Raw genomic sequence first — 113,711 nt, forward strand, 5'->3', positions numbered from 1 at the left:
CTACCGCCCGCCGGCTCCTGAAGCCATCGTCCAAATGGACCAAGGGCCAATTAGCCACTAACAATCAAATTGGACCACATAGGTGGGGCTGATCAACTCGACCCATTGTCCGAGAGCAGGCGTGGCTTGTGCAGCACCGTCGCCTGATCGCAGCCCGAAGCCTGCAGCGCCAGGTCAAGCGTGTCGGTCACATCGCCTGACTTCATCGTCGTGCAAAGCTTCCAGGCAATGATGTAACGGCTGTAATCGTCGAGTATCGTCGAGAGATAGAACCAGCCCCAGCCGATGACCTTCAGGTAAGTGAAGTCGGTCTGCCACAACTGGTTCGGCCGCGTCGTCTTGTCCCGGAACTCGTTGGCCGCCGACACCACCACATAGGCTGGGCTGTTGATCAGGTCATAAGACTTGAGGATGCGATAGACGGAAGCCTCTGACACAAAATACTTTTCCGTGTCGGTGAACCGCACCGCCAACTCACGAGGCGACAGATCGCTTTCCTTCAGGGCCAAGTCCTTGATCTTCTCGCGCACCGGCCCCGGAATCCGGTTCCAGACCCGTGATGGCCTGGGGCTGCGATCCTCAAGCGCCTCGGGACCACCCGACAGATATCGGTCATACCAGCGATAGAAGGTGGTTCTGGGGATGCCCAGCTTGTCCAGCGTTCGTTTGGTCGGCAGGTGGGACTGCTCAACCAAGCGGATGATCCCCAGTTTCTCGGATGCGGGATATCTCATTCGTCGTCGCCCCCATCCGCGGTCATGCTTTTTTGAGAAGACGCAGCTCTAGCGCCTGCTCGGCCACGACCTCCTTCAGGTCACGGGCCTCACGACGCAGATCCTTGACGTCGGTCGACGTCGCAGCACGCGCCGTGTCGCCCGCCAGGCGCTTCTTCCCAGCCTCGAGGAACTCCTTGGACCAGCTGTAATACAGGCTCTGGGCAATGCCCTCGCGCCGACACAGTTCGGCAATGCTGTCTTCGCCCTTCAGGCCGTCCAGCACGATCCTGATCTTCTCTTCCGCCGAATACTGTTTGCGGGTGGCTCGGCGGATGTCCTTAACGATCTTCTCGCCGTAGCTCTGTTTGGTTCCGGGTTTCTGTCTCATCTTCACTCCTTGGTGGTTACGATGAGCCAGAAACCCTCTCCTATCAATTCAGCCTAATCTGTCCCATTGGCGCTGACGTCAGACAGTTGAAGGAACTTTCAACTTCCTCGTGCCTGTCCATTAGTTCAACACAATACTTATTGCTAGCCAACCGGCTGGAGCAATGGCAAAATGCGACAATCTGCAGATCCAATAACCGTAAACACAACTTCGCCGCTATCGTCATTTGGCAGACAAAAAATGGAAAGAACATCCGTAATTATGCGATTTGAACGAGCGCTCTTGCAGGGTTACTCGATTTGATTGTATCAGATCCAGTCAAAATATCGGTGGTCACCGCCGTATATAATCGAGCCGCCACGGTCGGCGACACTCTGTCTACAGTATCCTTTCAGGACTATCCATTGGTTGAACATATCGTTCAAGATGGAGGTTCCAACGACGGCACGCTTGATACCATCGCAGGACATCCAAACACATCAGCACTCCTGATGAGTGAACATGATCGTGGTATCTACGATGCGATAAACAAGGGCATGTCTCGTGCGACTGGTGATGTTGTCGGCTTGCTACATTCCGACGACGTATTTGCCGACGAAGGTGTCTTGTCGAGAGTAGCCGAAGCCTTTGCCGACCCTGACATCGACTGTATCTATGGCGATCTGCAGTATGTCTCTGCAAGCGACACAACCCGCGTTATTCGACACTGGACCTCTGGCCCCTTCAACCGAAGCAATCTCAAGCGCGGATGGATGCCACCGCACCCTACTTTCTATATTCGTCGCCAACTGCTCGAGAGGCACGGTGGCTACGATACGTCGTTTGAAATTGCGGCAGACTATGATGCCATGTTGCGCTGGCTCTGGTGCCACAGGCTTCGCCCTGCTTACCTCCCCGGCGTCATGGTCAAGATGCGCATGGGCGGCGAGAGCAACCGTTCTCTCGGACGCATCCTGTGCAAGAGCAGGGAAGACTACCGCGCCCTACGGCGCAACGGCGTGGGCGGCATCGGCACCCTCGCCCTTAAGAATTTGAGCAAGATCAATCAATTCAAACCAAGTAAGACCCAAGGACAATGAGCACGACGGACTTGACCTGCCCCGTAGGCCCCTAATTGATAATGAGAGTGTGCGGGTTTGGATTTCATATTCTTGGTCGCCGTTTGGGCTAGCGCGTCATGCGCGGAGCCGACAAATTGCAGAAGCGCTCGGCACACTTGGAGCTGCACAAAAGGGTTACAGGCCCATGTTTGCCTTTGATGACCGACGCCCAAGAATGACACCAAACGAAACCGCAAAAAGAAGCAACGGGAATGTTCGCGCATACGGCCCTGAAACCATGCTGTACACCAATAAGGTCGTCACCACACAAAATAGTGCGGAAATATATTGATCATTCGCCTTCCGAAAAAAATCAAAAGCCCTTGCCCAAAGCATGACCCCGAACAGTATGACAATTGTCCCAATAATCAGACCGAACCCGAGCCAGAGATCCATTATAATGTTATGCGCACTACCAAAGGCTAGGCCTTCCAAACTTTTATGAGGCAAATACCCATACCCCAAAAATGGTCGCTCTAGTATGTATAGGAAGACATTTTGCCAGATTTCGGCACGGCCCGTGCTCGCAGCTGCAATACTTTTAGCCTCAAGAGTTTGACCAATTCTCACAAATATGCCGTATGAATCGCCAGGTAGGTATAAAAAGTGAGAAAAAGTGCCGCCCACCAGAATTAACACCACAATAAGCAAGATACCCTTCATATTCTTCGTTTTGGAGAAAAATAGAACAAAGAGAATACCTGTTGAGAAAGTAATTATGCCCCCCCTAGAACCACTCCAAAACAAAGTCATTGAAGCAATCACAATCAAGAGTAAAAAAATCGGGCGGACACCTTCATTGGGCTTTGTCATGACATAAGCAGTCAACAATGAAAGTGAAATTGTAGAGACCCAGCCCACCGGACGCGGGTTTTCATAGCCGTAGAGTATTGTATTCGCCCCAAATTCTGCGGACAGCTCGGCGAAGTGTTGGGGATCGGTCTGTACAAGCAGCATCGGCACGACAACAAGAGCGGCAGCAACGACAAAAAATTGAAATACTTCTTTTGCACTAACGATGCCGCCCCTGGCAGAGACATAAAACAGCACTGCAACAAGTGTCGTCCCCAAGAGTGATACCAATCCGTACATCGGGTAAAAAAGATCCTGCGCCGAATACATCGTAAATAAAAATGCGTAAATGAAAAACACCAGTATGGACCGGAGGATGAGTTTTTCATTGCGCGATCTCATAAATAATACTGGCACAATGAGAAAAGGCATAGCCGTCAGGATGAAAGCATAGGCCGTCATTGTTACTGTCCAGCTCGAACCTCTATTTTCGTTCGTAAAAAAATCAAAAATAGGTGAAAACAACATGTTGAGCGGTATAAACACGAGGACCAATAAACACAGCGGCTTAAGCAGTCTTTGCGGTGTAAAAGTTGTTAAGTTCTTCATAGATGGTGCCCAGACCTTGGTGACAGCCTGTCTCCAGCTGTGGTTTGCATGTTGCTTAGTCCCGTCTTTCAACTCAACCCCTTGTAATGCCTCGGGCGAAATAAACGTATCGCCAATTTGCGCGATCGCTTCTCGAAAGTGTTTGATCTCATCCGATCAGGATTGTCGCGTGACAACGCAAGTAAAGAAAGCTCTGGGTCTCAGTATCAAGCGTAGGGTGGTGGAGGCTGGCACACTGAACAACAACATAGTCCCGAGACCCTGAGTCACGCACCTGACGTGTAAAGCTGCAGCATGCATTTACGCAGAACTATAAGCCCTGTGACCAAGCCCCCGAGGAGCGCTCTTTGGATTGGAGTCATTGAGGATCGCGTCCGATAGGTTCACGCAAGCATTCTCTAGCGCCTTTTTTGTGGCGAAGACTACCCAGGGATGGGTCTTTGCAAAACGGGTTACCGCCATCACAGCGGCGGCGATGCGACCTACCCACACCAGCGACAAAACAAAAGAGTGCAGCTTACCGAGAGAGTGGATACGCAACTCTCTTCCCAGCAGCGTTTCAATATCAAGAATTTCACTCGGAAATAGCTTTGTGGTGGCCGAGAACGGCCAGACAACTCAATTGCGCGCGTCTGCTATCTTACCAACATCCATCCGCAAACGGTAGTTGCTTGCTGCGGAGAGTAAAAAAGCGAAGGACCCAAAAAACAGCGCCAAAAAGAGCAGCACGGCAAGGAACACAGCAAGATTATTATCCCAAAGCAACACCGCTACGATCTGCGGCGTGACTACGAACGGCGCGAGGACCAGTGTGGTGAGTGGATTGGTAATATTGCGATGGCCACGGCCGATGAAGCAAATCTCGATGGTGCGCATGACGAGCTGGTGGGCATGGAGGCGATCAGGCATCATCGGGTCCTTGTGGCCGCGGCGTCTACGGTACATCGCCAATAGCGTATCAGCCAAAGGCCAAAACAGCGTCAAAAGGATGGCCCATGGTGAGACGCCCGGCACGTTCAGAATGACGGCGATACCAAACCAGCACAGCACAAACCCAAGCGTATAGGCCCCGGCGTCGCCCAAAAAGATCAACCCGAAAGGGAAGTTGACAATGAAGAAACCAAAGGTGACAGCGGCGAGCATCATGCTCAGGGTAACCATCGCTGTGTAACCTCCCTGATGCGCAATCAGCGCAATTGCGACGGAAGCGGTGATGGCTGTCATCGACGCAAGGCCATTCACTCCGTCTATCAGGTTAAAGCCGTTAGAAACGCCCGCCGTGATCAGCAACGTGAAGGGAACCCCGATGAACCAGTACTGCAACAGATGGTCGACAAAAGGGGCGCCTATTCGTGGCAACCAGACTTCCAGTAAGACAACAACAATCAGGCTGGTCGCAACGACTGCAACCAAGCGCAGCCTTGGCGAGACATGGAAACCAACGTCCTCTCTCAAACCAACCATGAACAAGAGTGATGTCGCCACAAGAAACTGAAAGTAACTCTGCGAAGCGATGTCAGGTGCAAAGAGCATACTGCATGCCAAAGCCCCAAAAATTGCGATGCCGCCCACGCGTGGTATTAGACCGTCATGCATTGCCTGCACTGCATTCATGTCGTCATGTCGACCACCCAGCCTTGGGATAAACCGAGCCAGTACGATCAGCGCGCCGCAAATCAGCATGCTCAGTATCGCAAGATAAGCAAGATGAGGTTGGAGGAACTGCTCCAGATCCAATTTCATGCAACTGTTCCATTATTCGTGTGAATCATACTACAGCTTTGCGTTGTGTTGGATTTATTGAACTAGTCAATTTGGCACAAGTTCACGCGTGATTTTTTCGGGTTTTCTGGTTTGAAGTTGCTCGAATGACGCTATTGGCGCCAGGGTATCTTGCTTGCGAGCCCACTACCCTTTTCATCACAACGCACCAAGGCCGGCGCAGCTCATTGTTTCACCGCTTATGGTGGCTTCCTTTCCAACCCAATCTGCCCCAATGTTCACCTGCACCAAACACGGGGCCAATAAAATGATCCTGATATAGATTGTATTTGGCGACAAGACGGGCCACTGCATCGACGTCAAGGAGCAGTTCTTCGCAGGCTATGGCCAATCGCGGCAAATGGGTAATGCCGTCAAAACCCGCAGTCAAACAACGCTGGATTCCAGTTGCAATGCATAGACCTTTGGGTCGCAGCGTTTGTGACGGGTGAACCGAGGCGGCGGCGATAAGCCGACACCCCAAACCCGTTGTCAATCGCCCGATTTATAGCTGTAGCGAGCATTGTAGGCGTAGGCATAACCGCCGCGTGCCCGCGCACTCTTGGGATCGAAATCATTGAGGATCGCGCCAGAAAGCTTTACGCCCGCATTCTCAAGCGTCTTTTTCATAGCCATGACTTCTCCGGGATGCGTCTGACCGAAACGGGTAACAGCAATCACTGCACCAACGGCGCGGCCAAGCACGACAGGGTCGGTGACAGCCAAAACTGGTGGCGCATCAATGATAATCAGGTCGAAGTCTCCGTCGAGGGTCTTGATCAGATTGGAGAGGTCTTCCCGCATCAACAGTTCGGAAGGGTTAGGCGGGAATGGTCCACTGGAAAGAACGGTGAGGTTTTTCACCTCTGTTGTGATCAGCGCGGAGCTGAGATCAACCTCACCCGAGAGCACCTCGGCGAGACCGGGATGAGTTCTAGGGATGTCAAAATACTTGCGCTGCTGACCGCGTCGCATGTCCGCGTCAACAAGGCAAACCTTCTGCCCCGACTGTGCCGCGACCACGGCGAGGTTTGCGGAGATGAAGCTCTTTCCAACACCGGGTGCTGGACCGGTGAAGACGACAGAACGCGTTTGGGCATCAAGCATGCCAAAGTGCAGTCCCGTGCGCAGTGATCGCAATCCCTCAACGAAAAGATCTTGTGGCGTATCCAGTGCTACGAGAGGGAGAGATTTTCTTCCTTTTGCAGATTTCAACCCCGATGATTGCCGGTTGAGTGTTGCAAAGACAGGAAGCCCCATCGCCTCAAGATCCTGGCTACCGTCGACAGTTTTGCGCAGATAACTCCTCGCCAATACAGTCCCAGCGCCGACAAGCAGACCTAAGAGGCTGGAAAGCGCAAGAATGATGGCCTTGCGTGGCGCTACAGGTTCTTGAGGTGCGCGCGCAGTGTCAACGATGCGGACATTTCCGATATTGCTTGCTCTGAGCACCCTCAGCTCTTGGGCGCGGTTGCGCAGCTGGACGAAGACTTCTCGCGCGAGTTCGAGGTCCTGCGTCAGGGTCAGCACTTCGCGCTGTGTGGCTGGTAGCGCTCGCACCTCCTCGCGCAGCGCAACGAGTCGCTCTTCGATCCGCGCCCTATTGGCCAGCAATCTGCGATATTCTGGGTGGTTAGGCGTATAGCGCTCTGCGACCTCTTCTTCGAGCCCCGCGAGATCGATGAGCTCGGCCTCAAGCGCCCGTATTTGCGTCAGAAGCGCTTCACCTTCAGCCCCAAGAGAGATTGTCTCCTGAGCCTCACGGAAACTGGTGAGTGCAACTTCCGCCTCCTGAACGGCCTCGCGCGCGGCTGGCATCTGGCTTTCCACAAACGCGAGACTACTCTCGGCTTCTGCGGCACTACGGTCAGCATTTTGCGACAGATAGGCTTGTGCAATTGCATCAAGGGTTCGGCGCGCTGTCTCCGGCGAACCCGACTCGAACGTCATTCTTAAAATGCCAGAATTGCGACCCTGCTCGGATATGCTGAGATTGTCTGTCACACGTTCGATCGCTTCCAGCTCTGGAAGTTGCTCCAGGACAAATATGCGTCCAGCCTCTCCTTCAAGGGTGCCAACCCGGACCGTAAAGCCTATTTCTTCGGCGAAGACAGGTTCGCCGACCTGCCCCCGCAGTTCCTGTCCGTTCGGGAGTGTCAGAACAAAGCGGCCCTGCCCCTCCGACGTGAGGTAAATCTCCTCCCCCAGCCAAGCGGGAGGAACGTCAAGAAGGTCAAGACGAATGGCGTCGCCTGGACGCGCAAAACGCGTCAGGAAGTCCCACTGAGGAAGTGGAATATCTTGCGTCGCAAGCAAGTGACCGATCAATGGCGCCGGGAGTGGCTTGGCGTCCCAATCAAGATTGAGACGCGAAATGGCACGTCCGACCACCATACGAGACCTGATGATCTCGATCTCGGTGACGGCGCGTGGGCTGTCCCCTGAGAGGTCTGCCAGGCCCTCTGGCAGACCCAGTTGACCAGCTTTCTCTTCAAGTTGGAGGAGCCCGTCGGCCTGATATATAGGGGGTGTGTTGAAAATGTAAAAAAGACCGACCAGAGCGCCGAAGAAAACGAATGCCATGATCCTGATTTTGCCCGCCCAGAGTCGCGCAAAGAGGTCAACGAGATCAATTTCGTCGTCACGGTTCGCGTCACTCTGGGTTTGCAGCTGTTCGGTCATCGGTCACTCCGCATTCTTGGGCGACAGGCGTAACACCCAGGCCATCGTGGCTTCTTGAATGAGTGCAAAGACGTATTCGTGAAACTCCCGGCTCTGACGGTACGGATCAGGGATATCCGCGTCGCCCGTCCAGCGGCTTAGGCGCATGACGCGTCCAGATAGCTCCGGTGCAATCCGCTCAATCTCACGCTTATGACCGGCCTCAAGTACCAAAATGAGATCATACTGCTCGCCTATTTCACGGGTAAATTGTCGCGCCACGTGGTCTCCGACAGTAACGCCGGCGGCCTCCGCGACTGTGCGCGCCGTCGGGTCAACGTCACTTCCGACCACCGCTCCAATGCCGGCAGAGGCGACAGTGTGATCTGGAAGATGCGCGCTTAAAATCGCCCCGGCGATCGGAGAGCGACATATGTTGCCCACGCAAACAGTCAGGATACTCTTCATCTCACATCAGAGCCCTTCAACAGTCGTATTCGTCGTATTGACTGCACCCACTGTCGGCAGCAAACCCAGTATGGTGTCGTTCCAGCGCTGACGCGGTGAGCGGGTCACGTATACGACGTCACCGGGCTCCAAGCTGAAACGGGTGCCCAGCAGGAAGCCTGCGGGCGATTCCACAGAAAGCTGGAAAACGGTCATCTTGTCACTGCCGCCACGGAATACAAAGATACCCCTCGCATCGGCGCGCAACTCGTCGAGCCCGCCCTGGCGCGCAAGCGCTTGGGTCAGTGACAGCGCTTCGCCCGCGAGGTCGATGCCGGAAGGACGTCCTACCTCACCTAAGACAAAGATCTCTTGGGGGGCTCTTGTCGGCACAAAAACCACATCTCCAGAGCCAAGCATCGGATTGTTCGACACCATCCCGCGCTCAAGAAAGCCCTCGAGGTCAACACGGTATGAACGTCCGTTACGCTGAAGTGTGACCCCCGCAGGGTCAGCCTCTGGGTCAAGGCCACCCGCAGCATTCACAGCATCGATCAGGGTCAAGGGAACAGTCGTGAGGGGGAGCCTCTGCGGTGCGGCAACGGCACCGGTGATGTTGATCGCTTGCGAATTGAATGCCGCTACGCGGACCTCAAGCTGCGGATCAGCAATGTATTCTGCCAAGCCGACCATGAGGTTGGCACGTATTTGCTCGGGCGCAAGTCCCGCAGCCTGCACCTGCCCCACGAACGGGTAAAAGAAGGTCCCGTCTGACTGTACACGGAAACCGGTCTCCGCAGCGCTCCGCTGTGGACCGGCCGGCATGGTAAGCTCAGGATGGTTAAAGACCAAAACGCTCAATATATCGCCTGGACCTACCCTGTAGTTCCAATTCGCCGGACCGGGCAGACTAGTCCTTTGCGGTGGCGACACGTCTCGATTGAAGGTTGCAATATTCCCCTCGTCGAGCCGAACGAGTGATACGCTTTCACCTATTTCAGCCTGCTTCGCAGATGTAACTGGGAAGCTGCTTGAACCGTCAGCACAGGCCGACAGCCCGAGACCACAGATGAAAGCAATCAGGAAACGCATTTGAACTCCAGGCACCTCAATTAATGATCGCAATCGACCATGATCATTTAGATCGACGCTGTAACGTCGCCACCTAAAGCGAAGGAAAGCGCACCCCCTGAGAGCGCGCTTTCTTCATTTCAGAAGCTTCCAATCATAGCAAGAATACAAAAATTTGTATCATTTATGTGTGTCGCAAAGCGGCCAAAAATCTGGGCTTCTTAGCTTATCTTGCTCTGTAACTGATCGAGAAACTCTATTAGCTACCGCCACCTGAATCGCCAGCGGCTACAGCGATCAGAACAGCAAGGATAGCCACTGGGATCCAAATGGATCCCGAACCGGCAGGTTCTTCCATGACGACTGGCGCTGGCACTTCGGCTTCAACGATCTCATCCATAAGACCACCGGCGCTTGCGGTAGATGCGGCAGTTGCCATAATCACGGCTGCTGACAAACCTTTAATATTCATAATTCTAGTGTCCCTTCTGGTTGCGTTATGTATTCTTAGACATGGGTAAGGCAAAAGCCATGCGTTTGCAATTACTACATTAAACTTCAAAGTATTTGTATATCCACTGCCCCCACCCTTGGAGAAACCCACTGGCGCGACTGCCAGATCATTCCCGCCGCGTCGATCCAGTAAAGGTTCCTGAAACCACCAGCATCCCCGGTGCAGGTCTCGCTGATCACACGGGTTTGGTGTTTGCGCTGAAAAATTTCGATCGTTTCACTGCGAAGAACCGCAATGTTGCAGGCGTATTCACTGCGGATGATCTGGTCTTCGCCATTCAGATAGTCATGGACCCGCACCGTGCGGCCCCTACCGCTAACGACCGATCGATAGACCAGCCCGACATCTGCGCCCATCAGGTCATTGCCCAAACCACGGGTTGCTACGAGGATCCCGTCATACAACGTCAGGCTGACATCTTCATCCGAGACCCACGCGATCAAGTCACCATTCCTTGACGTGCGTGCAAAAACCGATGCCAGTTCTTCACTCACAGGCGCAAAGAGCAACAAATCATTTGGGGCCGTGTCGATCATTTCCCTCGTTAATACCTCTCTTGGGTCCGTCTTCTCCTCCCAGAAATCAGACCCCGCGTTCGCAAGCCCCTCCAGAACACGCACACTGGGTTGGTTCTGCGCCAGCGGGCCGCAAGCAGTGACGCCCAAGAGCGCCATGATCAGGACTAACGTTCTCATCTCCAAAACCGCCCCCAGCTTTCCTGCAAGGCGACAACATGGCCGCCGCGCACCGTTTCGTACAAACGGCCATCAACGTTCAGGCGCGCGCCACCATCACGGCTCAGAGATGACAAGCGGACATCCACCTGGTCACGCGTGGCATTGCCGAGGGCCCAGTCCAGCGGAATCGTCAACTGAATACCCTTATCAAAGGACCCCTCACCGAAATCGTCAAAGGGGACATCGGTCAACGTGGCATAGGCCCCGACGCGCCACCCATTCGCAAACTCGCGATCAAGCGCAAAGGTCGCACCCCAATCACCGGCAAGGTAGCGGCCGACATCGATCCTGCCGTGGAAATCGTTTTCAAAATCATAGTAGACTGAGCCATGTCCCGTCACGACATCGTAGACACCGTCCAGTTCGGGGAAATCCTGTGCTCCGAAACCAAGGTCATAGTCACGTTGCACGACGTAGTTGAGCTCAGCACCAAGCGCCACGCGGCTGTCGACAGGTTTCCAAAGCAACTCGGTCGACGCCCCCGCGAACATCTTTTCAAGATAGCCAAGTGAGACGCGGCTATAGAGCGCGCGGCCGGGCCGTTCGTACCAATGCAGCGCCAGGTCTTCGATCCCGATTTCGCCTGCCTCTCCGTAGAGCGCCACATTCCGCCGGACCGGTTGGAGTGTTGAATCCGAGACACGTGCATCCGAACGGTTTTCGGAAATCCGGTAGCGCGCGGTCCCTTCAAGGGTGAGATTGGGCAGCAAAGCGTAGCGCAGATCAGCCTGCAGCCCGTATTCGCCACGCAACGGGTCTGACCCGTCAAACAACTGGACCGCGTAGTAAGGGGAAAGGCCCCATTCAAACGCACTGGCCTGCATATTCAATGGAGCCTGTCCAACTTCCGCTGGCGCCTCCGCAAAGGCCACCTGTGCGAGGCTTCGTGCTGCCGCATTGGGGCGGTTTTCCAGCGCCTCCATATCGGATCGCCGGATCGAAACGGTCGATAGGGGCAAACCTGCACCGGTCGGCTCAAGCACGAACATCTCAACAGACGGTGGCATGGTTGCGGTAAGCACCCGCGCGACACGGCCCAGCGCCTGCGCTTCGGCGCGGTATGTTTCGTTTTTAAAACGCACACGAACAGTGCTGCCGGAAAAGACAAGGCTCTGCAAAACCACGCCCTCTGCCAAGAGCGCAGCAGCGGTCGCGTCTTCCAGCGCAGGCGCCACTGGCACCACCACACTGTCAGACCCGATACCAGACGCAGTGCGCGTTCGCACTGACACAGGTACCGGTGCGGCCTCAAATCCACTGCGCGCGACACGGTCCTTTGGATCAATGACAAGCGTTGCGGAAAAACCGATATCACTGCCTCCTAAGGCGTAGGCGCTGAGAATATAATCTGCATTCGGCGCATAGCTGAGACCAAAATTGAAAGGTGTCTCACGCTCCACCACCCCCAGGCTTGTCTCGCGCGCATATCCGTCGCTGGAATATTCCGCAGTCGCGATCCAATTGTCACTAAACCGCCACTCAGCACCGCCAAAGAAAGCTGCGTCCCCTCGGAAAAACTGATCAAACGACGGCTTGCCACCAAAGCCAAAGTCTAGCGCTGGACGCTCGATAAATGCATCGCTTACAACACCAAGCGGGTTCTCAAAGCCACCCTCGGTTGCCAGACGACCCCAACCGAGTCCGACCGTTGCCCTCAGCTGCGGCGAAAGCGTCTTGCTCGCCACAAGGTATTCACCGCTATAGACACCTGTTCCCATAAAATCGCGCAAACCAATGGCAACCGCAGAACGCAAGCTGCCCTCGGTCAGGAGCTGATAGTGCAGATCAAAACTGCGATCATAGAGATCATCTGTCCCCGGACCACCCCATTCCGCGAGCCGTGAATAGCGAAACGTACCACTAAACCGTGGAGTCACTTGAAAATTGAACGACACCCTTTGCTGGTTCTCAAAACCGCCGAGCGTCATGCCTATCTCTGCATCTGGTCGCACAAACGCCGAGGGCATTTCGATAAGACCTGGGGTGCCGTAAAGTGAATAGCCGCTGCGCCACTCCTCTGCGGCTCCATCACTCGCAGCGAAGGCACAAAAGGCCAGAGTAGTTAGTTGAATGGATCTCTTCATCGCCTCGTTTCGCTGCCCCGCAAGTTCAGACATAGCCCAATGTCGCATCTGTTCTTTTTTCTTGCGTCCGTTTTTACGCAACGTTCCATTCAATAGCCAATCTTAAACCAAAGCCTTAGTCCAGTTATGTTCCAGGTGCGACACGCGCGGCACGGTATCCTTTCAAAGCTCATTTCCGGTGAGCAGTTTTTCAGCCTTGCCAGCGCCACTCACGTCTCTCGAAATGCTCGGACGAAATAGTCGGCAAGCGGCTTAATCAGGAACTGAAGCGGGCTGCGATCCAGTGTGCGTGCAAACGCCTGCACCGGCATGCCGGGGATCAGTGTCATTTCCTCAGGCAGGCGGTCCATCTCGCCTGCCGCAAGCTCGATCTCGGCGCGGTAATACGAAAGCCCGGAATTTTCATTCTGGAACGCATCGGCGGACACCAGCGTGACCGTGCCATTCAGTTCAGGCGTGCGGCGCTGATCAAAAGCCGAAAACCGCAAAGTGACCTCTTGGCCGACATAAATCTGGTCGATGTCTGTCACCTGTACCTGCGTGGCGATCACAAGCGGGCGGTCCTGCGGGATCAGGAACAGCACTGGATCCGCGGCGCGGATCACCGATTGCGGCGCAAAGACCTGCAAACCATACACAATGCCCGAGACCGGCGCGCGTATATCCAGCCGGTCAAGCTGGCGACGCAGCGTGCGGCGACGCTCGGACAGTTCCAGCTCGTTGAACTCCAAATCACGCAACCGCGTGATAGCCTCCTCGCGGCGCGTCGATGACAGGCCAAGCACTTGCAACTCGATCTCTGTTATCCGTTCGGCAGCCTGAGCAGATTGTGCCGTCAATTCGCCGACCCGCCCGAGCAGGCTCGCTTCTTCACGTTGTAGCGCAAGCACCCGACTTGCTTGGGCAAGGCCACGGTCAAAAAGGCTTTGTTGATCTTCTAGTTCTTTGGCGATCAGATCACGCTGGGTAGACAGCGCCTCTTGCTGCGCACTGATCCCTACTAGCTGGCTGGCAACTTGCGCGCGTTGCTGGCTGAGCTGCTCGATCGCACTTTGGTTGGTTTCCAGGCGCGCGCGGAACAAACGTTCCTGCCCTTCCATGAGTTTTTGCACTTCCGGCGTCGCAACCTCGGTCAGGATCGGGCTGAATATCAGTTCCGACGCATCATCCCTTTCGGCCTCCAGACGCGCACGGCGTGCCAGAATCTCAAAAAGCTGGCCCTCGACAATGGCAAGTTCCGATTGCAGGATCGTCGGATCCAGCCGCAGCAGCAGATCTCCGGCCTGCACCGCATCACCTTCATCAACGATGATCTCGTCGACAACGCCACCATCAGGGTGCTGCACGACTTGCCTATTGCGGTCTACCTCAATTTGACCGGTCGTAATCACCGCACCTGAAATTTGCGCCATGACCGACCAGGTCCCGAAACCACCAACAAGGATCAGTAACGCAAGACCACCAATCATAAGATGCTTGTTTGCTGACCAGCGCTTGGCGACATTCTCAATCATGACACGCCCCCGCCTTTGCCAGTGCTACGTTGAATTTCGCCATGGTTCTTGACCATCTCGGCAAGAACCGCGTCTTTCGGACCGAAGGCCCGTCTTGTGCCATTCTCGAGCACCAGCAAGAGATCACATTCCTGAATAGCAGACGGCCGATGTGCCATGATGAAGACCACTTTACCGTCGGCTTTCAGCGCCTTGATCGCCTTGTTCAGTGCAAGAGACCCGTCATTGTCGAGGTTCGAGTTGGGTTCGTCCAAGACAACCATCACCGGATCGCCATAAAGCGCCCGCGCCAGACCGATCCTTTGAATCTGACCGCCCGACAACCGCCCGCTACTCGATGACACACGGGTATCATAACCGTCCGGCAATTTGAGGATCATCTCATGGGCGTCAGCGGTTTTGGCAGCAATAATGACCTTGGCATCATCAGGTGCCATCGACATCCGTGCAATGTTTTCCTTGATTGTACCGTCAAAAAGATGAACGCGTTGCGGCAGATAGCCGACATGCTGGCCAAGAACATCCGGTTCGTATTGGTCAAGTGCCGCACCATCGAGCCGGATCTTTCCAACCGCCGGTGTCCAGACACCTGTCAGAATACGCGCAAGCGTCGATTTGCCTGCACCCGACTGACCAATCACCCCAACGGCCTGCCCCGGCGAGACCGCAAAGCTGACCCCGCGCAACGATGCCTGCTGTTCGCCCGGTGGAACAGCAGTGACCTGATCGGCGACAATCTTAGCCAAAGGTTTCGGTAGTTCAGTACGCTGCTCGTCTTCTGGCACTTGCCCGAGAAGCTCGGACAAGTTGCGCCAGCTTTCGCGCCCCCGCTGGAACACGGCCCATTGTCCCACGAGCTGTTCAATCGGTGCCAGCGCGCGTCCAAGCAGGATGGACCCCGCGATCATGGCACCGGGTGACAATTCATTGATCAACACAAGGTATGCACCGAGACCGAGCATCGCAGATTGTAGAAACAGCCTAAATGACTTGGTGATCGCCGTGAATGTACCCGACGTATCTGCGGCATCAATGGCTGTATCCAAAGACTTGCCACGCGCGAGTTGCCAACGATCAAATGCAGCGCCCCGCATGCCGAGGGAATGCACCATTTCACTCTCACTGCGAATTTGAGTGCCCAATTGGTTTGAAGCGAAACTCGCTGCGTTTGCGGCTTCCATAGGTTTGCGCGACCTGAATTGGTTGAGCAAAGCGACAATCAGAAGGACCACCGCCCCGACGATCGCCAACAGACCCATCAAAGGGTGGAAGATAAAAATGCCAAAGAAGAAGAGCGGCACCCATGGCAAATCAAACAGCGCCATCAGTGCAGGTGATGTAATCAGGCGCTGAACAGCTTCGAGATCACGCAAGCCCGTTGCCGCCTCACGCGGCGCCCTGTTCAGCGTCGTCGCCTTGAGTACAGCGCCAAAGACCCGCCGGTCCAAATCGGCCTGAAAGCGGGCGCCCACACGCCCCATGACACGGCCGCGCACAAAATCAAGAATACCCATCATCGCGTAAAGGAACGCCACCAAAACGGACAAAGCGAGCAATGTTTCAAAGGACCGCGAGCTGAGCACACGGTCATAGACATTGAGCATGTAGAGTGGCCCAGTCAGCATGAGCAGGTTCACAAAGAAGCTGAAAACTGCGACTGCCCAATACAATGAACGGCTTTTCTTGCGCGATTCAGCAAGCTCCGCTCTGCCGCGAACTGAGGTTTCAGTAGACATTTGTTATTGATTACCTCGATGGCCCCTGCCCGCAGATACCATAAGGCCTAATCAAATAGACACAATTGCATTGTGAACGTCTTATTCAGTTAGCGCATGCCTAGACATAAGGTCAGATCTTATAGCCAAATTTGGCGGTTGTGGCGAAAGAGACGACCGATAGGAAGACCTTGGGGCAACGATCATAGCGGTTTGGGACACGTCACAAGCCCTTGGGAGCGGGCAGCAAACACGCCGTCAGAACCTTCGTGACAAAGCGTAAATCCGCCGCGCATCATGCCCCGCCAAAACAATAGGACTGTCAGCATTGCGATCCTCATGACCGCATTCATAGAAACCATCCGCCTAATTGAAGCCATCCAGATCAGGTTCGCAGATTCAAGTTTAGGACGATCAGGCAGATGTATGATTTATCACCCATTGATGTATGAAATTCATACCAGTGATGTTATAGACTTAGATAATTGTCTAAAAGTTGCAGAAGTTAATAAAAACTACACATCGAACATGTGTAGTTTGTGTTCGGTGCGTAGTGAGTGGGTGTAGTGAGTAGTCGCATCCAATCGATGTGTTTAACGAGTGTCTGTTTGTGCCTTCGGGCATATGTTTGATTTGATGGTGCCTTTTGGTGTGTGAGACCAATGGCGCCGTCGAACACAAAAAAACAGTAGTGCGTATCTGGTTTCCGATTGGTTCACCGACGATCGCTTATCTAATGTTACAGGACAGTGCTTTGTGAGAGCACTGTCCTTTATTTTGGCTGACTGTCATACGATAGAAGTGTTTCAAGGTGTTGAGTCCCGGCATCACGCAGCTACACGGACTTAAGTTGATCCGCGCTCACTCTGACGCGTGTTTGCCCGCCCATAATGTCCATCAAAACCCAAATGCGCCGGTCGGGCTCAATGGACTGAACCTCTGCGGCGAAACTGGCGAAGGCGCCTTGCGTGAGCACGACACTATCCCCTGGTTTCGGCACTGTCAGTGGTAGGAGCGTTCCATTATCACTGCAGCGCTCCATAAGATGAGCAACAATGTCATGCGGTACCGCAGCCGGCGCGTTGCCAAAGCTTACAAGTTTGGTGATGCCCGTTGTCGCATTAATCTTGCGCCATTCACCATCCGCAGTGGCGATCGCCACGAAGATATAGCCAGGAAACAGCGGCCGCTTGGTTGTGACGAAACGCCCTCTTTTTTGAAGCGTGACGTCTTCCAATGGCAGGAACGTCCGAAAACCCTGCCGCTGGAGGTTCTTCTGCGCGATATGACTGCAGTTCGGCTTCAACTGTGCGAGAAACCAAGCCGTGTTTCCGTCGTGAGACGTCATAGTGATCTCCCGTTGGTGTCGCATCTGTTATCGCTGAACTTCGCGCAAAGGCAAGGCGGCTACCAAGCGTCATGCCCGTCAACCGACATGCAAATGTGATTTGGTAGGCATCTCGTTTCCTGTAGGTGGACGGATCCGGGCACATCAGACCGGTGATCAAGACGATGCAAAAGCCCAAAACACGTGGTTTCTGCCATGACTTATGTACGCTCAATATCTCGCAGCGTAATTGGGTTTCAGTTTAAAATGACAGACCGGTTCGCGATGGCCCAAGCGAAATGGGAGGCATGGAAACGCTGGACAGCACCATGACCAGTGTTCAGCGACACTTGCGCCTGCCCCCTCACTCCCAGACATTATGCTCGGCATGTTCGAGGTAGCGCACAAGCACGTTTACAGATTTCCATCCACCTGCGCGCATAATCGCTGCGGTATCAAATCCATTTTTGAGGAGGTCCTGTGCTGCCCCAACACGCATCGAGTGACCACTGAACGCTGCAACGTCTGACGCATCGAAGCCAGCGCGCTGCGCAGCAGTCTTGATCACTCTTTTAACCGTCGTCGTGCTGAGGTCGCGGTTTATTGGCTGTGACTGGTAGATGGGACAGAAAAGCCATTCGATATCTGTCCCTTTTAAGGCCACCCACCTGCGCAAGAGCCGCGCAGTTGTGAGGGACGTGAAAGCAATTCGCCCTGCTCCAAATTGATCAGCCTTGCTCCTCCGGATAAGCACCCGCAGCGTCCCATCGGGCCGATCTTCAATGTCGTCGTTCTTGAGTGCGACAAGTTCCGACCGCCGCGTTAGCAACTCGTAGCCAAGTGATAGCATCGCACGGTTACGTAGGCCCAAAACCGTATCAGGCTCACTTTCGATGAACCGCGTGAGGTGATCATGTGTGAGCCCCTTCGCTTGCTTTGGCCGCACCGGTTTGGCACGCTTCACACGGCGCATAGCAAGGTTGATGTCTTCGTCATAGGTGGGGTCCGGCAGGCGGAGCAACCTGTGGACTTTTCTGATCGCGTAGAGACGGCGGCGCACCGTTGACGGCATCAATTCCCTGCCCTGATCTTCGAGAAAGCGACACACTGTTTCAACCTCAGCAGGGAACGGATTCACACCTTGCGTGTGGCACCAACCCTCAAATGCCTCGACATCGGCATGATAGCTACGCATAGTCGCTGGTGCATATGCGCCGTCAAGACGGTTGAATTCTACGCGCCAGTCGGGGACAGTAGAACTTAAAGGGCATTTGTTGTACATAATTGTCCACATTAGGGACATTATTGGTGTTGTCAATGATTACAGGTCAGCAAATAAGAGCTGCAAGGCATGCGCTTAGGTGGTCGGCAGATGTTCTGGCCCAAGCGGCAGGAGTAAATCCGAAAACGATACGACGTATTGAAGCCACTGACGGCCTCCCTGACTCGACAGTTACAACGTTATTCAAACTGAAAACCGCACTTGAAGCTGCCGGTATCGAATTCATCGGCACACCTGACGATGGCCCAGGCATCCGGATCCACGCGAAGCCAGATCGCAGCGTATAGGAACCTCTTTTGATCACCGCCTCATCTTTACGACCCGGAACGCGGAAAGCGCTTGCCTACGGACTTACCGCAGTCCTTGCGTTCGTGATTGCGGCGCTCACCCTACTCCCACTTCCCGCGCCGCCTCTTGCGATTGACGGTGGCGACAAAGTCTATCATTTCATAGCCTTTGCAGGCCTGATGCTGCCGGTTGCAACGCTGCGACCGAAAGCGCTTGTCTGGATGATCCCGGCGGCTTTGCTCTTTGGCGCCAGCATCGAGGTCTTACAGCCTTTCGTGAATCGCAGTCGGGATCTGGCGGATTTCTTTGCAGATGCCGCTGGCGTTCTTGCTGGCTCTGCACTTGGTGCAGCCCTGAATCGGTTCTCTTAGGAACCACTGTGACACTTGATCAGATGGTGTCCGCTACACTGTTTGTGGGCTGGTGGATTGACGCAGATAGTCCAGCAACGGTGACTCGCGCAACAATCGAAAGACAATTTTCAGTATCGTATCCAAAAGAGCACCAAATCATTGGTAAAATTTGATTTTAATACGTAATTCTATTTAATGGACTGCAATATCTTGGTTCGAGATATTGTTTGTTGCGACGCGGTTGAGTGAGTACCGCGCGCGGCAGTGTGCCTTAGCCCGCCGTTTTGTGGCGGGCTGTTGTAGTTGGTAGTGTGTTATGATCCAGAACTCAGACTTTTCTGATTCCTGTTTGCTGCAAAAAGTTGCGGCCCAATGTGGCCAAGCGGCAGCCAATCCAAAAGCGCCAGCGAATGCGGCCGAGGGGTCATGGTACCTGCCGGGTTTTGGTACTGGCGCGCGTGTCGCGACTGCATTCGGCTATGTGCCGGTTGAAGCATTGCGCCGCCGCGATCCAATCAAGACACGGGATGGCCGCTTCCTGCGGGTTGCCCATGTTGACACAGTCCGGCTTGATCGGCGCTACCTTCTGACGCATCCAGAGGCGCAGCCCATCGCGATCCGAAAGAACGGGTTGGCGCCATCAATGCCTAGCCAAGACATCCTGATGTCCGGGGCTCAGAAGATTTCACCTCTGGGGCGCTTTGATCAGGTGACTTGCAAAGTCGCGGCAGATTACATCGCACTCGGCAGGGCGGAACGGAGACTTCACGGGCATTTCACGTACTATGTGTTTCACTGTGGCGAGCCGTGTACCGTGAATATCAATGGTATCTGGATCGATCTGGACCCCAGTAGCCTTAGAACACCTCAAGACTAATGCCGTCACCAGTGTGGTGTGATTTTAATCCCTGGCAACTAGAGAGCCTTTGCATACCTGACCTGCCACTGAACCTTCATCCACCCGGAACCACAGCCCTTTGGGTTGATACGCCGATTGGCGCAGTTTGAGCAATCGACATCCGCGCGTAGCTTTCAGTAGGCGTAGCGCGGCTGTCGGTTGCGATCATGAAGTGTTTGGCGAATGCCTTGGGTGTCTGAAAACCAAGCGCCGAATGCGGTCGTGTTTTATTGAAGTTAGTTGCCTAGGCCCGGATCACGGCACGGGCATGCGCCATGTTCCGGAACATGGTCTCGTTCAAAAGCTTATCGCGCGTGCGCCCGTTGAAACTCTCGACAAAACCGTTCTGCATTGGCTTGCCGGGGCGGACTCTCATTCCAAATGGAGGAAAAATCCTGTGGCAGGTCAGAGGCCCAGACCCCTTTGGACTAGGTCCTCTAGAAAGCGAATGACCGCTCCGAACATGAGTTCGGAGCGGTCATAAGAGGAGGGTGTGTGTGAGTAGTGGTTGTCGGTGTGAGTAGTGGTTGTCAGTGTGAGTAGTGGGTGTGTGAGAGATGGAAGAAGAGTGTCTTTGTTTGATATGATGTAAACAGCTTTGACAGTCATTTATGAGAAGATTGAGGCGCTGACGTCTAAATTTGTTCGAAAAAATATGAACTTGTTGAGGGCCTGACCTGATGTTCGCAAAATACCCCAAGCCTGACGCTGTGACCAATGTGTTGAGGTATATCAGTCGTAGGCACCTACATTGATTGCCTGCGGAGCGCGCTTAGCGGCTCCAGACCAATCGTTTCCAGCCTTGATGCGTGACCGTTTCTTACTCCAGATGTTCCTTGCCACGTCTCAGGGTCTCGCGCACATGGGCTGTGAAGGCCCTGCTCTCGGCTGTGTAGAGCCCGTGTTTTAGCGCATTCTGATTACCCATTGGCGCGCCGGATCCTGCGGCACCTCCGTGCATACGGCAGCGGGTCTTGCCCTGAACGGCCGGCGACATGCAGAGCGTGCCTTTGCGGGTCTTCGCCCCACACCGAAGGCTTTGTCGCATGGCGTGCGTATTTCGCTCGTGTGTCATGGATCAGATTGACCTCGCCGCACCTTTTTCTTTTTCGCCGGCTCAATGTCTGGCAAGGGTTCGGTCGGCACCTGCGTCACGCTCGTGGATGTCGACACCTTTGATCGAGACGTGCTTTTGTCGGTCTCGACATTCCCCACAATCGCCTGCCCGCCCGACTCGACATTGACATACTCGACAGTCACTTTCTGCTGTCCCTTGCCCCGATGCTTGTCCAGAGTTGCTAACTGCTTGGTGTAAAGCGCCATGAGCTTTTCAGCATGCTTGAGATTGATATCACGCCCCTCAAACGTCTGGCCTTGCACAGCAGCTCTTCTGAGACACTCTAGCGCGGCTGTATGCGTTCCAACCATTTGCGCCGCGAGCATAGTTTCTGCTGCATCTTGTGGTTGTAGTTCTTCAAATAATTCGACAGCGCGCAATATCCGAACACGCCTATCGTCGTCCTCGAGACCTTCCGGCAGCCATAGCAACTCTTCCAGCTCCATGAGCTTTCGGGCCTCAACCGCGATCCGGGGTGCCTTTATAAAGGTTTCAACCGGCAGAAGCTGATTAACAGGCATGCGTCTGTGCTCGATCTCACTCACAAGCGCCTGCCACTCTTTATTTGGATCTTTGACCATAGGAATAGAATGACCGTTCCGCGCAGCAGCAGCAACAACCGAGTCGTACTGTGTTTGGGGTTGATATCAAAAATATTAAACACACCCTCCCCACCCCCTTTTTAAACGCCCAATAACGCGCATCGCTGTTGCCCGGCTGTCAGGGAGGTTGGTCGGTCTTGGCAGCGAAAACGCAGGACGGCTCTCGCAAAGCCAGGCCTTACTATGAGCTCATGCCCTAAACCCGCCGTGCAGCCTCGGTCCGTCACAGACCCTCCAGAACGCAGCGCATAACACCAGACATGCAAGCCGTCGGCGGCATTTATGTTGCATAGAACTGTTGGCATTTCAGCGCATGCATGGGACAACCTGCGTGGACGAATTCATTCTTGGACAAGCACGCATTACAAATGACAAAAACTGCACTCATCACAGGCATCACCGGGCAAGACGGTTCCTACCTCGCTGAATTCTTGCTCGAAAAAGGGTATGAGGTGCATGGCATCAAACGCCGTGCGTCCTCTTTCAACACCCAGCGGGTCGATCACATCTATGAGGATCCCCATGTCGACAACGCGCGTTTCAAACTGCATTATGGCGATCTGACCGACACCTCGAACCTCACACGCATCCTGTCCGAGGTTCAGCCCGATGAGGTCTATAACCTTGGCGCGCAATCCCATGTCGCGGTGAGTTTCGAGGCCCCCGAATACACCGCCGATGTTGATGGCATCGGGACATTGCGGCTTTTGGAAGCCATCCGTTTTCTGGGGCTCGACAAAAAATCCCGTTTCTATCAGGCCTCCACCTCCGAACTTTACGGCCTTGTCCAAGAGACGCCCCAACGCGAAACAACGCCATTTTACCCGCGCTCTCCTTACGCGGTTGCAAAGCTCTATTCCTACTGGATGACAGTCAATTACCGCGAGGCCTACGGGCTTTATGCCTGCAACGGCATCCTGTTTAACCACGAAAGCCCGCGGCGCGGCGAAACCTTTGTGACGCGCAAGATTACCCGTGGTCTGGCGCATATCGCCCAAGGGCTGGAGCCGTGTCTTTATATGGGCAACATCGACAGCCTGCGGGACTGGGGCCATGCCAAGGATTACGTGCGCATGCAGTGGATGATGCTGCAGCAGGACCAGCCCGAGGATTTTGTGATCGCCACCGGCAAGCAACATTCTGTGCGCGACTTTATCAACTGGTCCGCGGCGGAACTGGGTCTGACGCTGGAATTTACCGGCGAAGGCGTGGATGAGGTGGCCAGGGTCGCCAGCATCACCGGCGATATGGCCCCTGCCCTGAAGCCGGGCGATGTGATCATGCGGATCGACCCGCGCTATTTCCGCCCCGCCGAGGTTGAAACACTGCTTGGCGATCCCTCCAAGGCCAAACAGAAACTTGGCTGGGAGCCGCAGATTACCGCCCAAGAGATGTGCGCCGAAATGGTGGCCGAAGACCTGAAAACCGCCCGGAGGCACGCGTTTCTCAAGGCGAACGGGATGGACGTACCCGTCGCATATGAGAGCTGAGATGGCGGGGATGCAAAAGGTATACGTGGCAGGCCATCGCGGCATGGTTGGCGGCGCCATCCTGCGCCAGTTGAAAGAACGCGGGGATGCAGAGATCATCACCCGCACCCATGCGGAACTGGACCTGACAGACCAATCAGCGGTGCGCGATTTCATGCAGGCCGAACAGCCCGACGTCGTCATCCTTGCTGCCGCCAAAGTGGGCGGCATCCATGCCAACAACACCTACCCCGCTGACTTCATCTACGATAACCTGATGATCGCCAGCAATGTGATCCATCAGGCCTATGCTGCTGGTGTCACCCGCCTGCTGCAACTGGGATCCTCCTGCATCTATCCCCGCGACGCAGCCCAGCCGATGCGGGAAGACGCGCTTCTGACGGGCACGCTCGAACCCACAAATGAACCTTATGCTGTGGCCAAGATCGCAGGCATCAAGCTTTGCGAAAGCTACAACCGCCAGCATGGTGTGGATTATCGCAGCGTGATGCCCACCAATCTTTATGGTCCGGGTGATAATTTTCATCCTGAAAACAGCCATGTCCTGCCCGCGCTGATGCGCCGCTTCCATGAAGCCGCGCAGCAAAACCGCAATGAGGTTGTGATCTGGGGCAGTGGCACGCCACGGCGCGAATTCCTGCATGTCGACGATATGGCCACGGCCTCGCTCTTTGTGCTGGACCTGCCAAAGGCCGACTATGACGCAAACACCGATCCGATGCTGAGCCACATCAATGTGGGCACCGGCACCGATATTTCGATCCTAGACCTGGCGCAGGCCGTGGCAAAGGTCACAGGGTTTCAGGGCCGGATTACAACCGATCCTTCCAAACCTGACGGAACGCTGCGCAAACTGATGGATGTGGGACGACTGGCCAAAATGGGCTGGCGCGCGCAGATCAGTCTTGAGGATGGGATTGCGGAAACCTACCAATGGTATCTGGCGAATATCGAAAACCTGAGGGGTTAAAGGCATATGGCGAACAAGATCAATCCGGTTCTGCTCTGCGGTGGTGCAGGGACACGGCTCTGGCCATTGTCGCGCAAATCCTATCCTAAACAGTTTGTAAAACTGATCGGCGAAGAAAGCCTGTTTCAGGCCTCGGCACGCAGGCTGTCTGGCGCGGATTTTACCGCGCCGTCAGTCGTGACAGCCGCGGATTTCCGGTTTGTTGTCCTGGAACAATTGGCAGCAGCGGAAATCGCCCCTGCCGATATCCTGATCGAACCTGCTGCCAAAAACACCGCAGCCGCGATTTGTGCTGCCGCATTGGCCCTTGAGGCCCGCACACCCGGCGCGCTGATGTTGATTGCCCCGTCGGACCATGTGATCCCCGACGCAGACCGGTTTCGCGCCACGGTCGCGGCCGCTGTGCCCGCAGCACTGGATGGGCAACTGGTCACCTTTGGCATCCGGCCAGACCGTCCCGAAACAGGATATGGCTGGCTCGCGCTCTCCAGTGTCCCAACAGCCGAATTTGCACCGACACCACAACCCTTGAAGGGCTTCGTGGAAAAGCCTGATCTTGCGACGGCAGAGGCACTCTTGGCCGGCGGGATGCACCTGTGGAACGCAGGCATATTCCTGTTCTCGACAACCACGATCCTTGCCGCCTTTGCCGCGCATGCACCCCAGGTTCTCGCCGCGACCCGCGCCGCCTTTGAAGCCGCCGAGGCCGATCTCTCCTTTACCCGCCTTGCCCCCGACGCTTGGGCCGATTGCCCCGAAATTTCCATCGACTACGCCGTGATGGAGCAGGCCAAGAACCTGACCGTCGTGCCCTATGGCGGCGCATGGTCCGACCTTGGTGATTGGCAGGCGGTGTGGCGCGACGGCAAAGCAGACGCGCAGGGTGTCGTTACATCCGGTCCGGCCACATCCATCGACTGCAAAGACACTCTGCTACAGGCAACCAGCGGCGCACAACAACTGGTTGGCATCGGGCTTGAAGGGTTGGTGGCCATCGCAATGCCAGATGCTGTTCTGGTCGCCCATAAAGACCGCACGCAGGACGTCAAAGAGGCGGTTATCAAGCTCAAGGCCGCCGCTGTCCCGCAAGCCGAAACCCTGCCCCGCGACTACCGCCCTTGGGGGTGGTACGAAAGCCTCGTGGTCGGAACACGTTTTCAGGTAAAACGGATCGTCGTGCATCCGGGTGCGGCACTGTCGCTGCAAAGCCATCATCACCGCGCAGAACACTGGATCGTTGTCGAAGGGACCGCGAAAGTGACCATCGACGACAGTGTCCAGCTGTTGAGCGAGAACCAGTCTGTCTACATACCGTTGGGTGCCGTGCACCGCATGGAAAACCCCGGCAAGCTCCCCCTGACACTGATCGAGGTGCAGACAGGGGGCTATCTGGGTGAAGATGACATCATCCGATACGACGATGTTTATGCCCGCGGTCAAGGAGCAAAAGGATGAGTGCGCTGACCTGCTTCAAGGCCTATGACATCCGCGGGCGGCTTGGCATCGATCTGGACGCTGGGATTGCCTACCGCATTGGCTGCGCCTTCGCCGAAGCCTTGGACGCAAAGACTGTCGTCCTCGGGCGCGATGTCAGGGCCTCGTCTGAGGAACTCGCGGCAAATGTTGCGCGCGGGTTGACGGATGCGGGATGTGATGTGCTTGATCTGGGGCTTGCAGGCACCGAAGAAATGTATTTCGCCACGACCCATTTCAAAGCGGATGGCGGGATTTGCGTGACCGCCTCCCATAATCCGATGGATTATAACGGGATGAAAATGGTGCGGGCGGGGTCTGCGCCATTGGATGCAGCGAACGGTCTGGCGCGGATCAAAGCGCTGGCCGAGAAAAATGAGTTCGCGATTGCCGACACCGCTGGTGTGTTGCGTGATGTCGCTGCAGAAGCGCGTGTCGCCTATGTAGATTGCATGATGTCTTTCGTTGATCTGGACGCACTCAATCCGCTCAAGATTTTGGTAAACGCCGGACACGGGACGGCCGGACCGACCTTTGATGCGATTGCCTCAAAGCTTGATTCATTTGGTGCGCCCCTGACATTTGAACGGCTGTTCCATGCGCCTGACGGCACCTTCCCGCAAGGTATCCCCAACCCGCTCTTGCCCGAAAACCGCCCTGCGACGGCATCGGCCGTCATCCAATCAGGCGCCGATTTCGGCGTCGCTTGGGATGGCGATTTTGACCGTTGTTTCTTCTTTGACCACTCAGGCAACTTTATCGACGGGGAATATGTCGTGGGGCTCTTGGCCGAGGCGTTTCTGGCCAAAGAACCGGGGGCGAAAATCATCCATGATCCACGCATCATCTGGAACACCCAAGACATCGTCACCAAGGCAGGTGGGCATGCCGTGCAATCGCCCACAGGCCACGCCTTTATCAAACAGGCGATGCGCGATGAGAACGCAATTTACGGCGGTGAAATGTCAGCGCACCACTATTTCCGTGACTTCGTGTTTTGTGACAGCGGTATGATCCCCTTGCTCTTGGTTGCAGAACTGGTCAGCCGCAACGGTCCTCTCGCGGATCTCGTGGCGCAGCGCAAGATTGCCTTCCCCTCATCGGGAGAAATCAATTTCTCGCTGGACGATCCAAAGGCCGCAATCGCCCGTGTGCGTGCGGAATATGCCCCGCACGCCATGGAGATCGACGAAACCGACGGTCTGGGAATGATCATGGGGGACTGGCGGTTCAATCTGCGCAGTTCGAACACCGAGCCGATTGTCCGGTTGAATGTCGAAGCGCGCGGAGATGCCAGTCTGGTCAGCGAAGGTGTTGCGCGTTTGACTGCGCTTCTGGTGCCCTAGACACTCAGGTCAGGTCTCACGCAACCTCTGCCGAAACGCGCGTACCGATGGCATCGCGACCAAATAGGACCCGAAGAAGGCCGCCAGGAACGCCAGCACCGCCAGGAACGCGGCACGATTATTATTCCAGAGCAGCACCCCGCACACCTGCGGCGCGATGACAAATGGCGCAAGCACGAGGGTCGTGAGCGGGTTGGCAATATGCCGACGTTTCTGACCGAGAAAGCAAATCTCCAACCCGCGCATGACCAGTTGGTGAAAGTGCAAACGGTCCGGTGACATCGCATCTCTGTTTGCCCGGCTTCGCCGAAACATTGCAAAAAGAGTGTCCGCGAGTGGCCAGAACAGGGTCAGCAAAATCGCCCATGCGGACACTGCTGGGGCAAAAATCAGGATGGCGATGCCAAACCAACAGAGCACAAACCCGATCGTGTAGGCCCCGGCATCCCCAAGGAAGATCAAACCGAACGGGAAATTCACCATAAAGAACCCGAACACCACGGCAGCAAGCATCATGCTGAGCATGACCATCGTTGCATGCCCGGCCTGTAGCGAAATAAGGGCGATGGAGACCGCAGAGCCGATTGCAGTCAGCGCTGCGAGACCGTTGACACCATCAATCAGGTTAAAGCCGTTCGCAACGCCCGCTGTGATCAACAAGGTGAAGGGAACACCGATAAACCAATACTGCATCAGCAGGTCAAAATAAGGCACGCCAATACGTGGCAACCAGACGCCAAGCAGGACGATGACAATCAAACTGGCAAGACAAACCGCGAGCAGGCGCCTGCGCGGCGAAACCCGAAAGCCCAGATCTTCGCTGAGCCCGACAAGGAAAAGCAGCGTTGTTGCGATGATGACGCCCAGATAACTCTGCACGATCGTCGTTGGCGCAAAGATCACACTCAGGGCCAAAGCAAGAAAGATCGCCACGCCACCGATGCGAGGTGTCGGACGCGAATGCATTGATTGAACTGCATTCTCATCATCGCCGCGGCCGCGCAACCGCGGGAAAACCCGCGCCAGTGCAATGATGCCCAAGCACCCCACAAACGATATCAACGCCAGATAGCCCTGATAATACTGGAAGAGTGGGGCCACTTCGGACTGCATCAATACCGCCAAATCTTCAATTCTAGATAGATTTATAGGGCCTCTTATACAGCAACACTGTCGTCATCAATAGTAATGCAAGGCAACTCTGGCTTGCGACGCGGCGAGGTTCCGACTGAGCAGACCACTTGCAAGATGCGCGTTTAACGAGAAGGCGCCGGTCACTTGACGCACTTTTGCTGTTTTGAATTTCAGGGGCTCTGGCCCTAGAAAGGCACCTCGTCGGCCTTGTCTGCGCTGACCACATACTGAGCCACCACATGCTTTGATCCGGCTTTGTCGAATGCGATCACAAGCTTATCGCCCTCGATCCCGGTCACTTCGCCATAGCCGAATTTTTGGTGGAACACGCGCTCCCCCTCGGTAAAGGCGCTGACGGCGGTCATATCAATAGTCATATTGCGTGCTTCGGAGGGCATTGCCATACCGCGCTGCTGGCTGCGCGACTGCAACCGCCGCCAACCCGGAGAGTTATAAACATCCGCATTATGCGCCTTTTCATGCAGGTCCGATCCTACCATGCCCGCCATCGCAGGTGACGCGCTTGCCGCCATGCCCGCCGCTCCATAGCCACCACCATAAAGGCCCGGCGGCGTCAGCACCTCGACATGATCCACTGGCAGCTCGTCAATAAAGCGCGATGGCATTGCCGATTGCCATTGCCCATAAACCCGCCTGTTCGCGGCAAAAGACACTGTGCAAATCTCTTCAGCGCGGGTGATGCCGACATAGGCCAACCGCCGCTCTTCTTCGAGGCCTTTGACCCCGCTTTCGTCCATCGACCGCTGCGACGGGAATAGCCCGTCCTCCCAGCCCGGCAGAAACACGGCAGGGAATTCAAGCCCCTTGGCCGCGTGCAAGGTCATGATGCTCACCTTCTCGCCCTGCTCTTCGGTCTCGTTGTCCATGATCAGACTGACATGTTCGAGAAACCCTTGCAGGTTCTCGAAATTCTCCAAGGCCTTGACCAGTTCCTTGAGGTTCTCAAGCCGTCCCGGCGCTTCCGGCGTTTTGTCGTTCTGCCAAAAACCCGTATAACCGCTTTCATCCAAAATCATCTCGGCCAATTCAACATGGGTGTCCGCCTCGGCCCGCACCTGCGCGTGCCAGCGATCCAGTGAGCCCACCAGAAACGTCAGCTCTTTCAGACCCTTGCCACCCAAAAGCTTGCCCTGACAGACCAGCCGCGCACCCTCAACCAGCGACACACCATTACTGCGCGCCGTGCGCTGGATCGTCTGAACAGCCTTGTCGCCCAGGCCACGTTTGGGTGTGTTCACGATCCGCTCAAAAGCCAGATCATCCTCAGGCGACACGGCCAGCCGGAAATAGGCCATCGCGTCCCTGATCTCCATCCGTTCATAGAAACGCGGTCCGCCGATCACACGGTATGGCAGGCCGATGGTCAGAAACCGGTCCTCAAAGGCCCGCATCTGGTGGGACGCGCGCACCAAAATTGCCATGCGATCAAGGCCCATGGGCGCCATACCGCGTGTGCCACGCTGCATCGCCTCCACCTCTTCGCCGATCCACCGCGCCTCTTCCTCGCCATCCCAATGGCCGATCAGGCGCAGTTTCTCGCCGTCAGGGCGCGACGTGAACAACGTTTTGCCCAACCGCCCCTTATTGGCGGCAATCACGCCGGATGCCGCCGCCAGAATATGCGGCGTCGAGCGATAATTCTCCTCGAGCCGCACCACATGTGCGCCCGGAAAATCCTTCTCGAACCGCAGGATGTTGCCCACCTCGGCCCCGCGCCAGCCATAGATCGACTGGTCGTCATCGCCGACACAGCAGATGTTCTTGTGTGATGCGGCAAGCAGGCGCAGCCACATATATTGGGCGACGTTTGTATCCTGATACTCGTCCACCAGAATATAGCGGAACCAGCGTTGGTATTGATCCAGCACGTCTTCGTGCTTTTGAAAGATCGTGACCATATGCAAAAGGATATCGCCGAAATCGACCGCGTTCAGGTCCAGCAAACGGCGCTGATACGCGGCGTATAGCTCTACCCCCTTGTGATCAAAGGCACCGCTATCGGCGACAGGCACCTTGTCGGGTGTCAGCGCCTTGTTCTTCCAGCCATCAATGATCCCCGCAAGCATCCGCGCAGGCCAGCGTTTGTGATCAATGCCTGCGGCCTCGATCAACTGCTTCATCAGGCGGATCTGGTCGTCGGTATCCAGAATGGTGAAATTCGACTTGAGGCCCACCAATTCGGCATGACGGCGCAACTGCTTTGCACAAACCGCATGGAAAGTCCCCAACCATGGCATCCCCTCGACCGCTTCGCCCATCAACCCGCCGATGCGCGACTTCATCTCGCGCGCGGCTTTGTTGGTAAAGGTCACCGCCAATATCTCATGCGGCCGTGCAGTCCCTGTCGCCAGCAAATGCGTGATCCGCGTGGTCAGCGCCTTCGTTTTTCCGGTGCCAGCGCCTGCCAACATCAAGACAGGCCCGCTCAAGGTCTCGACCGCTTCGCGCTGCGCGGGGTTCAAACCGTTTAGATAGGCCGCACTCGGCCGCGCCATCGCCCGCTGGCTCAGTGGCACGGCGGCCGCCTCAAAGGCATCATCTTCGGAAAAACTGCTCATCCCTCACACATAGCGCCAACGGGCGCGGGTGAAAAGCCTTGTTCTACTTCCGTTCTCATCGTTATTATTGGCCCAAAAAATATCCCCGCCGGAGGCTCCGACCCATTGCCAAGCACACCTGAGCCGCAATAGCGTCAGCCAATGACATACCATAGCCGCTACCCCGCCATTTCCGATCTCAAGGCCCGCGCGCGCAGGCGGATCCCGCATTTCGTGTGGGAATACCTTGATAGCGCCACAGGGGTAGAGGCCACACAGAAGCGCAACCGCACACAGCTGGATCAGGTGTTGTTCAACCCCTCGATCCTGCATGGCGAATTCAAACCCGATCTTTCGACAACCCTGCTGGGCCACACCCACCCGCTGCCGATTGGCATCGCCCCCGTCGGCATGTCCGGGCTGATCTGGCCCGGCGCGGAACAGATGCTGGCGCGCACGGCCGCCGCCGAAAATATTCCCTATGCGCTGTCCACTGTCGCGAGCCAGCTGCCCGAAGACGTAGGCCCCCATGCAGGCCCGCACGCATGGTTCCAGCTCTATCCGCCGCGTGACCCCGGCATCCGGGATGATCTTCTCAAGCGTGCCCGAGACAGTGGCTTCACCGCCATCGTGCTGACGGTGGATGTTCCCGTTGCATCGCGCCGCGAACGCCAGACCCGCGGAGGGCTGACACAACCGCCGAAACTCACGCCGAGACTGGCAATACAGGCAGCACAATGCCCCGCATGGCTGAACAGGATCCGCAAGACCGGCATGCCACGGCTGCGCCTGATGGAGAGCTATTCGGACATCAAAGGCACCCTGCCTTCGAATGAACATGTGGGGTATCTTTTGCGCACCTCGCCCGACTGGGACTATTTCAAAGCGCTGCGCGATGCATGGGACGGTCCGCTCATCGTCAAAGGCGTCAGTCTGCCGGAAGATGCCGCGCGCCTGACGGCGGAAGGCGCCGATGTGATCTGGGTTAGCAACCACGCAGGCCGCCAGTTTGACGGCGGGCCTGCGACCATCGAAACCCTGCCACAGGTGCGCGCGGCCACCGATTTGCCCGTGATCTTTGACAGCGGCATCGAAGGCGGTCTGGATGTCTTGCGCGCGCTCGCATTGGGTGCGGATTTCGTCATGCTTGGCCGCGCCTTCCATTATGGCTTGGCTGCCCTGGGTGAACCGGGGGCCGCCCATGTGCTTGATATCCTGCGACAAGACATGATCAGCAATATGGGCCAATTGGGCACACGGACATTGGCCGATGTGCCCGCACGCCTGCGCAAACCACCGCAATCGTCCTAGACGCGCGGCAGATTGCCGCTTAGTAATGCTGCAACTGCAAAGGAACGATCTATGGCTGACTTCAAGAAAATTCTCATCGCGAACCGCGGCGAAATCGCCATTCGCATTATGCGGGCTGCCAATGAAATGGGCAAAAAAACGGTCGCCGTCTTTGCCGAAGAAGACAAGCTGGGCCTGCACCGTTTCAAAGCCGATGAAGCCTACCGGATCGGCGAAGACCTTGGCCCCGTGGCGGCCTACCTCTCGATTGATGAAATCATCCGGGTCGCCAAGATGTCCGGTGCGGATGCGATCCATCCCGGCTATGGCCTTCTGTCCGAAAACCCCGATTTCGTCGATGCCTGCACCGCCAATGGCATCACCTTTATCGGGCCAAAGGCCGAAACCATGCGCCAGTTGGGTGACAAGGCTAGCGCACGCCGCGTGGCGATTGAAGCTGGCGTGCCCGTGATCCCCGCGACCGAAGTGCTGGGCGATGACATGAAAGCGATCAAGAAAGAAGCGGCCGCGGTTGGCTACCCGTTGATGCTCAAGGCATCCTGGGGTGGTGGCGGGCGGGGCATGCGCCCCATCATGTCCGAAGCCGAACTGGAAGAAAAAGTCCTCGAAGGCCGCCGCGAGGCGGAAGCCGCTTTTGGCAACGGCGAGGGGTATCTCGAAAAGATGATCATGCGCGCCCGCCACGTCGAGGTGCAGATCCTGGGCGACAGCCACGGCCAGATCTATCACCTGTGGGAACGGGATTGTTCGGTCCAGCGTCGCAACCAGAAGGTCGTGGAACGCGCCCCTGCCCCCTACCTGAGCGGCACCCAGCGTGAACAGCTGTGCAATCTGGGCAAGAAAATCTGCCAGCATGTGAACTACGAATGCGCCGGTACGGTCGAATTCCTGATGGATATGGACAGCGGCGAATTCTACTTCATCGAGGTGAACCCCCGCGTACAGGTCGAACACACCGTCACCGAAGAGGTCACCGGCATCGACATCGTGCGCGCACAAATCCTTATCGCAGAAGGCAAATCACTGGTCGAGGCGACAGGCTGTGCCAGCCAGTATGACGTGAAACTCGACGGTCACGCCCTGCAATGCCGTGTGACGACCGAGGACCCCCAGAACAACTTTATCCCCGATTACGGGCGCATTCAGATGTACCGGTCTGCCACCGGTCCGGGTATCCGGCTTGATGGTGGCACGGCCTATTCCGGTGCCGTAATCACGCGCTATTATGACAGCCTGTTGACCAAAGTAACCGCCCGCGCGCCGACACCTGAAATGGCGATTGCACGCATGGACCGCGCCTTGCGCGAATTCCGTATTCGCGGGGTGTCGACCAACATCGCTTTCGTGGAAAACCTGCTCAAGCACCCGACCTTCCTGAACAATGAATACCACACCAAATTCATTGACGAGACGCCGGACCTTTTCAAATTCTCCAAGCGCCGTGACCGTGCGACAAAAATCCTGACCTATATCGCGGATATCACCGTGAACGGACACCCCGAAACTACAGGCCGCCCGCGTCCTGCCGCGGATGTGAAACCACCGCGCCCGCCAGTGAAACCGACCACCGACGTGACCCCCGGCACCCGCAATATCCTTGACGAATTCGGACCAGAGGCGGTCGCCGACTGGATGCGCGAGCAAAAGCAGCTTTTGATCACTGACACCACGATGCGCGACGGGCACCAGTCTTTGCTGGCCACGCGCATGCGCTCGATTGATATGATCAACGCAGCGCCCGCCTATGCCGCCAAAATGCATCAGCTTTTTAGCGTCGAATGCTGGGGCGGTGCGACCTTTGATGTGGCCTATCGTTTCTTGCAGGAATGTCCGTGGCAGCGCCTGCGCGATATCCGCGCGGTCATGCCCAATATCATGACGCAGATGTTGCTACGCGCCTCGAACGGAGTGGGTTACACCAACTACCCTGATAATGTGGTGCAAAGCTTTGTGGCGCAGGCGGCAAGTTCCGGCGTGGATGTGTTCCGCGTCTTCGACAGCCTGAACTGGGTTGAAAACATGCGTGTCGCCATGGATGCGGTGATCAAGGCCAATAAGGTTTGCGAAGGCACGATCTGCTACACGGGCGACCTGCTGGACCCGAACCGCTCCAAATACGACCTGAAATATTATATCGGCATGGCCAAAGAGCTGGAGGCCGCAGGCGCGCATGTGCTGGGTCTGAAGGATATGGCGGGTTTGATGAAACCTGCGGCAGCAACAGCGCTGGTGAAGGCACTGAAAGAAGAGACTAACCTGCCGATCCATTTCCACACGCACGACACTTCGGGTGCCGCGATTGCAACCGTGCTTGCGGCCACTGCCGCGGGCGTGGATTGTGTGGATGCGGCGATGGACGCGCTGTCGGGCAATACTTCACAACCGACCCTGGGCTCGATTGTCGAGGCGCTGCGCGGTGACGCCCGCGACACAGGCCTTGATATCGCGGCGATCCGCGAGATCAGCAACTACTTCGAACAGGTCCGCGCCCATTACACGGCGTTTGAAAGCGGACTACAGGCGCCGGCATCCGAGGTTTACCTGCACGAAATGCCCGGCGGTCAGTTCACCAACCTCAAAGCACAGGCGCGGTCCTTGGGGCTTGAGGAACGCTGGCACGAGGTCGCACAGACCTATGCCGATGTGAACGCGATGTTTGGTGATATCGTGAAGGTCACACCCTCTTCCAAAGTTGTGGGCGACATGGCCCTGATGATGGTCAGCCAGAACCTGACCCGTGCACAGGTTGAAGACCCTGATGTTGACGTGGTGTTCCCCGACAGCGTGGTCGACATGATGCACGGCGATCTGGGGCAACCGCCGGGTGGTTGGCCTGCGGCAATCCAGAAGAAGATCCTGAAAGGCGAAAAACCGATTACGGACCGTCCGGGCAAGCACCTTGCCCCTGTCGATCTGGAAGCCGCGCGCGCCGACCTGTCATCCCAGCTTGAAGGCAAGGCGGTGGATGACGAGGACCTGAACGGCTATCTGATGTATCCCAAGGTGTTCCTTGATTACATGGGCCGCCACCGGACCTATGGCCCCGTGCGTACTCTGCCGACCAAAACCTTCTTTTACGGGATGGAACCCGGTGAGGAGATCACAGCCGAGATCGATCCCGGCAAAACCCTCGAAATCCGCCTGCAAGCCGTGGCCGATATGAACGAGGACGGGGAGGTCAAAGTGTTCTTTGAACTCAACGGGCAACCGCGCACCATCCGTGTCATGAACCGGCTTGCGGCATCAGAGAAAGTGTCGCGCCCCAAGGCCGAAAACGGCAACCCCAACCATATCGGCGCACCGATGCCGGGGGTTGTGGCAACTGTCGCGGCGGTCGTCGGCAAGAAAGTGAAACAGGGTGACCTGCTCTTGACTATCGAGGCGATGAAGATGGAAACGGGGATCCACGCCGAGCGCGATGCCGTTGTCAAAGCCGTGCATGTGCAGGCGGGCAGCCAGATTGATGCCAAAGACCTGTTGGTCGAGTTCGAGTAGTCGAAAAGGCATAAAGGTCGGTTCCAGACAAAGGTAAGCATGGTGCATAAAATCCTGTTCGTCACCGACCCGCACATTTGTGCGCCCGGACAGCGGATTATTGGCCTCGACCCGTCGCTTCGCCTTGCTGCCGTGCTTGATGCGGCGATACTTGCGCATCCTGATGCCGCAGCTTTGGTGCTTTTGGGTGACCTGACCCATCATGGACTGGCCACGGAATACGAGGAATTGGACCGTATTCTGGGCGCGGTCTCTGTCCCGATCATTCCCATGATCGGCAATCATGACAGACGCGACGCGTTTCTGGCCCGTTTCCCCGATGCGCCACAAACGCCGCAGGGTCATATCCAAGCGTGGCGCGATATCGGTGATCACCGGATTATCACAATGGATTCGCTTGATGGCCCGCCTTATCATCATGGCCAGCACGCGGGTTTGCTCTGTCCTGATCGTCTTGCATTTCTGGAAGACGCCCTCGCCACCCGCGAAATCCGGCACGCGATCGTCTGCATCCATCACCCGCCGTTTGACACGGGTGTCATCGGGATGGACCGGATCAAACTGCGCAACGGATCGGACGTGATTGATCTGCTGTCAAGGCACGCCAACCTGCATCTGGTCTGCGGGCATTTGCACCAGACGGTTTCGGGCAACACCCGCGGCGTACCATGGACCGTTTTCAAAAGCCCCTGCCACCAAGGGGTGGTGGAGCTGGTCAGACAGAGTTCAAGCCTTTCGACCGATGAGGCGGGCGCCTATGGATTGGGGCTGTTGAGCGCGAATGGGCTGATTATCCACAGCATCGACGTCGGTACCGGCGCGCGCGTGGTCGACGGGTATGACGCCGCCACATAGCCGCTGTCGCGCGGATACCGAAAAAACATCAATCGGTGCGATTTTGGTCTTGCGGAACCGCGCAACTCTTTATAGATCACGGCTCACGAAACGGATGCGGGCGTAGCTCAGGGGTAGAGCATAACCTTGCCAAGGTTAGGGTCGTGAGTTCGAATCTCATCGCCCGCTCCATTTCGAAATGCCAAAGGGCCGCAGCAAATGCTGCGGCCCTTTGGCGTTTCGTGGTGCGCGCACCAGTCAGACCACCTAGCTTGCCTGGGCAGCAACGGGCGGCGGCGCCTGCAGAAAATGTGGCAGTGCTGTTTTGCGAAAGAGCGCTGCAACTTCGGTCGCAACCGGATCGTCTGCATGCTGGAACACCACGCTTTCAGCCGCGGTTGCCATTTCAGAGAAGGCCGGTGCCGCTATCGCAACATCGGCATAATCAGGCAACTCGCTGTCCCAGTCGTCGTGATCTTGGGTCATCTCTGCATGCAGCAAAAGCAACGGTTCGAGCTGAGGAGCCTCACGCTGCACCGGTTCTTCGATAACCTCTTCCTGCGCGACAATCGCAGGCAGGCGCATCGGCGCACTTACCGCAGACAGCGCCAGCTTTCCCAAGACCCGCGCCGTCGTATCATGCCCGACAAGCCCATAAAGGCTCGGGATCAGCTCGAACAGGTCATCGGTTTGTTCTGCTGTCCGGTCTGTCACAAGGATCGCGCTGAGATGCGGGTTTCTCCGCTCGGCGGACAGGGCGATCGCGTGGGTCAGCTGCCCCTCGACCCGTTCATCCATGATCAGCAGATCAATGGTATCCAGACGGATCAGCGCATGGGCCAGCGCCTGCGTATCGACCGACAGGATCTGGAACCCCTTGTCGATCAGCGCGTGGGCCGTGGAAAGGGATGCGGCGGCATCGTTGCGTAATATGAGGGCTTTCATCGGATTCTCCTGATCAATGACTTTCGACCTGACCATACGAATCGAACCCTTAAATATTGTTGAAAATGCCACAGCATAATGCGTCAGGCTTGGCCCCTGCCCCAGTTCCGCCTATAGAGCAGGGGAAACACCAAAGGACGCGATACCATGCGGACAGCTACTATCACCCGCCAAACGGCAGAAACCGATATCTCGGTGACGATCAACCTTGATGGGACAGGCGTTTATGACAACCAGACCGGCGTGGGCTTTTTCGACCACATGCTGGATCAGTTGTCGCGCCACGCGCTGATCGACATGACGATCCGTGCCAAGGGCGATCTGCACATTGACGATCACCACACGGTTGAGGACGTGGGCATCGCGCTGGGTCAGGCGCTGACGCAGGCCTTAGGCGACAAACGCGGCATCCGCCGCTATGGCAGCTGCCATCTTGCGATGGATGACGCGCAAGTCCGCTGTGCGCTTGATCTGTCGGCGCGCCCGTACCTGATTTGCAACCTCGATCTGCCTTTCGGCAAAATCGGCACGTTCGATACCGAACTGGTGCGCGAGTTCTTTCAGGCGCTCAGCACACATGGCGGCATCACGCTACACATCGACAAACTGCACGGTTTCAACGCCCACCACATCGCCGAGGCCGCTTTCAAAGCGGTCGCGCGCGCTTTGCGTGAAGCGGTGGAAACCGATCCGCGCAAAGCCGATGCCATTCCATCGACCAAGGGCAGCCTATGACAACCGCACTCGTCGATTACGACAGCGGCAACCTGCACTCGGCGCAAAAGGCGTTCGAGCGTATGGCGGCCGAGGTCGGGTCAGGTTCCATCATCGTGACCTCTGATCCGGATGTTGTCGCCAAGGCGGACCGGATCGTGCTGCCCGGGGATGGCGCATTCCCGCACTGCCGCTCCGAACTCTTCGCGCGCAGCGGTTTGGCCGAGGCAATCGTCGAGGCCGTGACAACCCGTGCGCGCCCTTTCTTTGGTATCTGCGTGGGGATGCAGATGATGGCGACCACCGGCCATGAATATGAAGAAACACCCGGTTTCGGTTGGGTCGCGGGTGATATTCGCAAGATCACGCCTGCTGATCCCAAGCTGAAGGTCCCGCACATGGGCTGGAACGATCTGGTGATCGACCATCCGCATCCGGTGCTGGAAGGCATTGCGACTGGTGACCATGCCTATTTCGTTCATTCTTTTGCGATGGATGTAACCCACCCGTCCGAGCGTCTGGCCCATGTCGACTATGGCGGCGACGTCACTGCGATCATCGGGCGTGACACCATGATCGGGACGCAGTTCCACCCCGAAAAAAGCCAGGATGCAGGGTTGCGCATGATCGGCAACTTCCTGCGTTGGAAACCCTGACGGCTATGGATCTAACCCGCATTGTCGCCGACATCGGTGCGGAAATGGCCGCTGCCCCTGACCGTGGCGCGGTGGCGGATTATATCCCCGAACTTGGCGCGGTTGATCCCGCGCATTTCGGCATGGCGATTGTGACAGCGGACGGACAAGAGGTGCACACGGGCGATGCGTCGATGCCCTTCTCGATCCAGAGCATTTCCAAGGTCTTCACACTGGCGCTGGCCTTGGGCCGCTTGGGCGACCAGCTTTGGGCGCGTGTCGGGCGCGAACCCTCTGGCCTTGCGTTCAATTCGATCCTGCAACTGGAATCCGAACATGGCATTCCACGCAACCCCTTTATCAACGCAGGCGCTTTGGTCACAACCGATGCCATTCTTGCCGGCCACGCCCCGCGCGAAGCCTTGGGGGAAATCCTGCGTTTTATCCGTGCGGCAGCAGGCGACGATGATATCCACATCAACCCAGCGGTCGCGCAGTCCGAGCAAGACACAGGCGACCGCAATCTGGCGCTCGCACATTTCATGCGGGCCCATGGAAACATGAAAAATCCCCCTGCCCTGACCTGCGGCACATATTTCCATCAATGCGCCATCGAGATGACCTGTCTGCAACTGGCCCGCGCGGGGCGTTTCCTGATGGGCGGCACGGGCGCGTCAAACCTTGTCAGTCCCGATCGCGTCCGCCGCCTGAATGCGCTGATGATGACCTGCGGGCACTATAACGGATCTGGCGAATTTGCCTTCCGCGTGGGGCTTCCGGGCAAAAGCGGTGTCGGCGGTGGTATTCTGGCCATCGTACCGGGATGCGCGTCTATCTCGGTATGGTCACCCGGTCTGGACCAGAACGGCAATTCGCAACTGGGGACTTTGGCGGTGGAACGGCTGGTGCATGCCACCGGATGGTCGGTTTTCAGCTGATGCTTTGGAATTACCTTGCAGAGGCAGCGCGGCCATTGGCAAACAGGGTCTAAGAACAAACGCTGACAGAGGTGAAACGATGCAGAAACTGACACGCCGCGCGATATGTGCCGGTGCAATTGCCTTGCTTGCCGGTTGCGGCAGAAGCCGCCGCCAAACTGAAACACCGAGCCGCCGGAATATCCCGCTCTATCCCAATGAGACGCCTGAACTGCGCCGTCTGATCAACAAATACGCCGATGTGCACGAGATTCCGGTCACTCTTCTGCACCGTGTGATCGTCCGCGAAAGCACACACAATCCTGCCGCACGCAACGGGCCCTATTACGGGCTGATGCAAATCCACCCGCAAACAGCGCGATCGATGGGCTATCGCGGGGCACCCGAAGGGCTGCTGGACGCCGAAACCAACCTGATCTACGCGGGGCGGTACCTGCGCGGGGCATGGCTGGTGTCGGACGGCGACGAGGCGACCGCCGTCAGCTGGTACGCGCGGGGCTATTATTATGAGGCCAAGCGGCGCGGATTGCTGGACGAAACCGGCCTGCGCTAGGCAGAATGTATCTGTGCAGGGATCATCGGCGATTTCCGGCCATAAGCTTGCGCTTATGGCACGCCGTATAAACCGGATGCCACTATGATGCCGGACCGAAACACCCGAAGTCTTCCCCAGGCAACAACGTCATTGCCGCTCATACACACCGGGACACCGGTGAACCAAATTGAAGGAAGATACTCATGAAGAAACTCGCACTTGTCGCCATGATCGCGCTCGCAACACCGGCACTCGCCGAAGACGTAACAATGGACAGCATTCTCGGAACCACCCTGCAAGAAGTCCAGACATCGCTGACCGAGATGGGCTATGAAGTCCGCAAAGGGGAAATGGAAGACGGGAAAATCGAAGTCTATTTTGTCCGCGACGGCCAGATGGGTGAGGTTTATGTAAACCCGCTCACTGGCGCGGTCATGAAACTGGATCTGAAGAGCTAAGATGATGACCCAAACCAAGAACATATCCAGCGGGCGCGCAAGCGCCCGTGACATCACGGTCTGGGACCCGCTTGTACGATTGATCCATTGGTCTCTGGCCCTGACCATCTTGCTCAACGGCACCATTATCGAAGATGAAAGCAGGGCCCATGAACTGATCGGCTATACCGCTCTTGCGCTTGTCGGCCTGCGCCTCGTTTGGGCATTTATCGGCCCTCAACACGCGAGATTCACGGCATTTCCGCCCAGTCCGCGCCGTGCGATCCATTACCTAAAGACGATGATTGCGGGCGACCGGTCGGTGCATCTGTCACATAACCCGCTCGGGGCGCTGATGGTCTATAACATCTGGCTGAGTGTCATCGCGATCGGCGTGACCGGCTATATGATGACAACGATCACCTTCTTCGGTGTCGACTGGGTCGAGGAAATGCACGAGGTTGTTTTCGGCTGGCTGTTGTTTTCCGTGGCACTGCATGTTGGAGGGGTCGTCTTTGACACATGGCGCTCGGGTGTTCATCTGGTCCGCGCCATGATCACCGGACGAAAGAGCGTTCCTGAAGGCCGCGAGATCCTATGAAAGCGAAATTCTGGCCCGCAAGAACCGAGGAAAGGCGCGCAACGATCCTTGCGGGCCTTATCCTGTTGCAGGCTGTCTGCGCGCTTTTCTTTACCGTTGATGTGATTGAGGACTACCGCCATGACGGGCAACTGGACGGTCCGCATATGATCCTTGAATCCATCGCAGCGGTTGCTCTGATCGGCGGTGTGATCTTTCTCATGGTCGAATTGCGCCGCCTTCTGCAGCGGATGGCTGTCATGCAGACCGGACTGGAGGTGGCACGCGGAAATCTTGCCGATGTGATCGATGCATTTTTTGAAGAGTGGCAGCTGACAAATGCCGAACGCGATGTTGCCCTAATGATCCTCAAAGGGTTCGACAACGAAGCCATTGCGGGGCTGCGCCATACGGCCGCCGGCACGGTGCGCGCACAGGCGACAAACATCTATGCAAAATCCGCAACAGACGGGCGTGCCCAGTTCATCAGCCTGTTCATGGAAGAATTGCTGGCCGGCGATATCGGGACTGTCGCGTCGCACGCAGAGGATACGTCAAAAAAAGGGCCGACAAAGGAGGGGTCATCCCCCGTCGGATGACGGGAGAGGACCGGATCAAAGTCAGTTTCAGCCGACACGCACCCAGTTCTGGCTGGAACACAGCAGACCACCGGCAACACAGCCGCGTAGACGCAGCGCATTTCCGTCAACATCCATTTTCCCGATGTAGACCTTATTGTTGGACGGACGCCAGACCGACCCTTCATAGGCCCCGCCACCCTGTGGGACCATGTCGATCACCAGCGTTTTGCCGATGTTCTCGGACTGATACTCCCCATCAGCGTTGAACGTCCGGCTGATCACGCCACAGACAGCAGCACCGCATGGGGCAATCGTGATATGCGCATAAGCGCCGTCATCTACTTCGGTCTGCCAGACGCCAAGGGCCGCGTCCTGGGCGGATGCAGCTGTTGCAAAGGCAACCAGTGAAGCGGCCAAAATCAAAAATTTCTTCATACTCAATTCCTCCCTGAGTTCTGATGCCGATCATGAGAACGAAATGCCTTTGCGATCAAGAAAGACGTTGGGTCAAAGCCCGCGTTGCAATCCCGCGCTGCGCATGCATAAACGCGCACAAACGCGAAAGGTGTCCCCACGATGATCCTCTATCCTGCCATTGACCTCAAAGACGGAAACGCGGTGCGGCTGGTGCATGGCGATATGGATCAGACGACAGTCTTTAATGAAGACCCCGCAGCGCAGGCCAAGGAATTCGTGGCCGCTGGCTGTGCGTGGTTGCATCTGGTCGATCTTAACGGCGCTTTCGCAGGTGAACCCGTAAACGCCGCCCCCGTCGAGGCCATTCTGAAAGCCTGCCCCGTTCCTGCGCAACTGGGTGGCGGCATCCGCGACATGGCCACGATTGAACGCTGGCTCGACAAAGGGTTGGCGCGCGTGATTCTGGGAACCGTCGCTGTGGAAAACCCCGATCTGGTCCGCGAGGCGGCACGCGCCTTCCCCGGCCAGGTGGCGGTCGGCCTTGATGCGCGCAACGGGCGCGTTGCCACACGCGGCTGGGCGGAAGAAACCGACGTCATGGTCACCGACCTTGCCAAATCATTCGAGGACGCAGGGATTGCCGCGATCATCTATACTGACATTCTGCGCGATGGCGCCATGAAAGGCCCCAACATTGATGCGACCGCTGACCTCGCACGCGCCGTCAATATTCCCGTTATCGCCTCTGGTGGCGTCTCGTCGATGGACGACCTGACCGCGCTCAAAGCAACCGGCGTGATCTCGGGCGCGATATCGGGCCGTGCGCTTTATGACGGGGCGATTGATCTCAAAGCGGCTCTGGCTGCACTCCGCTAGTACCTTGTCTTTGAAAAAACCCCGAACAGCACGCTTGCGGCACGCCCTGCCCGCGCTTAGACAGAACCCATGCTGAAAACCCGCATCATCCCTTGTCTGGACGTCGCCGAAGGCCGTGTCGTCAAAGGCGTGAACTTTGTTGATCTGATCGACGCAGGTGATCCGGTGGATGCCGCGATTGCCTATAATGCGGCGGGTGCGGATGAGTTGTGTTTCCTCGATATCATGGCCACGCAGGAAAACCGCGGAACCATGTTCGATCTTGCCACGCGCACAGCCGAGCAGTGTTTTATGCCGCTGACCATTGGCGGCGGTGTGCGCACGCACCATGATGTGCGCGATCTGCTGCTGGCGGGGGCCGATAAGGTCAGTTTCAATTCTGCCGCTGTCGCCAACCCCGATGTGGTCGCCGAGGCTGCGATGCGGTTCGGTTCGCAATGCATCGTCGTGGCGATTGACGCCAAGACAGTCGCGCCGGGCAAATGGGAGATTTTCACCCACGGCGGACGGCGGGCAACGGGCATTGATGCGGTGGAGTTCGCCAAGACTGTTGTGGAAAAAGGCGCGGGTGAAATCCTGCTCACATCCATGGACCGCGACGGCACAAAGGCAGGTTTCAACCTGCCCCTGACCCGCGCTATTTCCGATGCGGTTGATGTGCCTGTGATTGCCTCGGGTGGCGTGGGCACGCTGGATCACCTTGTCGAAGGCGTGACCGAAGGCGGCGCCTCGGCCGTCCTTGCCGCGTCGATCTTCCACTTTGGCACCTACACCATCGGCGAGGCCAAGGCCCATATGGCCGCCGCTGGCATCCCTGTGAGGCAGACATGACACTGAACGACCTGTCCGAGATCATCGCCGCACGCAAATCAGCTGATCCTGATAGCAGTTGGACCGCGAAACTCCTGTCTCAGGGGCCGGAAAAATGCGCAGAGAAATTCGGTGAAGAGGCGATTGAAGCCATTATCGAGGCGGTGAAGGGCGACAAGGTGCGCCTGACCTCGGAAGCTGCGGATGTGCTTTATCACCTGCTCGTCATGCTGACCGCCTGTGATGTGGCACTGGACGATGTGATCGCTGAACTAGCTGCGCGCCAAGGCACGTCCGGTATTGCCGAGAAAGCCGCGCGCAGCTAACTGCGCGCGGCCCACGAAACGATTACCTTCCGCGCGAGACCCATTCGAGGATCTTTGACGAAATCCGTTCGTCCTCGGCCTGCTGTCGTGCCTGCTCGGCCTCTTGTTCCGCCAGTGCTGCCAAACGCGCCTCTTCTGCCAGGCGTGCCTCTCGGGCCTGACGCGCTGCCTCGATTGCGGCTGCGCGCTCAGCCTCAAGCCGCTTTTGTTCTTCCGCCTCCAAGGTTTCGCGATTGAACTCTTCAATCCACTCGGGCTTGAAACCATCGCGTCTTGGCGTCACCTCTTTGCGTGGGGCGGGTGTTTCGACGCGCTTCTGGGCATCTTCGCTCAAGACATGCTTGTTGGTTTCCTCGATCAGCTCGCTCAAGGTTTTTGTCAGGGTCTTGTTTTCCGGTATCTTGACCGTTTTGACCTTCTTGGTTTCCTGCTCGATCAGGTCCAACCATTCTTTCGCAGACTGGATGCGCTCTTTGGGCGACACGCGCATTGCCTGGTCGATTGCTTGCAAAAATGCGGTTTCATATTGGGGAAAGCGCCCTGTGATGGGCTCATAAGGATCAGGTTCACCGCCCGCCATCGCTGACACGCGGGTTTGACTGTTGGGCGGTGCCTCACCCGAAATCAGGTGGTACATTGTGGCGGCCAGTGCATAAAGGTCACTGCAAGGACCCTGCACACCGCCTGCAACGTAGAATTCATGCGGTGAATAGCCGTCTTTGACAACGAGCATCGTCGACACGGCACTGGTCTTCTGGCTCGCATCCTCACGGGCTGCACCAAAGTCGATCAATGCAGGCGTGCCCCATTTATCCAATAGGATGTTGTCGGGTGAAATATCACGGTGCAGCAGGTCATTATTGTGGACCAGATCAATGGCATCCAGCACCTTCACCAGAATATCGCGCACCTGATCAGGGCTCAGCGCGTCATTGTCATCCTCGATCACATCAAGCAGATCGCGCCCTTCGAACAGATCCAGCACCATATAGGCGGTGCCATTTTCCTCGAACGCCTGATGGACGCTGACGATATTGGGGTGGCGCAACTTGGCAATACTGCGCGCCTCGCGCATGAACATCTCGACGATCTTGCGGTATTGCGCATCATGGGCGGGTGCGTTGACGGTCACGCGGTTACCGAAACGCATGCAGACTGATTCAGGAAAACATTCTTTGATGACGACCGGGCGTTCCAGAAACGTGTCCATGGCCAGATAGGTGATCCCGAATCCACCCGCGCCGATCTGACGGTCGATCTTGAACTTGCCATCCAGCAATTCCAAACCGGTCGGCAGGCCCTGACCCTGACTTTCGTAGGTCTGCGATGCGTCAATGATGCGTGTTTCTTGCATTGATTATCCATAGTCGTGAAGCACAACGGAAAAACAAAGACTGATACTGGAACTAACCTATAGGTGTGACGGCGGGCCCATGAGTCAACGACGAAACATTTGCAATTTAATGCGTATAGAATCGGCTTACCGCACCATCTCGTTAAGCCTGTCCGGCAATTGTGCCATTCTTGTGGCACGTTAGGACTTTTTTAATAAAATCGTTCGTTTACAACTGCAACTTTGACGAGATTATGCCCGTAGCAAAACCCGCCATACGCAATTCCGAGAACAGTCTCTGGTATTCGATCTTCGGACAACGGTCCTCGATCACATCGACACCGCGGGCTTGCGCCTCTGCTGCGGCCTGCGGATGCGACACGCCGATCTGCATCCAGATTGTTTGCAGGTCGGGCCAACGTGCAAGTGATGCAGTGACGATTGGCGGGACCTGTTCCGAACGGCGAAAGATATCGACCATATCGACCTCATCGGGAATGTCGGACACCTCGCCATAGACCTTTTCCCCCAAGAGCGTCTGACCCGCCAAACCGGGGTTCACAGGGATGATCCGGTAGCCTTTCAGGCTCAGATAGCGGGCGACATAAAAGCTGGGGCGGACTTCATTTGCAGACACGCCAACGATCGCAATCGTTTTCGTGCGCTTCAGAATCGTACGGAGGTGGTCATCGGAACAGCTCATGGCGCACCCTACACCGGACAATCCAAAGAAAAAAGCGCCCGGCAAAACCGGGCGCAAGTCGTGGAACGAGGGACAGTGAGACAAAGCGCGCGTGTTCCGGAGACGCGCTTTCAATTCTTATCTTTGCACGGGAGGTGCACAAACGAAGGGGTACTCAGGCAAATGTGATGCGGCGTGTGCAATGCGCGATGACGGGTCAGTCGAAAATCTCGTCAACCACATCTTCGACAACATCCCAGATTTGCGACATCACGCGGCGGCCAAAGCCCTTGGATTTCTTGCGCTTTACGGGCCGCTCATACCGGTATTCGGGATATTTCTCGACCCGTTTGCGCGGCGTTGGGCGGGCGGGTGCTACCGCTGGTGCAGTTTGCTTTGGCAACATCTTGAGCGCCCGCAGGGGTGCGCCACAGTTGCTGCATGTCAGCTCATGCCGGTCGTGGCCGCGCAGGACAAGAGCCGCTTTGGTGCCGCAATAACAACATGTCGCAATCTTTGTGGCACCCATCAATCCGGTCCTGTCCTTCAGCCTTTGACAGCATATAGGGCAACTGCCGCAGCATTTGAGACGTTGAGCGAACCAAATCCGGCTGCTGCGTCGATTTTCACCAGTTCGTCGCAGGTTTCGCGCGTTTTTTCACGCAGTCCCGGCCCTTCTGCGCCCATCACAAGCGCGACAGGACGATCGCGCTTGCCTTCAACCGCGGCCTCGATTGTAGTTTCAGCCTCACCATCAAGGCCCAGCACAAGATAGCCCATGCCCTTCAGCGCCTCCATGGCATCCGCCAGATTGCGCACCCGCAAATAGGGTTGCCGTTCCAGAGCACCACTAGCCGTTTTCGCCAAAGCGCCTGTCTCGGGGGCGGAATGACGCTGGACCGCGACAACAGCGCGCGCGCCGAATACCTCGGCAGAGCGCAGGATCGCACCCACATTGTGGGGATCGGTCACGCGGTCAAGCAGCACAATGCGTGGCGGCATGGGGCCATCGCCAAGCGCCACATCTTGCAGGCTGCCCCAATCGAGCGGTTTCACTTCCAGTGCCGCCCCCTGATGCACCGACTGCGGATCAAGCGGCGCTGCGAATTTGCGCGGATCGGAGATCTCGGGTTCCATCCCGCTTTGCGCCACGGCATCGCCGAGGCGTTCCAGCGCATTGCGCGTCACCACCAGCCGCAGCTTGGTACGGGCGGGATTTTCCAGCGCGTCACGCACCGCATGTAGACCAAACAGCCAAACGGTTTCCTGCGCGGCAATCCTTTTGCCCTGCTCTTTTGCAATCACCCACTTTGGCTTTTTCATCTGCTTTCCTATCGCGCATGTTCGCCCCCGCGATACCCCACTCGGGCGTGGCTGTGAAGAGGATCACATTTAACCCCACTTTTGCGGTTGACGCACCCTGGGGGCGCGGGTAATCAGCGCTTGGTTGGGCGACAGGCCGCAAGGTGTGGCAGGGGACTGTAACTCCCTCGAGGCGACTCACGCCTGGTTCGATTCCAGGGTCGCCCACCATTTTTCAGACAATGTGAGTCAGCCACGACGCAGTGCAGGTGCCTTACCGGCAGCCTCGGTGCGCCTTGTCTTGGCGGCTAACGGCAACGCCCGCATCATCGCCAACCGGTCGCGCGGGGGCAGTTGACCCTCGACGTGGACTTGCTGTTCCGCGATGATGAGGTGACAGTCAGAGGGCGGGTCGTTTTCGATACCCTTGACATGATCGCACGTCCCTCGGAAAGCCGGACCAAATGCAACAGACCACCAACGACCGATTGAAGACAGCCCTGTTGCTGTTGTCCGTCGCGGGCCTGTTGGCGGGTCTTGCATTCTACTTCACTGGCCGCACTGATACCGCCAGTTTCCTCTGGTTTCTAGGCGTTGTGCCCGTACTCGTGGCGCTTGTGGTCGAGATCATCCGCAGCCTCTGGCAAGGCGAGCTGGGATTGGATATCGTCGCAGCGCTCTCAATGACCGCAGCACTTGTCTTTGGTGAAACACTGGCCGCAGCCGTCGTCGCGGTCATGTATTCCGGCGGCACGTTTCTGGAAAGCTTCGCCGAAGGCCGCGCGCGGCGTGAAATGCATGACCTGTTGTCACGCGTGCCCCGCACGGCAACCCGACACAAGAATGGTGGTTTGGAAGACATCCCGCTGGAGGACATTCAACCGGGTGACCTCTTGCTGATCCGGCAGGGCGACGTTGTTCCCGTCGATGGCACGGTCGCCTCGGAGGGCGCTTTCGTCGATACGTCGGCACTTACAGGTGAATCGTTGCCCGTGCGTCTGCTCCACGGCGCAGAGGCCTTGAGCGGCGCGACAAATGCGGGCGAACCCTTTGACCTGATAGCAACGCGGTTGGCCGAGGACAGCACCTATGCCGGAATCGTGCGTCTGGTCGAAGAGGCCCAACGCTCCAAAGCGCCCATGGCACGCCTCGCGGATCGGTGGTCCCTCGGATTTCTTGCCGTCACAGTCTCGATTGCTTTTGCCGCATGGTGGCTCACCGGCGATCCGATCCGGGCGGTGGCCGTGCTTGTGGTGGCGACGCCCTGCCCTTTGATCCTTGCCGTGCCCGTCGCACTGGTGGCCGGTCTGTCGCGCGCCGCGCATTTCGGTATCTTGATCAAAGGTGCCGGACCGCTTGAGACGATGGCTCGGGTCGGGACGCTGATCCTCGACAAGACCGGCACACTGACCGACGGGCGACCGCAGATTGTGTCCATTGACAGCCGCGACGGCAGTGATGGCGATGAAATCCTGCGTCTTGCCGCGGCACTTGATCAGGTGTCAAAGCACCCGGTCGCCCAAGCCGTCGTCGCGGCGGCGAAAGCACGCGATCTTGCGTTACCGATACCGTCAGAGGTTACCGAGATCCCCGGAGAGGGGGTGATTGGCCAAGTCGAGGGAAACAGCGTGATCGTGGGCGGAGCCGATTTTGTCGCCCAACGTATCGGGCATCCGGAGGACGATCACCCCGCTGGCGCAGCAGGTTCTGTTCTTGTTGCCATTGCGGTTGACGGCAAAATGGCCGGATATCTCGTGATGGCCGATCCCTTGCGTGACGGGACAGACGCCATGCTTGCGCGACTGCGCCGCGAAGGGATCACACGCCTACTTCTGGCAACAGGCGACAGGGCGGCGGTCGCAGAGCGGATCACCAAGGGTCTCGGGTTCGACAGTGTCCAGGCGGGGCTGACACCCGATATGAAGGTAGAGCTGGTGCTGGAAGAGCGCAAAAGCAGTCCGGTGATGATGGTTGGAGACGGCGTGAATGATGCGCCGGCCCTTGCCGCCGCAGATGTAGGCGTCGCCATGGGCGCGCGGGGTGCTGCCGCATCGGCCGAGGCGGCAGATGTTGTGTTGCTGGTGGACAGGGTTGACCGTCTGGGTCAGGGGATCGAAATTGCGCGCCGTGCCCGCCGTATCGCGATTGAAAGTGTAGTCGCGGGGATCGGCCTGTCGGTTGCAGGCATGATTGCCGCGGCCTTTGGCTATCTGACGCCGGTTCAAGGAGCCCTGTTGCAAGAAGCGATCGACGTGGCCGTCATTCTGAACGCACTGCGTGCGCTTTGGATTGAACCGGCAGGCACAACAGAAAACCGGAACACGTTCGGAGCTGACAGCGAAGCACCGGTATAGGCTGGACGAAAACGGCGAATTCATCCAATGTTACAGGGAAATCTTAAAGTAGTGCAGCCGGCCGTCTCCACGCAGGAGATAAAGCCCTGCGTCGTCAGTTCAGGTCCGGTTCCTTAATGATCCCCAAGATAATCCATCAAACATGGCGCGATCATGATCTGCCGGTCCCGAAGGCGTGGCCCGAGAGCTGGCAGCGACATAATCCGGATTGGGAATACCGTCTTTGGACCGACGACGATCTGCTTGCATTCGTTCGGCAATGTTACCCCGAGTTGGAGGCGCTCTATCTGTCGTATCCAAAGCCGGTGCAGCGTGCGGACACGGCCCGCTATCTGATCTTGCACCACCACGGCGGCGTTTACGCTGATATCGACACGGAATGTATGGCCCCGCTTGATCTTATCGCAGGCGAAGAGCGGATCATCTTTTCCGCAGAACCGCTTGAGCAGGCATTCCATGCACATCGTTTGGGCATGGATCTGGTACTGTCAAACGCGGTGATGGCAAGCCCCAAGGGACACCCGTTCTGGCCCTATCTCTGCAAGGCGATGGTCCGTTGTCAGCATGGCAAGTCGCATATCCTCGAAACAACGGGGCCGCTTTTGCTGACAGGGGCGTATGAGACCTATCGCGACAAGGATACAATCTCGGTCAGTTCCTGCCATCTCTTCAATCCGCTCAATATGGCATTGACCGCCAGCCCCAGCCCCCGTTTCGGGGACTACGCGCATCACACAGTTGCGCACCATTATTGGGGCAGTACCTGGTTCTCTCGGACTAGAAACACACGGCGCATGCGTTTGGAATTGAAATTGCGCAGAGCGATCCACCAGCTCACCCGTGGTCCTGTGCTGACAAGGACAGAAATGGCAAAGCAGATTGATACGGCTGTCCTGCACCGACCGATCAACCCGCAAGACGTGAATATCTCCATTCTGATCCCTGTCCGCGATGCAGCCCCATTCCTTGAACGCTGTTTTGAACTTCTGACACAGCTGACCTACCCCAAAGACCGCCTCAAGATCGTCTTTTGTGAAGGCGATAGCCGCGATGACACGCAGGAAAGGCTTGCCGAACTGGTATCGACCCACAAACACATGTTTCGCGCCATTGAAGTGACCACTTTGGAAGTCAACTCAACCCTCGACCGCGCCAAACGATGGTTGCCTGCCTTGCAGCGCGAACGCCGGTCAAATCTGGCAAAGGTCCGCAATCATCTGATTGATCACGGGATCACGGAGAACGACGATTGGGCACTCTGGATTGATGTTGACGTCTGCGATTACGCGCCCGAGATCATCGAACGCCTGCTGTCGGAACACGAGAAAGTCGTGACACCTGACTGTGTGTTGGACTGGGACGGGCCAAGCTATGATAGGAACGCTTTCAACGATGCCGGCGAACGCAAGAACCTGACCTACTACAGGTGGGTCAGGAACGGCATCTACATGCCGCCCGCGCATCACCGCGCGCGCAGGCATCTTCATGTGTTGCGGTCTTTGAACCGCGTGCCCTTGGCATCTGTCGGGGGAACGATGCTCTTGGTCCATGCTGCGGTTCATAAGGCTGGCCTGCGGTTTACCGAACTGCCCTACGATGACTTGCTTGAAACCGAAGGCTTCGGGCGGATGTGTTGCGATTTTGGAGTGCTGCCGATCGGGCTGCCAAATGTGCAAATCCGCCACGTCAGGAGTTAGGGGACGCGTGCATAACGCGCACCTGTTGCACCTCGCCTCTGCGCACGGCTAGAAAGGCAAAACTTTTACAGGATCAGCCCATCTATGGCCAAGCCGCCGAAATCGACAGCCCCTTTCAATATCCTGATCATCGGGCAAGGCGGACGTCTTGAATATGAGGCGCTGCTTTTCGCAGCCTCGTTGCGCAGCTATGCGCCCAAGTTCACGGGCAAGCTCTATGTTGCCGAACCGCAGCCCGGCCCGCTATGGGACCGCGACCCGCGCATGTCCGCACCCGTCAAAGCTCAGCTTGCCGCCTCGGGTGCACAGGTTGTCCCCTTCGTCTCCCGCCATTTCGGCCAGTCCTATCCCTACGGCAACAAGATCGAAGGATTACAGGTCCTGCCCGCAGGCGAGCCCTTTATTTTCTTCGATACCGACACGCTGATCACCGGTGAATTGGCCGATATCCCTTTCGATTTCACCCGCCCTGCCGCATCCATGCAACGCGAGGGCACATGGCCTGTCGAAGAACTGTACTGGCCCGGCTACAGCGCGATATGGAAGTCGCTTTATGACCGTTTTGGGCTGGATTTTGAAAGCTCGCTCGACCGCACGCAGCCGGATGAATATTGGGAACGCTATCTGTACTTCAACGCCGGTTGGTTTTTCGGGGCGGACCCTGCGGAGTTCGGTCAGAGGTTTACCGATTATGCGGTCAGCGTGCGCGACAACCCTCCGACTGAACTGGTCATCCAGCCGCTTGACCCCTGGCTCGATCAGATCGTCCTGCCCTTGGTTATTCATGGCTTGGGTGGCGGCAGACCGGGGTCGGAACTGGCGGGGCTCGACGGGGGTGTCAGCTACCATTACCGGCTCTTGCCGCTGTTCTATGCAACTGCGACAGATCGACAGGTGGCCGTGCTGGAAGAGGTCACGGCGCCCAACAAGATCAAGAAGCTTCTCAAGCTTTACGAGCCGTTCAAGCGGATGGTCTATCAGGGACGCGGTACAAAGGTGCGCGCCCTGTTTGATCGCAACAACCTGCCCCGCCACGAAAAAGCGATCCGGAACCAGATCAAGGCGGCAGGATTCTGGATGCGATGACTGCGGCGCTGGTGCGCGCGCATATTAAAGCCGACTGGAAACGCCTGGAATATCGACGGTTCCAAACACGCGGCCCGTCGGCGAACCGGTTGGTGAACCACCCACAGGTTCCTCACTGACACCCAAAGTCAGGATACCTTCTACGGCGGCAATCTCCGGTGGCATCGCAATCCTGACTGTGTCGCCCTGCGGCCAGAGCCCCACAGATGTGGCCGGCTCTCCCTCGCCATGCGCCCAGACTTGCAAAATGCGGCCTTCGGGGGCGGCACCGGCCGTACGGGTCAGAAAGACCTCATTGGTCGATTTATCGACAACGGCCACGACACGGAAATCCCCGGCTTCGGAAACGATCTCTGCCGTATAGAGCGGCCCACCGTCCGCAGGAGGATTGCCAAGACCGGAGGAGAGCAAAAACGCCAGCAAAAGCACGCTCAGGGCACTGACCCCTTGCCAGAGCCAAAGCCGCGCCCACCACGGTTTACGTTCTGGCGTCGGGAACAGTTCCGCAAAAAGCGCCTGCTTGACGGCAGGCCGCGGCGCAACCGGTGCCAGTTCGTCAGTCATCGACGCCAAGCGCATTTCCCAATCCGTCACCGCTTGGGCGAAGGCGCGGTCGGTCGCCAACAAACGCTTGGCCTCGGCCAATTCCTCGCCCGTCAACAGCCCCATTGCATATTCTGCGGCCATGACGTCCATCTCGTCGGGTGCTTGCTCTGTGGTCATCGTGCCATACACTCCCGCAGGGCTATCAGGCTCCGGCGCAACCATGTGCGCATCGTGTTGAGCGGCACATTAAACTGCTCGGACAGTTCCTGATAGCTTTGCCCCTGAAGATATGCGCCCGAAATCGCGGCACGGCGGTCCGCGTCCAACTCATCCAGGCACTGTGTAATGCGTTTTGCCTCGGAATGGGCAATTGCCGCCTGTTCCGGCGACATCCCGGGCGCAGGGAGCCGTTCGCTATAATCGGCGACATCGTGATCCACGTGACGCGCACGCAGGCGGTCAATGGCCGTATTCCGCGCAATCGTGATGAGCCATGTCATCGGCGAATGGCCCGTCACCTGATAGCGACCGGCATTCTTCCAGACTTTGACGTAGGTCTCTTGCATGGCATCCTCGGCTGCTGCGCGTTCAGTCAACACACGCAGACACACAGCGAATAGTTTCCCCGAGGTGGCATCATAAAGTTCCGAGAACGCCGTTTGATTGCCCAAAGCGGTTTGCGCAATCAGCGCTTCTATTTCGTCGCGGCCATCAGTTTTCATTGTTTATCAATATCAGAAGGCCACGCATGGGTTACAAATGTTCCGAAGAGTCTATCGGCAAAACTTTGGGTTGGCCAACGTCTTTCTCACACCGAAAAACTAGAGCCGCGTGAAACTTTATCCAGTGGTCTCACGTGTTTTCGTCGATCTGCCGGACATAACGTCCCGTGGAATAACGATGGAGAGACACATGAAGACATTTATTTCAGCAATCGCCCTGAGCATCGCCGCAACCGGCGCATTTGCCGCCGCCCATGCCGTGACCCCCTCGGTCGAAGCCGCCAACCAGTCCGTTGCCAATGGCATCGTCAGCGCAAGCATGGTTGTCGCGGCCGAAAACGGCTGGATGGTTGTGCACAGAACCGATGCGACGATGGCACCGGGCCCTGTGGTCGGTTACGCGCCGCTGCGCAAAGGTGACAACGTTGATGTCGCAGCAATCCTGACCGAAGAGGTCGCCCCTGGTGATATGCTGATGCTGATGGTGCACTCCGAGGCTGGTGGTACGATGACAGGCGGCTTTGAATACACACTTGGTGCCGTAGAAGACGGCCCGATCCGTGTTGACGGAAATCTTGTGATGGCTGTGATCACCGCCGAGTAAGCGTCAGAAATTCTTTGGCCCAAGGTTCCGAGTTTTGCGTTTCTGATATCGGCCAAGGAAATGGATCGCCCGCAACGCCGTCCCCGGGTTGCGGGCGATCCCTCTTAGGTCGCGAAGACGCCGTCCATATCGGCGTAGCCCTTGACTTCAATCGGGTTGCCGGACGGATCACGGAAAAACATTGTCCATTGCTCACCCGGCTCACCTTTGAAGCGCACGGAGGGTGCGATGATAAAATCGGTCTGACGCTCTTCAAGGCGCCCGGCCAATGCAGTCCAGTCTTCCAGCGGCAGGACAATCCCGAAATGGGGCATCGGCACCATGTGGTCGCCCACTTTGCCTGTCGGTTCATTGGCAAAGGGCGTGCCCAAGTGCAGGCTCAGCTGATGGCCGAAAAAGTCGAAATCCACCCAGGTATCGGTCGAACGCCCTTCGGTCGCGCCCAATGCACCGGAATAGAATTCTCGGGACTCGTCCAAATCCAAAACATGAAAGGCAAAATGGAATGGGTGCGGCATGATCTTGTCCTTTGCGAATGAGGGCCGTTGAGGTGTTCCGGCTTTCCGCCTACACCTAGCGGCAACAACTTTCAAAGGGGAGACCAGAAATGACCGACGGCCCAAGCTATGGCTTTGACACGCTGCAAATTCACGCAGGCGCCCGCCCTGATCCGGCAACAGGCGCGCGCCAAGTGCCGATCTACCAGACCACCGCCTATGTGTTCCGCGATGCAGACCACGCGGCGGCTTTGTTCAACCTCCAAGAGGTTGGCTATATCTATTCCCGCCTGACCAACCCCACAGTTGCCGCGCTGCAAGAACGCATCGCGACACTTGAAGGCGGTGTTGGCGGTGTGTGCTGTTCGTCCGGTCACGCGGCGCAAATCATGGCGCTCTTCCCGCTGATGCAGCCGGGGCGCAACATTGTCGCGTCCAGCCGCCTCTATGGTGGCACCGTCACGCAGTTCAGCCAGACGATAAAACGCTTTGGCTGGTCCGCGAAATTCGTGGACTTTGATGATCATGCCGCAGTCGCGGCCGCCATCGACGACGACACGCGCGCGGTGTTCTGCGAAGCCATCGCCAACCCGGGCGGCCATATCACCGACCTTGATGCGATCTCGGCCATTTCCGATGCGGCAGGCATTCCTTTGATCGTCGATAACACATCCGCCACGCCGTACCTGTGCCGCCCGATTGAACATGGCGCAACACTGGTCGTCCACTCCACCACAAAATACCTGACAGGCAATGGCACTGTCACCGGTGGATGCGTCGTTGACAGCGGAAAATTCGACTGGGCCGCGAACGATAAATTCCCGTCCCTCAGCCAACCCGAGCCCGCCTATCACGGCCTGAAGTTTGCCGAGACATTCGGCCCACTGGCCTTTACGTTCCACGGCATTGCCATCGGTCTGCGCGATCTGGGCATGACAATGAACCCGCAAGCCGCGCATTACACGCTGATGGGGATCGAAACTCTGTCGCTGCGCATGGAACGTCATGTCGAGAACGCGATGAAGATCGCTAAATGGCTCGAGGATGATCCGCGCACAGAATACGTGACTTATGCCGGGCTTGAGAGCTCACCCTATTCCAAACTGGTGCCAAAAATCTGCCCCAAGGGTGCAGGTGCCTTGTTCACCGTCGCCGTAAAGGGCGGCTATGACGCCTGTATCAAGCTCGTCGATAGCCTCGAGATATTTAGCCATGTGGCTAACCTTGGGGATACGCGCAGTCTGATCATCCACTCGGCCTCGACCACGCACCGCCAGTTGACGGCAGAGCAACAAGAGGCCGCAGGTGCTGGCCCGGGCATCGTGCGTTTGTCCATCGGGATCGAGGATGCCGACGATCTGATTGCCGATCTCGATCAGGCCTTGGCAAAAGCGACTGCCTGACACGAAGAAACCCGCCCGTGCCCTTGGCGTGGGCGGGTTTCTGCTTTAGGGTTCCTGCATGGGGGCAAAACGCGTTTTGCCTGTGGGACCAACATGCTAGAGCGTGACAATGATCACCAACTTTGCGCTATCGCTTTCGCTTGACGGAATTGAGCTGCTTCATCGCGTGCCGCGCGGCTGGCGGCCGGTTGGACGCGTCGATGTGGCCAGCAAAACGCTTGAGGAAGATCTGAGCGCGCTGCGTGAAAAGGCCCTGTTGATCGAACCCGACGGCCTCCGGACCAAACTGGTGATTCCACTCGATCAGATCAAATACCTTGCACTGGACGGGACACGCACCACCGAGGATGACATTCACGCTGCGTTGGATGGCGCCACACCCTATGCGCTGGGTGATCTGGTCATTGATAGTGAAAAAAGTGGCGGACGCACCCATGTTGCCGCTGTCGCACGCGAGACACTCAACGAGGCAGAGGCCTTTGCCGATGCCCATGGTTTTCAGCCTGTCGCCTTTGTCGCAGTACCCGAACCCTTCACCTTTCAAAAAGAAGTCTTCTTTGGCCCGACAGACATGGCGCGCAGCATTGTTGGCCCTGACGCGATCATTGAACGCGATGACCTTCCGGTCATGCCAGTCGGCACGCGGATCAAATCGCGCCTTCTGGTGTTCGATCAACCCGAAAATGTGGAAGAGGACACGTATAAAGACGACCTCGCCATATTGATGGCATCTCAGGATACGCCCGCACCGGTTGCGGCCGAGACCGGGGTCATCGCTGAGGCCGAAAAAGCCCCTGCACCGGTTGCGCCAAGACAGGCAATGTGGATTGACCGTATCCCGCCCGAGCATCATGCGCGGACCACTGCGGAAATGCCTGAAGCCGCACCCGCTTCTACAGCGGCCAAAGTTGCATTGGCAAAACCTGTGCTGTTGGATCTGGTGATCCCCGAGCATCACCGCAAAACGCCCAAGAAGGCAAAGTCACCGCTTGTTGCCGTATTTGGCGGACAAAAAAGTGCAGCCCTTGCCGTGTCGCTCGGGACACCGGCATCGCAGGTAGCGGCCCCCGCGATTGCGCCGCAGGCGAACCGGCCGACAGCTCCAGACGCAAGTCGCCCTAAAAGCGCACCAGAGACGAACAAACGCCCTGCCCTGATTGCCGCTGGCATTGCTGCGGCCACTTTGGTGTTGGGTGGCGTCATCTGGTCCCAGCAGACGACGACTGAAACAGCCGCCCTTGCGCCAGAGCCTCCGGTTGCAACCGAAGAGGTGGTCATCGCGCAGGCACCATTAGAACAGTCGAACGTTGAGCAAGCGGCACCGGAGGCAGGCCCAGAGATTGCCGAGTTCAGGGTCCCGGATCTTACCGCGCCACAGATCACGGGCAGTGAACTTGCGACAACCGGACCGGAAGCCCCTGCGACACGCAGCGCTGCACCTGCGGAACTAGCGGTTGCCGCAGCGGACGCACCCCTCACAACAGTGCAGGCCCCGCCTGCCCCACCGGTCGAGGAAACAGAAACAGCCGAAGCCACCGTTGGTGCCCCCGTCCTGCGCGCTCAGGTACTCAGCCCCGACGAGGCCGAACGCATCTATGACGCGACCGGTGTCTGGCAGCGTGCCCCACGGTTCTTTGACATCCCGTCGGGCGCAATTCCGTTGGCATTTGATCGCCCTGCGGACGTAACCGCACCTGACCGGATCAAACGGCCCGACATGGCGCAGCTTGACGGGTTTGAAACCGATCTCAGTTTTATTGCCCCGGCCAATCCCCCCGCACCCGACGTGACATTTGCGCGGGACGCGGACGGGTTCATTCTGGCAACCGAGGAAGGCACCGTTACGCCGGAAGGTGCCTTGGTCTTTGCGGGGCTGCCTGACCTTGCAATCACGCCACGCCCGGAACTCAGCCAAGCTGATCTGGAGCGCTTTGCGCTTCTCGCGCCGGCCCCTGAAGGTGTGGTGATCATCCCGGGCACGCCGGCTGTCGTGCCACCTTTGCGCCCTGCGGATGCGGCATTGCCCGAACCGGAAGAGGCGCCAGAGGATACAACCGTTGCCTCTGCCACACCTACACCGGAGGCGCCAACACCCGGCGCTGTTGGCCTTGGAGGGCTCGAGCTCCAAAACACCGGCACGATTTCACTTGATACAGCCGTCGTGGAAGAACGCGCGCTTGTTGATCTGCGCCCCCGCCTGCGCCCACAGGGGCTTGCGGCAAGGGTCGACCCCGGCACGCCGGATATCACCGATATTCTGGCAGGTATCGCGGCCGAAGATGCGACCTTGCGGTTTGACAACAGCACCGCACTGGCTGTTGTGCTGTCAATCCGCCCTGATGCACGCCCGTCAGGCTTTGCCAATGTCGTCGCCGCCGCCTCTGCCCGCACTCAACCACAGCCAGCGCCCCCTGCACCATCAGCCCCCGAAAGTACCGCACCTGTCGTTGCTGCCGCGCCGGTCGCGCCACAGAATGTCCAGCCCGTGCCGGGCGGTGTTGCACGTGCGGCCACGCAAGAAGACGCGATCCGCCTGCGTGAGATCAATCTGATCGGTGTCTATGGACGCCCCAATGCCCGCCGCGCTCTCGTCCGCCTGAGCAACGGGCGCTACGTGCGCGTCGAAATCGGAAGCGAGCTTGATGGCGGGCAGGTCACCGCCATCGGGGATAGCGCGCTGAATTACGTCAAACGCGGGCGGACCTACGCGATCGAATTGCCATAACTAGCTTGCCTTCAGAACACCGCGGTCGATCTGGTCGGCTTCGATGCTCTCGAACAGCGCCTTGAAGTTCCCTTCGCCAAAGCCGTCATCGCCCTTGCGCTGGATGAACTCGAAAAAGATCGGGCCGATCACGGTCTTGGAGAAGATCTGCAAAAGGATGCGGGTTTCGCCGCCGTCCACAACACCCTCACCGTCAATCAGGATACCGTGCTTCATCATCCGCTCTTTGGGCTCATCATGGCCCACAACGCGGGTGTAGCTCAGGTCATAATAGGCCTCGGGCGGCTTGGGCATGAACTTGATACCCCGCAAGGCAATCTCATCCGTCGCGTCATAAAGGTCATGCGCGCCCACAGCGATATGCTGGATACCCTCGCCCTTGTACCGCTTGAGGTATTCGACGATCTGCCCCGTTTCCCCGCGGTCTTCGTTGATCGGGATGCGGATCCGCCCGCAGGGAGACGTCAGCGCGCGCGACAAGAGGCCGGTGAACTTGCCCTCGATATCAAAGAACCGGATCTCGCGGAAATTGAAAAGGTCACCGTAGAACCTGAACCAAAGGTCCATGTTCCCCTTGTGCACATTATGTGTGAGGTGATCGAGATAGTGGAAACCGACCCCCGCAGGATGCGCGTCTGAGACCCAGTCGAATTCGGCGTTATAGGGGTTCGCTTCATAATACTGGTCAATGAAATAGATCAGGCTGCCGCCGATGCCGACGATTGCAGGCACGTCCAATGCCTTTCCATCGCCCTCATAGGGAACCGCCCCTTTGCTGACCGCATGTTCGAAGGCATGCTGCGCATCAACGACACGCCAGCCCATCGACGGCGCACAGGGGCCATGTTCGGCGACAAAGGCGCGTGCGTGGCTGCCCGGTTCATTGTTGATCACATAGGTGATATCGCCTTGCTGCCAAAGCTCGATATCTTTGGTCTTGTGCGTGGCGGTGTGGGTATAGCCCATCTGCGCAAACAAGGTGCGCAGGGTCTCTGGCTCTGGATGGGCAAATTCGACAAATTCGAAACCATCTGTCCCGGCTGGGTTTTCAGCGCTGATTGTGGCTTTCGGGGCGTCGTGCGGAAAAGGTCCCATGGGTGATCTCCTATGCGTTTTGGAGACAATACAGCGAAATACCTGCAAATAATGCGCAATATATCCTTATATGATTGCTATTTATACGAATTTCCCGCATATTATATAATATTTACGCAGGATTTATGCATGGCGCTGGACGCCGCCGACCTTTCATTGCTGGCCATGCTGCAACGCGATTCCGCCAAAACGGCGCAGGAACTGGGCGATGCACTGAATATGTCCGCCTCACAGGCAGGACGCCGCAAACAGCGGCTCGAAGCGGAAGGCTATATCGCAGGCTACCGCGCTTTTCTTTCACCGGAGAAAGTGGGGCTTTCGGTACAGGGTTTCATTCAGGTGGTCATGGCCACCCATACCGAAAAGAACGCGCGTGATTTTGTGCAATTGACCAGAACACGCCCCGAGATCGTCGGTGCGTGGACACTGACCGGAGAGGCCGATTATCTGTTGCGGGTCTATTGTCGCGATCTTGCGGCGCTGAACCTGCTGGTCCAACAGGTGCTATTGCCTCACCCCGCCGTCAGCCGTGTGCAAAGCCAGATTGTGATGGAACGGATCAAGCCCGACGCACCCTTGCCACTTTAGGTAAAGCAGCGCGGATATTTCCCCATTCCTCCTTTCCAATGGAGGATGCCACGTTACAATGAACTAGACCCAATTCGCCAGACCAGCGCACCTCGCGCCGGTCAAGAGAGAGCCTGATCTTCATGGAATCCTTCCTGTTTCAAGCGACAATCTATCTCGGCGCCGCAGTCATCGCGGTGCCGCTGGCCGCGCGTCTGGGGCTTGGGTCGGTGCTGGGGTATCTGCTGGCAGGGATCGTAATTGGACCTGTCGCCGGGTTGGTCGGCAGCGAGACGCAGGATTTACAGCATTTCGCGGAATTCGGCGTTGTGATGATGCTGTTCCTGATCGGGCTCGAGCTTGATCCGCGCGCGCTGTGGAATATGCGTCAGAGGTTGCTGGGCTTGGGCGGCTTGCAGATCTTGCTGACCATGTTGGCGATCAGCAGTGGCGCTGTGGCGATGGGCTATGATCTGTCCACCGCGGTGGCGGTGGGGATGATCTTTGCCCTGTCATCAACCGCGATCGTGTTGCAGACCCTGACAGAAAAGGGCCTGATGCAGACCAGCGGCGGGCGTTCGACGTTTTCGGTGCTGCTGGCGCAGGATATCGCCGTAATTCCGATGCTGGCGCTCTTGCCCCTGCTGGCCGTGCCCGCAGTGATGAGCCTTGCGCCGGACGGGTCGATGGTGCGTGCAGCGACCGAACATGGAGACGAACACCATGCTGTTGTCAGCCTCGTTGACGGCCTGCCTGGCTGGGGTGTGACGCTGGTCACATTGGGGGCCGTCGCCATTGTTATTCTCGCGGGCACCTTCCTGACCCGCCCCGTCTTTCGCTACATCCATCACGCCCGTTTGCGTGAAATGTATACGGCGCTTGCGCTGCTCATGGTGGTGGCCACGGCTGTCTTGATGACAATGGTGGGACTGTCGCCTGCCTTGGGCACGTTCCTTGCAGGCGTTGTCCTTGCCAACTCGGAGTTCCGGCACGAGTTGGAAAGCGACCTTGCCCCGTTCAAAGGGCTGCTTCTGGGGCTCTTCTTTATCACCGTGGGTGCAGGGATCGACTTTACGCTGTTGTTTGGTGATCCGGCGCGCATTCTGGCCCTTGCCCTTGCGGTGATGCTGATCAAGGGCCTCATCCTCTATGCTTTGGCGCTTTTGTTCAAATTGCACAAAAAAGACCGCTGGCTTTTCACGCTCGGCCTCGCGCAAGCCGGTGAATTCGGCTTCGTGCTGATTTCTTTTTCGCTGCAACAAGGCGTTCTGGCAGAAGCTCTCGGAGGGCAGCTTTTGCTGGTCACAGCCCTTTCCATGCTGATCACGCCCCTGCTCTTCATTGTTTATGAGCTGATCATCAAACGCATGAGTGACGTCGAAGAGGCCGAGCATGACGAAGTCGATGAACAAGGCACCGTCATCATCGCGGGGATCGGGCGGTTCGGGCAAATCGTGAACCGTCTTGTGCAAAGCGCGGGGGTCAACACGGTGGTGGTCGATAATGATCTTTCCACGGTCCAGATGATGCGAAAATTCGGGTTCCGGGGTTTCTTTGGTGACCCGACGCGCCCTGATCTGCTGAATGCGGCGGGTCTGGAGGATGCGAAGATCCTCGTCGTGGCGCTGGATGATCGCGAGGCGGCCAACAAGCTTGTCAGCTATGCCCGCAAGGCGCGGCCCGATTTGCACATCATCGCCCGCGCACGTGACCGTGTGCATGTCTACGAACTTTATGATGCAGGCGCCGATGACATCGTGCGCGAGCTGTTTGACAGCTCGCTGCGGGCGGGCCGCTATGCGCTGGAAAACCTCGGGCTTTCCGAATTCGAGGCCGCCGAGGTCGAGCAAGCCTTTTATCAACACGATCGCAAGGCACTGCGCGAGCTGGCGGAACTGTGGAAACCGGGCGTTCCGATCACGGAAATTCCCGAATATGTGGCACGGGCACGCGAGCTGAATAATACGCTGGAATTGGAGCTTACCGCCCGCCAACAGGCCAACGAGAAAAAGCGCGCTTGAGCAACCCCGAACTCCAGAAAAATTGAGGGCTACCCGTCAGCGACGCCCGCCTCGGCAAAAGTTGCCATGCCGGAATGACAGGCGACCGCCCCTTTCAGCACACCGATTGCAAGGGCGGCGCCCGATCCTTCACCCAGACGCAGCCCCAGTTGCAACAAAGGCTGTTTGCCCAAAGCATCCAGCAACTGCTGGTGTGCACCCTCTGCGCTCAGATGCCCCGCAACAGTATGATCCAGCGCACCATCCACGGCCTTTGCCAGACTGGCCGCAGCGGCACAGCAAATGAACCCGTCAAGGATCACGGGGATCCGGTGATGGCGTGCTGCGGCAATCGCCCCCGCCATGCCCGCCAGTTCGCGCCCGCCCAGACAGCGCAGTGCCTCAAGCGGGTCAGTCGTTGCGTGAAGCGCGACACCGCGCGCAACCACATCGGTCTTGCGCGCCAGTCCGTCATCATCCACGCCTGTGCCCCGCCCCGTCCAGTCAGAAGCAAGCCCACCAAGAACGGCCACCGCAACAGCGGCAGCAGAGGTGGTGTTGCCAATGCCCATTTCTCCGGTCACCACAAGATCGGCCTCCGGGTCAACAGCGGCCCATCCGATTTGGAGCGCTTCGATGAATTCGTCTTCGGTCATCGCGGGCGCAGTTGTGAAATCCGCGGTCGGCGTGTCGAGCGCGATCGGATAGACATCCATCTTGGCGCCAAAGGCCTGTGACAGTTGGTTGATTGCCGCGCCGCCATGCTCGAAATTCGCGACCATCTGCGCGGTGACCTCGGGCGGAAAGGCCGATACACCCTGCGCGCAGACCCCGTGGTTGCCCGCAAAGATAATGACCTGCGGCGCTGCAATGCGTGGCCGTGCATCGCCGCGCCAAGAGGCATACCAGATCGCCAGATCTTCCAGACGTCCCAACGCACCGGGTGGTTTCGTCAGTTGACCGTTGCGGTCCTGCGCACCCTTGCGGGCATCCTCGTTCGGGCCGGGGGCGGCAGCCAACAGGTCACGGAAGCCGGAAATGGTCGAAAATGGCGCTTGCATCAGGTCCTCGCTCGGGTCAACTCTTGCCCTTGTTTAACCTATGGCGCGCTGATGAAAAGGCCACGGAAGGACGCATTTTGTACAAACACGACAACAGCATGATCGCCGCGATTGATCTGCCTGCCGCACTTGGTTTGTTGACGCGGTTACCGGTCACGGTTGATGGCACGCATGCGATGGAGCGGGGGGCCGCCTCCGCCTGGGCCTATCCGCTGGTAGGTGTTGTGCTGGGTGTCATCCTCGCGGCGACGACTTCTGTGATGCTCTGGATTGGCATGCCTTCGGGGATCGTGGCGGGACTCGTGCTGGCGGGCGCGGTCATCCTGACCGGAGCCATGCACGAGGACGGTCTGGCCGATAGCGCCGATGGCCTTTGGGGTGGCTGGGACAAGGACCGCCGGTTGGCGATCATGAAGGACAGCCATATCGGCGTCTACGGCGTTTGCGCAATTGGCCTTTCGCTCTTGATCCGCTGGCTTGCGCTGGTGGTAATCGTGTCGCTGGGGGCCTATTGGGTCGCCTTTATTGCGGCAGGTGCCGTCAGCCGTGCGGCAATGGTGGTGTTGATGGCGATGCTGCCAAATGCCCGTGACGGCGGATTAAGCAGATCGGTTGGCCGCCCCCCGACTGCGGCAGTTTGGTTGGCGGTGGTCATCGCCATCGGATTTGCACTGCTATGCGGATATCCGTGGGTAATCCTCTTTGCTACAATGTCGGCCCTGTGTTGTGGCGCGATTGCACGTGCCAAAATCGGCGGCCAGACCGGCGATATTCTTGGCGCCACACAGCAGGTTACCGAAATGGTTGCCCTGATCACAATCGTGGTGTCGATTACTTAAGGCAACGGCCCACAGGCCAAGGCGGTCGCAAAAGACTCTCGGTCGATATGCGCACCGATGCTGCGGGTCGTCAGCTGACCGTCGATCAGCCTTGTCGCCATGACGTCAGTCCAATCCGCGTTGGCGGTAATCATCTCAGGTCCTGCGCCGCAATCACGGATGCCGCCGCCAATATCGCGCTCGCCGATCCTGTGATTGGTCAGGCCGGGCAAATCAGCCACGGGCACCAGAGCATCATCCCTATAGCGCCAGACGCGCAAGATTCTGGCCAGATGCGGGCGGTCGATATAGGCGATTTCAATCGCGCCATCCCCGTCCAGATCAGCAACCCCGACAGGTGCCAACCAGCGGTTGGTTCGCCCGATATGGGGGGTCGCTGCAATCTTGCCCGTCTCATCGTAGATGGCCAACTGCGCGCCAGCACTGGCAAGGGTTTCCACGACGATCACTTCGGGGGACCCGTCACCGTCAATATCTGCAAGGCGCGGCGCCACATCCTCGAACACGCGGTCCCCGGACAGCACAAAACGGCGCGTGCCAGTATCTGTTGTGATTTCCAGCGCACCCCACTCGATCGCGTCGCCCAGAATACCATGGGCATAGCGATCGGTCGGTGCGGCATAGTCTGCCGAGACAATCGTTTCAGCGCAGGCAGAGGTGGCCATGACGGCCACCCATGCAATGGTCCGTATCAAATCTGCTTTTCCGGCATCTGCACGCGCAGACCGTCCAGAGCATCAGTGACTTTCAACTGGCAGGTCAGGCGGGATTTGACGGGATCAGGTTCGTAGGCAAAATCCAGCATGTCCTCTTCCATCGCATCCTTGGCAGGAAGCTTCTCGACCCATGCGTCATCAACGTAGACGTGGCATGTGGAGCAGGCGCAAGCGCCACCGCAATCGGCCTCGATGCCGGGAATTCCGTTGTCACGTGCACCTTCCATCACGGTGAGCCCGTTGGCGACGTCCACAACATGCTCTTTGCCGCCATGTTCCACGTAAGTAATCTTGGCCATTCTTGTCTGTCCCTTATGAAATCGTTCTGGTCCGGCATTAAGTAGTGCACGTTATTCATGCTCGCCACCCCCAATTTGACAGATATCGGTCGCTGACAGCTTTGTGCACCGGGGGAACACGCAACCTGACTGTTGGCTCAAGCCCGTCTTGGGATCCGGATTATCGTATGAAAAAGGCGGCCTCGGAGGCCGCCTTTTTATCGCAGATGTGATCGCTTAGTCTTCCAGTACGAGGGCCACAAAGCGCGGGTCTCCGCCGCGGCGCACCAAGAGCAGAAGCGATTTACGCCCGGCCTCTGTGGCTGCTTCAATCCGGCCCTCCAGATCCGAAATCGTAGCCACTGCCTCTTGGCCGGCCTCGGTGATGACGTCACCTTCCAGCAGGCCTTTGGATGCAGCCTCGGAGTCGGGGTCGATCGCTGTGATCACCAGACCCGTGTCGACACTCAATGAAAACTGATCGGTCAGTTCAGGGGTGATTTCAGAGAGCGTCAGACCAAGAATTTTGGACTGCTCCGGCTCGGCCTCTTCCGTTGACGCAGGGAATGCTACCGCCTCAGAGGTTTCACGCCGACCCAGGACAACAAGCAGATCTTCCATCTCACCGTTGCGCAGCACGCCTACGGGCACTTCTGTACCTACCGGGGAGTTGCCGACGATCCGCACCAGTTCGCGGGTATCTTCAATTTCGATCCCGTCGAAATTCAGGATCACGTCTCCAGCGAGCATTCCTGCGTTCTCTGCAGGTCCGGGCGGTACATCGGTGACGAGCGCACCACGGGCCATATCAAGACCTTCGATTGCATCAACCATGTCCGGTGTGACGTCCTGAATACGCACACCCAACCAGCCGCGGCGTGTTTCGCCGAATTCGATCAGCTGGTCCACCACATTGGTCACAACAGCCGATGACATCGCAAAACCGATACCGATCGAGCCGCCATTAGGCGAGAGGATCGCGGTGTTCACGCCGATGACTTCACCGTCCATATTGAACAATGGACCACCCGAGTTACCGCGGTTGATGGCTGCGTCGGTCTGGATGTAGTCATCATAGGTGCCGGAAAGCGCACGGTTGCGGGCAGACACGATCCCGGCAGAGACCGAAAAGCCCTGCCCCAAGGGGTTACCCATCGCCATGACCCAGTCACCGACGCGTGCGCCTTCGGCGTTGCTGTCACCGAATTCAACGAATGGCAGGTTGTCGAGGTCAACTTTGAGAACGGCGATATCGGTGTTGGGATCGGTGCCGATCAACTCGGCAGGTACACCGGGTTCACCGCCCGGGAAGAATTCAATCAGGATTTCATCCGCACCTTCAATCACGTGGTTGTTGGTCACGATGAAACCATCCTCGGAGATCACGAAACCGGAGCCCAGCGCCGACGAACGGCGTGTGCCTTGTCCCGGCCCCCGGTCAAGATCGTTGAAGAAATCCTCAAATGGTGACCCGTCAGGAACAAGCCCCTGAGGCCCTGTGCGACCGGCCACGGTCGTGCTGGTCGTGATGTTGACGACGGCCGGGCTGACCTGTTCGGCCAGATCAGCGAATGTTTCGGGACGTTGCTGCGCGCTGGCGAATGTCACCTGCGCAAGGACCATGGCGAAAGCGACCGCCAAGGTCGTGACGAAAGCCATCAAAAGACCACGCGTGCGCTGCTGATCTCGACTGACTGCGATTGCCTTGGACTTCACGGCAAATCTCCTTTTGTTGAAACCGGGGCGCAAGACCGCGACCCTACTCATTTTCTGATGTTCTATGTAGGGCGCGAATTGTGCAACGCAAACTTCACATTCAAATTCTCAACACCACGTGAATTATTGTGCAAGCCTTGAAACACTGGCTAGGCAGTCAGGCCAAAAAGAAAGGGCCAGCACGGTGGCTGGCCCTTCCAGTTACTATAACCCAATTGGTTACTCGCCTGCGGCGCGACCCTGATCGGACTTCAGATAGTTGAAGAACTCGTTATCAGGCGACAGAACCATGGTCGAATTGCCCGGGGTCAATGAACGCTGATAGGCTGTCATGGAGCGATAAAATTCAAAGAATTCAGGATCCGCACCAAAGGCCTGCGCGAAAATCTCGTTCCGGCGGGCATCGGCCTCACCCTGAATGATCTGGCTTTCGCGTTCGGCCTCGGACACCAGCTCGATGACGGTACGGTCGGCACCGGCGCGAATACGCTGGGCCGCTTCATTACCACGGGCGCGTTCGTCGGCGGCTTCACGGTCACGCTCGGCCTTCATACGCTCATATGTCGCGTTGAGGTTTTCCATCGGAAGGTCGGTCCGCTTCAGGCGCACGTCAAGCACCTGCAAACCCAGAGGGCGCGCCTCTTCAATCGCCTGATTGCGAATGCGCAGCATCAGGGCGGCACGATCAACTGACAAAATGTCGTTGGATGTCACCGAACCCAGCACCTCGCGGGTTTCAGCCCGCAGAATACTGTCGAGACGACGGGCCGCAGCTTCCTCGCCACCCGTACCGACGGCACGACGGAACTGCTCCACATCGACAATGCGGTATCGTGCAAAGGCATCGACCACAAGGCGGCGGTCGTCCGCAGGTGTCACCTCGAGGGGTTCCAAATCACGGCTCAGAATGCGGTCGTCGTAACGCACCACTTCCTGGATGAGCGGTATCTTGAACCCCAGACCCGGGTCCTCCTTGACACTCACGATCTGGCCGAACTGGAGCACCAGCGCCTTCTCGCGTTCATCCACAACAAAGACCGATGACAACGCGCCGATCAAAACAACCGCAACTGCGGGCAAAAGAAATGCTGATTTACGCATCAGTTGGTTCCTCCGGTTGTCGGTGTGCGACGCAGTTCATTCAACGGCAGGTATGGCACGACGCCCTGACCACCTTCTTGGCCTTCGTCCAGCAGGATGATGTCGACACCACCCAGCACGCTTTCCATTGTCTCCAGATAGAGACGCTTGCGGGTGACCTCAGGCGCTTTTGCATATTCCGCCAAAACAGCGCTGAAACGGCTCGCCTCACCTTCGGCTTCGTTCACCACGCGGGCGCGGTAGCCTTCGGCCTGCTCAAGGATCTGGGCCGCCCGGCCACGGGCTTCGGCAACCACCTGATTGGCATAGGCATCGGCCACGTTCTGAACGCGGTCACGTTCCTGCTCGGCATCCTGTACCGCGCGGAATGACGCGATGACCGGTTCGGGCGGATCGGCTTTGTCAAAGTTGACGCGGATGACTGAGATGCCCGAGTCGTAGCTGTCGAGCGTTTCCTGAATCATGTCGCGCAGGCGGTCAGCAATGGCGCCACGATCACGGTTGAGGATCGGGGCCAGTTCCGACTGGGAAATGATCTCGCGCATGGCTGATTCAGAGACGGCTTCGATCGTCTGCGGCGGGTTGGCAAGGTTGAATAGATACTCTTCTGGATTGATGATGTTCCAGACAACCTGAAAATCGATGTCGACGATGTTTTCATCGCCTGTCAGCATCAAACCCGCTTCTGATCCGGTGCGGCTGGTGCCGATATCGATGTTCCGCTCTGTTGTCACAGCAAGCACTTCGCGCGTCACAACGGGCCACGGCGCAAAGTTCAGACCGGGTTCACCGATTTCCAGAAAGTCACCCAAGAACAGCTCGACCGCGCGTTCTTCGGGACGCACTGTGTAGAAAGAGGCATAGAGCCATAGACCAATAGCCGCGAGAATACCCAGACCGACCGTACCGCGTGTGACCTGTGGACCACCGCCGCCGCTGCCGCCTTGTCCATTGCCACCGCCGCCGCCGCCCATCAGGACACGCAGTTGTTCACGACCCTTATTCACCAGCTCGTCAATTTCGGGAATACTCGGGCCGTCGTTGTTGGGCTTGCGACCGCCGCTACCGCGGTTGTCGTCATTGTTGCCCCCACCTGAGCCATTATTTCCGCCGCCGCCCCACGGGCCACCGTTGTTGCCTGCCATTGTCTTCCTATGCTTCCTTTCAGCGTGTTCCACTAACGTGAACTGTCATTGTGCATGTGTGGCTTGATTTCGTGAAATCAAGCGCTGCGCACGGGTTCCTTCATTGTCACAAGTTCTTCGGCCATTGTCGGGTGAACCGCAACAGTGCGGTCGAAATCCTCTTTTGTTGCCCCCATTTTCACGGCAATCCCTGCCAGCTGGATCATCTCGCCCGCGTGATCTGCGACGATATGACAGCCCAGCACTTTGCGGGTTTCCTTGCTGACCACAAGTTTCATCAAGACCCTGTCCTCACGCCCCGCAAAGGAGTGGTTCATTGGCTTGAAGGATGTGCAATAGACATCGATCGGTTCTTTCTCGCGCGCTTCCTCTTCTGTCAGACCGACGGTGCCAAGTTCGGGCTGCGTAAAGACAGCAGACGGGATCAGTTCGTGATCCACCGCTGTCGGATTGCCCTTAAAGACCGTCTCCACGAAAGCCATGCCTTCGCGGATCGCAACAGGTGTCAGTTGTACGCGGTTGGTCACATCCCCGATCGCATAGATCGAGGGGACGCGTGTCTGGCTGTACTCATCGACAACGATTTCGCCACGACGGCCAACTTCAACGCCCGCATCCTCAAGCCCCATATCATCGGTATTGGGTGCGCGCCCGGTGGCGAACATGACCTGATCATAGACCTTTTCGGTGCCATTGGTGGCCTTGACCCAGATACCATGCCCAGCTGATTTCTGCGGCAATGTTGCAGGTTTGCCGCCTTCCATGGGAACGCTTTTGTGCACGCCCGCCAGATCCTCGGCTGTTGCGGCGCGCATCTCGACGATGTTGGTCCCAAGGTGCAGATCGACGCCTTTGGCACGCATCCCTTCGGCCACCAGACCGCGGGCCTCGTCATCAAAGCCGCGCAGAATTTGGGCACCGCGGTAGAATTGCGTCACCTGCACGCCAAGACCGTTCAGGATGCCCGCGAACTCTGACGCAATGTAGCCGCCCCCCACAATCAGGATGGATTTCGGCATCTCGTCCAGCAAGAAAATCTCGTTCGAGGTAATGCCCAGTTCGGCACCGGGCATATCGGGAATGATGGGGCGCCCGCCGGTTGCGATGAGAATGTGCTTGGCTGTCACATCCTTGCCCGTTGACAGCGTCACTGTGTGGGGGTCTTTCACCTTTGCGCGGGCATCAATGATTTCGACGCCCGACCCATCCAAGAGCTTGCGGTAAATGCCTTCCAGACGGTCCAATTCGGCGTTCAGCTTGGCGCTGAACTTGGACCAGTCAAATGGCCCCTCCTGCACGTCCCAGCCGTAAGCGCGGGCGTCGTCGAACATCTCGGAATAGCCCGAGGCAAACACCATCAGCTTTTTTGGCACACAGCCGCGGATCACGCAGGTGCCGCCCATGCGGTATTCTTCGGCCAGACCCACCTTCGCCCCTGTTGCGGCCGCGACGCGCGCCGCGCGAACACCGCCAGAGCCACCACCGATCACAAAAAGATCATAGTCAAAAGTCATGTTTTGGCTCCGTTTTCTGCCTCTGGCGGGCTTGAAGGTAGATTGGGACGCGCGGCCTGCACGGCGGCGGTGATAGCATCCACCGCATCTGGGGTCAGCATCTTGCGGCTGCAACCGATGTAACGATCTTTCACGTCACCTTGATGGCGAAAGGCAAAGACCAAAGCACGTTGATCCGCTCCGAGGCTCGCCCATTGCAACTCATCCCACTTGAACGAGACTGTGCGCAGCGGGCGATGCAGTGTCAGACCATCGGGGTCCAACCGGCCCAGACTGGGGGTGCGCAGATAGCTATAGGCGATAAATACAGCCCAGACCCCGCATAACAGACCAAGGACAACCTCAATTGCTGTGCCCGATGTGATAAAATCGTACCAGAGCCAACTGACCATCGAGAACGTCAGAATGGTAAAGAAATGCTGGCGCTGTGTGCGTTTGAATTCCATGGATCAGGGATCAGTCCGCGATATCGACAAAGATGTTATCATCATCCAGCACATCGAACCGGATCACATTGGACGCATTATTGGTGATGTCACGGGTGGTCACACGGCCATCGCCGTAACCCACGATGACGACATCGCAGATATCAATAAAGAGACCGTTTTCCACAACGCCGGGTATCTGGTTGATCACAAAGCTGAGCTGGCGGGGATTCCCGATCCGTTTGAGATGCAGATCAAGGATAAAGTTCCCCTCGTCCGTCACAAAAGGCTGATCGCCTTTCATCCGCAACACAACATCGCGCCCCAAGACATCCATGCCGGTCAGGGTTTCAGCGATCAGCCCTTGGGTGATCGACAGCCCGAAGGGTACGACTTCGACAGGCAGAGGAAATGCGCCCAGAGTGTCGACTTTCTTGCTCGCGTCGGCGACGACGATCATGCGGTCGCTTGCTGTGGCCACGATCTTTTCATGCAGATGCGCCCCACCGCCACCCTTGATCAAAGTCAGATTGTCATCGAATTCATCGGCCCCGTCAAAGGTCAGATCAAGCCATTTGGCCTCATCCAGTGTGATGATGTCGATCCCGACTTTCGTGGCAAGCATGGCTGTCCGTTTGGACGTGGGCACGCCTTTGATCTTGAGCCCTTCTTCGCGCACCATCTCACCGAGACATTGCACCAGCCATTCTGCAGTGGATCCTGTGCCAAGGCCAACTTTCATCCCCGATTCAACAAATTCCGTCGCTTGCTTGGCCGCGACGAATTTTGCTTTGTCGATGGGGGACAGCTCACCAGACATCAATCCACTCCGAAATCTTTACCGGCGCTTTATAGGCAAGAAAAACGCCGGGTGCGAGGCCCCAATTGACGAAAGGTCATGTCGCGCGCTGCAGGCTGCGTTTTTCGCGGGCGGATGTCGTATTTGGCAAGTGAACAGCCTGCATGTTCCGCTACACACGCATCATGAGCCAGATCTTGCGCCTGCACTACGCCCCTGACAACGCCTCGCTTTGCGTGCGACTGGCGCTTGAGGAAATGGCCGTGCCTTATCAGACTGTTCTGGTCGACCGCGCAGCCCAAGCGCAAAAGTCCCCTGCGTATCTGGCGCTCAACCCCAACGGGCTGATCCCTGTTCTAGAAACGCCCCACGGGCCAGTGTTTGAAACCGCCGCAATCTTGATGTGGCTGGCCGAGACGCATGCCAAATTGATGCCGCCTTTAGGCACGCCCGCACGGATGCACGCGCTGCAATGGATGTTCTGGCTCGCCAATACCCTGCATCCCACGTTGCGTATGACGTTCTATCCAAGCCAGTACACGGGCAGCGACAGCGGCGCGGTCCTAAACATGACCCAACAGCGCTTGCGTGCGCAGCTTGATCTGCTGGCGGCCACGCAAACCACCCCGTGGCTGGACAGTGAGGCCAGCAGTCTCCACGCCTGCTATCTTGCGCCAATGCTGCGGTGGGCGGCATTGTATGGTGGCGGTGAAGATTGGTTTGATCTTGAAAATTGGCCGCGACTGGCGGCATTTGCCAAACGTATGGACGCGCGCGAAAGTACCATCCGGGCGGCAGTTGCGGAAGGTTTGGGACCTACCCCGTTTTCGCGACCCGCACCTTGCACCCCACCAGAAGGATCAGCGCTCTAGCATGTTTTTATCGGTTTTCGATATGTTCAAAGTGGGCGTCGGCCCCTCCTCGTCCCACACCATCGGACCGATGGTGGCTGCTGCACGGTTTCTGGACCATTTGCGCGCGTTGCCTTTCGGGGTTGCGGGTGTGCGCGCCTCGCTGCACGGCAGTCTGGCCTTCACGGGCATCGGTCACGCCACGGACCGCGCGGTGATCCTTGGCCTCGCGGGGTTTCGTGCGGAAGATTATGATGCCGGCAAAGCGGATGCAGAACTTGCCCGCATTGCCACAGAGCATACGGTCACGCCAGATGGTCTTGGCATGCTGGCGTTTCATCCCAAGGACGATCTGCTCTTCGACTATGGCCCCGCTTTGCCCGGTCACGCCAATGGCCTGATCCTGCGCGGCACAGACGCACAGGGCGATGTCATTACCCAAGTCACCTATTATTCCATCGGCGGCGGGTTCGTGTTGACCGAGGCCGAATTGAACGCTGGCAAAGACAGTGACACAGGCGCCCCCGTCCCTTTCCCGTTCCACACCGCCCAAGAGATGCTCGAGATGGCCGCCAAATCCGGCAAGACCATCGCCGCCATGAAGCGGGCCAACGAACTTTCACGGATGCCCGGTGCCGATCTGGACAAAGGTCTCGCGCGGATTTGGGAGGTCATGAACAACTGCATCAACCGCGGACTTGAGACTGACGGTATCTTGCCTGGTGGCTTGCAGGTGCGCCGGCGCGCCAAGGGCATTTATGATGCTTTGCAGGCCGAGCGGGGCATGAACCTGACCGCCCCCCACACGATCAATGATTTCATGTCGACCTATGCGATGGCCGTGAACGAAGAGAATGCTGCCGGCGGGCAGGTTGTGACCGCGCCCACAAACGGGGCCGCCGGTGTGATCCCTGCGACGATCCGCTATTGGCTGGACCATGTGCCGGGTGCGACGGCGACGCGTGTGCCGGAATTCCTGCTGACGGCGGCGGCTGTGGGTGGCTTGATCAAGTACAATGCCTCGATTTCCGGTGCCGAATGCGGCTGTCAGGCCGAGGTCGGAAGCGCCGCTGCCATGGCCGCGGCCGGCCTTGCGGCCGTTCTTGGCGGCACACCTGAGCAGATTGAAAACGCAGCGGAAATAGCGCTTGAGCATCATTTGGGCATGACCTGCGATCCCGTGAAAGGGCTCGTGCAAGTTCCCTGTATCGAGCGCAATGGACTGGGGGCGATCAAGGCTGTTTCTGCGGCATCGTTGGCCTTGCGCGGCGATGGTGTCCATCTTGTTTCGCTGGATGTCGCAATCGAGACGATGCGCCAGACCGGCATGGATATGAGCGAGAAATACAAGGAAACGGCGCTGGGTGGTCTGGCGGTACATGTGCCCAATTGCTGAGACCGGCTTTGACGCCTGCGCGTTGCCTGCCTAGGGTGACATGATGTCGACCGACCGTCCCTTTCTTGGCGTCATGCTGATGCTGTGTTTTTGCGTGCTGGCCCCGCTGGGTGACAGCATTGCAAAGATATTGGGCGGCACGGTGGTGCTTATTGTGCTGCTTTTTGCGCGGTTTGCTGTGCAGGCTCTGATGCTCTTGCCGGTTGTCGCGGTCAGCGGCAAAGGCCTGCGCCTACCCCGCGCGCTTTGGAAATGGACGCTGGTCCGCACGGTGCTGCATATCCTGGGCATCGGCCTGATGTTCAGCGCGTTACGCTATCTGCCACTGGCCGATGCCTTGGCGATTGCATTCGTTATGCCGTTTATCATGTTGATTTTGGGTCATTTCGCCATGGGCGAAGAGGTGGGCATGCACCGGATGGTGGCCTGCGCTATCGGCTTTCTCGGCACGCTTCTGGTGATCCAGCCCAACTTTGTCGAGGTGGGTTATCCCGCGCTGTTGCCTTTGGGCGTTGCTGTGGTCTTTGCGCTTTTCATGATGGTGACCCGCAAGGTGGCGCGCGCGCTTGATCCGATCAGACTACAGGCCATCAGCGGGGTGCAAGCGAGCGTGATCATTCTTGCGCTCTATCTTCTTTTTCCGTCGGCAACTGGCACGGTAACATTCAGCTATGATGCGGCAACATGGGGCCTTTTGGTCGCTTTGGGCGTGCTAGGCACCTTTGCGCATCTTTTCATGACATGGAGTCTGCGGTTTGCACCCGCGTCGACCCTTGCGCCGATGCAGTATCTCGAAATCCCCTTCGGCACGGCGATTGGCTGGATCGTCTTTTCCGATTTGCCGAACGGGCTGGCCGCGATCGGTATCTGCATCACTGTTGGCGCAGGTCTCTATATTATTTTGCGCGAACGGCAGCTTTCATTGCAACCGCCAGCAGGTCACGCGGCAGGGTAACCAGAAGGGGACCATCCGTTTCAATCGCAACTTCACCCCCCGTTGCTTCGTTTGACGGGCTGCTGAATCCGTCCGGCGTCATGCGGGTCTGCGCGAAAGGCCAGCGCACCCCGCTGAAAGTGACTTTCGCCTCTCCCAAAGACATGAGCGATATACGGGTCTCGGGCGCGACCGCAAAAGACATGCGGCCGAGAGGGGCCACGAAGCTTACATCATGCGCATCAAGCAGCAGAACCGCCCTTTCGGGATGCCGCGCCAGGACGTTCAGCACCGAAAGCGCATGGTCCAACCGGCCCCCGGTAAACCCCAGGCCCAGCACCACAGGCGCGCTGACCCGTGTGAGTGCCTTTTCAAAATCTGTTGTCGACTGCTCGGCAATAAAACGAAGCTGCTGTGCAAATGTGGCACGCGCCGCGTCCGAAAGGCTATCGAGATCCCCGATAACCGCCGCCGGTGTCACACCGGCCGCCAAGAGGTGATCTGCACCGCCGTCCACGCCTACAAAGCTGTTCACAAGGGAAAAAACCGCTGAAATGGCGTCGTCGGCTATTGGGGCTCCTCCAACGAGGCAAATTGCGTTATTACTTGAAACAATCGGTTTGATTGGCAATGATTGCACCTCTATTCACAAACATTCCTCAAAAGGGTCATAATATGATCCTCAATGGGACGTGTTCTTGTTTTCAATTAAGAATGACTATGTGTCCAGCGGGCCGCCGCTGATTAACGAAAGAAAGCGCTTAATGATGGATGAAAACACGCAAGTCCTTGATGTGACCTACGGCAACTTCTCTTGCCGCCTGGAAGGTTTCGAAGATTCTGTCGAGACAATGAAAATGGTTGTGTCTTTCTTCCATGATCTTGCCGGTCACGATCGCTTTATGGACACAGAGCCTCTTGCACCCGACATGGCCACGCTTGCCCGCCTGACCGAAGAACAGACAGGTGTCGCGGTCGATATCGAGGGTGAAGGCAATCGCGTCAGCCTGCGCGTCCGCCAGCCCGATGAGGATATTGCCCCTGCTGCGTTGGAAGAAGATGACGCAGATGACTATTTTGACGATGAAGAAGCGTACGACACTGCGCCCGAAGAGGCCGACGATGAGGATGATGACGGATCATACGCCGACAATCTTGCCAGCGTAGCCGACAAGCTGGAGCGTATGCGCGCTGCGGCGGCTGAGCGCAAAAGCGCATCAAGCGCGGAAGAGTTTTCGGAAGACCTGAGCGAGCCTGCCGCTCCGGCGGTCAACCCGCTGTCGCAGCGTCTTTCCGATCTGGTCAAGCGGACAACGGCTGCGGCTGCAGCTGCTCCGATCGAGGATGACACCCCAAAGGCGCAGGCAGCTGTGAGCGAAGATGAAGACTTTGATGATGATTTGAACGTCTTCGACACCGCAGAGTATGACGAAGATATTGCAGCCGCCCTTGCCGCTGAGGAAGAGGACGACGAACTGATGGTCGCTGATCGCGGGGCGGATGAGCCGGTTGCTGCAGATACCTCGGACGAGGATGACGAATTCGAAGATGACGTTGTCGCAGCGCAATCAGATGAGCACGCCGAAGACGACGACTTTGAAGATGAGTACGCGACCGACGATGCAGACGATGTTGAAGCCGAGCAGGACGAAGAGCCGCTTATGCTGACCGCGAAGCAGGCGTCCCAGATCGAAGATGATGACTATGATGACGATGACGAATTCGACCTTGAGGCCGAAGTCGCCAAGGTCGAAGCCGAGATCGCAGCACGTCAGGGCAATGAATTCGCCCGTCCCGGCCTACCCCGCCATGTCGAAGACGCCATGAGCCGGATCATGTCGCAAACGGATCAGCACCTGAACCAGCCCGAGAACCGCCGCCACCGTGATGCGTTTGCGCAGCTGAAAGCCGCAGTCGCCGCGACAGAAGCCGCACGGCAACTCGGCGACAAGGGTGCGGACAAGCGCGACCCGGATGAAGTCTACAAAGACGATCTCGGCGCGCATGAAGCAAAGGATAAGGGTGACGGCAAACCGATACCACCGCTCAAGCTTGTGAAGTCGCAAGAGGTCAAGCCCGGTGCTGGCGATCGTCAGACTTTGCAGCGGCCTGAAAGCAATGCACCTGCAAGTGCGGGCTCGATGGAGGCCGCATCCGAGCGCCTGCGCAAGATTGCGACATTGAAGGAAGCTGACGCAAAGCCGGAAACCAACGATTTTGCTGACTTTGCCGCTGCACACGGTGCGTCGGATCTGACAGACCAACTGGAAGCCGCTGGTGCCTATATCTGCTTTGTTGAAGGTGAAGATGACTTTTCACGCCCGCAGGTGATGAAAATGGTTCAGTCTGCCTCGGACAGCGAGATTTCCCGCGAAGACGGTCTGCGCAGCTTTGGCCGCCTTTTGCGCCAGGCCCGCCTGATAAAGCTTCCCAACGGGCGGTTCCAGGTTGCGGAAAACACTCAGTATCGCCCTGACGGGTACAAAGCCGCGCAAGGCTAAATGATTGACCAATAAATAAAGGCGGGGTTTTGCCCCGCCTTTTTTGTTTCTACCTGTTCTCTGGCGCGTCCGGATCAGGTTGCCCGATCCCTTTGAACACCCATTTCAAAGGGAATGCCCAACCGATGCCCAGCGCGACATAGACAAAGAACTCCACGATCAGCGGAAAGCGCACCTCTTGGGTCATCATATAGCTCATGATGGTCACGGCCACGATGATGTAGACGGGCAAGCCCACGACCAGCACAAAGAGAGCCAGTTTTTTCCGCGCTTTATATGTCATCTATCCTCAGTCTGCGAATGGGTCGGTCACCAGAATGGTGTCTTCTCTTTCAGGTGAGGTGGAAACTAGGGCGACAGGGCATTGGATCAACTCTTCAATACGTCGCACGTATTTGATCGCCTGCGCAGGCAAGTCCGCCCATGAGCGCGCGCCTTCGGTCGATTCGGACCAGCCCTCGATTTCTTCATAGACCGGTGTGCAGCGCGCCTGTTGATCGGCGGCGGTCGGCAGGTAATCCATCAGTTCGCCATCAAGCTCGTAGCCCACACAAATCTTGAGCGTCTCGAAGCCGTCCAACACATCCAGCTTGGTCAGCGAAATGCCAGTCACACCCGAGGTTGCACAGGTCTGGCGCACCAAAGCAGCATCAAACCAGCCGCAGCGACGCTTGCGTCCTGTCACGGTGCCGAACTCGTGCCCCCGCTCGCCCAGACGCTGGCCATCGGCATCATCCAGCTCGGTCGGGAACGGCCCCTCGCCTACGCGGGTGGTATAGGCCTTCACGATCCCCAGCACATAATCAATCGCCGTCGGGCCAACGCCCACGCCAGTCGCGGCCTGCCCTGCGATCACATTCGAGGATGTCACGAAAGGATAAGTGCCAAAGTCGATATCCAGCAGCGCACCCTGCGCGCCTTCGAACAGAATACGCTTGCCCGCCTTGCGCTGCTCGTTCAGCACTTTCCAGACAGGGGCTGCAAACGGCAGGATTTCGGCTGCAATCTCTTTGAGTTGCGCCACCAGCGCATCACGATCGACGGGTGCGATGCCCAGCCCTTTGCGCAGTGGGTCATGGTGCTGCAACGCACGGTCAACGCGGGCCTCCAAAGTGGCCGCATCAGCCAGATCAGCGACGCGGACAGAGCGGCGGCCAACCTTGTCTTCATAAGCTGGCCCAATGCCACGGCCTGTAGTGCCGATCTTGGTGCCTTTGCTGGCGGCCTCTTCACGGGCGCGGTCAAGCTCACCGTGAATCGGAAGGATCAGCGGCGTGTTCTCCGCGATCATCAGAGTGCTGGGATCAATCACAACTCCCTGCTTGCGGATCGAGGCGATTTCCTTGACCAGATGCCAAGGGTCGAGGACTACGCCATTGCCGATCACCGACAGTTTCCCGCCTCGCACCACGCCCGAAGGCAGCGCGTTCAGCTTGAACACCTCGCCATCAATGACAAGCGTATGGCCCGCGTTATGGCCCCCTTGAAAGCGCGCGATCACATCAGCCCGCTCCGAGAGCCAGTCAACGATCTTGCCTTTGCCTTCATCGCCCCATTGCGCACCGACGACCACTACGTTTGCCATGAATATTCATTCCTTTGCAGATTGCGTCCCCCCTATATCGCTGCCCCCGCGAATGGGAAACCGCAAATTTGCGACCCTAGACAGGGCACGCAGACCTCGGCATTGTCGGCCCACGGAAAAGAAGTGAGGCATATCATGGGTTTTGTCATTCGTTGGGTCTTTGCCCTTTTGTTGCTGATGGCGACCTATAACCCGACACAGTGGAATTATGTGCGCTGGAGCATGGCGAATTATGAAACGCAGCTGTCTTTGACGGTGCTGTTCGGTCTGATCCTTCTTGTGGGATATATAATCTATCTGCGTGCCACCCTGCGCTCTATCGGGATATTCGGGATGCTGCTGATCTTGGCCGTTGTCGGCACGATCCTGTGGGTTCTGTTCGATCAGGGTGTGATTAGTCTGAACAATCCTTCCGTGAATACGTGGATCGGTATCTATGCCCTTTCGATCGTTCTGGCGGTGGGTTTGTCGTGGTCAATTGTCCGCCGCAAGCTCAGCGGACAGGCTGATGTGGATGACATCGACGAATAAGCGGGTTTTCAGGGGTTGCGGGACGGCCCCAAGACTTTTAGATACCGCTTGTTCTTGAACGCCCCGAAAGGCCCGAAATGGAAAATGTCGTCCTCATCATTCACCTGATCCTCGCGCTCAGCCTGATCGGTACTGTGCTTTTGCAGCGCTCCGAGGGTGGTGGTCTTGGGATGGGCGGCGGTGGCGGTGCAACCGGTTCACGCCCTGCGCCGACCGCGATGAGCAAATTTACATGGGCACTGGCTGCGGCTTTTATCTGCACATCCATCGCGCTGACATTGATTGCTGCAAGCAATACCGCCGGGTCTTCGGTCGCTGACCGGTTCGGCGCCGATCCAGTGCAGGAAGGTGTCGCGGTCCCCGATCTGGGTGACAGTCTGTTGCCGCCTTCCTTGAATGGTGATGACCCGCTGCTGCCAGCGGGTGAGTAAGTAAATACTACCTGTTGCCCTGATGCTATTTAGGGCAACATGATGTTGGGTCAGCGGTTGCCAATCGCGTCCGAATCCACTACAGATCAAATCCCGTGATGATGCGAATTTTCGGGTTCGCTTTCCCACAGTTTTTGGAATTTTTCACGGGGGTCTCCTGCCAATGGCGCGTTTCATTTTCATTACCGGCGGCGTTGTCTCCTCTCTCGGTAAAGGTCTTGCATCCGCCGCTTTGGGTGCTTTGTTGCAGGCACGGGGCTATTCGGTCCGCCTGCGCAAGCTTGACCCCTACCTCAACGTTGATCCGGGCACGATGTCACCCTTCGAGCATGGCGAGGTGTTCGTCACCGACGATGGCGCAGAAACCGATCTGGATCTTGGCCACTACGAACGCTTTACAGGCGTGCCTGCCCGCAAGACAGATTCTGTAAGCTCGGGGCGCATCTATTCCAACGTTCTGGAAAAAGAGCGGCGCGGCGATTATCTGGGCAAGACGATTCAGGTCGTCCCCCATGTGACGAACGAGATCAAAGATTTCATCAGCATCGGCGAGGATGAGGTCGATTTCATGCTCTGTGAAATCGGCGGCACCGTGGGCGACATCGAAGGCCTGCCCTTTTTTGAAGCGATCCGCCAATTCGCCCATGACAAGCCCCGCGGCCAGTGCATTTTCATGCACCTGACATTGCTGCCCTATCTGGCGGCTTCGGGTGAGCTGAAGACGAAACCGACGCAACACTCGGTCAAGGAATTGCAGTCCATCGGCATTGCGCCCGATATCCTTGTGTGCCGCTCGGAGCAGCCGATCCCCGAAAAAGAGCGCGAGAAGATCGCATTGTTCTGTAACGTCCGCAAACAAAGTGTGGTCGCGGCCTATGATCTGAAATCCATCTATGAGGCCCCACTGGCCTACCACGATCAAGGCCTTGACCAAGCGGTTCTGGATGCCTTTGACATTGCCCCAGCCCCGCAGCCGAAACTTGAGATGTGGCACGACGTCTATGACCGCATCCATAATCCAGAGGGCAAAGTAAAGGTCGCGATTGTCGGCAAATACACCCAGCTTGAGGACGCCTATAAATCCATCGCCGAGGCGCTGACCCATGGTGGCATGGCCAACCGTGTAAAAGTGCAGATCGAATGGGTCGATGCCGAGCTTTTCGATAAAGACGATGCCGCACCCTATCTGGAAGGGTTCCATGCGATCCTCGTACCGGGCGGTTTCGGTGAGCGCGGGACAGAGGGCAAAATCAAAGCGGCGCAGTTCGCCCGCGAAAAGAAGATCCCCTACCTCGGGATATGCCTTGGCATGCAGATGGCCGTGATTGAGGCCGCGCGGAATGTGGCCGGTCTGGCGAAAGCGGGGTCTGAGGAATTCGACCATGAGGCGGGCGGGAAGCGGTTCGAACCGGTCGTCTACCACCTCAAGGAATGGGTACAGGGCAACCATACCGTGGCGCGCAAGACCGATGACGACAAAGGCGGCACGATGCGTCTGGGCGCTTATGACGCCACGCTGACCGAAGGCTCGAAAGTTGCGGGTATTTACGGCACCACGGCGATCGAAGAACGGCACCGCCACCGCTATGAGGTGGATGTGAAATATCGCGATGTGCTGGAAAAGGCCGGCCTGAAATTCTCGGGCATGTCACCGGATGGCAGGCTGCCCGAGATTGTCGAATGGTCCGATCACCCGTGGTTTATCGGGGTGCAGTTCCATCCAGAGTTGAAGTCAAAACCCTTCGCGCCACATCCGCTATTCGCGGATTTTGTGCGGGCGGCTGTCGAGACCTCTCGTCTGGTGTAGTAGACCAAATCCTCTGAGAGGATTTGGTCCAGATTTTTGAAAAAATCTGGCGTTTAGAAGCCGAAGGTGATCTTGCGTGTGAGCACGATGCTCCCGCTCAACATATCGTCGTTTTCGCTGATCGGGCTATCGGCGGCATCCTCACGCAACTGGTCATAATTGATCGTCCCGATCACTTCCCAGTCATCGTTGATCGCATAGGTCGCCTCGGCCATTGCGCCGGCGCTGACCAGCCCGCCTTGGGCGTCAAAATCGGTCAGACTTGTCGCGCCGGAAACACCGAAATAGGTCTGCGCATAGTCATCATCACCGATAAGCACCCGCGGCCCTGCCTTGAAAGTCAGCTGGTCTGTCGGCCTGTAATAGACGTTGCTGCCGATCTCGCTCACGAAAGACCCGTGTCCGATCACACCGTAACGCAACACGGCAAAAACGTCATAGTAGGGGGTCGTGAATTCCAGTCCGCCACCAAGTTCCAGCGAGGCGTCAATATCCTCGAGCCCCGCGAGCTCACCGAAATCATCGGCACTACGCTCGCCGATAAAGCGCAAAGACCCTGTCACACCCAGCCCGTAGTTATCACCACCACCGAGCGACACGCCGCCAAGCTGCAGGCTTCCCAAGCGGAATTTCGCCCCCACACCAGGCGCGGTTTCGTCGCTGCCAAAGTACTCGGGTGCAAATGACGGCCCAAGACCGAACCGGAAGGTCACACCATCCGCCGTATCTTGCGCTATTGCGAACTGCGGTGCTGTGATGGCGAAAACAGCAAGGATAACCCGTTGTAACATATCAATTCCTAATGTTGTTGGCCCCATGGTAGCGCCCCTGCACACACAAACAACCCACAAACGCGCGAGCACGGCCACGATGGACAGGCCCACACCGCTACGCTAAGCCGATGCCAGCGACCCAAGGACCGTCACACGCCCTATGCTTTCATATCAGCACATCTATCACGCCGGAAATCTGGCCGATGTCCACAAACACAGTATGCTGGCCTGGGCGCTGAGCTATATGACGCGCAAGGACAAACCGCTGTCCTATCTCGAAACACATGCGGGGCGCGGTCTTTATGACCTGCAAGACGCCGCCGCGTTGAAAACCGGCGAAGCGGCCAAGGGGATCGCAGTTGCGCAGGACTGGTTTGCGCCTGATCACCCGTACGCGCAGGTACTCGCACGCATCCATGCCAAATACGGGGAAAACGCCTATCCTGGTTCCCCCCTGATTGCGGCTGAAAGCCTGCGTCATCTTGATACGATCCACCTGTCGGAATTGCATCCGCAAGAATTCGCCGCCCTCAAGGACACGATGGCCCCCTATGGCGGGATCTTCCGTCAGCACGACGGCTGGGAAATGGCCATGTCGGTCTGTCCGCCCGACCCGAAGCGCGGGTTTTTGCTGATTGACCCCTCTTACGAGGTGAAGTCCGACTACGACACTATCCCGGCGACAATCGCCAAGCTGCATCGCAAATGGGGGGTGGGTGTCATTATGCTGTGGTATCCGATCCTGACCGATGCGCCCCATAAACCTATGATCCGTGCTCTGCAGGCGTCTCTGCCCGATGGGTTCACGCACGAAGTGCGCTTTCCCCCCGCGCGGGAGGGCCACAGGATGGTCGGCTCTGGTTTGTTCGTGGTGAACGCCCCATATGGACTGGCAGAGGAAGGGCTGCGCCTTTCTGCCCTGTTTGAAGATAAGCTCAAGGACCCTATGTAAGCGTTATGTTTCAAGATATTCTCAGGCGCCTGACCGCCCCCGCACCCGCTCCCCTGAACGAAATTGACAGCCGCGTCGCGCTCGGCGCGCTTCTGGTCCGCGTTGCGCGCACCGATGGCGATTACGCACAGGTCGAGATCCAGCAGATCGATCAGGCGTTGATGACACGCTACAGTCTTTCGGCCGCAGATGCCGCGACACTCCGCGCCGAATGCGAGGAACTGGAAGCGCAAGCCCCCGATACCGTACGCTTTACCCGCGCCATCAAAGAGGCAGTCTCCTATGAAAACCGGCTGAGCGTGATCGAAGCACTCTGGTCGGTCGTGATGGCCGACGGCGTGCGCGATGATGAAGAGGACAGCATGATGCGGATGACCGCCTCTTTGCTGGGTGTCTCCGATCAGGACAGTCACAGCGCACGGATCAAGGTGAGCGGAAAATAACAGCACTCATGGGGAAAACCGCGCCCAAATTACGCTGACGTTGGGTCAGTGCGCGCCAAAGAGTTGCAAATGCCCCTGAAATAGGCACAACTCGTGACCACAACAACGAAAAGCTGCCCCGCCCCGTGAACACGTCTGCCCCAGTCATCGAAATCCGCAACCTTCACAAAGCCTATGGCGATCTGGAGGTTTTGAAGGGTGTCGATATCACGGCTCCTGCAGGGCACGTCGTATCCCTGATCGGGTCGTCCGGTTCCGGCAAATCCACACTCCTGCGCTGTGCGAACCTGCTCGAAGACAGCCAACAGGGGGATGTCCTCTTCTGCGGGGAACCTGTGATCTGGAAAGGCACCGGCGCACGCCGCCATCCGGGGGATCATGCGCAAATGATCCGCATCCGCACGAATCTGTCGATGGTGTTTCAGCAGTTTAACCTCTGGGCGCATATGACCATCTTGAAGAATGTCATGGAGGCCCCTTTGACCGTGCTCAAGCGCGACCGCGCCGAGGTTGAGGCCGCCGCGCGCAAATATCTCGACAAGGTCGGCATCGGCGACAAATGCGATGCCTACCCCGCCATGCTTTCGGGCGGTCAACAACAACGGGCCGCGATTGCGCGTGCCCTTTGCATGGAACCCAAGGCGCTGCTTTTTGATGAGCCGACAAGCGCCCTGGATCCCGAACTTGAACAGGAAGTCGTGAAAGTGATCAAGGATCTGGCCGCCGAAGGGCGCACCATGATCATCGTCACCCATGACATGCGACTGGCCGCTGATGTCAGCGACCATGTCGTTTTCCTGCACCAAGGCAAAATCGAAGAGCAAGGCGCACCTGCCGAACTTTTCGGCAACCCAAAGACCGAACGGCTTCAGGGCTTCCTGTCGGCCACGGTTTCTTAACCTCATCAACCCGGGAGATCATTGATGAAAAACCTTATCCTTACGACGGCCGCACTCGCCGTTGCTGGTTCCATGGCCCTTGCCGACGCGCATTCCGTTGTGCGTCTTGGCACCGAGGGCGCCTACCCTCCATACAACTTCCTTAACGATGACGGCGAAGTTGACGGGTTCGAGCGCGCTTTGGGCGACGAGCTTTGCGTACGCGCCGAACTGACCTGCGAGTGGGTCACAAACGAGTGGGACAGCATTATTCCGAACCTCGTATCCGGCAACTATGATGTCATCATCGCAGGCATGTCGATCACGGACGAGCGCGACGAAGTCATCGACTTCTCTGACAACTACACACAGCCCGATCCGTCCGCCTATCTGGTGACCTCCGAAGATGTCGATCTGGCCAATGCGGTTATCGCAGCACAGACAGGCACAATTCAGGCAGCATTCATTGCTAGCACAGGTGCGACTTTGCTGGAATTCGCAACACCTGACGAGACTGTCGCAGCGGTGAAAAGCGGTGAAGCTGACGCCGTTCTTGCCGACAAAGCCTTCCTTGCGCCAATCGCTGAATCCGATGCCGAAGTGATGCTGATGGGTCAGGAAGAGCTGATCGGTGGCGGTGTAGGCCTTGGCCTGCGCGAAAGCGACGGTGAACTGCGTGACAAATTCAACGCAGCGATTGCGTCCATGAAAGCAGACGGCTCGTTGAACGCGTTGATCGCGGAATGGGGTGTGGGCGAGCAATTCTAAGCTGCCTTGCAAGACAGCACAAAGGGTCGCCAGTTTGGCGGCCCTTTTTCATTCAGCCTTCGGCAAACCGTTGCGGACGGTAGGGCGCGATCATCGCCGCATCCGCGTTGTCCAGACGACCTGCAATATCCTTGGCAATCAGCTCTGCAATAATCGGCCCAAGCGTGATGCCGGAGTGCAGCACAGCGACATAAACCCCTTCGGCCAACGGCCCCACGACGGGCAAACCATCCTGCGGCACCGGTCGCTCTGCGCGGATAACCTCGGCCCAGCGCGCTTCAGCCAATCCATCGCAGAGGCCGCGTAGCCGCCCCATCGCAGCATCGGCGGCGTCATCCGGCATCTGCGACAAGTTCTCTGCTGCGTCGCCTTGGTGGCCCACAGAGACAGGCATCAATATCTGCCCCGACGGTTCCTGCCTGATCTCGCCATCGGGCGTGGCCAGAATATGCTGCAGGATTTTTTCTTGCCGGTTGGTACGCAGGATATAGGCGGGGCGCGGCACGAGCGGGATCGTGCAATCAATGCTCTGCGCCAGCGCGGCCGTGCCTGTCCCGGCAGCGATGATCACCTGATCGGCAGCGATCACGCCCTGCGTTGTTACAACCCCCACACCACGTCCATTGCGCAGCGCGATCCCGGTGACCGCCACATTGCTGATCACCCGTGCGCCCGCATCCTGTGCTGCGGCCAGAAACGCCCTTGCCAGATCACCCGAGGAGGCAGCCCCCTCGCTGGGGAAGAAAAGCGCCTGTTTGGGGGTGGTTTTCAGTGCCGGTTCGCGCGCGGACACGGCCGACCCGCTTAACAGTTCCACAGGGTACTCAAATCCGCGCAACTGCGCGTATGTCTCTTCCATCGCAGCCTCGGGCATGTCCCAGCATAAACACCCCTGCCACACCACAGGGGCCGCGACGTCTTTCATGACGCGGTGCCATGCCCGAATACCTGCCGCGCGGAGGTGATGATGGTCGTCGTTCAGATAAAAGCTCGCGTTGATCCAGCCAAAGGCGGCTTGTGTCGCGTCCGGTGCGCCGCTTGTGACAACCGTAACGCGTGACCCCGCGCGTGACAGTTGCAGCGCCGTCGCGGCCCCGATGATGCCAGCGCCTACAATAACGACAGACTGTTCCATTTTTAGCGTCTCCTGCTGCCGCAAACCCGCATTGCGCCGCGTAAATGCCCGCCGCGCGTTGACTTGGCGCGACAATTGTTGGACGGATTAACAACCCAACGCAATAAGACGATTGATGTTTAGTTACTGTACGGACCCCGCCACCCTTGAAGGCTTCCAATGGCTTAGCTGCTACCTGACGACAGGCAAGCACATGTCCATGTACTACGCCTTTGGTACGGTCCTGCTGCTGCTTGCGATCACGGCCCCCACGGCGCTTGCTTTCGGGTTCGCGGGCGCATCTGCGGCGCGCAGCAATGTGGCCCCGCTGCGCTGGATGGGCAAAACCTATATCGCCATCGTGCGCGGCATCCCCGACATCGCGTTTTTCCTTTTCTTCGTGATCGCGCTTGATCAGGCGTTTGAGTATATCCGCCACCGCATCAAATGCCCCGACTGGACCGAGCCGGTCCGCCAAGGCAATGATTTCGTGGTGTGCACCGCCGCCAAGCTGCCCTTGGGCAATGCCCCACAATGGGTGCATGAGACCTACGGCTTCATGTTGGCCGTGCTCACCTTTGCTATCGTCTTTGGGGCATTTGCCGCAAACGTCCTGTTTGGTGCCATGCGCGCCGTGCCAAAAGGCCAGCTGGAAACCGCTGAAGCCTACGGCATGAACCGCCGCCAGACGTTCTGGCGCGTTCTGGTCCCGCAAATGTGGGTCTATGCCCTCCCCGGTCTGTCGAACCTCTGGATGGTGCTGATCAAGGCCACACCACTGCTGTTTCTGCTGGGCGTCGAGGATATCGTTTACTGGGCCCGTGAGCTGGGCGGTGCCAAGCAGCCGCAATTCACCGACTATCCGCACCCTGACTGGCGGATGTGGTATTTTGGTGCGCTGCTGATTTTCTATCTGTGTTTTACGAAAGTCTCCGAGGTCGTGCTGGACCGGATCATGGCCAAACTCACCCACGGCCAGGCCACTACCGCCGGTGAACGGCAACGCAAGGCGGCCGCATAATGAGTTGCTGGGAAACGATCGCCGATTACGCGCTGCGCAGCCAAGGTATTGGCGAGCGTTTGTTGCCGCGCAGTGACTTTACGCTTTGCCAGCAGTTCACGCTGATCGGGTCGGGCATGATCTGGAATATTTATTTCGGGGTCGTGGCGCTCTGCTTTGGCTTTTTTCTGGCCACAGCCGTGGCGATGGGCAAGGCCGCACAGAACCCGCTTTTGCGCAAGCCTGCGGAATGGTTCATCTTTGTCTTCCGCGGCTCACCGCTGTTTATCCAGTTCTTCTTTGCCTATTTCGTGTTTCTCAGCCTCAAGAACGTCAGTCCCTTCTTTGATCCGCTCACCTCGGCCTGGGCCGGTGCGCTGGTGGTCCTGTTCCTGAATACCGCCGCCTATTCTGGCGAGATTTTCTATGGTGCGCTGCAATCCATCCCCAAAGGCGATATCGAGGCAGCCGACGCTTACGGTCTATCAGGCTGGACCCGCTTTCGCCGTGTCATCTGGCCCACCATGCTGCGGCTGGCATGGCCCGCCTATACCAACGAGGCGATTTTCCTGTTTCACGCCACGACGCTTGTGTTCTTCTCGGGCTTTCCGGCAACGCAACAACGGGGCGACGCGCTTTATTATGCCAACTACTTTGCCGACAAGACTTTCAATCCTTTCGTCCCCTATCCGATCCTCGCAGGATATTTCATCATCCTGACGCTGATCGTCATCGGCCTTTTCGGCTTGGTGAACAGCCATCTGAACCGGCATTTACCGCAGGATGTGCGCAAGAAAATCAAAGTGAGGCCGCAGATTATCCGATGAGTTGGCTCGATGATCACCCCGAAATCCGCAACCTGCGCTGTGGTGCCGCCGATCTCAACGGCCAGCCACGCGGGAAACGTATGCCGCGCAAGTTTGCCCAGAAGCTCGAAAAAGAAGGCACGCGCTTTCCGCTCTCGGTCCTGAACCTTGATATCTGGGGCGAGGACATCGACGACAGCCCGTTGGTTTTTGAAACCGGCGATGCCGACGGCCTGCTGTTGCCAACCGAGCGGGGCTATGTCCCGATGCCCTGGCTGCGCGCGCCAACGGCCATCTTGCCGCTATGGGCGTTTCATGATGATGGCACGCCTTTCTCTGGTGATCCACGCCACGCGTTGGCCCGTGTGCTGAACCGCTACAAGGACCATGGCCTGACACCGGTGGCTGCGACCGAGATGGAATTCTATCTTGTCGACGACAGCGGCAAAGAAATCCAGCAGCCGAAATCGCCACGTTCTGGCAAACGCCGTGCCGGTGCCGAAATCCTGTCCCTACGCGCACTCGACGCCTTCGATGAATTCTTCAACCAGCTTTATGACGCCTGCGGTGCGATGAATATTCCCGCCGAGGCCGCGATTTCCGAAGGCGGGATCGGCCAGTTCGAGGTGAACCTTGAACATGTCCCCGATGCGCTGAAAGCCGCGGACGATGCGTGGCTTTTCAAGATGCTGGTGCGCGGCCTTGCCCGCAATCACGGGATGGCGGCCAGTTTCATGGCCAAGCCATATGATGACTACGCGGGCAACGGGCTACACACGCATTTTTCGGTGCAGGACAAGGATGGCAAGAACATCTTTGCCAATGATACATTTGAAGGCACACCCCTTTTGCAAAACGCGATTGCCGGCTGTCTGGCAGGCATCCCTGATCTGACGCTGATCTTTGCGCCCCATGGCAACAGCTATGAACGGCTGGTGCCGGGCGCACATGCACCGACCAGCATTTGCTGGGCCTATGACAACCGCACCGCCACTGTGCGCGTGCCGGGCGGGAGCTATGGCGCGCGGCGGATCGAACATCGTCTCGCGGGTGGAGACGTGAACCCCTACCTGTTCCTTGCTGCCGTGCTGGGGTCTGCGCTGGTGGGCATCGAGGACGGCATGACACCCCCTGCCCCGATCACCGGTAACGCCTATGACCAGAAGCTACCGCAGGTGCCTAGCACCTGGGCGGAAGCGATTGACAGGTTTGAACAAAGCGCGCTTGCGCGGCGCATCTTTGATCCGCAATTGGTGGATAATCTGGTCCGGACGAAACGGCAGGAAATGCAGTATTTTGCGGAAATGTCCCCCGAAGAACAGCTCGACCATTATCTTGATCTCGTCTAATTCTATCAGCAGACGAACCAGAGAGTGAACACACCATGAAAATCGGTATCTTGCAGGCGGGCCATGCGCATGAAGCCCTCATGCCAACGACAGGTGACATTGCCGTTCAGTTTGAGCGTATGCTTGAAGGCAATGGTTTCGACTTTGTCACTTATGATGTCGTGGATATGGTTTTTCCTGCGTCCATTCACGTCTGTGATGGTTGGCTGATCACGGGCTCCAAGCACGGTGCATATGATGATCTCGCTTTTATCGCCCCGCTGGAGAATATGATCCGCGAGATTTACGCCGCCGATATCCCTCTCGTGGGTATTTGCTTTGGCCACCAGATCATTGCGCAGGCGCTTGGCGGAAAAGTCGAGAAGTTTAAAGGTGGCTGGGCAGCAGGCCGAACAACCTATGACTGGAACGGTGAAACCTTGGCGCTGAATGCCTGGCATCAGGACCAAGTCATCGAACGGCCAGCCGATGCGACTGTCTTTGCTACAAATGACTTTTGCCAAAACGCGGCTTTGGTCTACGGCAATCGCGTTTTCACCACACAACCACACCCCGAATATGGGGCGCAGTTCATGGGGGGGCTTGTCGAATTTCGTGGCAAAGGCGTTGTCCCTGACGATCTGTTGTCCCAAGCTCATGCAAACCTTGACAAACCTGTCGACAATGCACGGATCGCGGCACAGATCGCCAAGTTCTTCAAAGAGCGCACGGTGGCTTAAGGCCCTATGAACCCGCTTTATCGCAACGACCGCCCCGGCGTATTGCCCGATAGCTGGTATGTCGCATCAACTGATATCCCGCCCGAACGCCCCCCGCTGAAGGGCGAGGTCACGACCGATGTGTGCATCATCGGCGCGGGCTATACCGGTTTGTCCGCGGCACGCCATCTGGCGGCGAAAGGTCTGGATGTCATCGTGCTTGACGCGCATCGCGTGGGCTTTGGTGCCTCGGGGCGCAATGGCGGACAGGTTTGCAGCGGCTATGACAAGGACCAGTCCACGCTGATCAAACATGTGGGCCGCGACCATGCCAAGGCACTCTGGCAATTGGCCGAGGAGGCCAAGGCGGACCTGCGCAACCTCTGCGCCCAAATTCCCGAGGCGCGTTACACAGCAGGGTTGGTCCACGGCACGGTGACTGCCAAAGAGGCAGAACACGACGCCGCTGAAGTGGACCTGTTGGCGCGTGAATACGGCTATACGGACGCGCGCATGTGCGACACCGATGAAATTCGCGCACTGGTGAAATCCCCGCGCTATCACAGCGGTCTGCTCGATATGGGCGCGGGCCATATCCACCCGCTGCGCTATGTTCTGGGCTTGGCACGCTTGGCCGAGGCGGCGGGAGCGCGGATTTACGAAGGCTCCGAGGTGCATCAGATAACCAAGGGCGACCCTGCGATTGTCGCCACGAACAAAGCCCGCATCAAAGCCCGCCATGTCATCCTTGCAGGCAACGGCTATCTGCCCAATCTGGAACGCAAGGTGGCCGCGCGGGTGATGCCTTTGAACAGCTTTATCAGCGCGACCGAACCGCTGGGCGACCGTGCGGCAGAGATCATGGGGCAGGATGTGGCCGTCAATGACAGCCAATTCGTGGTGAATTATTTCCGCCTGTCCGAAGACGGACGACTGCTGTTTGGTGGGCGTCCAAGCTATCGCATCGGATTTCCGCAAGATATCGCGACCGTGATGCGCGAACGGATCGCGGCCGTCTTTCCCCAGCTCAAGGGCGTTAAGATTGACTACGCGTGGGGCGGCACTTTGGGCGTCACGATCCCGCGTTTGCCGGCGGTGGTGCGCGTTGCACCCAATATCGTCTCTGCGGGCGGCTATTCAGGTCATGGCGTCGCGCTGTCGGGGCTTGCAGGCAAAGTCATGGCCGAAGCCGTCGCAGGACAGGCGGGCCGGTTTGACACGCTGGCCGGTATCAACGTGCCGCCGTTTCCGGGCGGTACTGCATTCCGCGCGCCCCTTCTGGCACTGGCAATGACATGGTATTCCATGCGTGACCGCTTGGGGGTCTAACCCTGCTCTGCTTTGACGGATAGGTCCTGCAAGACCTGCATCGCTTGCGCGGAGGGATGCGCCGGTACAAATACATGGTCATGGTAAAGTGCGGCTTCAACAGCCGCCCTCGCTGACGTGAGGCTACTTGCCCAGCTTCGAAAGCTTTTCCTGCAATGCGGCAAGCTGGTCCTTGATCTCGCCCAGATCGTCGCCGTCTTTGTCCTCGGTGCCTTCTTTTTTGCCCGCCCCCGACATCATCCCTCCGGTCATCGCCTTGAAGAATGCTTCTTGCTGGGCGCGCATCGCTTCAAACCCGGGCATATTGGCGATCGGGCTGGCCTTGCCGATATTTTCCATCGCCTTTGTCTGGCCTTCGCGCAGCATGTCAAAGCTTGCCTGCAGGAACTGCGGCACAACGGACGCGGCCTGGCTTGTGTAGCTGCGCACGAGATCGGTCAGCACATCTACCGGCAAAACGCTTTCACCACGGCTTTCGTGTTCCGCAATGATCTGCAACAGATATTGGCGCGTCAGGTCGTCGCCAGATTTCAAATCAACGATCTGCACCTCGCGCCCTTCACGGATAAATGCGGCGATGTCTTCGAGGGTCACATAGTCGCTGGTCTCGGTGTTGTAGAGACGGCGGCTTGCATAGCGTTTGATCAGCAGCGGTTTGTTGGTGTCGGCCAAGAAACGTTCCTCCACAGAGATGTTGCAGTGCAGAGAAGCCTATGCCGCGTATGCGCAAAAAGAAAGCAAATTGCGCAAAACAAAAAACGGCCCGCGAATGCGGACCGTTTTGTGAAAATCAAACCCTCAGGGAGGCAAGGGTGATTTTATATTCGCTTACTTCGCAGCAGCAGTTGCCTTCTTGGCAGCAGCTGTCACTTCGTCTGTTGCTTTCTTCGCAGCAGCAGTCATCTCTTCGGACATGTCTTTGCCAGCGGCAAGAACCAGTTCCATTGTCTGTGTCTGAACTTTTTTCGCGATCTCAGCGAAAGCAGACATGTGCTCGGCAGCAGATTCAGCAGAAGCAGATGCGAAGTCTGTCATTGCTTTTGCATAGTCAGCAGGCTCGGCCTTTGCTTTGGACATGGCTTCGATTTTTGCCAGTGTGTCCTTTGTCCATTTTGCAGACAGCTCGGCAGATTTGCCGGCAGCGTCGATTGCAACGGCGGACATTTTTTCAGCCAGGGCAGTCTGGTTCTTGAACTGCTCTTCCATTGCTTTGGTGTCGACAGGAAATGCGCCTGTCATGTCTTTGAAGATCGCTGTGAAGTCTTGTGCTTTAGCAGCCATTGTCGTCGCCTTTCGGTTTGTCGGTGCGGTGTATTCCGCGCTAATTCGATGACACCAATATGCATGCTGCGGTGCAGCATTTCAAGTACTTTCTCTGCACTGCAGCATATTTTTTCTGCAGGTGCATATTTATGAGAAATTTGAACTACTTATTGATCACATAGGTCCCCGGTGCGGGCGCTAACACCGGGTGATCGTCATCTCCGACGCTCCTGGCAGTGACTTTTTTGCCCGATTTTTTAGACAACCACGCATCCCAGCGCGGCCACCAGGACCCTTCATGCTTCTCAGCACTTGCAAGCCAGTCATCCGCCGTCAGCCCGAGCTCGGGGTTGGTGTAATGACCGTATTTGTTCTTGCTGGGCGGATTGATGATGCCCGCGATATGCCCGCTCTCGGACAGGATGAACGTCTTATCCTTTGATCCCATCTGCTTCACACCGGTATAGCTGCTTTTCCACGCGGCGATGTGGTCCGTCTCGCAGGCGATCGCGCATAAGGGGACAGAAACATCTTTGAGATGCACCGTTTCGCCCGCGATCTCGAAACCTGTGGTCGCGAATTTGTCGCTCTGGCACAGCCCGCGCAGATACTCGACCGCCATACAGGCCGGAAGATTGGTACCGTCACCGTTCCAGTAGAGCAGATCAAAGGCCGGTGGTGCTTTGCCCATCATATAGCTCTTGATCGCAGGTCCATAGATCAGGTCGTTTGAGCGCAGGTAGGAAAAGGTGCGCGACATGAAGAACGAGTCGAGTATGCCGTTTTCGCGGACCTCATTTTCGATCCCGTCGACGAAATCATCATCAAGAAACACCCCGACCTCACCCCGATCCGAAAAGTCGGTGAGCGTGGTAAAGAATGTCGCGGCATTCACCGAAGTGTCCTTGCGTTTCTTCATCAATGCCAGCGTGAGGGCCAGCGTGGTCCCTGCAATGCAGTAGCCCACGGCATTCACTTTCTTCACACCGCATATCTCTTTGACCTCTTTGATCGCGGTCATATAGCCCTCATCGACGTAGTTGGTCATCGAGGTTTCGCGATAGCCTGCATCGGGGTTCACCCAGGAGACAACAAAGACGGTATACCCCTGATCCACTGCCCATTTGATCAGGCTGTTTTGCGGTTTGAGGTCAAGGATATAGAATTTGTTGATCCACGGCGGAAAGATGATCAGCGGGGTTTCGTATACTTTCTCTGTCGTTGGCGTATACTGGATCAGCTCGAACATATGGTTGCGGTAGACCACCGCACCCGGTGTTGTTGCGAGGTTCTCACCCAGCTTGAACGCTTTCTTGTCGGCCAGGGTGACCACAAGGTCGCCGTCGTTGGCCTCAAGATCCGCGATCAGGTTTTCCAGCCCAGCAACAAGGCTCTCGCCCTCGGTTTCAGCCGCCAGCGCCAGCGCCTCGGGGTTGGTGGGCAGAAAATTTGTCGGGCTGATCATATCAATCAATTGCTGGCTGAAATAGCGCAGCCGCTTCTTTTCCTCAGAATCAAGCGTGTCGATATCATCAACCGCCTGCTGCACCGCAGAAGCGTTCATTAGGTACTGTTGCTTGATGAAATTGAAATAGGGGTTGGTGTCCCATAGCTCGTGCGAAAACCGGCGGTCTTTGGGGGTTTCATCCGTTGGCGGCTCAAGCTTGCCCTGCGCCAGAAGGTGCTGCGCTTCGACGTAGTGCTTGACCGATTTGCCCCAGAATTCGAGCTGGTGCTCGATCAGCTTGGCGGGATTATGCATCATTTCAGTCATATAGGCTGTCGCTGCCTTGACGTAGAGCTCCTGACTTGGGCCTTGCAGCGCAGGGGCCACAGAGCGGCCCTGCGCCATCACCTTCAACAAACGTTGAGTGAGCTCCTCAACCCGCGCAAGATTGGCCTCGAGTTTTGCAACATTCTCGCCAACAGACTCTTGCGCTTCTAAATCGTTTGTTGTCATTTTAACGTCCTTGTGCATATGCTGCAGGTGCAGCATGTGCTGCCCCTACCATCGGAGTTCGAATACATGAAGTATATGATGACCTACGACCTGATGGAAAGCATGCGCAACACCAATCAGTGGTTTGGATCAACGGCGCGCGCTTTTGCATCCTACCCGATGATGTCATGGGGCGCGAACCCTGCGATGGATTGGCTCAAGGCATGGGGGGAAGTCACAGAGCGCACTTTTGCACGTATGGTCGCCAAGCCTGACTGGAATATTCCGGTACAGACAAATCTGGATGGCACCGATATGGTTGTGACGACCGAAGTGGTTGTTGAACGCGCCTTTGGTGATCTGATCCGTTTCCGTGTCGGCACCCGCCCTGACCGGACCCGCAAAGTTCTCTTGGTGGCCCCTATGTCGGGGCACTACGCCACACTTCTGCGCAAAACCGTTATCAGCCTGCTGCCCGATTGCGATGTCTATATCACCGACTGGCACAATGCCCGCGACATCCCTGTCAGTGAAGGCAAATTCGATATCGAGGATTACACCCTCTATCTGATGGATTTCATGCGCGAGATGGGCCCGGACACGCATGTACTGGCAATCTGTCAGCCTGTGCCGCTTGCACTTGCGGCAACTGCTTATCTGGCAGAGCTTGACCCGGATGCGCAGCCGCGGTCGCTCACCCTGATCGGTGGTCCTGTCGATCCAGATGCAAACCCCACCGAAGTCACCGATTTCGGACGCTCTGTCACCATGGGGCAGTTGGAACAGACCATGATCCAGCGCGTCGGTTTCAAATATTCAGGCGTGGGCCGCATGGTCTACCCCGGATTGCTGCAGCTTGCGTCGTTTATTTCAATGAATGGCGAGACCCACGCCAACGCCTTCCGCGATGAAATTATCCGTGTCGCAAAAGGCGAGGCCTCGGACCACGACCGGCACAACCAGTTCTACGACGAGTATCTTGCTGTCATGGATATGACCGCCGAGTTCTATCTGTCGACGGTCGAGCGCATCTTCAAAGGCCGCGAAATTGCGCGCAATGAATTTGTGGTTGCCGGTCACAAGGTGGACTTCAGCAAGATCACGACCGTCGCGGTCAAGATCGTTGAAGGCGAAGACGATGATATCTCGGCCCCGGGCCAATGTCTGGCGGCACTCGATCTGCTTACCGGTCTGCCCGACAGCAAGAAGGCAGCGCATCTTGAGCCCGGTGCGGGCCATTACGGGATCTTTGCCGGGGGTAGCTGGCGCAACAATATCCGGCCACTGGTTCTGGATTTCATTGATGCCAACGCCGAAGGGCCAAAGGGCAAATCCGGCAACGTCGTCGCGATCAAGTAACCGTGCCTGCCGGCGCTGCCGGTCGCAGCATCATGGGTTGCTTCATCCAGCGCTGTAACGCGTCTGTTGTGGCATCGGGTGCCTCAAGTGTGGGCAGATAGCCCGCGCCTTCGATGATTTCCAACTGGGCGTAGGGGATCAACTCGGCCAGAAACTCATGGCGCTTCAGCTGATACTGCCCGTCATGGCGTCCACAAATCACCGCCGTTGGCTGCAGGACCTGACGCAATGTGCCCTGTTGGTCCTTGCGGCGCTGCAAGGCGCGCGCCTGCTTGATATAAATCTCGGGGCCCAGCGCATCGCCCATAGCCGTCAGTTCGCGCACCAGTTCAACCTTGTCCGTGGACGGGGCCATCCATGTCGAATTGATCTCATGCTGCAGGACATCTTTCCAACGGCCCGCGCGGGCGGCAATGATGTGCGGCTCGCGCGCGGCAGCGGCCTCGGGTGTGTCGGCTTGCGGGCTTGTGCTGATCAAGGCAATCCGCGTGACGCGGTCTGGCGCCCGCCGGATCACTTCCATTGCGACCATCCCCCCAAAGCCCATGCCACAAAGCGCAAACTTTGGCGGCGACCAGCTGAGGATCTGGCTTGCGATCTCTTCGATCCGCTCGCCACAGGTGGGGGGCGCAATCATGACGGCATGCGCCTGCGACATCACCTGCATTTGCGGCGCAAAAACCCGCGCGTCAGATAACATCGCAGGGATCATCACCAGCGTTTCACGCGGCATTGTGTAAAAGCCCTAACAAACTGCTCAACCTTTATAGGTTTTTTAACACTTTGGCGTGGGAACTGTTGTTCTGCAAGTGTTTCAGCGCGCGCAGAGCCCATGCACCCAAGCGATAACCTGCCGAGCGAGCGGTTCAGTCTGGCCGGGCGAGAAGATATCTCCTGCCATCACATGCCCCATCGCATCGTCTGCGGGCGTTTGTGCCAACCGTACAACCTCTGTTTCCGCCCCCCAGCGTGCAATAACCTGACGGGTATCATCAGGATGCACCACCTGATCGGCTTCGTTGAAGCAAAAGAGCGCGGGCGTCTGGATGATCGCGAGGTCCGCCTTGCGCACAGCACGCACTGCATCAGCCATGACATGGACCGCCGCGATCGGCACATTCAGCGTCCAGTAGGCAGCATGGCCTGCATTGATCGGCTTGATCTTGCGCGAGGCCCCGGCGACATACTTGGCCCAATGCCGTGCGGCGGGCAGATCGAGCAAGCGCTGCACCACACGGTTGCGCAGCCCAAAGTTGGGCGAGACATGGACCATTGCTTTCACCTGTACACCCTCGGCCAGCGCAAGCGTCGCCAAGGTGCATCCGGTGGAACAGCCCATGATGATGACTTCCTCCCCCAGGGTTTGCGCAATTGCAATGGCCTCGGCCACGTCACGGCGCCAATCGGCCAGCGTCGCCTGCCCCATTGCATCGCTATCCTGCCCATGGCCCGTCAACCGCGTAAAATGCAGGTTTGCGCCCAGCGCTTTGGCCACCAGATCGGGCAGCGGGCGCAACTCCTGCCCTGTTGCCGAAAACCCGTGAACATAAAGCACCGCCATTCGCGTGCGCGTGGCGGGCGCACCCGCCCAGATGATCTGCTTTTCACAGCCTGCGCGCAGGTTGGGCACCTGTGCCTCTGCCGCGGCAAGTGTGGCCTCTATGGTCGCCAAATCAGGCAAGCGCACGTCCAGCCATGGGGCGGTAGATCACCACCAGTCCAAGGATCGCCACGATTAGGATACCAGCCGGAATGAGCGTGATTGCCATTTGCAATGCCCGCAGCGCATCTGCGGACTGCGGCACCACACCACCGGTGGCCTCTTGCCAGCCCGCCGCCGCCAGTGTCAGACCCAATACCGCAGGGGCCACTGCATTCGCCAGCTTTTGCCCGAAGAGCCAGACCGCCGAAAATGCCCCTTCGATAGCCACACCGCTGTCGCGGCGGGTGATGTCCATCAGATCAGGGTAAATGGCCCAAGGAATTTGCTGATAGGCCCCGTTTGTCATGCCTGCCAATACGAACATACCTGCGATGACGGTCACATTGACCGAAGGCAGCATTGTATAAAGTGCATAGAGCAGGACCACGTAGAGACTAAGGCCCAGCACCAGTGCGCCCACTTTGCCAAGCCTGTGAGAAAGAAGCACCCAAACGGCCTGACTGAGGATTGAGCCGACAACGAACGCCGCGAACATCAAGCTGAGCGTAGTCAATGCGGCGGCTGCCCCCGAGAGCAGCGTGTCACCGCTGTCGATAATCAGATAAAGCGCTGCAAAAGGCAGCCCTGCCGTAATCATCGCAATCGCCAGTGTCATGACACCGTAAAGCAGGACCAGAACCACAAAGGCCTTGTTGGCAAAGACCAGCCCGAACATGCCCGTCAGGTTCACTTGTGCTGCCTGTTCAACCCGTGGTGCCTTGCGGATCGACCAGAGCGACAGCCAGACCGCCCCGATCATCAGCGGTGTAACTAACAGGGCCGCCATCGCATAGCCCATTGATCCCGCCAGACCGGGGATCACAGCACCACCGATCAGAATACCGATGCTCGCAAATGCCATGCGAAACCCTGTCATCGCAGAGCGTTCCCTGGGATCTTGCGTGATCTCGCCCGATTGCGCGCCATAGGGTATGGCCACCATGGTAAAACCGATTGTCGCCACCACAAAGAACGCCACCACCCACGCCAGATTTGCGCCCATGCCGAGACCTGCAGGGACCGAAAACAGCCCTACCATGCCCAAAGACATCACCAAGACGCCAAAAAACATCCATGGCGCACGCCGTCCAAAGCGGCCTTGGGTCCGGTCGCTCAGATAGCCTACAAGCGGATCGGTAATCATATCAAAAACCAGAACGGCGGTCGTAACAAACCCTGCGATGCCAACAGGCACCCCCAGATAAGCCGTCAAATAGGTCAGAACAAGAAGTTGCTTGACCACAACAAAGACGACCACGCCCATGTCGGCCAGCCCCCAGCCTGCCTTTTGCCCCAACGATAGCGCCATACTGTCCCCTCCCACGGGTTTGCGGCAGAGTAAGCAGAGCCTTCGTTTTTCCCAAAGCAGAACGTAGCGTCAGTCGTAAGGTGGGTTTTAACCCACCTGCCCCAAGACATCCTCGACCGCCGCCACGATGAGATTGAGACAGGTCTCGTCCGAAAACCTGTGATCAGCCCCTTTTACAAGCGTCAGCCGCATATCAGGGCCCTCGGCATGGTCCAACAGCCGCAGGGCCACGGACATATCCACATCGGCATCGGCCGTGCCCTGCAAAAACCGCACCGGAAAAGGCAACGGCAGCGGATCACGCAAGACCAGACGGGTGCGGCCTTCTTCGATCAGACGGCGGGTGATGATGTAGGGCGCGCCGTACTCCGAAGGCAGGGCCACCTGCCCCGCCATCAGTTCGGCCTTCTGCGCATCCGAAAACCCCGCCCACATGCTGTCTTCGGTGAAATCGGGTGCCGCGGCGATGGTCACCAAACCCGCAACCCGCTCGGGCATCGCCCGTGCGATCAGCAGGGATATCCACCCGCCCATACTGGACCCGACCAGCACAACCTTGCCCGCTAGCAGCCCGAGGGCCGCGCAAGCATCCTCGAACCAGTCACCGATCGCACCGTCGGTAAACGCTTCGCTGCTTTCGCCGTGACCCGAGTAGTCGAACCGCAGGAATGCACGGCCCTGCGCGCGGGCCCATTCCTCGAGAAAGACCGCTTTGGTCCCGCCCATGTCGGACTTGAAGCCGCCAAGGAACACGACAGCAGGGCCGGTCCCGTCGGTCAGGTGATAGGCGATCCTGCGCCCCTGTGGTGTGACAAATTCATAAGGCATTTTGCACGTCTTCCAAGCCGGTTGCGATCAGGCTTGCAAGAAAACACATCGCTGCAAAAAGGCCAATCACCAAGGGCACGCTGTAGGCAGCGAGCGCTGCAAAAAGCGCCCCTGCCGTCAAAAGCACGACACCGACGATCGTATTGGACACTGCTGTATAGCTGGCCCTGACGGCTGGATCGGCCATATCCACCAGATGCGTCGAACGTCCCTGCCGCACGCCGTTATAGGCAATCATGATCCCGAACAGCATCACAGGGATCACACCTGTCACCGTACTGATGCCGATAAGTTCAAGGACAACAACAAGTGCCAGCATGCCGCCTCCCGCTGCGCCGGCAAGCCGCAGCACGGTCGCTGACGAGCGATCCGACAGCCGCCCCCAGACATAGGACGACAGTAACGATGCCACCGCCGACGCCAGCACGAGAACGCCCAGCTGGCCCAGTGCGCTATCGGGTTGCAACATCACCAGATAGGGCGGCGCAAGCGCTGTTCCCACAAGCAGGCTGCGCACGATGATAAAGCGGGTCAGCTGCGGGTCGTCGCGCAACAGCGAAAACTGTGCGACAGCATCTGTACCTTCGCCTTCCAAGGCTACTTCCCTGAGTGTGGAAAACAGCACTGCCGCGCCAACCCACAGGCAGGCCGCGAGACTGATCGCCCCGATCACCAAAGAGTAGCGCCCACCAACGCCCAACACCAAAATCAGCGCAAAAAGGATCACGCCGACGGCAGCGGCAGAACTGGCAAAACCGGTTGCCGTTCCACGGCGTGATTTGGCAACGGTCTTGCCCAGCACATCCTTGTAGCTGGCCGAACAAACCGAGCGTGCCAGAGCCAGCAGCGCCAAGAGGCCTACAATGGTCGCCCCCGCCGCAGCCCCCTCCAAAGTCAGAGCCGCCAGAACGATCAGCGCCGCAGCGATGCCTTGCACAAATGCGCCACCGGCCCAGAACCATTTCCGGATCTTGCGGCGCGCGATGACCGGCGCCGTCCAGAGTTGCGGCAAAAGCGCGCCCGCTTCACGCACGGGAACAAGCAAACCAACCCAGAACGCGCCAGCGCCAAGGTTGGTCAAAAGCCAACTCAGCACCAGTTTCGGGTCAATCAGGCCATCCGCAATCTTGGACGCACTCAGCGAGAGAATATGGCGCAGAAAACTGCCCGGCTCGGCCTTGGCCGCAGCTTCAGGCAGGTCCGTGTCGTCGCTGGACCCGTTCGTTAGTGTGGCAAATAGTTTTTGGGATAGTGTCTGTGTCATTGTGCTCTCCGGCCCAATGACCTAGCGCGCCGCGCATGGGTTTCACGCAGAATGCCTTTAGCCGGTCAGCTTAGCCGCCGACATAGACAGCTTTTCTCGGACGGTAAAAGATCTTCTGGTCGTGCAGACGGCCCAGCAGTTCTTCGTTTTCGCGCTGGTCTTGCTCAATCACGCGGATCGATTCCAGATGCGCCGGATTTTCTTCCGTCAGCGCCAGACGCATGCGGGACAATTCGCGGCCACGGGCGCGCAGCGCCTCTTCGATCATTTCGACATCGCGAATGCTCAGATCAAACGTGCGATTGTAGCTTGGCATGGACTTACCCCAACATCTAGGTTTCGGATCGGAAACTCATGTCGTGTTTACCGCCATTTGTGTCGCAGTCAACGTATATCTGGGTATACAAATCATGAGGCAAACGCAAAGTGCTTGACCTCTGCGCACCGCGACGCCATGAAGCGGGCAGATATAACCCGCAACCGGGCGTTTTGTAGGCGCCAAACAGACGAGGAGCTTGCCCAGAGATGGCACAGATTTCCCTGACATTCCCCGATGGTAACAGCCGCTCATATGAGGCAGGCGTCACAGCCGCCGATGTTGCCGCTGATATTTCCTCCAGCCTGCGCAAGAAGGCGATCAGTGCGACCGTCAATGACCAGCACTGGGACCTGCAGTGGCCGATTGAAGCCGACAGCAGCATCGCCATCAACACCATGAAAGACGAAGAACCCGCGCTGGAACTGGTCCGCCACGACCTCGCCCATATCATGGCGCGCGCCGTGCAGGAAATCTGGCCCGAGACCCAGGTCACCATCGGCCCTGTGATCAAGGATGGCTGGTACTACGACTTTGACCGCAAGGAACCCTTCACACCCGAAGACCTCGGCGCGATCGAAAAGAAGATGAAAGAGATCATCAACAAGCGTGATGAGGTCCGCACCGAGATCTGGGAGCGGGATGTCGCGATCCAGTATTACAAGGACCGTGGCGAGCCTTACAAAGTCGAGTTGATCGAAAGCATCCCCGGCAATGAGCCTCTGCGCATGTATTGGCACGGTGACTGGCAGGATTTGTGCCGTGGCCCGCATTTGCAGAATACAGGTCAGGTGCCGGCCGATGCGTTCAAGCTGATGTCGATTGCGGGCGCCTATTGGCGCGGCGACAGCGACCGCGCGATGCTGCAGCGAATCTATGGCTGCGCCTTTACCAATAAAGAGGGGCTCAAGGCGCATCTGCATATGCTGGAAGAGGCCGCCAAGCGCGACCACCGCAAGCTGGGGCGCGAAATGGACCTGTTCCATATGCAGGAAGAGGCACCGGGTCAGGTCTTCTGGCACCCCAACGGCTGGACTGTTTATACAGAACTGCAGGACTATATGCGCCGCCAGCAACGCAAGGGCGGATATGTCGAGGTGAACACCCCGCAGGTCGTGGACCGCAAGCTTTGGGAAGCCTCTGGTCACTGGGAAAAATATCAGGACCACATGTTTATCGTGGAAGTCGATGAGGAACACGCCCGTGAAAAGGCCGTCAATGCGCTCAAGCCGATGAACTGCCCCTGTCACGTGCAGATTTTCAACCAAGGCCTGAAATCCTATCGCGACCTGCCGCTGCGTATGGCCGAATTCGGGTCGTGCAATCGCTATGAACCGTCTGGCGCACTGCACGGGATCATGCGGGTGCGCGGATTTACACAGGATGATGGCCACATCTTCTGCCGCGAGAGCCAGATTGAAGAAGAGACCGCCGCATTCATCGCATTCCTGAGCGGGATCTACAAAGACCTCGGGTTCGAGAGCTTTAAAGTAAAGTTCTCTGACCGCCCCGAAAAACGGTCGGGTTCAGATGAGGTCTGGGACAAGGCCGAAGCCGCCCTGCTGGCTGCCACCCGTGCTGCAGGCATTGAGCCGGAACTGAACCCCGGTGAAGGCGCATTCTATGGCCCCAAGCTGGAGTTTGTGCTGACCGATGCGATTGGACGTGACTGGCAGTGTGGCACCCATCAGGTGGACTTTGTGCTGCCCGAGCGGCTGGATGCGACCTACATCGGCGAAGACGGTGCCAAGCACCGCCCTGTCATGCTGCACCGCGCGACGCTGGGATCGTTCGAGCGATTCATCGGCATCCTGATCGAAGAACACGCAGGCAAGCTGCCGTTCTGGCTGGCACCCCGTCAGGTGGTTGTGGCGACGATTGTCTCCGATGCCGATGACTATGCGCTTGAGGTCGTGGCCGCATTGAAGGCGGCTGGCGTCAGGGCAGAGGCGGATCTGCGCAACGAGAAGATCAACTTCAAGGTCCGCGAACACTCGGTCGGCAAGGTGCCGGTCATTCTCGCACTTGGCGCGCGTGAAGTCGAAGAACGCACAGTCACCGCGCGGCGGCTGGGCGAGAACAAAACCTCTGTAACATCTCTGACCGAAATTGTTGCAGAGCTGGGTAAAGCGGCCACGCCACCTGACCTTTTGTAACATTCCAGCGCTGGAAGCTGTAACAAACCCGCCGATACCCCCATCGGCGGGTTCTTTGTTTTTTATAGAAAATTACGGATGCGGCAGGCTGTCGCAGGCAAAAACAGTCTCACGTCACCTCACGCGGGCGCGATGCACAGCCCTGTGAATAGCGCGCAGGCGAGATTGGCCGCTAGGGTTTGGTCATCGCCGAACACTGGCGAGAGATTATTGCTGACCCAACTCAAGGAGATTTTTCATGTCCAACACTACAAAAACACTTTTCCTCGCGAGCGCCGTTGCCACCGCTGTTGCCGGCCTTGCAACAACTGCCGCAGCACAGGAAAACGTAAAATGCTTCGGCGTCTCGCTGGCTGGCGAGAACGACTGCGCCGCAGGTCCGGGCACGACATGTGCGGGCACGTCTACCGTTGACTACCAGGGCAACGCCTGGACGCTGGTCCCTGCCGGCACTTGCGAAACCATGGAACTGCCTGCAGCTGACGACGGCATGGCACGTATGGGTTCACTCGAAGCCCTCGACCGCGATCTGCCTGCATAAGCTGACCAAAGCGTAAGGTGGAACCTGTTCCACCTTACGTCTCCTCCGCCCTAAGGTGCCTTGCCATGTTCGACGCCACACAAAACCCCACCCTGCCCGCACGTCCCGGCGTGGGCTACAAGCCCCAGCATTACAGCGACATCATGGACAACCCCGGGCCGCTCGGTTGGCTGGAAGTTCATGCCGAAAACTATATGGGCGACGGCGGCCGCCCGATTGCGCAACTCCGCCACCTCGCCGAACGCTTTCCCATCTCTGTCCACGGCGTGGGTCTGTCGATCGGTGGCGAAGGGGCACTGGATGCCGACCACCTTGCCCGCCTCAAGCACCTGATTTCATGGCTCAACCCTGCCAGTTTCTCTGAACATCTGGCGTGGTCCACGCACGACAGCCATTTCTACAACGACCTGCTACCACTCCCCTACACCCCCCAGACGCTCGACCGTGTCGCCTCTCACATCAACCAAGTCCAAGACACGGTCGGGCGCCCCATGTTGCTGGAAAACCCCTCCAGCTATCTGGCATTTGCCGAAAGCACGATGTCGGAGACCGATTTTCTGCGCGCACTCACACAGCGCACAGGCTGCGGGCTGCTGCTGGACGTCAACAACGTCTTTGTCAGCGCCACCAACCTCAAGACCTCACCACAAGACTATATCGACGCCTTCCCGCTCGCCGCTGTTGGCGAAATCCATCTCGGCGGACATGACGAGGATGAAGACGAAACAGGTGCGCCCCTCCTGATCGACAGCCACGGCAAAGCGGTGGTTGATCCGGTTTGGGCCCTGCTGGATTACACTTTGGCCAAATGCGGGACCAAACCGCTCTTGATTGAATGGGATACGGATGTGCCGGAATGGGCCGTTCTGTCCGGTGAAATCGCGCGCACCGACCGCGCGCTGGCTCTGGCGGCATCATGACCGTCACACAAGCCGCTTTCAGGGCCGCGATGCTTAATCCGGCATCAGCCGTCCCCGCTGGCATCGTCAACCCCGATGGCAAAACCGCCAGCAAACGCTTTGACGTCTATCGCAACAACGTGGCCGTTGGCCTCTCTGACGCGCTCGAGGCGGCATTCCCGGTGGTGCGCAAGCTGGTCGGCGATGAATTCTTTCGCGCGATGGCTGGTGTTTACCTGCGCCAGCATCCGCCCAAGACCCCGCTGATGATGTTCTACGGTGACGCGATGCCCCGGTTTCTGGCCCGCTTCAAACCAACGCAATCCTTTAGCTATTTGCCCGATATTGCCCGCATCGAGCTTGCCATGCGCCATGCCTATCATGCCGCTGATACAGCACCGATTGCAGCCGAGGCGCTGACGGCTCTCGCGCCCGATGCGCTGATGGGTGTGCGGCTCCGCATTGCTCCTGCCATACAGACGATCAGCTCAGACTATCCAATCCACGCAATCTACCGCGCCAACACGGAACCCGACGCACCCAAACCGGTGATGCGGCCCGAGGCTGTGATGATCGCACGGGCCGGTTTTGATCCGACATTGCATCTGATCAATGCCGCCGCTGCAACCTGCATTGATGCGCTCAAAGCGGGGGAAACCCTGGGTCAGACCATCGCGACCGCAGATGACAGTCTTGATCTGGGTGCTGTTCTCGGGTTGCTTCTGACGCAGGGCGCTGTGACTGAAATATACTGAAAGGCCCATTGCAATGACCACTATGCCGCTTTCCCAGTTGGCCCAGCCGATCAACCGCTTTGGCGATGCGATACTACAAATCCTCGCACGGCTGGTTTTTGCCGGTGTCCTGCTGATCTATTATTGGAATTCAGGTTTGACCAAACTGGGCGACGGAATTTTCGGGTTTCTGCAACCTTCGGCCGGGGCCTATGTTCAGATCTTTCCAAGAGCGATGGAAGCGGCAGGCTATGATACATCGCAACTCACAGTCTTTCACTGGGCGGTAGCGACGGGCGGCACAATTGCAGAGTTTCTCTTGCCTCTCTTGATCGTGGTCGGCCTGCTCACACGTCTGGCGTCCATCGGCATGATCGGCTTTATCATCATGCAATCCCTGACGGACCTTTTCGGCCATGGCGGGATCAGCCACGAGGGCACATTGGGCGCGTGGTTTGACCGTATGTCCGATGCGCTGATCCTTGATCAACGCGCGTTCTGGGTGCTTTGCCTGATGATCCTGGTGCTGAAAGGCGCAGGCGCGCTGTCGGTGGACCGTCTGATCTTCAGAAATGCGCCTTAGGCTCGTCGGGTTTGCCCGCCGCAATCGCGAGCAAGCCACCGAGTGCCACAAAGCCGATCGGGAACATCGTCCCCACATTGAACCCGAAGGCCGCATAGAAACAGAACGCACTGACCAGCATCAAAACACCGCCCCAAAGGGCGCGGGCCTTGGCCATAGCGCCACCGGCAATCGCCAGAAGGGGTGCGATAAAGCTGGCAAAACGGATAAAGCCCGGGTTCTCAAGAAAGCCGAAAAGCTCGCCCACCTCGGAATGACGCTCAGACAATTCGGCATATCCATAACCGAACAGACCAACAAGAATGCCAATCAGACCACCGATGAGGCCAAGTACGCTTGCGGCGTTGCGCATTGTTCGTCTCCTTACTGCTCAAATCATCACATAAGCAGTCAAACGTCAGTCGCCAAGGTATTTTGCCTGAACATCCGCTTTCCAGCCGATTGTCCATACACCATCCACGTCAATCACAGGCCGTTTCATCAGTGTTGGATGTGCGGCCAGAAGATCGGCAGGGTCTGCGTCCTTTTCGGCATCTGTCAGACCGCGCCATGTGGTTGAGGCGCGATTGATCGCGGCATCACCGAACTGCGCAACAATGGCGCTGCGATCCGCGTCCGAGACTCCATCGGCGCGTACATCAACAACTTGTGGGGTGTGTCCAGCCGCAGCCAGCGCCTTAAGCGCTTTTCGACATGTATCGCACGACTTTAAACCAAAAAACCGCATTTCGCCTCCATTTTCAGCAATAAATCACCGGATAACGCCGATGCGACCTTGTGTCATTTGCCTTTTGCACAAAACCTATAATTCTAAAAGGACAAGGCGAAGGGAAGTCCGCTGATCGCGGGGCCCAAGACCTGCCCAACCCTACGGGGTGCGATAATTTAAGGAGAGCGGAGCATGCCAAGTGGCACCGTAAAATGGTTTAATACGACAAAAGGCTACGGGTTTATTGCGCCCGACGACGGCGGCGTGGATATTTTCGTCCATATTTCAGCAGTGGAACAATCCGGCCTGACCGGGCTTGCCGACGACCAGAAAGTCACCTTCGAGTTGATCGAAGGACGTGACGGGCGCAAGATGGCGGGCAATATCGCCAAGGCCGAGTAAAGCAGTATTCCGCAATGTAACGCAGGCAGGCCGGTTTGGCCTGCTATTCGCGTTTGTTCTGCTGCATGCGGCTGCGGACAAGTTCCATGACATCCGCAGACTGCATCTCTTTCTGCACGCGCGGCGCGGCCTGGGCTGTGGCGGCCAGATGGGCGTCCATGGACATGTCAAAGGCGTTCTGGGCATCGTTTTCGCGGGCGACATGGTTCAGGAAGGCCAGCGCGCCACCGGCGCATTGCAGGCTGAAAGCCCATAGATAAAACAAGATCAACAGGGCCAGAAACACGCCCGTTTCGAGCCCGAGCAGATCAAGCAGTTCCGCGCCTTCCATCGTCTCGACCTGGCTCGCCGCCATGGCCAGAGCCTCGCCAAACCCGAGCATGAAGCAGAACAAAACCACAATCGGCACAGCAAGCCCCCAAAGCACGTAGGACAAAATCGTCAAGGGCAGCAGGGACCAAAACGCGCTGCCAAATCCGTAGAAGGGCGTATGGGCGCGACCGCTGGGGTCTGCGCCGATGCTGGCACCGGCAAAGGGTGTCAAAAGGGCCGCACGCAGCCCGACGACGAGCAGGGCACCCACCGCGAAAATAGTCACCGTGATGACGGGGCTGACCGACATAAGCTGTTGTAACAAAAGGTCTTCGTCCATTTCGACCAATTGGCCGAGGTCCTGCCATGTCAGCGGTGTCGCCATCACGTAAACCGCACAGCCCAGCGCCACGATCAAGAGCACGCAAAGCGCCTCGAACAGACCATAACCGACGGCCGGAAGTACCAGCCCGGCGGCGGAGTTCCGCACGCTGGCGCCGCGCGCGCGCAACCCCAGACGCGTCCCCACCATTGTGGGCAGGACACTGGCGCCAACGGCGAAAAAGCCCATCAGCATGATGGATACAAGCGGTGCGATAAAGGCCGTCACGAAGACCAGAAAGCCCGCAACGATGCCCAGCATGATCAGGGCGATGGTCATGAAAGGGAACACCAGTGCCAGCCGCCACAGGATGTTAAAGGAGAACGGGATCGCACGTAAGAAGGTCAAGGCAATGCTCCTGTCAACCGCTGTTGCCCCGACTATGGCGGCAGTTGCTGCGACATGGAATATAAACTTTTGGACCCGTCCCGATGTGTGGCTTTGCTGCGCCGCGCGGGCGCGGACGGGGCTGTGACGCGCAGGTGTTCATTATCAGGGGATACTGGGCTTCGGGGCGTATGATTTGCGTACACAACCTGTACACAGCCTGTACATACAAATGTCCGCCGGTTGGGGGGTGTTGAGACAGTATTAACCAAGCCCGCGCGATGATGGCGCATGTCCAGCTATCGCCGCCCCAGACGCGCGGGGGCCACCGTCTTCTTTACCGTGAATCTGGCGGACCGGTCGTCGAATTTACTCGTGCGCGAGATTGCCATTTTGCGGCAGGCCGTCGCACAGACGCGGGCGGCGGGGCCGTTCAAGATCGACGCTTGGGTCGTGTTGCCCGATCACATGCATTGTGTGTGGACCTTGCCCGCAGGGGATGCGGATTATTCGGGCAGCATGGGTGAAATCAAAGGACGCTTCACACGCATGGTCCGTAGGTCGGGGCCCGCCCCGACAATCCGGTGGGTGATGTGGGGTGTCGGGGTGGGAGTCGGGGCAGGCCCCGACCTACGGCGTGCCAACACGAGATCAAAAGACAATTTTTTTACTTGCATTAGATGCAATTGCTGTCCCCCCTGTAGCTTCCTCGCCCTCTTCTATTATTCTCGCAATTCTGTCTTCAGATCCATTCATGCTTCTAAGATCGCAGGACATTTGGATGCAAGTTCCATCAAAGGCCCACGGATGGTGAGTTATGTTGCCACCCTTCAAGGTCAGGCCATTTGATACCGATCCCAGCATCAAAAAGCGCAATTTCAGCACGATGTTTCTGCGGCCAGAATTGGCCAAAAATTACAACAACCGACGACTGGCTATGCTCAGCAGCATTACGAAGCATTTCTCTGATTGAGTAAGAGATGACATCGAATACAGGACCGTTATCTTCCTGCATCAAGACCTTTGTTAACTCAGCGGCCTTTTCGACCATTATTTCAGCATAGGGTCGATCACCGGATGCCTGCTTTAGATCATCTATATCTAAAAAAGTAATTGGAATGTAATTGGGTGAACCAAGTGCCTGACCCGGCTCGTTCCCACGTTGAAACCCACAGTAGCGAAAGAAACCAACATGATCGGCGTATCCGCGAAACGACGTCGGTTTGCTGTACGCCGTAATCTTCGATCCCCTATTATTGCGTATTAAGTTTCTAATCTCACGTCCCAAGATCAGCATTGGAAGCGGCTCACCGAACTCGCAACTAGAGAAATGAATCGCACATTCTTCATCAGCAGAAAGCTGAATACTTGACAAACCTAGCCCCAAGACGGAGGAAACCGTCGTAATACTCGACGGTATAGTAATGGTTCTGATCAATTATCGGATATCCTTGCGAAAATGATCGCGCCTTGCAGCGCCAGCACCTTTAGCTTCAACTATTCGTTAAGCGGGGTCGTTAAAAACCCCTTCAAACTCCCGCCATTCCCCCTTGCTCATCCCGGAGGTCTCTTGCGTGACCTCTTCACCCTTAAGCATACGGCGCACGCAGTCAATCGCCTTTGACGAGAGTGTGGCGCCGCCCATGCGGTAGTCCTCAAACGCGCCGTAGGCGGCGGGCACCCAGTCGGCGACGACTTTGCAGATTTCTTCCGCATAGACGCGGATTTCATATTGGGCGTGGCTGTCGGCGCGCAGGCGCAGGAAGTGGAAGAGGTTATGCAGGTCGACCTTCCAGTACCATTGCGTATAGATGTTGGCAGGCAGGTTCATGCGGGCGAGTTCGCGGGCGAGGCCCTGTTGGCCGTCATCCGAGATCATCTCGGCGTAGTGGTCATAGCAGCGCGCGGCGTCGCCTTTGAGGTATTCCAGCACGCGGGCGGCCTCTTCGCCGGTCAGCGCCTCGCCCCTGCCCTGATTGTTGATCACCGATTGCGCGGCGAGTTTGTCGGGCGCGGGGATGTAGAATTCGCGGTCGAGGATCGAGTAGCGCGCGGAGTATTCGTTGACGTTGGCGGTCCGGTGCCGGATCCACTGGCGGGCGACAAAGACGGGCAGTTTGACGTGCAGCTTGATCTCGCACATCTCGAAGGGGGTCGAGTGCCAGTGGCGCATCAGGTAGCGGATCAGCCCTTCGTCGTTCTGCACCGATTTGGTACCCTTGCCGTAGGACACCCGCGCCGCCTGACAGATCGCGGCATCATCGCCCATATAGTCGATCACGCGGATGAACCCGTGGTCGAGCACGTCGTAGGCTTTGTAAAGGTGCCCTTCCATGCCTTCGGACACGGCGCGCAATGTGGGTTTTGCATTGCTGCGGAGTGTGTCGATTTCGGCCTGTTGGTCTGGGGTGATGGGCATGGCGTGTCTCCGGGCTGGCGGTGAGTCGGGATGATGTTGCGCCACTATAGAAAATGGCGGCCTGCGACAAAACCATATATAGTGGTTGGGTGAACGATTATATCAACAGATGTGTGTTGACATGGCGGGGCGGGCCGAAGAGCTTGGCGTCATTGATGATGCGGGCGGCCTCGCAAAACAGGTTGACAGGTTGCGTGGATAGAGGACCAGCGTATTGAATTTCAAGGTTTTCGCAGTGGTTTTCGCGCTGGCCGGTTCGGGCCTGGCAGCACAGCAGAGCGTGAATGTGCCGCTTGATCAGGCATCTTCCGTTGCCGCACAGGCCCTCGTCGCAGGAGATGCCGCATTGGCCCTGCAGATTGCAGAAGCCGTTCTGGTCCAGCGTCCCGATGACCGCACCGCCCTGATCGTTGTCGCGGCCGCAGCCCCGCGGCTGGGCGACGCCGCGCGCGGCCGTGCCGCAGGGGCGCGCGCCTTTGCCGTGTCCCAAAGCGATGCCCAAAAATACGAGGCCGCCCGTCTGACCGCCTTGGCCGCTGCAAATGACCAGCGCTACACCCTTGCGACCTTCTGGTTGCGCCGCGCCCTGACGGTCGCGCCGAATGAGCAAGAGCGCAACCGCACCCTGAATGACGCCCGTGGCGTGACCCGTCTGAACCCGTGGTCCACAAACCTGTCGTTTTCGCTCGCGCCGTCAAACAACGTGAATGGCGGGGCCGAGGACGAAGCCTCGACCGCACCCGGCAACCCGACGGGCACATTGTCAGCCGATGCGCAGGCCATCGCGGGATGGCGCGCAGTCCTTACTTTCAACACCAGCTACCGGTTGCACCAATCGCGTGAGAGCCGCACGACCGTCGGCGCACAGTACCGCGCAACCCGCGTGCGCATTACCGACGACATCGACATCCCTGACGAGACTTTTACAACTGATTATTACGAGCTCTCCCTGCGCCATGAGCGCGTGTTGGAAAACGGGACACTCACCCTGCGTGCCGCGCGTGCACTTTACAGCTATCGCGACCTTGATGGTCCATCAGGTGCACAGGTTCTCAACGACGAACAATATGACATCTGGCGATTGGGCATCGACCGTCGGGTGCCGTTGAATGCGCAGACCGCGTTGTCGTTTTCAGTTGGTCGGGAATGGCAGGAATACCAGAATAGAGGCATTGGTGAGGTCAACCGTGTGACGCTTGGCACCGGCTTTGTGCACCAGCTTGCAAGCCGCGACCGGATCGGTGGCAACATCACAGTGGTCGATAGCAAAGGTGACAGCGTGAACTATACTTCGCAGGATCTGACACTGAGCGGCAATTATCGCTGGGCCGAACCCATGGGCCCGATCATTCTTGGCCTGGGTGGGGGATTCCGCTGGAGCGATTATCCTGACTACAACCTGTTGTTTGCCGTGACAGGCGGGCGTCAGGACCGCACGGTGTTCGCCAATGCCGATATCGGATTTCCCGAGATATCCTATGCGGGCTTCACCCCCGGTTTGCGGATCGACGCAAGCCGCACGGACAGCAACGT

At 57.6% G+C, this 113,711-nt stretch carries 108 protein-coding genes, 2 tRNA genes and 2 pseudogenes (1 of these 112 running past the window's edge); 56 read left to right on the plus strand and 56 right to left on the minus strand.

Annotated features, from left to right (window positions below; genetic code table 11):
* Positions 1 to 95: 95 nt before the first annotated feature.
* Positions 96 to 1,104: pseudogene (locus C7964_RS13915) on the minus strand (DDE-type integrase/transposase/recombinase); the annotation flags it as partial.
* 299 nt (positions 1,105 to 1,403) lie between these two features.
* On the opposite strand from C7964_RS13915, the gene C7964_RS13920 reads away from it, so the two are divergent.
* Positions 1,404 to 2,183, plus strand: coding sequence for a glycosyltransferase family 2 protein (locus C7964_RS13920; RefSeq protein WP_286163954.1), 780 nt, complete (start codon positions 1,404 to 1,406; stop codon positions 2,181 to 2,183).
* A gap of 156 nt (positions 2,184 to 2,339) precedes the next feature.
* On the opposite strand, the gene C7964_RS13925 is transcribed toward C7964_RS13920, so the two are convergent.
* From C7964_RS13925 to C7964_RS13980, 12 genes are all read right to left on the minus strand, one after another.
* Positions 2,340 to 3,677 carry an O-antigen ligase family protein gene (locus tag C7964_RS13925; RefSeq protein ID WP_146214865.1) on the minus strand — a complete coding sequence of 446 codons (1,338 nt, stop codon included), beginning with the start codon at positions 3,675 to 3,677 and terminating at the stop codon, positions 2,340 to 2,342.
* A gap of 546 nt (positions 3,678 to 4,223) precedes the next feature.
* Positions 4,224 to 5,348 (minus strand): MraY family glycosyltransferase, encoded by a 1,125-nt coding sequence (locus C7964_RS13930; protein ID WP_110280283.1) that lies wholly within the window; start codon positions 5,346 to 5,348, stop codon positions 4,224 to 4,226.
* Positions 5,349 to 5,858: 510 nt separating this feature from the next.
* Positions 5,859 to 8,048, minus strand: a complete 2,190-nt coding sequence (locus C7964_RS13935) for a polysaccharide biosynthesis tyrosine autokinase (protein ID WP_110280284.1) — start codon at positions 8,046 to 8,048, stop codon at positions 5,859 to 5,861.
* A gap of 3 nt (positions 8,049 to 8,051) precedes the next feature.
* Positions 8,052 to 8,495: a low molecular weight protein-tyrosine-phosphatase gene (locus C7964_RS13940; protein ID WP_110280285.1), complete on the minus strand. Its 444-nt coding sequence runs from the start codon at positions 8,493 to 8,495 to the stop codon at positions 8,052 to 8,054.
* A 6-nt stretch (positions 8,496 to 8,501) separates the two neighbouring features.
* Positions 8,502 to 9,566: a polysaccharide biosynthesis/export family protein gene (locus C7964_RS13945; RefSeq protein ID WP_181417193.1), complete on the minus strand. Its 1,065-nt coding sequence runs from the start codon at positions 9,564 to 9,566 to the stop codon at positions 8,502 to 8,504.
* Between the two features lie 238 nt (positions 9,567 to 9,804).
* Entirely contained in the window at positions 9,805 to 10,017 is a 213-nt protein-coding gene (locus tag C7964_RS13950; RefSeq protein ID WP_286163955.1) for a hypothetical protein, read from the minus strand.
* A gap of 86 nt (positions 10,018 to 10,103) precedes the next feature.
* The gene (locus C7964_RS13955) at positions 10,104 to 10,754 is read right to left on the minus strand and encodes a YjbF family lipoprotein (RefSeq protein ID WP_110280287.1); all 651 of its coding nucleotides are present in this window, start codon (positions 10,752 to 10,754) and stop codon (positions 10,104 to 10,106) included.
* Positions 10,751 to 12,928 carry a YjbH domain-containing protein gene (locus C7964_RS13960; protein ID WP_353652418.1) on the minus strand — a complete coding sequence of 726 codons (2,178 nt, stop codon included), beginning with the start codon at positions 12,926 to 12,928 and terminating at the stop codon, positions 10,751 to 10,753. Before C7964_RS13960 ends, C7964_RS13955 begins: the two co-directional genes overlap by 4 nt.
* 161 nt (positions 12,929 to 13,089) lie before the next feature.
* Complete coding sequence (locus tag C7964_RS13965; RefSeq protein WP_110280288.1) at positions 13,090 to 14,394, minus strand: HlyD family type I secretion periplasmic adaptor subunit; 1,305 nt, start codon at positions 14,392 to 14,394, stop codon at positions 13,090 to 13,092.
* Entirely contained in the window at positions 14,391 to 16,130 is a 1,740-nt protein-coding gene (locus C7964_RS13970; RefSeq protein WP_110280289.1) for a type I secretion system permease/ATPase, read from the minus strand. The genes C7964_RS13965 and C7964_RS13970 overlap by 4 nt, the downstream gene beginning before the upstream one ends.
* Before the next feature lie 814 nt (positions 16,131 to 16,944).
* On the minus strand, positions 16,945 to 17,457 hold the full coding sequence (gene nusG / locus C7964_RS13975) for a transcription termination/antitermination protein NusG (RefSeq protein ID WP_110280290.1): 513 nt from the start codon (positions 17,455 to 17,457) through the stop codon (positions 16,945 to 16,947).
* 343 nt (positions 17,458 to 17,800) lie between these two features.
* Entirely contained in the window at positions 17,801 to 18,718 is a 918-nt protein-coding gene (locus C7964_RS13980) for a tyrosine-type recombinase/integrase (protein ID WP_181417194.1), read from the minus strand.
* A 296-nt stretch (positions 18,719 to 19,014) separates the two neighbouring features.
* Here C7964_RS13980 and C7964_RS13990 point away from each other — a divergent pair, with 296 nt between their 5' ends.
* Both C7964_RS13990 and C7964_RS13995 read left to right on the plus strand, forming a co-directional pair.
* On the plus strand, positions 19,015 to 19,377 hold the full coding sequence (locus C7964_RS13990) for a VanZ family protein (RefSeq protein WP_110280292.1): 363 nt from the start codon (positions 19,015 to 19,017) through the stop codon (positions 19,375 to 19,377).
* 331 nt (positions 19,378 to 19,708) lie between these two features.
* A complete protein-coding gene (locus tag C7964_RS13995; protein WP_181417195.1) occupies positions 19,709 to 20,236 on the plus strand; it encodes a Hint domain-containing protein in 528 nt (175 codons plus the stop codon).
* A gap of 76 nt (positions 20,237 to 20,312) precedes the next feature.
* On the opposite strand, the pseudogene C7964_RS20235 reads toward C7964_RS13995, so the two are convergent.
* The 3 genes and pseudogenes from C7964_RS20235 to C7964_RS14010 all read right to left on the minus strand — a co-directional run.
* Positions 20,313 to 20,627, minus strand: a pseudogene (locus C7964_RS20235) (integrase core domain-containing protein); the annotation flags it as partial.
* Between the two features lie 450 nt (positions 20,628 to 21,077).
* A complete protein-coding gene (locus C7964_RS14005; protein WP_110280295.1) occupies positions 21,078 to 21,332 on the minus strand; it encodes an HGGxSTG domain-containing protein in 255 nt (84 codons plus the stop codon).
* Positions 21,329 to 21,955, minus strand: a complete 627-nt coding sequence (locus C7964_RS14010; protein ID WP_110280296.1) for a hypothetical protein — start codon at positions 21,953 to 21,955, stop codon at positions 21,329 to 21,331. Before C7964_RS14010 ends, C7964_RS14005 begins: the two co-directional genes overlap by 4 nt.
* 389 nt (positions 21,956 to 22,344) lie before the next feature.
* On the opposite strand from C7964_RS14010, the gene gmd reads away from it, so the two are divergent.
* Genes gmd through C7964_RS14030 form a run of 4 tightly spaced genes read left to right on the plus strand, consistent with a single transcriptional unit; the run spans position 22,345 to position 27,255 of the window.
* A complete protein-coding gene (gene gmd / locus C7964_RS14015; RefSeq protein ID WP_110280297.1) occupies positions 22,345 to 23,466 on the plus strand; it encodes a GDP-mannose 4,6-dehydratase in 1,122 nt (373 codons plus the stop codon).
* Between the two features lie 10 nt (positions 23,467 to 23,476).
* Complete coding sequence (fcl, locus tag C7964_RS14020; RefSeq protein WP_110280428.1) at positions 23,477 to 24,436, plus strand: GDP-L-fucose synthase; 960 nt, start codon at positions 23,477 to 23,479, stop codon at positions 24,434 to 24,436.
* Between the two features lie 6 nt (positions 24,437 to 24,442).
* A complete protein-coding gene (locus tag C7964_RS14025) occupies positions 24,443 to 25,891 on the plus strand; it encodes a mannose-1-phosphate guanylyltransferase/mannose-6-phosphate isomerase (RefSeq protein ID WP_110280298.1) in 1,449 nt (482 codons plus the stop codon).
* Positions 25,888 to 27,255 (plus strand): phosphohexomutase domain-containing protein, encoded by a 1,368-nt coding sequence (locus C7964_RS14030; protein WP_110280299.1) that lies wholly within the window; start codon positions 25,888 to 25,890, stop codon positions 27,253 to 27,255. Before C7964_RS14025 ends, C7964_RS14030 begins: the two co-directional genes overlap by 4 nt.
* 9 nt (positions 27,256 to 27,264) lie before the next feature.
* Here C7964_RS14030 and C7964_RS14035 read toward each other — a convergent pair whose 3' ends face one another.
* Positions 27,265 to 28,368 carry an MraY family glycosyltransferase gene (locus C7964_RS14035; RefSeq protein ID WP_110280300.1) on the minus strand — a complete coding sequence of 368 codons (1,104 nt, stop codon included), beginning with the start codon at positions 28,366 to 28,368 and terminating at the stop codon, positions 27,265 to 27,267.
* A gap of 206 nt (positions 28,369 to 28,574) precedes the next feature.
* Positions 28,575 to 30,968: an ATP-dependent helicase gene (locus C7964_RS14040; RefSeq protein WP_110280301.1), complete on the minus strand. Its 2,394-nt coding sequence runs from the start codon at positions 30,966 to 30,968 to the stop codon at positions 28,575 to 28,577.
* A 141-nt stretch (positions 30,969 to 31,109) separates the two neighbouring features.
* Here C7964_RS14040 and C7964_RS14045 point away from each other — a divergent pair, with 141 nt between their 5' ends.
* The 4 genes from C7964_RS14045 (at position 31,110) to C7964_RS14060 (ending at position 36,779) form a co-directional block, all read left to right on the plus strand.
* Entirely contained in the window at positions 31,110 to 32,258 is a 1,149-nt protein-coding gene (locus C7964_RS14045; protein WP_110280302.1) for an alpha-hydroxy acid oxidase, read from the plus strand.
* Positions 32,259 to 32,309: 51 nt separating this feature from the next.
* Positions 32,310 to 35,753, plus strand: a complete 3,444-nt coding sequence (locus C7964_RS14050) for a pyruvate carboxylase (protein ID WP_110280303.1) — start codon at positions 32,310 to 32,312, stop codon at positions 35,751 to 35,753.
* A gap of 42 nt (positions 35,754 to 35,795) precedes the next feature.
* Positions 35,796 to 36,608 carry a metallophosphoesterase gene (locus C7964_RS14055; protein WP_220000179.1) on the plus strand — a complete coding sequence of 271 codons (813 nt, stop codon included), beginning with the start codon at positions 35,796 to 35,798 and terminating at the stop codon, positions 36,606 to 36,608.
* A 96-nt stretch (positions 36,609 to 36,704) separates the two neighbouring features.
* A tRNA-Gly gene (locus C7964_RS14060) sits at positions 36,705 to 36,779 on the plus strand.
* A gap of 75 nt (positions 36,780 to 36,854) precedes the next feature.
* On the opposite strand, the gene C7964_RS14065 is transcribed toward C7964_RS14060, so the two are convergent.
* The gene (locus tag C7964_RS14065) at positions 36,855 to 37,532 is read right to left on the minus strand and encodes an imidazoleglycerol-phosphate dehydratase (RefSeq protein ID WP_146214867.1); all 678 of its coding nucleotides are present in this window, start codon (positions 37,530 to 37,532) and stop codon (positions 36,855 to 36,857) included.
* A 147-nt stretch (positions 37,533 to 37,679) separates the two neighbouring features.
* On the opposite strand from C7964_RS14065, the gene hisB reads away from it, so the two are divergent.
* From hisB to C7964_RS14100, 7 genes are all read left to right on the plus strand, one after another.
* A complete protein-coding gene (gene hisB / locus C7964_RS14070; RefSeq protein WP_110280306.1) occupies positions 37,680 to 38,267 on the plus strand; it encodes an imidazoleglycerol-phosphate dehydratase HisB in 588 nt (195 codons plus the stop codon).
* Positions 38,264 to 38,902, plus strand: a complete 639-nt coding sequence (gene hisH / locus C7964_RS14075) for an imidazole glycerol phosphate synthase subunit HisH (protein WP_110280307.1) — start codon at positions 38,264 to 38,266, stop codon at positions 38,900 to 38,902. Before hisB ends, hisH begins: the two co-directional genes overlap by 4 nt.
* A gap of 5 nt (positions 38,903 to 38,907) precedes the next feature.
* The gene (locus C7964_RS14080; protein ID WP_110280308.1) at positions 38,908 to 39,819 is read left to right on the plus strand and encodes a glutaminase; all 912 of its coding nucleotides are present in this window, start codon (positions 38,908 to 38,910) and stop codon (positions 39,817 to 39,819) included.
* A 79-nt stretch (positions 39,820 to 39,898) separates the two neighbouring features.
* Entirely contained in the window at positions 39,899 to 40,372 is a 474-nt protein-coding gene (locus C7964_RS14085; RefSeq protein ID WP_110280309.1) for a transglycosylase SLT domain-containing protein, read from the plus strand.
* Positions 40,373 to 40,557: 185 nt separating this feature from the next.
* The gene (locus C7964_RS14090) at positions 40,558 to 40,812 is read left to right on the plus strand and encodes a PepSY domain-containing protein (RefSeq protein WP_110280310.1); all 255 of its coding nucleotides are present in this window, start codon (positions 40,558 to 40,560) and stop codon (positions 40,810 to 40,812) included.
* A gap of 1 nt (position 40,813) precedes the next feature.
* Positions 40,814 to 41,392 carry a cytochrome b/b6 domain-containing protein gene (locus tag C7964_RS14095; RefSeq protein ID WP_286163957.1) on the plus strand — a complete coding sequence of 193 codons (579 nt, stop codon included), beginning with the start codon at positions 40,814 to 40,816 and terminating at the stop codon, positions 41,390 to 41,392.
* Positions 41,389 to 41,970: a helix-turn-helix transcriptional regulator gene (locus C7964_RS14100; protein ID WP_110280311.1), complete on the plus strand. Its 582-nt coding sequence runs from the start codon at positions 41,389 to 41,391 to the stop codon at positions 41,968 to 41,970. The genes C7964_RS14095 and C7964_RS14100 overlap by 4 nt, the downstream gene beginning before the upstream one ends.
* Positions 41,971 to 41,997: 27 nt before the next feature.
* Here the strand turns inward: C7964_RS14100 and C7964_RS14105 are convergent, their stop codons facing one another.
* A complete protein-coding gene (locus tag C7964_RS14105; protein ID WP_110280312.1) occupies positions 41,998 to 42,387 on the minus strand; it encodes a DUF2147 domain-containing protein in 390 nt (129 codons plus the stop codon).
* 141 nt (positions 42,388 to 42,528) lie between these two features.
* On the opposite strand from C7964_RS14105, the gene hisA reads away from it, so the two are divergent.
* From hisA to C7964_RS14120, 3 genes are all read left to right on the plus strand, one after another.
* Complete coding sequence (gene hisA, locus C7964_RS14110) at positions 42,529 to 43,245, plus strand: 1-(5-phosphoribosyl)-5-[(5-phosphoribosylamino)methylideneamino]imidazole-4-carboxamide isomerase (protein WP_110280313.1); 717 nt, start codon at positions 42,529 to 42,531, stop codon at positions 43,243 to 43,245.
* Positions 43,246 to 43,314: 69 nt separating this feature from the next.
* Positions 43,315 to 44,076: an imidazole glycerol phosphate synthase subunit HisF gene (gene hisF, locus C7964_RS14115; RefSeq protein WP_110280314.1), complete on the plus strand. Its 762-nt coding sequence runs from the start codon at positions 43,315 to 43,317 to the stop codon at positions 44,074 to 44,076.
* Positions 44,073 to 44,381 carry a phosphoribosyl-ATP diphosphatase gene (locus C7964_RS14120; RefSeq protein ID WP_110280315.1) on the plus strand — a complete coding sequence of 103 codons (309 nt, stop codon included), beginning with the start codon at positions 44,073 to 44,075 and terminating at the stop codon, positions 44,379 to 44,381. The genes hisF and C7964_RS14120 overlap by 4 nt, the downstream gene beginning before the upstream one ends.
* Positions 44,382 to 44,403: 22 nt before the next feature.
* On the opposite strand, the gene C7964_RS14125 is transcribed toward C7964_RS14120, so the two are convergent.
* The 4 genes from C7964_RS14125 to rlmB all read right to left on the minus strand — a co-directional run bounded on the left by C7964_RS14125 (position 44,404) and on the right by rlmB (position 47,719).
* Positions 44,404 to 45,735: a serine/threonine protein kinase gene (locus C7964_RS14125; protein ID WP_110280316.1), complete on the minus strand. Its 1,332-nt coding sequence runs from the start codon at positions 45,733 to 45,735 to the stop codon at positions 44,404 to 44,406.
* Between the two features lie 208 nt (positions 45,736 to 45,943).
* Positions 45,944 to 46,417 (minus strand): CoA-binding protein, encoded by a 474-nt coding sequence (locus tag C7964_RS14130; RefSeq protein WP_110280317.1) that lies wholly within the window; start codon positions 46,415 to 46,417, stop codon positions 45,944 to 45,946.
* Positions 46,418 to 46,613: 196 nt separating this feature from the next.
* Entirely contained in the window at positions 46,614 to 46,925 is a 312-nt protein-coding gene (locus tag C7964_RS14135; protein WP_110280318.1) for a hypothetical protein, read from the minus strand.
* 17 nt (positions 46,926 to 46,942) lie between these two features.
* Positions 46,943 to 47,719: a 23S rRNA (guanosine(2251)-2'-O)-methyltransferase RlmB gene (gene rlmB / locus C7964_RS14140; protein WP_110280319.1), complete on the minus strand. Its 777-nt coding sequence runs from the start codon at positions 47,717 to 47,719 to the stop codon at positions 46,943 to 46,945.
* A 126-nt stretch (positions 47,720 to 47,845) separates the two neighbouring features.
* Here rlmB and C7964_RS20005 point away from each other — a divergent pair.
* From C7964_RS20005 to C7964_RS14155, 4 genes are all read left to right on the plus strand, one after another.
* Positions 47,846 to 47,929: transfer RNA gene (locus tag C7964_RS20005), tRNA-Tyr, on the plus strand.
* A 233-nt stretch (positions 47,930 to 48,162) separates the two neighbouring features.
* Positions 48,163 to 50,052 carry a heavy metal translocating P-type ATPase gene (locus tag C7964_RS14145; protein ID WP_110280320.1) on the plus strand — a complete coding sequence of 630 codons (1,890 nt, stop codon included), beginning with the start codon at positions 48,163 to 48,165 and terminating at the stop codon, positions 50,050 to 50,052.
* Between the two features lie 116 nt (positions 50,053 to 50,168).
* Entirely contained in the window at positions 50,169 to 51,749 is a 1,581-nt protein-coding gene (locus tag C7964_RS14150; protein WP_110280321.1) for a glycosyltransferase, read from the plus strand.
* Positions 51,750 to 51,833: 84 nt separating this feature from the next.
* Entirely contained in the window at positions 51,834 to 52,835 is a 1,002-nt protein-coding gene (locus C7964_RS14155; protein ID WP_110280322.1) for a GT-B fold glycosyltransferase domain-containing protein, read from the plus strand.
* A 24-nt stretch (positions 52,836 to 52,859) separates the two neighbouring features.
* Here C7964_RS14155 and C7964_RS14160 read toward each other — a convergent pair whose 3' ends face one another.
* Together C7964_RS14160 and C7964_RS14165 are read right to left on the minus strand one after the other, a co-directional pair.
* Entirely contained in the window at positions 52,860 to 53,558 is a 699-nt protein-coding gene (locus C7964_RS14160) for an anti-sigma factor (RefSeq protein ID WP_110280323.1), read from the minus strand.
* A complete protein-coding gene (locus C7964_RS14165) occupies positions 53,555 to 54,103 on the minus strand; it encodes a sigma-70 family RNA polymerase sigma factor (protein WP_110280324.1) in 549 nt (182 codons plus the stop codon). Before C7964_RS14165 ends, C7964_RS14160 begins: the two co-directional genes overlap by 4 nt.
* A 190-nt stretch (positions 54,104 to 54,293) precedes the next feature.
* Between C7964_RS14165 and C7964_RS14170 the strand changes: the two genes are divergently transcribed.
* Complete coding sequence (locus C7964_RS14170) at positions 54,294 to 54,707, plus strand: DUF7282 domain-containing protein (protein WP_110280325.1); 414 nt, start codon at positions 54,294 to 54,296, stop codon at positions 54,705 to 54,707.
* Between the two features lie 104 nt (positions 54,708 to 54,811).
* Here the strand turns inward: C7964_RS14170 and C7964_RS14175 are convergent, their stop codons facing one another.
* Positions 54,812 to 55,225, minus strand: coding sequence for a VOC family protein (locus tag C7964_RS14175; RefSeq protein ID WP_110280326.1), 414 nt, complete (start codon positions 55,223 to 55,225; stop codon positions 54,812 to 54,814).
* 89 nt (positions 55,226 to 55,314) lie between these two features.
* Here C7964_RS14175 and C7964_RS14180 point away from each other — a divergent pair, with 89 nt between their 5' ends.
* Positions 55,315 to 56,607, plus strand: a complete 1,293-nt coding sequence (locus C7964_RS14180; RefSeq protein WP_076658905.1) for an O-acetylhomoserine aminocarboxypropyltransferase/cysteine synthase family protein — start codon at positions 55,315 to 55,317, stop codon at positions 56,605 to 56,607.
* 109 nt (positions 56,608 to 56,716) lie between these two features.
* Positions 56,717 to 59,332, plus strand: coding sequence for a hypothetical protein (locus C7964_RS14185; protein ID WP_110280327.1), 2,616 nt, complete (start codon positions 56,717 to 56,719; stop codon positions 59,330 to 59,332).
* On the opposite strand, the gene hppD is transcribed toward C7964_RS14185, so the two are convergent.
* Positions 59,333 to 60,427, minus strand: coding sequence for a 4-hydroxyphenylpyruvate dioxygenase (gene hppD / locus C7964_RS14190; protein ID WP_110280328.1), 1,095 nt, complete (start codon positions 60,425 to 60,427; stop codon positions 59,333 to 59,335).
* 129 nt (positions 60,428 to 60,556) lie between these two features.
* On the opposite strand from hppD, the gene C7964_RS14195 reads away from it, so the two are divergent.
* Together C7964_RS14195 and C7964_RS14200 are read left to right on the plus strand one after the other, a co-directional pair.
* Entirely contained in the window at positions 60,557 to 61,015 is a 459-nt protein-coding gene (locus C7964_RS14195) for an Lrp/AsnC family transcriptional regulator (protein ID WP_110280329.1), read from the plus strand.
* Between the two features lie 122 nt (positions 61,016 to 61,137).
* Positions 61,138 to 63,015, plus strand: coding sequence for a cation:proton antiporter domain-containing protein (locus C7964_RS14200; protein WP_110280330.1), 1,878 nt, complete (start codon positions 61,138 to 61,140; stop codon positions 63,013 to 63,015).
* 29 nt (positions 63,016 to 63,044) lie between these two features.
* On the opposite strand, the gene cobT is transcribed toward C7964_RS14200, so the two are convergent.
* Entirely contained in the window at positions 63,045 to 64,055 is a 1,011-nt protein-coding gene (cobT, locus tag C7964_RS14205; protein WP_110280331.1) for a nicotinate-nucleotide--dimethylbenzimidazole phosphoribosyltransferase, read from the minus strand.
* Positions 64,056 to 64,132: 77 nt separating this feature from the next.
* On the opposite strand from cobT, the gene cobS reads away from it, so the two are divergent.
* On the plus strand, positions 64,133 to 64,894 hold the full coding sequence (cobS, locus tag C7964_RS14210) for an adenosylcobinamide-GDP ribazoletransferase (RefSeq protein WP_286163962.1): 762 nt from the start codon (positions 64,133 to 64,135) through the stop codon (positions 64,892 to 64,894).
* Here the strand turns inward: cobS and C7964_RS14215 are convergent.
* The 8 genes from C7964_RS14215 to rpiA all read right to left on the minus strand — a co-directional run bounded on the left by C7964_RS14215 (position 64,891) and on the right by rpiA (position 72,609).
* Positions 64,891 to 65,589, minus strand: coding sequence for an FG-GAP repeat domain-containing protein (locus C7964_RS14215; RefSeq protein WP_502693569.1), 699 nt, complete (start codon positions 65,587 to 65,589; stop codon positions 64,891 to 64,893). The genes cobS and C7964_RS14215 overlap by 4 nt on opposite strands.
* Positions 65,586 to 65,909 carry a 2Fe-2S iron-sulfur cluster-binding protein gene (locus tag C7964_RS14220; RefSeq protein WP_110280334.1) on the minus strand — a complete coding sequence of 108 codons (324 nt, stop codon included), beginning with the start codon at positions 65,907 to 65,909 and terminating at the stop codon, positions 65,586 to 65,588. Before C7964_RS14220 ends, C7964_RS14215 begins: the two co-directional genes overlap by 4 nt.
* 216 nt (positions 65,910 to 66,125) lie before the next feature.
* Complete coding sequence (locus C7964_RS14225) at positions 66,126 to 67,547, minus strand: Do family serine endopeptidase (protein WP_502693571.1); 1,422 nt, start codon at positions 67,545 to 67,547, stop codon at positions 66,126 to 66,128.
* Positions 67,548 to 67,823: 276 nt separating this feature from the next.
* Positions 67,824 to 68,705: a protease modulator HflC gene (hflC, locus tag C7964_RS14230; protein WP_110280336.1), complete on the minus strand. Its 882-nt coding sequence runs from the start codon at positions 68,703 to 68,705 to the stop codon at positions 67,824 to 67,826.
* Positions 68,705 to 69,850, minus strand: coding sequence for an FtsH protease activity modulator HflK (hflK, locus tag C7964_RS14235; protein ID WP_110280337.1), 1,146 nt, complete (start codon positions 69,848 to 69,850; stop codon positions 68,705 to 68,707). Before hflK ends, hflC begins: the two co-directional genes overlap by 1 nt.
* A 77-nt stretch (positions 69,851 to 69,927) precedes the next feature.
* Positions 69,928 to 71,364 (minus strand): glutathione-disulfide reductase, encoded by a 1,437-nt coding sequence (gene gor / locus C7964_RS14240; RefSeq protein ID WP_110280338.1) that lies wholly within the window; start codon positions 71,362 to 71,364, stop codon positions 69,928 to 69,930.
* A complete protein-coding gene (locus C7964_RS14245) occupies positions 71,361 to 71,810 on the minus strand; it encodes a PH domain-containing protein (protein WP_110280339.1) in 450 nt (149 codons plus the stop codon). Before C7964_RS14245 ends, gor begins: the two co-directional genes overlap by 4 nt.
* A gap of 10 nt (positions 71,811 to 71,820) precedes the next feature.
* A complete protein-coding gene (gene rpiA, locus C7964_RS14250; RefSeq protein WP_110280340.1) occupies positions 71,821 to 72,609 on the minus strand; it encodes a ribose-5-phosphate isomerase RpiA in 789 nt (262 codons plus the stop codon).
* 143 nt (positions 72,610 to 72,752) lie between these two features.
* Between rpiA and C7964_RS14255 the strand changes: the two genes are divergently transcribed.
* Genes C7964_RS14255 through C7964_RS14265 form a run of 3 tightly spaced genes read left to right on the plus strand, consistent with a single transcriptional unit; the run spans position 72,753 to position 75,790 of the window.
* A complete protein-coding gene (locus C7964_RS14255) occupies positions 72,753 to 73,460 on the plus strand; it encodes a glutathione S-transferase family protein (protein ID WP_286163964.1) in 708 nt (235 codons plus the stop codon).
* Position 73,461: 1 nt separating this feature from the next.
* Positions 73,462 to 74,835: an L-serine ammonia-lyase gene (locus C7964_RS14260; RefSeq protein ID WP_110280341.1), complete on the plus strand. Its 1,374-nt coding sequence runs from the start codon at positions 73,462 to 73,464 to the stop codon at positions 74,833 to 74,835.
* A gap of 43 nt (positions 74,836 to 74,878) precedes the next feature.
* Complete coding sequence (locus C7964_RS14265; RefSeq protein WP_110280432.1) at positions 74,879 to 75,790, plus strand: DMT family transporter; 912 nt, start codon at positions 74,879 to 74,881, stop codon at positions 75,788 to 75,790.
* Here C7964_RS14265 and C7964_RS14270 read toward each other — a convergent pair.
* Positions 75,732 to 76,304, minus strand: a complete 573-nt coding sequence (locus C7964_RS14270; protein ID WP_286163965.1) for a thiamine diphosphokinase — start codon at positions 76,302 to 76,304, stop codon at positions 75,732 to 75,734. The two genes, C7964_RS14265 and C7964_RS14270, sit on opposite strands and share 59 nt — an antisense overlap.
* 229 nt (positions 76,305 to 76,533) lie before the next feature.
* Between C7964_RS14270 and C7964_RS14275 the strand changes: the two genes are divergently transcribed.
* The gene (locus C7964_RS14275) at positions 76,534 to 78,270 is read left to right on the plus strand and encodes a hypothetical protein (RefSeq protein ID WP_286163966.1); all 1,737 of its coding nucleotides are present in this window, start codon (positions 76,534 to 76,536) and stop codon (positions 78,268 to 78,270) included.
* A 49-nt stretch (positions 78,271 to 78,319) separates the two neighbouring features.
* Here C7964_RS14275 and C7964_RS14280 read toward each other — a convergent pair whose 3' ends face one another.
* A complete protein-coding gene (locus C7964_RS14280; protein ID WP_110280342.1) occupies positions 78,320 to 78,553 on the minus strand; it encodes a DUF2842 domain-containing protein in 234 nt (77 codons plus the stop codon).
* Positions 78,554 to 78,559: 6 nt separating this feature from the next.
* A complete protein-coding gene (locus C7964_RS14285; protein ID WP_110280343.1) occupies positions 78,560 to 79,855 on the minus strand; it encodes an adenylosuccinate synthase in 1,296 nt (431 codons plus the stop codon).
* A 135-nt stretch (positions 79,856 to 79,990) separates the two neighbouring features.
* Between C7964_RS14285 and C7964_RS14290 the strand changes: the two genes are divergently transcribed.
* The 3 genes from C7964_RS14290 (at position 79,991) to pyrG (ending at position 82,624) form a co-directional block, all read left to right on the plus strand.
* Positions 79,991 to 80,386 (plus strand): DUF6524 family protein, encoded by a 396-nt coding sequence (locus C7964_RS14290; RefSeq protein ID WP_110280344.1) that lies wholly within the window; start codon positions 79,991 to 79,993, stop codon positions 80,384 to 80,386.
* Positions 80,387 to 80,463: 77 nt separating this feature from the next.
* Positions 80,464 to 80,817 (plus strand): preprotein translocase subunit SecG, encoded by a 354-nt coding sequence (gene secG, locus C7964_RS14295; protein WP_055296621.1) that lies wholly within the window; start codon positions 80,464 to 80,466, stop codon positions 80,815 to 80,817.
* Between the two features lie 163 nt (positions 80,818 to 80,980).
* The gene (gene pyrG, locus C7964_RS14300; RefSeq protein ID WP_110280345.1) at positions 80,981 to 82,624 is read left to right on the plus strand and encodes a CTP synthase; all 1,644 of its coding nucleotides are present in this window, start codon (positions 80,981 to 80,983) and stop codon (positions 82,622 to 82,624) included.
* A 53-nt stretch (positions 82,625 to 82,677) separates the two neighbouring features.
* Here pyrG and C7964_RS14305 read toward each other — a convergent pair whose 3' ends face one another.
* The gene (locus C7964_RS14305) at positions 82,678 to 83,415 is read right to left on the minus strand and encodes a MipA/OmpV family protein (protein ID WP_181417198.1); all 738 of its coding nucleotides are present in this window, start codon (positions 83,413 to 83,415) and stop codon (positions 82,678 to 82,680) included.
* Positions 83,416 to 83,557: 142 nt separating this feature from the next.
* Between C7964_RS14305 and rlmJ the strand changes: the two genes are divergently transcribed.
* The 4 genes from rlmJ to C7964_RS14325 all read left to right on the plus strand — a co-directional run bounded on the left by rlmJ (position 83,558) and on the right by C7964_RS14325 (position 86,438).
* The gene (rlmJ, locus tag C7964_RS14310) at positions 83,558 to 84,349 is read left to right on the plus strand and encodes a 23S rRNA (adenine(2030)-N(6))-methyltransferase RlmJ (protein ID WP_110280347.1); all 792 of its coding nucleotides are present in this window, start codon (positions 83,558 to 83,560) and stop codon (positions 84,347 to 84,349) included.
* Positions 84,350 to 84,354: 5 nt separating this feature from the next.
* On the plus strand, positions 84,355 to 84,792 hold the full coding sequence (locus tag C7964_RS14315) for a tellurite resistance TerB family protein (protein ID WP_110280348.1): 438 nt from the start codon (positions 84,355 to 84,357) through the stop codon (positions 84,790 to 84,792).
* Between the two features lie 125 nt (positions 84,793 to 84,917).
* Positions 84,918 to 85,691 carry an ABC transporter ATP-binding protein gene (locus C7964_RS14320; protein WP_110280349.1) on the plus strand — a complete coding sequence of 258 codons (774 nt, stop codon included), beginning with the start codon at positions 84,918 to 84,920 and terminating at the stop codon, positions 85,689 to 85,691.
* Between the two features lie 24 nt (positions 85,692 to 85,715).
* Positions 85,716 to 86,438 carry a transporter substrate-binding domain-containing protein gene (locus tag C7964_RS14325; RefSeq protein WP_110280350.1) on the plus strand — a complete coding sequence of 241 codons (723 nt, stop codon included), beginning with the start codon at positions 85,716 to 85,718 and terminating at the stop codon, positions 86,436 to 86,438.
* A gap of 52 nt (positions 86,439 to 86,490) precedes the next feature.
* Here the strand turns inward: C7964_RS14325 and C7964_RS14330 are convergent, their stop codons facing one another.
* On the minus strand, positions 86,491 to 87,573 hold the full coding sequence (locus tag C7964_RS14330; RefSeq protein WP_110280351.1) for an NAD(P)/FAD-dependent oxidoreductase: 1,083 nt from the start codon (positions 87,571 to 87,573) through the stop codon (positions 86,491 to 86,493).
* 115 nt (positions 87,574 to 87,688) lie between these two features.
* Here C7964_RS14330 and C7964_RS14335 point away from each other — a divergent pair, with 115 nt between their 5' ends.
* From C7964_RS14335 to C7964_RS14355, 5 genes are read left to right on the plus strand one after another with little or no spacing between them, the layout of a single operon-like run.
* Complete coding sequence (locus C7964_RS14335; RefSeq protein ID WP_110280352.1) at positions 87,689 to 88,573, plus strand: ABC transporter permease; 885 nt, start codon at positions 87,689 to 87,691, stop codon at positions 88,571 to 88,573.
* Positions 88,573 to 89,379, plus strand: coding sequence for an ABC transporter permease (locus tag C7964_RS14340; protein ID WP_110280353.1), 807 nt, complete (start codon positions 88,573 to 88,575; stop codon positions 89,377 to 89,379). The genes C7964_RS14335 and C7964_RS14340 overlap by 1 nt, the downstream gene beginning before the upstream one ends.
* A complete protein-coding gene (locus C7964_RS14345) occupies positions 89,376 to 90,707 on the plus strand; it encodes a glutamine synthetase family protein (protein WP_110280354.1) in 1,332 nt (443 codons plus the stop codon). The genes C7964_RS14340 and C7964_RS14345 overlap by 4 nt, the downstream gene beginning before the upstream one ends.
* A 35-nt stretch (positions 90,708 to 90,742) precedes the next feature.
* Positions 90,743 to 91,426: a type 1 glutamine amidotransferase gene (locus C7964_RS14350; RefSeq protein WP_110280355.1), complete on the plus strand. Its 684-nt coding sequence runs from the start codon at positions 90,743 to 90,745 to the stop codon at positions 91,424 to 91,426.
* A 6-nt stretch (positions 91,427 to 91,432) separates the two neighbouring features.
* Positions 91,433 to 92,734: an NAD(P)/FAD-dependent oxidoreductase gene (locus tag C7964_RS14355; RefSeq protein ID WP_110280356.1), complete on the plus strand. Its 1,302-nt coding sequence runs from the start codon at positions 91,433 to 91,435 to the stop codon at positions 92,732 to 92,734.
* A 123-nt stretch (positions 92,735 to 92,857) separates the two neighbouring features.
* Here C7964_RS14355 and phaR read toward each other — a convergent pair whose 3' ends face one another.
* The 3 genes from phaR to phaC form a co-directional block, all read right to left on the minus strand.
* On the minus strand, positions 92,858 to 93,406 hold the full coding sequence (gene phaR, locus C7964_RS14360) for a polyhydroxyalkanoate synthesis repressor PhaR (protein WP_110280357.1): 549 nt from the start codon (positions 93,404 to 93,406) through the stop codon (positions 92,858 to 92,860).
* A gap of 156 nt (positions 93,407 to 93,562) precedes the next feature.
* The gene (locus C7964_RS14365; protein ID WP_055296594.1) at positions 93,563 to 94,015 is read right to left on the minus strand and encodes a phasin family protein; all 453 of its coding nucleotides are present in this window, start codon (positions 94,013 to 94,015) and stop codon (positions 93,563 to 93,565) included.
* A 145-nt stretch (positions 94,016 to 94,160) separates the two neighbouring features.
* Positions 94,161 to 95,957 carry a class I poly(R)-hydroxyalkanoic acid synthase gene (gene phaC / locus C7964_RS14370; RefSeq protein ID WP_110280358.1) on the minus strand — a complete coding sequence of 599 codons (1,797 nt, stop codon included), beginning with the start codon at positions 95,955 to 95,957 and terminating at the stop codon, positions 94,161 to 94,163.
* 66 nt (positions 95,958 to 96,023) lie between these two features.
* Here phaC and phaZ point away from each other — a divergent pair, with 66 nt between their 5' ends.
* Positions 96,024 to 97,295 carry a polyhydroxyalkanoate depolymerase gene (phaZ, locus tag C7964_RS14375; RefSeq protein WP_110280434.1) on the plus strand — a complete coding sequence of 424 codons (1,272 nt, stop codon included), beginning with the start codon at positions 96,024 to 96,026 and terminating at the stop codon, positions 97,293 to 97,295.
* On the opposite strand, the gene C7964_RS14380 is transcribed toward phaZ, so the two are convergent.
* From C7964_RS14380 to C7964_RS14405, 6 genes are all read right to left on the minus strand, one after another.
* On the minus strand, positions 97,288 to 98,028 hold the full coding sequence (locus C7964_RS14380; RefSeq protein ID WP_110280359.1) for an alpha/beta fold hydrolase: 741 nt from the start codon (positions 98,026 to 98,028) through the stop codon (positions 97,288 to 97,290). The genes phaZ and C7964_RS14380 overlap by 8 nt on opposite strands.
* Before the next feature lie 81 nt (positions 98,029 to 98,109).
* Entirely contained in the window at positions 98,110 to 98,976 is an 867-nt protein-coding gene (locus C7964_RS14385; RefSeq protein ID WP_146214868.1) for an alpha/beta hydrolase, read from the minus strand.
* Positions 98,969 to 100,306 carry an MFS transporter gene (locus C7964_RS14390; RefSeq protein WP_110280361.1) on the minus strand — a complete coding sequence of 446 codons (1,338 nt, stop codon included), beginning with the start codon at positions 100,304 to 100,306 and terminating at the stop codon, positions 98,969 to 98,971. Before C7964_RS14390 ends, C7964_RS14385 begins: the two co-directional genes overlap by 8 nt.
* 87 nt (positions 100,307 to 100,393) lie before the next feature.
* The gene (locus C7964_RS14395) at positions 100,394 to 101,134 is read right to left on the minus strand and encodes an alpha/beta hydrolase (RefSeq protein ID WP_110280362.1); all 741 of its coding nucleotides are present in this window, start codon (positions 101,132 to 101,134) and stop codon (positions 100,394 to 100,396) included.
* Positions 101,124 to 102,398 (minus strand): MFS transporter, encoded by a 1,275-nt coding sequence (locus C7964_RS14400; protein ID WP_110280363.1) that lies wholly within the window; start codon positions 102,396 to 102,398, stop codon positions 101,124 to 101,126. The genes C7964_RS14395 and C7964_RS14400 overlap by 11 nt, the downstream gene beginning before the upstream one ends.
* A 70-nt stretch (positions 102,399 to 102,468) precedes the next feature.
* Positions 102,469 to 102,714, minus strand: coding sequence for a hypothetical protein (locus C7964_RS14405; protein ID WP_110280364.1), 246 nt, complete (start codon positions 102,712 to 102,714; stop codon positions 102,469 to 102,471).
* A gap of 209 nt (positions 102,715 to 102,923) precedes the next feature.
* Here C7964_RS14405 and thrS point away from each other — a divergent pair, with 209 nt between their 5' ends.
* From thrS to C7964_RS14430, 5 genes are all read left to right on the plus strand, one after another.
* Positions 102,924 to 104,870, plus strand: coding sequence for a threonine--tRNA ligase (gene thrS, locus C7964_RS14410; protein ID WP_110280365.1), 1,947 nt, complete (start codon positions 102,924 to 102,926; stop codon positions 104,868 to 104,870).
* 238 nt (positions 104,871 to 105,108) lie between these two features.
* Positions 105,109 to 105,411, plus strand: a complete 303-nt coding sequence (locus tag C7964_RS14415) for a BufA1 family periplasmic bufferin-type metallophore (RefSeq protein ID WP_110280366.1) — start codon at positions 105,109 to 105,111, stop codon at positions 105,409 to 105,411.
* 65 nt (positions 105,412 to 105,476) lie between these two features.
* Entirely contained in the window at positions 105,477 to 106,331 is an 855-nt protein-coding gene (gene bufB, locus C7964_RS14420; protein ID WP_110280367.1) for an MNIO family bufferin maturase, read from the plus strand.
* Positions 106,328 to 107,065, plus strand: coding sequence for an HvfC/BufC N-terminal domain-containing protein (locus C7964_RS14425; protein ID WP_110280368.1), 738 nt, complete (start codon positions 106,328 to 106,330; stop codon positions 107,063 to 107,065). Before bufB ends, C7964_RS14425 begins: the two co-directional genes overlap by 4 nt.
* Positions 107,066 to 107,078: 13 nt before the next feature.
* Entirely contained in the window at positions 107,079 to 107,627 is a 549-nt protein-coding gene (locus C7964_RS14430) for a DoxX family protein (protein ID WP_110280369.1), read from the plus strand.
* Here the strand turns inward: C7964_RS14430 and C7964_RS14435 are convergent.
* Together C7964_RS14435 and C7964_RS14440 are read right to left on the minus strand one after the other, a co-directional pair.
* On the minus strand, positions 107,611 to 107,979 hold the full coding sequence (locus tag C7964_RS14435; RefSeq protein WP_110280370.1) for a hypothetical protein: 369 nt from the start codon (positions 107,977 to 107,979) through the stop codon (positions 107,611 to 107,613). The genes C7964_RS14430 and C7964_RS14435 overlap by 17 nt on opposite strands.
* 45 nt (positions 107,980 to 108,024) lie before the next feature.
* Complete coding sequence (locus C7964_RS14440) at positions 108,025 to 108,354, minus strand: arsenate reductase family protein (RefSeq protein ID WP_110280371.1); 330 nt, start codon at positions 108,352 to 108,354, stop codon at positions 108,025 to 108,027.
* Between the two features lie 174 nt (positions 108,355 to 108,528).
* Between C7964_RS14440 and C7964_RS14445 the strand changes: the two genes are divergently transcribed.
* Positions 108,529 to 108,738 (plus strand): cold-shock protein, encoded by a 210-nt coding sequence (locus C7964_RS14445; RefSeq protein WP_110280372.1) that lies wholly within the window; start codon positions 108,529 to 108,531, stop codon positions 108,736 to 108,738.
* Between the two features lie 43 nt (positions 108,739 to 108,781).
* On the opposite strand, the gene C7964_RS14450 is transcribed toward C7964_RS14445, so the two are convergent.
* On the minus strand, positions 108,782 to 109,780 hold the full coding sequence (locus C7964_RS14450; protein ID WP_110280373.1) for a hypothetical protein: 999 nt from the start codon (positions 109,778 to 109,780) through the stop codon (positions 108,782 to 108,784).
* A gap of 270 nt (positions 109,781 to 110,050) precedes the next feature.
* Between C7964_RS14450 and C7964_RS20400 the strand changes: the two genes are divergently transcribed.
* A complete protein-coding gene (locus C7964_RS20400) occupies positions 110,051 to 110,608 on the plus strand; it encodes an REP-associated tyrosine transposase (protein ID WP_502693570.1) in 558 nt (185 codons plus the stop codon).
* Here the strand turns inward: C7964_RS20400 and C7964_RS19760 are convergent.
* Positions 110,553 to 111,197 (minus strand): hypothetical protein, encoded by a 645-nt coding sequence (locus C7964_RS19760; RefSeq protein WP_146214869.1) that lies wholly within the window; start codon positions 111,195 to 111,197, stop codon positions 110,553 to 110,555. The two genes, C7964_RS20400 and C7964_RS19760, sit on opposite strands and share 56 nt — an antisense overlap.
* Positions 111,198 to 111,263: 66 nt before the next feature.
* Positions 111,264 to 112,178 carry an FAD-dependent thymidylate synthase gene (thyX, locus tag C7964_RS14460; protein ID WP_110280374.1) on the minus strand — a complete coding sequence of 305 codons (915 nt, stop codon included), beginning with the start codon at positions 112,176 to 112,178 and terminating at the stop codon, positions 111,264 to 111,266.
* A gap of 214 nt (positions 112,179 to 112,392) precedes the next feature.
* Here thyX and C7964_RS14465 point away from each other — a divergent pair, with 214 nt between their 5' ends.
* Positions 112,393 to 113,711, plus strand: the 5' portion of a protein-coding gene (locus tag C7964_RS14465; protein ID WP_110280375.1) for a surface lipoprotein assembly modifier. Its footprint extends 58 nt past the window's final position; only the first 1,319 of its 1,377 coding nucleotides appear in the window; the start codon lies at positions 112,393 to 112,395; the stop codon falls past the right edge of the window.

It is taken from the genome of Loktanella sp. PT4BL (assembly GCF_003201935.1).
Taxonomy (GTDB): Bacteria; Pseudomonadota; Alphaproteobacteria; order Rhodobacterales; family Rhodobacteraceae; genus Yoonia.

What these genes read in the sequence shown, in the direction of transcription:
- C7964_RS14400 (WP_110280363.1), bottom strand. Translation starts at nt 102,398, where the DNA reads ATGACACAGACACTATCCCAAAAACTATTTGCCACACTAACGAACGGG.
- C7964_RS14340 (WP_110280353.1), top strand. Translation starts at nt 88,573, where the DNA reads ATGAGTTGCTGGGAAACGATCGCCGATTACGCGCTGCGCAGCCAAGGT.
- C7964_RS14425 (WP_110280368.1), top strand. Translation starts at nt 106,328, where the DNA reads ATGACCGTCACACAAGCCGCTTTCAGGGCCGCGATGCTTAATCCGGCA.
- C7964_RS14445 (WP_110280372.1), top strand. Translation starts at nt 108,529, where the DNA reads ATGCCAAGTGGCACCGTAAAATGGTTTAATACGACAAAAGGCTACGGG.
- C7964_RS13980 (WP_181417194.1), bottom strand. Translation starts at nt 18,718, where the DNA reads ATGTACAACAAATGCCCTTTAAGTTCTACTGTCCCCGACTGGCGCGTA.
- C7964_RS13955 (WP_110280287.1), bottom strand. Translation starts at nt 10,754, where the DNA reads ATGAGAACGTTAGTCCTGATCATGGCGCTCTTGGGCGTCACTGCTTGC.
- C7964_RS14125 (WP_110280316.1), bottom strand. Translation starts at nt 45,735, where the DNA reads ATGCAAGAAACACGCATCATTGACGCATCGCAGACCTACGAAAGTCAG.
- C7964_RS14170 (WP_110280325.1), top strand. Translation starts at nt 54,294, where the DNA reads ATGAAGACATTTATTTCAGCAATCGCCCTGAGCATCGCCGCAACCGGC.
- C7964_RS14290 (WP_110280344.1), top strand. Translation starts at nt 79,991, where the DNA reads ATGGGTTTTGTCATTCGTTGGGTCTTTGCCCTTTTGTTGCTGATGGCG.
- C7964_RS14440 (WP_110280371.1), bottom strand. Translation starts at nt 108,354, where the DNA reads ATGCGGTTTTTTGGTTTAAAGTCGTGCGATACATGTCGAAAAGCGCTT.
- C7964_RS14160 (WP_110280323.1), bottom strand. Translation starts at nt 53,558, where the DNA reads ATGACCACAGAGCAAGCACCCGACGAGATGGACGTCATGGCCGCAGAA.
- C7964_RS14405 (WP_110280364.1), bottom strand. Translation starts at nt 102,714, where the DNA reads ATGCCAAGCTACAATCGCACGTTTGATCTGAGCATTCGCGATGTCGAA.
- C7964_RS13960 (WP_353652418.1), bottom strand. Translation starts at nt 12,928, where the DNA reads ATGCGACATTGGGCTATGTCTGAACTTGCGGGGCAGCGAAACGAGGCG.
- C7964_RS14285 (WP_110280343.1), bottom strand. Translation starts at nt 79,855, where the DNA reads ATGGCAAACGTAGTGGTCGTCGGTGCGCAATGGGGCGATGAAGGCAAA.
- C7964_RS14105 (WP_110280312.1), bottom strand. Translation starts at nt 42,387, where the DNA reads ATGAAGAAATTTTTGATTTTGGCCGCTTCACTGGTTGCCTTTGCAACA.
- phaZ (WP_110280434.1), top strand. Translation starts at nt 96,024, where the DNA reads ATGAAGTATATGATGACCTACGACCTGATGGAAAGCATGCGCAACACC.
- C7964_RS13945 (WP_181417193.1), bottom strand. Translation starts at nt 9,566, where the DNA reads ATGCGTTTCCTGATTGCTTTCATCTGTGGTCTCGGGCTGTCGGCCTGT.
- C7964_RS20400 (WP_502693570.1), top strand. Translation starts at nt 110,051, where the DNA reads ATGTCCAGCTATCGCCGCCCCAGACGCGCGGGGGCCACCGTCTTCTTT.
- C7964_RS14330 (WP_110280351.1), bottom strand. Translation starts at nt 87,573, where the DNA reads ATGGAACAGTCTGTCGTTATTGTAGGCGCTGGCATCATCGGGGCCGCG.
- hisF (WP_110280314.1), top strand. Translation starts at nt 43,315, where the DNA reads ATGCTGAAAACCCGCATCATCCCTTGTCTGGACGTCGCCGAAGGCCGT.
- nusG (WP_110280290.1), bottom strand. Translation starts at nt 17,457, where the DNA reads ATGACGTCTCACGACGGAAACACGGCTTGGTTTCTCGCACAGTTGAAG.
- fcl (WP_110280428.1), top strand. Translation starts at nt 23,477, where the DNA reads ATGCAAAAGGTATACGTGGCAGGCCATCGCGGCATGGTTGGCGGCGCC.
- bufB (WP_110280367.1), top strand. Translation starts at nt 105,477, where the DNA reads ATGTTCGACGCCACACAAAACCCCACCCTGCCCGCACGTCCCGGCGTG.
- C7964_RS14155 (WP_110280322.1), top strand. Translation starts at nt 51,834, where the DNA reads ATGGCCAAGCCGCCGAAATCGACAGCCCCTTTCAATATCCTGATCATC.
- C7964_RS14005 (WP_110280295.1), bottom strand. Translation starts at nt 21,332, where the DNA reads ATGACACACGAGCGAAATACGCACGCCATGCGACAAAGCCTTCGGTGT.
- C7964_RS14350 (WP_110280355.1), top strand. Translation starts at nt 90,743, where the DNA reads ATGAAAATCGGTATCTTGCAGGCGGGCCATGCGCATGAAGCCCTCATG.
- C7964_RS14395 (WP_110280362.1), bottom strand. Translation starts at nt 101,134, where the DNA reads ATGCCTTATGAATTTGTCACACCACAGGGGCGCAGGATCGCCTATCAC.
- rlmJ (WP_110280347.1), top strand. Translation starts at nt 83,558, where the DNA reads ATGCTTTCATATCAGCACATCTATCACGCCGGAAATCTGGCCGATGTC.
- thrS (WP_110280365.1), top strand. Translation starts at nt 102,924, where the DNA reads ATGGCACAGATTTCCCTGACATTCCCCGATGGTAACAGCCGCTCATAT.
- C7964_RS14325 (WP_110280350.1), top strand. Translation starts at nt 85,716, where the DNA reads ATGAAAAACCTTATCCTTACGACGGCCGCACTCGCCGTTGCTGGTTCC.
- C7964_RS14225 (WP_502693571.1), bottom strand. Translation starts at nt 67,547, where the DNA reads ATGGCTTTCGTCACGACCTTGGCGGTCGCTTTCGCCATGGTCCTTGCG.
- C7964_RS14220 (WP_110280334.1), bottom strand. Translation starts at nt 65,909, where the DNA reads ATGGCCAAGATTACTTACGTGGAACATGGCGGCAAAGAGCATGTTGTG.
- C7964_RS14090 (WP_110280310.1), top strand. Translation starts at nt 40,558, where the DNA reads ATGAAGAAACTCGCACTTGTCGCCATGATCGCGCTCGCAACACCGGCA.
- C7964_RS14135 (WP_110280318.1), bottom strand. Translation starts at nt 46,925, where the DNA reads ATGGGTGCCACAAAGATTGCGACATGTTGTTATTGCGGCACCAAAGCG.
- C7964_RS13970 (WP_110280289.1), bottom strand. Translation starts at nt 16,130, where the DNA reads ATGTCTACTGAAACCTCAGTTCGCGGCAGAGCGGAGCTTGCTGAATCG.
- C7964_RS14100 (WP_110280311.1), top strand. Translation starts at nt 41,389, where the DNA reads ATGAAAGCGAAATTCTGGCCCGCAAGAACCGAGGAAAGGCGCGCAACG.
- C7964_RS14175 (WP_110280326.1), bottom strand. Translation starts at nt 55,225, where the DNA reads ATGCCGCACCCATTCCATTTTGCCTTTCATGTTTTGGATTTGGACGAG.
- hisB (WP_110280306.1), top strand. Translation starts at nt 37,680, where the DNA reads ATGCGGACAGCTACTATCACCCGCCAAACGGCAGAAACCGATATCTCG.
- gmd (WP_110280297.1), top strand. Translation starts at nt 22,345, where the DNA reads ATGACAAAAACTGCACTCATCACAGGCATCACCGGGCAAGACGGTTCC.
- C7964_RS14080 (WP_110280308.1), top strand. Translation starts at nt 38,908, where the DNA reads ATGGATCTAACCCGCATTGTCGCCGACATCGGTGCGGAAATGGCCGCT.
- C7964_RS14280 (WP_110280342.1), bottom strand. Translation starts at nt 78,553, where the DNA reads ATGACATATAAAGCGCGGAAAAAACTGGCTCTCTTTGTGCTGGTCGTG.
- hflK (WP_110280337.1), bottom strand. Translation starts at nt 69,850, where the DNA reads ATGGCAGGCAACAACGGTGGCCCGTGGGGCGGCGGCGGAAATAATGGC.
- hisH (WP_110280307.1), top strand. Translation starts at nt 38,264, where the DNA reads ATGACAACCGCACTCGTCGATTACGACAGCGGCAACCTGCACTCGGCG.
- C7964_RS14380 (WP_110280359.1), bottom strand. Translation starts at nt 98,028, where the DNA reads ATGCCGCGTGAAACGCTGGTGATGATCCCTGCGATGTTATCTGACGCG.
- C7964_RS14025 (WP_110280298.1), top strand. Translation starts at nt 24,443, where the DNA reads ATGGCGAACAAGATCAATCCGGTTCTGCTCTGCGGTGGTGCAGGGACA.
- C7964_RS14195 (WP_110280329.1), top strand. Translation starts at nt 60,557, where the DNA reads ATGGCGCTGGACGCCGCCGACCTTTCATTGCTGGCCATGCTGCAACGC.
- C7964_RS14245 (WP_110280339.1), bottom strand. Translation starts at nt 71,810, where the DNA reads ATGGAATTCAAACGCACACAGCGCCAGCATTTCTTTACCATTCTGACG.
- C7964_RS14255 (WP_286163964.1), top strand. Translation starts at nt 72,753, where the DNA reads ATGTTCCGCTACACACGCATCATGAGCCAGATCTTGCGCCTGCACTAC.
- hisA (WP_110280313.1), top strand. Translation starts at nt 42,529, where the DNA reads ATGATCCTCTATCCTGCCATTGACCTCAAAGACGGAAACGCGGTGCGG.
- C7964_RS14185 (WP_110280327.1), top strand. Translation starts at nt 56,717, where the DNA reads ATGATCACCAACTTTGCGCTATCGCTTTCGCTTGACGGAATTGAGCTG.
- C7964_RS14265 (WP_110280432.1), top strand. Translation starts at nt 74,879, where the DNA reads ATGTCGACCGACCGTCCCTTTCTTGGCGTCATGCTGATGCTGTGTTTT.
- C7964_RS14035 (WP_110280300.1), bottom strand. Translation starts at nt 28,368, where the DNA reads ATGCAGTCCGAAGTGGCCCCACTCTTCCAGTATTATCAGGGCTATCTG.
- C7964_RS14335 (WP_110280352.1), top strand. Translation starts at nt 87,689, where the DNA reads ATGTTTAGTTACTGTACGGACCCCGCCACCCTTGAAGGCTTCCAATGG.
- pyrG (WP_110280345.1), top strand. Translation starts at nt 80,981, where the DNA reads ATGGCGCGTTTCATTTTCATTACCGGCGGCGTTGTCTCCTCTCTCGGT.
- C7964_RS14165 (WP_110280324.1), bottom strand. Translation starts at nt 54,103, where the DNA reads ATGAAAACTGATGGCCGCGACGAAATAGAAGCGCTGATTGCGCAAACC.
- C7964_RS14430 (WP_110280369.1), top strand. Translation starts at nt 107,079, where the DNA reads ATGACCACTATGCCGCTTTCCCAGTTGGCCCAGCCGATCAACCGCTTT.
- C7964_RS14120 (WP_110280315.1), top strand. Translation starts at nt 44,073, where the DNA reads ATGACACTGAACGACCTGTCCGAGATCATCGCCGCACGCAAATCAGCT.
- C7964_RS13940 (WP_110280285.1), bottom strand. Translation starts at nt 8,495, where the DNA reads ATGAAGAGTATCCTGACTGTTTGCGTGGGCAACATATGTCGCTCTCCG.
- C7964_RS13930 (WP_110280283.1), bottom strand. Translation starts at nt 5,348, where the DNA reads ATGAAATTGGATCTGGAGCAGTTCCTCCAACCTCATCTTGCTTATCTT.
- C7964_RS14040 (WP_110280301.1), bottom strand. Translation starts at nt 30,968, where the DNA reads ATGAGCAGTTTTTCCGAAGATGATGCCTTTGAGGCGGCCGCCGTGCCA.
- C7964_RS13950 (WP_286163955.1), bottom strand. Translation starts at nt 10,017, where the DNA reads ATGAATATTAAAGGTTTGTCAGCAGCCGTGATTATGGCAACTGCCGCA.
- C7964_RS14065 (WP_146214867.1), bottom strand. Translation starts at nt 37,532, where the DNA reads ATGAAAGCCCTCATATTACGCAACGATGCCGCCGCATCCCTTTCCACG.
- C7964_RS14305 (WP_181417198.1), bottom strand. Translation starts at nt 83,415, where the DNA reads ATGTTACAACGGGTTATCCTTGCTGTTTTCGCCATCACAGCACCGCAG.
- thyX (WP_110280374.1), bottom strand. Translation starts at nt 112,178, where the DNA reads ATGCCCATCACCCCAGACCAACAGGCCGAAATCGACACACTCCGCAGC.
- C7964_RS14095 (WP_286163957.1), top strand. Translation starts at nt 40,814, where the DNA reads ATGATGACCCAAACCAAGAACATATCCAGCGGGCGCGCAAGCGCCCGT.
- secG (WP_055296621.1), top strand. Translation starts at nt 80,464, where the DNA reads ATGGAAAATGTCGTCCTCATCATTCACCTGATCCTCGCGCTCAGCCTG.
- C7964_RS14180 (WP_076658905.1), top strand. Translation starts at nt 55,315, where the DNA reads ATGACCGACGGCCCAAGCTATGGCTTTGACACGCTGCAAATTCACGCA.
- C7964_RS14260 (WP_110280341.1), top strand. Translation starts at nt 73,462, where the DNA reads ATGTTTTTATCGGTTTTCGATATGTTCAAAGTGGGCGTCGGCCCCTCC.
- C7964_RS14010 (WP_110280296.1), bottom strand. Translation starts at nt 21,955, where the DNA reads ATGGTCAAAGATCCAAATAAAGAGTGGCAGGCGCTTGTGAGTGAGATC.
- C7964_RS14030 (WP_110280299.1), top strand. Translation starts at nt 25,888, where the DNA reads ATGAGTGCGCTGACCTGCTTCAAGGCCTATGACATCCGCGGGCGGCTT.
- C7964_RS14315 (WP_110280348.1), top strand. Translation starts at nt 84,355, where the DNA reads ATGTTTCAAGATATTCTCAGGCGCCTGACCGCCCCCGCACCCGCTCCC.
- C7964_RS14435 (WP_110280370.1), bottom strand. Translation starts at nt 107,979, where the DNA reads ATGCGCAACGCCGCAAGCGTACTTGGCCTCATCGGTGGTCTGATTGGC.
- hppD (WP_110280328.1), bottom strand. Translation starts at nt 60,427, where the DNA reads ATGGGACCTTTTCCGCACGACGCCCCGAAAGCCACAATCAGCGCTGAA.
- phaC (WP_110280358.1), bottom strand. Translation starts at nt 95,957, where the DNA reads ATGACAACAAACGATTTAGAAGCGCAAGAGTCTGTTGGCGAGAATGTT.
- C7964_RS14200 (WP_110280330.1), top strand. Translation starts at nt 61,138, where the DNA reads ATGGAATCCTTCCTGTTTCAAGCGACAATCTATCTCGGCGCCGCAGTC.
- C7964_RS14130 (WP_110280317.1), bottom strand. Translation starts at nt 46,417, where the DNA reads ATGAGCTGTTCCGATGACCACCTCCGTACGATTCTGAAGCGCACGAAA.
- C7964_RS14415 (WP_110280366.1), top strand. Translation starts at nt 105,109, where the DNA reads ATGTCCAACACTACAAAAACACTTTTCCTCGCGAGCGCCGTTGCCACC.
- C7964_RS14355 (WP_110280356.1), top strand. Translation starts at nt 91,433, where the DNA reads ATGAACCCGCTTTATCGCAACGACCGCCCCGGCGTATTGCCCGATAGC.
- C7964_RS14390 (WP_110280361.1), bottom strand. Translation starts at nt 100,306, where the DNA reads ATGGCGCTATCGTTGGGGCAAAAGGCAGGCTGGGGGCTGGCCGACATG.
- C7964_RS14275 (WP_286163966.1), top strand. Translation starts at nt 76,534, where the DNA reads ATGATGGATGAAAACACGCAAGTCCTTGATGTGACCTACGGCAACTTC.
- cobT (WP_110280331.1), bottom strand. Translation starts at nt 64,055, where the DNA reads ATGCAAGCGCCATTTTCGACCATTTCCGGCTTCCGTGACCTGTTGGCT.
- C7964_RS13935 (WP_110280284.1), bottom strand. Translation starts at nt 8,048, where the DNA reads ATGACCGAACAGCTGCAAACCCAGAGTGACGCGAACCGTGACGACGAA.
- C7964_RS14085 (WP_110280309.1), top strand. Translation starts at nt 39,899, where the DNA reads ATGCAGAAACTGACACGCCGCGCGATATGTGCCGGTGCAATTGCCTTG.
- C7964_RS13965 (WP_110280288.1), bottom strand. Translation starts at nt 14,394, where the DNA reads ATGATTGAGAATGTCGCCAAGCGCTGGTCAGCAAACAAGCATCTTATG.
- gor (WP_110280338.1), bottom strand. Translation starts at nt 71,364, where the DNA reads ATGACTTTTGACTATGATCTTTTTGTGATCGGTGGTGGCTCTGGCGGT.
- C7964_RS14050 (WP_110280303.1), top strand. Translation starts at nt 32,310, where the DNA reads ATGGCTGACTTCAAGAAAATTCTCATCGCGAACCGCGGCGAAATCGCC.
- C7964_RS14145 (WP_110280320.1), top strand. Translation starts at nt 48,163, where the DNA reads ATGCAACAGACCACCAACGACCGATTGAAGACAGCCCTGTTGCTGTTG.
- rlmB (WP_110280319.1), bottom strand. Translation starts at nt 47,719, where the DNA reads ATGAAAAAGCCAAAGTGGGTGATTGCAAAAGAGCAGGGCAAAAGGATT.
- hflC (WP_110280336.1), bottom strand. Translation starts at nt 68,705, where the DNA reads ATGCGTAAATCAGCATTTCTTTTGCCCGCAGTTGCGGTTGTTTTGATC.
- C7964_RS14150 (WP_110280321.1), top strand. Translation starts at nt 50,169, where the DNA reads ATGATCCCCAAGATAATCCATCAAACATGGCGCGATCATGATCTGCCG.
- rpiA (WP_110280340.1), bottom strand. Translation starts at nt 72,609, where the DNA reads ATGTCTGGTGAGCTGTCCCCCATCGACAAAGCAAAATTCGTCGCGGCC.
- C7964_RS14365 (WP_055296594.1), bottom strand. Translation starts at nt 94,015, where the DNA reads ATGGCTGCTAAAGCACAAGACTTCACAGCGATCTTCAAAGACATGACA.
- C7964_RS14045 (WP_110280302.1), top strand. Translation starts at nt 31,110, where the DNA reads ATGACATACCATAGCCGCTACCCCGCCATTTCCGATCTCAAGGCCCGC.
- C7964_RS14345 (WP_110280354.1), top strand. Translation starts at nt 89,376, where the DNA reads ATGAGTTGGCTCGATGATCACCCCGAAATCCGCAACCTGCGCTGTGGT.